Source organism: Streptomyces sp. NPDC025651, from assembly GCF_055558735.1.
This window is the reverse complement of the sequence record NZ_JBVHLZ010000005.1, coordinates 454,587-568,686: the sequence shown is the minus strand read 5'-3', so window position 1 is coordinate 568,686 and position 114,100 is coordinate 454,587. Positions and strand designations below refer to the sequence as shown.

General features: G+C 72.0%; 96 protein-coding genes, 2 pseudogenes and 2 riboswitches (2 of these 100 only partly in view). Of the genes and pseudogenes, 34 read left to right on the top strand and 64 right to left on the bottom strand.

The genetic code is table 11. The annotated features are described in order from the left end of the window. The 6 genes from ACZ4D5_RS21880 to ACZ4D5_RS21855 all read right to left on the bottom strand — a co-directional run. A protein-coding gene (locus ACZ4D5_RS21880) for a helix-turn-helix transcriptional regulator (protein WP_467774053.1) crosses the window boundary here: on the bottom strand, positions 1-276 show its 5' end (the start). It extends 2,856 nt beyond the left edge of the window; the window shows 276 of its 3,132 coding nt (coding positions 1-276); it begins with the start codon at positions 274-276; the stop codon falls past the left edge of the window. A 67-nt stretch (positions 277-343) separates the two neighbouring features. After that, the gene (locus ACZ4D5_RS21875; RefSeq protein ID WP_467774026.1) at positions 344-559 is read right to left on the bottom strand and encodes a hypothetical protein; all 216 of its coding nucleotides are present in this window, start codon (positions 557-559) and stop codon (positions 344-346) included. A 199-nt stretch (positions 560-758) separates the two neighbouring features. Next, positions 759-1,430: a hypothetical protein gene (locus ACZ4D5_RS21870; RefSeq protein WP_467774025.1), complete on the bottom strand. Its 672-nt coding sequence runs from the start codon at positions 1,428-1,430 to the stop codon at positions 759-761. Positions 1,431-1,465: 35 nt separating this feature from the next. Next, complete coding sequence (locus ACZ4D5_RS21865) at positions 1,466-2,032, bottom strand: GNAT family N-acetyltransferase (protein ID WP_467774024.1); 567 nt, start codon at positions 2,030-2,032, stop codon at positions 1,466-1,468. Next, the gene (locus tag ACZ4D5_RS21860) at positions 2,001-4,265 is read right to left on the bottom strand and encodes an MMPL family transporter (protein WP_467774023.1); all 2,265 of its coding nucleotides are present in this window, start codon (positions 4,263-4,265) and stop codon (positions 2,001-2,003) included. Before ACZ4D5_RS21860 ends, ACZ4D5_RS21865 begins: the two co-directional genes overlap by 32 nt. Positions 4,266-4,500: 235 nt before the next feature. Further along, positions 4,501-6,627, bottom strand: a complete 2,127-nt coding sequence (locus ACZ4D5_RS21855; protein ID WP_467774022.1) for a phosphocholine-specific phospholipase C — start codon at positions 6,625-6,627, stop codon at positions 4,501-4,503. Positions 6,628-6,822: 195 nt separating this feature from the next. Here ACZ4D5_RS21855 and ACZ4D5_RS21850 point away from each other — a divergent pair, with 195 nt between their 5' ends. Beyond that, entirely contained in the window at positions 6,823-8,049 is a 1,227-nt protein-coding gene (locus ACZ4D5_RS21850; protein WP_467774021.1) for an SMI1/KNR4 family protein, read from the top strand. A gap of 113 nt (positions 8,050-8,162) precedes the next feature. Here ACZ4D5_RS21850 and gatB read toward each other — a convergent pair whose 3' ends face one another. The 10 genes and pseudogenes from gatB to ACZ4D5_RS21800 all read right to left on the bottom strand — a co-directional run bounded on the left by gatB (position 8,163) and on the right by ACZ4D5_RS21800 (position 19,398). Then, on the bottom strand, positions 8,163-9,677 hold the full coding sequence (gatB, locus tag ACZ4D5_RS21845) for an Asp-tRNA(Asn)/Glu-tRNA(Gln) amidotransferase subunit GatB (RefSeq protein ID WP_362329102.1): 1,515 nt from the start codon (positions 9,675-9,677) through the stop codon (positions 8,163-8,165). 16 nt (positions 9,678-9,693) lie between these two features. Then, positions 9,694-9,933, bottom strand: a complete 240-nt coding sequence (locus tag ACZ4D5_RS21840) for a hypothetical protein (protein ID WP_467774020.1) — start codon at positions 9,931-9,933, stop codon at positions 9,694-9,696. Next, complete coding sequence (gene gatA / locus ACZ4D5_RS21835; protein WP_467774019.1) at positions 9,930-11,423, bottom strand: Asp-tRNA(Asn)/Glu-tRNA(Gln) amidotransferase subunit GatA; 1,494 nt, start codon at positions 11,421-11,423, stop codon at positions 9,930-9,932. The genes ACZ4D5_RS21840 and gatA overlap by 4 nt, the downstream gene beginning before the upstream one ends. A 5-nt stretch (positions 11,424-11,428) precedes the next feature. Next, positions 11,429-11,725, bottom strand: coding sequence for an Asp-tRNA(Asn)/Glu-tRNA(Gln) amidotransferase subunit GatC (gene gatC / locus ACZ4D5_RS21830; protein ID WP_010984178.1), 297 nt, complete (start codon positions 11,723-11,725; stop codon positions 11,429-11,431). A 142-nt stretch (positions 11,726-11,867) separates the two neighbouring features. After that, a complete protein-coding gene (locus ACZ4D5_RS21825) occupies positions 11,868-14,204 on the bottom strand; it encodes a putative bifunctional diguanylate cyclase/phosphodiesterase (protein WP_467774018.1) in 2,337 nt (778 codons plus the stop codon). A 315-nt stretch (positions 14,205-14,519) separates the two neighbouring features. Further along, the gene (gene ligA, locus ACZ4D5_RS21820; protein ID WP_467774017.1) at positions 14,520-16,703 is read right to left on the bottom strand and encodes an NAD-dependent DNA ligase LigA; all 2,184 of its coding nucleotides are present in this window, start codon (positions 16,701-16,703) and stop codon (positions 14,520-14,522) included. A gap of 30 nt (positions 16,704-16,733) precedes the next feature. Continuing rightward, complete coding sequence (locus tag ACZ4D5_RS21815; RefSeq protein WP_467774016.1) at positions 16,734-17,741, bottom strand: methionine synthase; 1,008 nt, start codon at positions 17,739-17,741, stop codon at positions 16,734-16,736. Continuing rightward, positions 17,738-18,427 carry an SDR family oxidoreductase gene (locus ACZ4D5_RS21810; RefSeq protein WP_467774015.1) on the bottom strand — a complete coding sequence of 230 codons (690 nt, stop codon included), beginning with the start codon at positions 18,425-18,427 and terminating at the stop codon, positions 17,738-17,740. The genes ACZ4D5_RS21815 and ACZ4D5_RS21810 overlap by 4 nt, the downstream gene beginning before the upstream one ends. A gap of 16 nt (positions 18,428-18,443) precedes the next feature. Further along, on the bottom strand, positions 18,444-18,989 hold the full coding sequence (locus ACZ4D5_RS21805; protein ID WP_467774014.1) for an LOG family protein: 546 nt from the start codon (positions 18,987-18,989) through the stop codon (positions 18,444-18,446). Further along, positions 18,986-19,398, bottom strand: a pseudogene (locus ACZ4D5_RS21800) (hypothetical protein). The gene ACZ4D5_RS21805 and the pseudogene ACZ4D5_RS21800 overlap by 4 nt, the downstream one beginning before the upstream one ends. A 96-nt stretch (positions 19,399-19,494) precedes the next feature. Between ACZ4D5_RS21800 and ACZ4D5_RS21795 the strand changes: the two are divergent. Continuing rightward, entirely contained in the window at positions 19,495-19,839 is a 345-nt protein-coding gene (locus ACZ4D5_RS21795) for a DUF427 domain-containing protein (RefSeq protein ID WP_467774013.1), read from the top strand. On the opposite strand, the gene ACZ4D5_RS21790 is transcribed toward ACZ4D5_RS21795, so the two are convergent. Beyond that, positions 19,823-20,815 carry a GlxA family transcriptional regulator gene (locus ACZ4D5_RS21790; RefSeq protein ID WP_467774012.1) on the bottom strand — a complete coding sequence of 331 codons (993 nt, stop codon included), beginning with the start codon at positions 20,813-20,815 and terminating at the stop codon, positions 19,823-19,825. The genes ACZ4D5_RS21795 and ACZ4D5_RS21790 overlap by 17 nt on opposite strands. A 96-nt stretch (positions 20,816-20,911) precedes the next feature. On the opposite strand from ACZ4D5_RS21790, the gene ACZ4D5_RS21785 reads away from it, so the two are divergent. Continuing rightward, positions 20,912-21,859, top strand: a complete 948-nt coding sequence (locus ACZ4D5_RS21785) for an NADP-dependent oxidoreductase (RefSeq protein ID WP_467774011.1) — start codon at positions 20,912-20,914, stop codon at positions 21,857-21,859. A gap of 32 nt (positions 21,860-21,891) precedes the next feature. Here the strand turns inward: ACZ4D5_RS21785 and mnmA are convergent, their stop codons facing one another. Continuing rightward, a complete protein-coding gene (gene mnmA, locus ACZ4D5_RS21780) occupies positions 21,892-23,022 on the bottom strand; it encodes a tRNA 2-thiouridine(34) synthase MnmA (RefSeq protein ID WP_467774052.1) in 1,131 nt (376 codons plus the stop codon). A gap of 67 nt (positions 23,023-23,089) precedes the next feature. Here mnmA and ACZ4D5_RS21775 point away from each other — a divergent pair, with 67 nt between their 5' ends. Next, a complete protein-coding gene (locus ACZ4D5_RS21775; RefSeq protein ID WP_467774010.1) occupies positions 23,090-23,809 on the top strand; it encodes an N-acetylmuramoyl-L-alanine amidase in 720 nt (239 codons plus the stop codon). Here ACZ4D5_RS21775 and ACZ4D5_RS21770 read toward each other — a convergent pair. From ACZ4D5_RS21770 to ACZ4D5_RS21760, 3 genes are read right to left on the bottom strand one after another with little or no spacing between them, the layout of a single operon-like run. Next, entirely contained in the window at positions 23,806-24,984 is a 1,179-nt protein-coding gene (locus ACZ4D5_RS21770; RefSeq protein ID WP_467774009.1) for a cysteine desulfurase family protein, read from the bottom strand. The genes ACZ4D5_RS21775 and ACZ4D5_RS21770 overlap by 4 nt on opposite strands. A gap of 48 nt (positions 24,985-25,032) precedes the next feature. Continuing rightward, positions 25,033-25,299 (bottom strand): DUF4190 domain-containing protein, encoded by a 267-nt coding sequence (locus tag ACZ4D5_RS21765; protein ID WP_467774008.1) that lies wholly within the window; start codon positions 25,297-25,299, stop codon positions 25,033-25,035. Positions 25,300-25,351: 52 nt separating this feature from the next. After that, the gene (locus ACZ4D5_RS21760; RefSeq protein WP_467774007.1) at positions 25,352-25,504 is read right to left on the bottom strand and encodes a hypothetical protein; all 153 of its coding nucleotides are present in this window, start codon (positions 25,502-25,504) and stop codon (positions 25,352-25,354) included. Positions 25,505-25,648: 144 nt separating this feature from the next. Between ACZ4D5_RS21760 and ACZ4D5_RS21755 the strand changes: the two genes are divergently transcribed. Both ACZ4D5_RS21755 and ACZ4D5_RS21750 read left to right on the top strand, forming a co-directional pair. Then, positions 25,649-26,272: a TetR family transcriptional regulator gene (locus ACZ4D5_RS21755; protein WP_467774006.1), complete on the top strand. Its 624-nt coding sequence runs from the start codon at positions 25,649-25,651 to the stop codon at positions 26,270-26,272. A 64-nt stretch (positions 26,273-26,336) separates the two neighbouring features. Then, positions 26,337-27,197, top strand: coding sequence for an alpha/beta fold hydrolase (locus ACZ4D5_RS21750; RefSeq protein ID WP_467774005.1), 861 nt, complete (start codon positions 26,337-26,339; stop codon positions 27,195-27,197). On the opposite strand, the gene ACZ4D5_RS21745 is transcribed toward ACZ4D5_RS21750, so the two are convergent. From ACZ4D5_RS21745 to ACZ4D5_RS21735, 3 genes are all read right to left on the bottom strand, one after another. Then, a complete protein-coding gene (locus ACZ4D5_RS21745) occupies positions 27,154-28,146 on the bottom strand; it encodes a helix-turn-helix transcriptional regulator (protein WP_467774004.1) in 993 nt (330 codons plus the stop codon). The two genes, ACZ4D5_RS21750 and ACZ4D5_RS21745, sit on opposite strands and share 44 nt — an antisense overlap. 100 nt (positions 28,147-28,246) lie before the next feature. Next, positions 28,247-29,125 carry a thioesterase family protein gene (locus tag ACZ4D5_RS21740; protein WP_467774003.1) on the bottom strand — a complete coding sequence of 293 codons (879 nt, stop codon included), beginning with the start codon at positions 29,123-29,125 and terminating at the stop codon, positions 28,247-28,249. 77 nt (positions 29,126-29,202) lie between these two features. Next, positions 29,203-29,877, bottom strand: a complete 675-nt coding sequence (locus ACZ4D5_RS21735; RefSeq protein ID WP_467774002.1) for a trimeric intracellular cation channel family protein — start codon at positions 29,875-29,877, stop codon at positions 29,203-29,205. Between the two features lie 174 nt (positions 29,878-30,051). Between ACZ4D5_RS21735 and ACZ4D5_RS21730 the strand changes: the two genes are divergently transcribed. Further along, positions 30,052-30,261 (top strand): hypothetical protein, encoded by a 210-nt coding sequence (locus ACZ4D5_RS21730; protein ID WP_467774001.1) that lies wholly within the window; start codon positions 30,052-30,054, stop codon positions 30,259-30,261. Positions 30,262-30,320: 59 nt separating this feature from the next. Here the strand turns inward: ACZ4D5_RS21730 and ACZ4D5_RS21725 are convergent, their stop codons facing one another. From ACZ4D5_RS21725 to ACZ4D5_RS21695, 7 genes are all read right to left on the bottom strand, one after another. Beyond that, positions 30,321-31,538 carry an ABC transporter ATP-binding protein gene (locus ACZ4D5_RS21725; RefSeq protein ID WP_467774051.1) on the bottom strand — a complete coding sequence of 406 codons (1,218 nt, stop codon included), beginning with the start codon at positions 31,536-31,538 and terminating at the stop codon, positions 30,321-30,323. Between the two features lie 23 nt (positions 31,539-31,561). Continuing rightward, positions 31,562-32,659 (bottom strand): ABC transporter ATP-binding protein, encoded by a 1,098-nt coding sequence (locus ACZ4D5_RS21720; RefSeq protein WP_467774000.1) that lies wholly within the window; start codon positions 32,657-32,659, stop codon positions 31,562-31,564. Continuing rightward, complete coding sequence (locus tag ACZ4D5_RS21715) at positions 32,656-33,657, bottom strand: ABC transporter permease (RefSeq protein ID WP_467773999.1); 1,002 nt, start codon at positions 33,655-33,657, stop codon at positions 32,656-32,658. The genes ACZ4D5_RS21720 and ACZ4D5_RS21715 overlap by 4 nt, the downstream gene beginning before the upstream one ends. Positions 33,658-33,789: 132 nt before the next feature. Beyond that, complete coding sequence (locus ACZ4D5_RS21710; RefSeq protein ID WP_467773998.1) at positions 33,790-35,544, bottom strand: ABC transporter substrate-binding protein; 1,755 nt, start codon at positions 35,542-35,544, stop codon at positions 33,790-33,792. Positions 35,545-35,645: 101 nt separating this feature from the next. Next, entirely contained in the window at positions 35,646-36,650 is a 1,005-nt protein-coding gene (locus tag ACZ4D5_RS21705; RefSeq protein ID WP_467773997.1) for an ABC transporter permease, read from the bottom strand. A 326-nt stretch (positions 36,651-36,976) separates the two neighbouring features. Continuing rightward, a complete protein-coding gene (locus ACZ4D5_RS21700; protein ID WP_467773996.1) occupies positions 36,977-37,789 on the bottom strand; it encodes an enhanced serine sensitivity protein SseB C-terminal domain-containing protein in 813 nt (270 codons plus the stop codon). Positions 37,790-37,879: 90 nt separating this feature from the next. Continuing rightward, positions 37,880-38,665 carry an enhanced serine sensitivity protein SseB gene (locus ACZ4D5_RS21695; RefSeq protein WP_467773995.1) on the bottom strand — a complete coding sequence of 262 codons (786 nt, stop codon included), beginning with the start codon at positions 38,663-38,665 and terminating at the stop codon, positions 37,880-37,882. Between the two features lie 194 nt (positions 38,666-38,859). On the opposite strand from ACZ4D5_RS21695, the gene ACZ4D5_RS21690 reads away from it, so the two are divergent. Further along, positions 38,860-39,348, top strand: coding sequence for a hypothetical protein (locus ACZ4D5_RS21690; protein WP_467773994.1), 489 nt, complete (start codon positions 38,860-38,862; stop codon positions 39,346-39,348). Positions 39,349-39,375: 27 nt separating this feature from the next. Further along, positions 39,376-39,975, top strand: a complete 600-nt coding sequence (locus ACZ4D5_RS21685; RefSeq protein WP_467773993.1) for a hypothetical protein — start codon at positions 39,376-39,378, stop codon at positions 39,973-39,975. A gap of 137 nt (positions 39,976-40,112) precedes the next feature. Here the strand turns inward: ACZ4D5_RS21685 and ACZ4D5_RS21680 are convergent, their stop codons facing one another. Continuing rightward, the gene (locus ACZ4D5_RS21680) at positions 40,113-40,808 is read right to left on the bottom strand and encodes an AAA family ATPase (RefSeq protein WP_467774050.1); all 696 of its coding nucleotides are present in this window, start codon (positions 40,806-40,808) and stop codon (positions 40,113-40,115) included. Between the two features lie 149 nt (positions 40,809-40,957). After that, positions 40,958-41,065: riboswitch (glycine riboswitch) on the top strand. Next, positions 41,066-41,179: riboswitch (glycine riboswitch) on the top strand. It abuts the riboswitch before it with no gap. A gap of 35 nt (positions 41,180-41,214) precedes the next feature. On the opposite strand from ACZ4D5_RS21680, the gene gcvT reads away from it, so the two are divergent. The 4 genes from gcvT to ACZ4D5_RS21660 all read left to right on the top strand — a co-directional run bounded on the left by gcvT (position 41,215) and on the right by ACZ4D5_RS21660 (position 45,684). Beyond that, a complete protein-coding gene (gcvT, locus tag ACZ4D5_RS21675; RefSeq protein WP_467773992.1) occupies positions 41,215-42,357 on the top strand; it encodes a glycine cleavage system aminomethyltransferase GcvT in 1,143 nt (380 codons plus the stop codon). A gap of 102 nt (positions 42,358-42,459) precedes the next feature. Then, positions 42,460-42,837, top strand: coding sequence for a glycine cleavage system protein GcvH (gcvH, locus tag ACZ4D5_RS21670; RefSeq protein WP_467773991.1), 378 nt, complete (start codon positions 42,460-42,462; stop codon positions 42,835-42,837). 23 nt (positions 42,838-42,860) lie between these two features. Beyond that, complete coding sequence (gene glyA / locus ACZ4D5_RS21665) at positions 42,861-44,123, top strand: serine hydroxymethyltransferase (RefSeq protein ID WP_467773990.1); 1,263 nt, start codon at positions 42,861-42,863, stop codon at positions 44,121-44,123. 190 nt (positions 44,124-44,313) lie between these two features. Further along, on the top strand, positions 44,314-45,684 hold the full coding sequence (locus tag ACZ4D5_RS21660; protein ID WP_467773989.1) for an L-serine ammonia-lyase: 1,371 nt from the start codon (positions 44,314-44,316) through the stop codon (positions 45,682-45,684). 178 nt (positions 45,685-45,862) lie between these two features. Here the strand turns inward: ACZ4D5_RS21660 and ACZ4D5_RS21655 are convergent, their stop codons facing one another. Continuing rightward, positions 45,863-47,404 carry an alpha/beta hydrolase gene (locus tag ACZ4D5_RS21655; protein ID WP_467773988.1) on the bottom strand — a complete coding sequence of 514 codons (1,542 nt, stop codon included), beginning with the start codon at positions 47,402-47,404 and terminating at the stop codon, positions 45,863-45,865. Beyond that, complete coding sequence (locus ACZ4D5_RS21650) at positions 47,401-48,084, bottom strand: GNAT family N-acetyltransferase (protein ID WP_467773987.1); 684 nt, start codon at positions 48,082-48,084, stop codon at positions 47,401-47,403. Before ACZ4D5_RS21650 ends, ACZ4D5_RS21655 begins: the two co-directional genes overlap by 4 nt. 81 nt (positions 48,085-48,165) lie before the next feature. Between ACZ4D5_RS21650 and ACZ4D5_RS21645 the strand changes: the two genes are divergently transcribed. Then, the gene (locus ACZ4D5_RS21645) at positions 48,166-48,378 is read left to right on the top strand and encodes an EF-hand domain-containing protein (protein ID WP_467773986.1); all 213 of its coding nucleotides are present in this window, start codon (positions 48,166-48,168) and stop codon (positions 48,376-48,378) included. A gap of 72 nt (positions 48,379-48,450) precedes the next feature. Here ACZ4D5_RS21645 and ACZ4D5_RS21640 read toward each other — a convergent pair whose 3' ends face one another. Together ACZ4D5_RS21640 and leuA are read right to left on the bottom strand one after the other, a co-directional pair. Then, positions 48,451-49,245 (bottom strand): ABC transporter ATP-binding protein, encoded by a 795-nt coding sequence (locus ACZ4D5_RS21640; RefSeq protein ID WP_467773985.1) that lies wholly within the window; start codon positions 49,243-49,245, stop codon positions 48,451-48,453. Then, entirely contained in the window at positions 49,242-50,951 is a 1,710-nt protein-coding gene (leuA, locus tag ACZ4D5_RS21635; protein WP_467774049.1) for a 2-isopropylmalate synthase, read from the bottom strand. Before leuA ends, ACZ4D5_RS21640 begins: the two co-directional genes overlap by 4 nt. Positions 50,952-51,327: 376 nt before the next feature. Between leuA and ACZ4D5_RS21630 the strand changes: the two genes are divergently transcribed. Next, the gene (locus ACZ4D5_RS21630; protein ID WP_467773984.1) at positions 51,328-52,020 is read left to right on the top strand and encodes a FadR/GntR family transcriptional regulator; all 693 of its coding nucleotides are present in this window, start codon (positions 51,328-51,330) and stop codon (positions 52,018-52,020) included. A 98-nt stretch (positions 52,021-52,118) separates the two neighbouring features. Here the strand turns inward: ACZ4D5_RS21630 and bla are convergent, their stop codons facing one another. Both bla and ACZ4D5_RS21620 read right to left on the bottom strand, forming a co-directional pair. After that, a complete protein-coding gene (gene bla / locus ACZ4D5_RS21625; protein WP_467773983.1) occupies positions 52,119-53,081 on the bottom strand; it encodes a class A beta-lactamase in 963 nt (320 codons plus the stop codon). Between the two features lie 131 nt (positions 53,082-53,212). After that, the gene (locus ACZ4D5_RS21620) at positions 53,213-53,851 is read right to left on the bottom strand and encodes a MerR family transcriptional regulator (protein ID WP_467773982.1); all 639 of its coding nucleotides are present in this window, start codon (positions 53,849-53,851) and stop codon (positions 53,213-53,215) included. A 129-nt stretch (positions 53,852-53,980) separates the two neighbouring features. On the opposite strand from ACZ4D5_RS21620, the gene ACZ4D5_RS21615 reads away from it, so the two are divergent. Then, complete coding sequence (locus ACZ4D5_RS21615) at positions 53,981-54,946, top strand: hypothetical protein (protein ID WP_467773981.1); 966 nt, start codon at positions 53,981-53,983, stop codon at positions 54,944-54,946. After that, complete coding sequence (locus ACZ4D5_RS21610; RefSeq protein WP_467773980.1) at positions 54,943-55,407, top strand: ABA4-like family protein; 465 nt, start codon at positions 54,943-54,945, stop codon at positions 55,405-55,407. Before ACZ4D5_RS21615 ends, ACZ4D5_RS21610 begins: the two co-directional genes overlap by 4 nt. Here the strand turns inward: ACZ4D5_RS21610 and ACZ4D5_RS21605 are convergent. The 8 genes and pseudogenes from ACZ4D5_RS21605 to ACZ4D5_RS21570 form a co-directional block, all read right to left on the bottom strand. After that, positions 55,349-55,605, bottom strand: a pseudogene (locus tag ACZ4D5_RS21605) (AraC family transcriptional regulator); the annotation flags it as partial. The gene ACZ4D5_RS21610 and the pseudogene ACZ4D5_RS21605 sit on opposite strands and share 59 nt — an antisense overlap. A 54-nt stretch (positions 55,606-55,659) precedes the next feature. After that, positions 55,660-56,226: a glycoside hydrolase family 25 protein gene (locus tag ACZ4D5_RS21600; protein ID WP_467773979.1), complete on the bottom strand. Its 567-nt coding sequence runs from the start codon at positions 56,224-56,226 to the stop codon at positions 55,660-55,662. 96 nt (positions 56,227-56,322) lie between these two features. Further along, complete coding sequence (locus tag ACZ4D5_RS21595) at positions 56,323-57,519, bottom strand: YVTN family beta-propeller repeat protein (RefSeq protein WP_467773978.1); 1,197 nt, start codon at positions 57,517-57,519, stop codon at positions 56,323-56,325. Further along, complete coding sequence (locus ACZ4D5_RS21590; protein ID WP_467774048.1) at positions 57,519-58,292, bottom strand: polysaccharide deacetylase family protein; 774 nt, start codon at positions 58,290-58,292, stop codon at positions 57,519-57,521. Before ACZ4D5_RS21590 ends, ACZ4D5_RS21595 begins: the two co-directional genes overlap by 1 nt. A 1,180-nt stretch (positions 58,293-59,472) precedes the next feature. Next, entirely contained in the window at positions 59,473-59,976 is a 504-nt protein-coding gene (locus tag ACZ4D5_RS21585; protein WP_467773977.1) for an ATP-binding protein, read from the bottom strand. A 274-nt stretch (positions 59,977-60,250) separates the two neighbouring features. Beyond that, positions 60,251-61,018, bottom strand: coding sequence for an enoyl-CoA hydratase/isomerase family protein (locus tag ACZ4D5_RS21580; RefSeq protein WP_467773976.1), 768 nt, complete (start codon positions 61,016-61,018; stop codon positions 60,251-60,253). Between the two features lie 86 nt (positions 61,019-61,104). Continuing rightward, entirely contained in the window at positions 61,105-62,343 is a 1,239-nt protein-coding gene (locus ACZ4D5_RS21575; protein WP_467773975.1) for a L,D-transpeptidase, read from the bottom strand. 240 nt (positions 62,344-62,583) lie between these two features. Then, positions 62,584-63,723, bottom strand: a complete 1,140-nt coding sequence (locus tag ACZ4D5_RS21570) for a L,D-transpeptidase (protein WP_467774047.1) — start codon at positions 63,721-63,723, stop codon at positions 62,584-62,586. A 226-nt stretch (positions 63,724-63,949) separates the two neighbouring features. On the opposite strand from ACZ4D5_RS21570, the gene glgX reads away from it, so the two are divergent. From glgX to ACZ4D5_RS21555, 3 genes are all read left to right on the top strand, one after another. Beyond that, positions 63,950-66,241, top strand: coding sequence for a glycogen debranching protein GlgX (gene glgX / locus ACZ4D5_RS21565; RefSeq protein ID WP_467773974.1), 2,292 nt, complete (start codon positions 63,950-63,952; stop codon positions 66,239-66,241). A gap of 102 nt (positions 66,242-66,343) precedes the next feature. After that, complete coding sequence (locus ACZ4D5_RS21560) at positions 66,344-67,297, top strand: LysR family transcriptional regulator (protein WP_467773973.1); 954 nt, start codon at positions 66,344-66,346, stop codon at positions 67,295-67,297. 297 nt (positions 67,298-67,594) lie between these two features. Continuing rightward, positions 67,595-68,968: a carbohydrate-binding protein gene (locus ACZ4D5_RS21555; protein WP_467773972.1), complete on the top strand. Its 1,374-nt coding sequence runs from the start codon at positions 67,595-67,597 to the stop codon at positions 68,966-68,968. 78 nt (positions 68,969-69,046) lie between these two features. On the opposite strand, the gene ACZ4D5_RS21550 is transcribed toward ACZ4D5_RS21555, so the two are convergent. Genes ACZ4D5_RS21550 through ACZ4D5_RS21535 form a run of 4 tightly spaced genes read right to left on the bottom strand, consistent with a single transcriptional unit; the run spans position 69,047 to position 72,653 of the window. Continuing rightward, the gene (locus ACZ4D5_RS21550; protein WP_467773971.1) at positions 69,047-69,679 is read right to left on the bottom strand and encodes a response regulator; all 633 of its coding nucleotides are present in this window, start codon (positions 69,677-69,679) and stop codon (positions 69,047-69,049) included. After that, positions 69,669-70,955 (bottom strand): ATP-binding protein, encoded by a 1,287-nt coding sequence (locus ACZ4D5_RS21545; RefSeq protein ID WP_467773970.1) that lies wholly within the window; start codon positions 70,953-70,955, stop codon positions 69,669-69,671. The genes ACZ4D5_RS21550 and ACZ4D5_RS21545 overlap by 11 nt, the downstream gene beginning before the upstream one ends. Before the next feature lie 19 nt (positions 70,956-70,974). Next, positions 70,975-71,754: an ABC transporter permease gene (locus ACZ4D5_RS21540; protein WP_467773969.1), complete on the bottom strand. Its 780-nt coding sequence runs from the start codon at positions 71,752-71,754 to the stop codon at positions 70,975-70,977. Next, a complete protein-coding gene (locus ACZ4D5_RS21535; RefSeq protein WP_467773968.1) occupies positions 71,751-72,653 on the bottom strand; it encodes an ABC transporter ATP-binding protein in 903 nt (300 codons plus the stop codon). The genes ACZ4D5_RS21540 and ACZ4D5_RS21535 overlap by 4 nt, the downstream gene beginning before the upstream one ends. 176 nt (positions 72,654-72,829) lie before the next feature. Between ACZ4D5_RS21535 and ACZ4D5_RS21530 the strand changes: the two genes are divergently transcribed. From ACZ4D5_RS21530 to ACZ4D5_RS21510, 5 genes are all read left to right on the top strand, one after another. Then, positions 72,830-74,653 (top strand): ABC transporter ATP-binding protein, encoded by a 1,824-nt coding sequence (locus ACZ4D5_RS21530; RefSeq protein ID WP_467773967.1) that lies wholly within the window; start codon positions 72,830-72,832, stop codon positions 74,651-74,653. After that, a complete protein-coding gene (locus ACZ4D5_RS21525) occupies positions 74,650-76,554 on the top strand; it encodes an ABC transporter ATP-binding protein (protein WP_467773966.1) in 1,905 nt (634 codons plus the stop codon). The genes ACZ4D5_RS21530 and ACZ4D5_RS21525 overlap by 4 nt, the downstream gene beginning before the upstream one ends. A gap of 4 nt (positions 76,555-76,558) precedes the next feature. Next, complete coding sequence (locus tag ACZ4D5_RS21520; RefSeq protein ID WP_467773965.1) at positions 76,559-77,293, top strand: PaaI family thioesterase; 735 nt, start codon at positions 76,559-76,561, stop codon at positions 77,291-77,293. A 360-nt stretch (positions 77,294-77,653) separates the two neighbouring features. Continuing rightward, positions 77,654-79,699 (top strand): M4 family metallopeptidase, encoded by a 2,046-nt coding sequence (locus ACZ4D5_RS21515; RefSeq protein ID WP_467773964.1) that lies wholly within the window; start codon positions 77,654-77,656, stop codon positions 79,697-79,699. A 302-nt stretch (positions 79,700-80,001) separates the two neighbouring features. After that, on the top strand, positions 80,002-81,630 hold the full coding sequence (locus tag ACZ4D5_RS21510; protein ID WP_467773963.1) for a M4 family metallopeptidase: 1,629 nt from the start codon (positions 80,002-80,004) through the stop codon (positions 81,628-81,630). A gap of 77 nt (positions 81,631-81,707) precedes the next feature. Here the strand turns inward: ACZ4D5_RS21510 and glgP are convergent, their stop codons facing one another. The 3 genes from glgP to ACZ4D5_RS21495 form a co-directional block, all read right to left on the bottom strand. Further along, complete coding sequence (gene glgP / locus ACZ4D5_RS21505) at positions 81,708-84,335, bottom strand: alpha-glucan family phosphorylase (RefSeq protein WP_467773962.1); 2,628 nt, start codon at positions 84,333-84,335, stop codon at positions 81,708-81,710. Positions 84,336-84,470: 135 nt separating this feature from the next. Beyond that, the gene (locus ACZ4D5_RS21500) at positions 84,471-84,743 is read right to left on the bottom strand and encodes an IPT/TIG domain-containing protein (protein WP_467773961.1); all 273 of its coding nucleotides are present in this window, start codon (positions 84,741-84,743) and stop codon (positions 84,471-84,473) included. A gap of 417 nt (positions 84,744-85,160) precedes the next feature. Beyond that, complete coding sequence (locus ACZ4D5_RS21495) at positions 85,161-85,514, bottom strand: hypothetical protein (protein ID WP_467773960.1); 354 nt, start codon at positions 85,512-85,514, stop codon at positions 85,161-85,163. 443 nt (positions 85,515-85,957) lie between these two features. Here ACZ4D5_RS21495 and ACZ4D5_RS21490 point away from each other — a divergent pair, with 443 nt between their 5' ends. The 3 genes from ACZ4D5_RS21490 (at position 85,958) to ACZ4D5_RS21480 (ending at position 93,102) form a co-directional block, all read left to right on the top strand. After that, complete coding sequence (locus ACZ4D5_RS21490; protein WP_467773959.1) at positions 85,958-87,889, top strand: NHL domain-containing protein; 1,932 nt, start codon at positions 85,958-85,960, stop codon at positions 87,887-87,889. Positions 87,890-87,992: 103 nt separating this feature from the next. After that, positions 87,993-90,692: a protein kinase domain-containing protein gene (locus tag ACZ4D5_RS21485; protein ID WP_467773958.1), complete on the top strand. Its 2,700-nt coding sequence runs from the start codon at positions 87,993-87,995 to the stop codon at positions 90,690-90,692. A 55-nt stretch (positions 90,693-90,747) separates the two neighbouring features. Further along, on the top strand, positions 90,748-93,102 hold the full coding sequence (locus ACZ4D5_RS21480; RefSeq protein ID WP_467773957.1) for a protein kinase domain-containing protein: 2,355 nt from the start codon (positions 90,748-90,750) through the stop codon (positions 93,100-93,102). 27 nt (positions 93,103-93,129) lie between these two features. On the opposite strand, the gene ACZ4D5_RS21475 is transcribed toward ACZ4D5_RS21480, so the two are convergent. Continuing rightward, positions 93,130-93,894, bottom strand: a complete 765-nt coding sequence (locus tag ACZ4D5_RS21475; RefSeq protein WP_467773956.1) for a hypothetical protein — start codon at positions 93,892-93,894, stop codon at positions 93,130-93,132. Positions 93,895-94,019: 125 nt separating this feature from the next. Between ACZ4D5_RS21475 and ACZ4D5_RS21470 the strand changes: the two genes are divergently transcribed. The 5 genes from ACZ4D5_RS21470 (at position 94,020) to glgB (ending at position 102,828) form a co-directional block, all read left to right on the top strand. Further along, positions 94,020-94,577, top strand: a complete 558-nt coding sequence (locus ACZ4D5_RS21470) for a protease inhibitor I9 family protein (protein ID WP_467773955.1) — start codon at positions 94,020-94,022, stop codon at positions 94,575-94,577. 339 nt (positions 94,578-94,916) lie between these two features. Beyond that, positions 94,917-96,938, top strand: a complete 2,022-nt coding sequence (locus tag ACZ4D5_RS21465) for an alpha-1,4-glucan--maltose-1-phosphate maltosyltransferase (protein WP_467773954.1) — start codon at positions 94,917-94,919, stop codon at positions 96,936-96,938. Then, positions 96,935-98,653: a maltose alpha-D-glucosyltransferase gene (gene treS / locus ACZ4D5_RS21460; protein WP_467773953.1), complete on the top strand. Its 1,719-nt coding sequence runs from the start codon at positions 96,935-96,937 to the stop codon at positions 98,651-98,653. The genes ACZ4D5_RS21465 and treS overlap by 4 nt, the downstream gene beginning before the upstream one ends. Positions 98,654-98,785: 132 nt before the next feature. Beyond that, a complete protein-coding gene (locus tag ACZ4D5_RS21455; RefSeq protein ID WP_467773952.1) occupies positions 98,786-100,240 on the top strand; it encodes a maltokinase N-terminal cap-like domain-containing protein in 1,455 nt (484 codons plus the stop codon). Between the two features lie 26 nt (positions 100,241-100,266). Continuing rightward, on the top strand, positions 100,267-102,828 hold the full coding sequence (gene glgB / locus ACZ4D5_RS21450) for a 1,4-alpha-glucan branching enzyme (protein ID WP_467773951.1): 2,562 nt from the start codon (positions 100,267-100,269) through the stop codon (positions 102,826-102,828). Here glgB and ACZ4D5_RS21445 read toward each other — a convergent pair. The 10 genes from ACZ4D5_RS21445 to ACZ4D5_RS21400 form a co-directional block, all read right to left on the bottom strand. Beyond that, positions 102,803-105,052, bottom strand: coding sequence for a HelD family protein (locus ACZ4D5_RS21445; protein WP_467773950.1), 2,250 nt, complete (start codon positions 105,050-105,052; stop codon positions 102,803-102,805). The genes glgB and ACZ4D5_RS21445 overlap by 26 nt on opposite strands. Before the next feature lie 171 nt (positions 105,053-105,223). Further along, on the bottom strand, positions 105,224-105,556 hold the full coding sequence (locus tag ACZ4D5_RS21440; protein ID WP_467773949.1) for a thioredoxin family protein: 333 nt from the start codon (positions 105,554-105,556) through the stop codon (positions 105,224-105,226). 5 nt (positions 105,557-105,561) lie between these two features. Beyond that, the gene (locus ACZ4D5_RS21435) at positions 105,562-105,963 is read right to left on the bottom strand and encodes a MerR family transcriptional regulator (RefSeq protein WP_467773948.1); all 402 of its coding nucleotides are present in this window, start codon (positions 105,961-105,963) and stop codon (positions 105,562-105,564) included. Between the two features lie 69 nt (positions 105,964-106,032). Beyond that, positions 106,033-106,944, bottom strand: a complete 912-nt coding sequence (locus ACZ4D5_RS21430) for an imine reductase family protein (protein ID WP_467773947.1) — start codon at positions 106,942-106,944, stop codon at positions 106,033-106,035. Positions 106,945-107,070: 126 nt separating this feature from the next. Continuing rightward, positions 107,071-107,697, bottom strand: coding sequence for a mycothiol-dependent nitroreductase Rv2466c family protein (locus ACZ4D5_RS21425; RefSeq protein ID WP_467773946.1), 627 nt, complete (start codon positions 107,695-107,697; stop codon positions 107,071-107,073). A 35-nt stretch (positions 107,698-107,732) separates the two neighbouring features. After that, positions 107,733-108,341: a dihydrofolate reductase family protein gene (locus ACZ4D5_RS21420; protein ID WP_467773945.1), complete on the bottom strand. Its 609-nt coding sequence runs from the start codon at positions 108,339-108,341 to the stop codon at positions 107,733-107,735. Between the two features lie 309 nt (positions 108,342-108,650). Beyond that, complete coding sequence (locus tag ACZ4D5_RS21415) at positions 108,651-109,103, bottom strand: HIT family protein (RefSeq protein WP_467773944.1); 453 nt, start codon at positions 109,101-109,103, stop codon at positions 108,651-108,653. A gap of 8 nt (positions 109,104-109,111) precedes the next feature. Next, positions 109,112-109,339 carry a hypothetical protein gene (locus ACZ4D5_RS21410; RefSeq protein WP_467773943.1) on the bottom strand — a complete coding sequence of 76 codons (228 nt, stop codon included), beginning with the start codon at positions 109,337-109,339 and terminating at the stop codon, positions 109,112-109,114. A gap of 55 nt (positions 109,340-109,394) precedes the next feature. Beyond that, a complete protein-coding gene (locus tag ACZ4D5_RS21405) occupies positions 109,395-111,824 on the bottom strand; it encodes an NACHT domain-containing protein (protein WP_467773942.1) in 2,430 nt (809 codons plus the stop codon). Positions 111,825-111,971: 147 nt separating this feature from the next. Beyond that, positions 111,972-113,666: an MFS transporter gene (locus ACZ4D5_RS21400; protein WP_467773941.1), complete on the bottom strand. Its 1,695-nt coding sequence runs from the start codon at positions 113,664-113,666 to the stop codon at positions 111,972-111,974. A gap of 154 nt (positions 113,667-113,820) precedes the next feature. Between ACZ4D5_RS21400 and ACZ4D5_RS21395 the strand changes: the two genes are divergently transcribed. Next, on the top strand, positions 113,821-114,100 hold the start of the coding sequence (locus tag ACZ4D5_RS21395; protein ID WP_467773940.1) for a TetR/AcrR family transcriptional regulator. 359 nt of this gene lie beyond the right edge of the window; the window shows 280 of its 639 coding nt (coding positions 1-280); its start codon is at positions 113,821-113,823; its stop codon lies beyond the right edge, outside the window.

Sequence of the window (114,100 nt, the reverse complement as noted above, 5' to 3'; positions counted from 1 at the left end):
GCCGTCGGCGCCGATCTCGACGCAGCCGCCGACCGCGACGACGGCGCCCTGCCGCCGTGCGGCCTCGGTGAACTCCTCGACGAGGCGCGTCTTGCCGACGCCCGCCTCGCCGCCGAGCAGCAACGCCTGCGGCTCGCCCGGGCCGGGTCCCCCTGCCTCCGCGAGGCCGAGAGGGGTTCCCGTGGCACGGGCGAGCGCTTCGTTCAGTACGCCCAGTTCGTCGGCGCGGCCGACGAACACCGGGCTGACGGACCTGGTCTCCACAGCCGCGAGCATCGCACAGTGCGCGGCCCGCGCGGCACCCGATATCCGCGGAGCGGTCACCGGCACAGGCCCTTCCATCTCAGGCGGCCCGCGTGCAGCGGGTCCTTCCGAGAGTCCTGCCGAGCGTCTTGCCGATGGCCCTCCCGAGGGGCGCCCTCACCTGCCCCTCGGCTTCGTGGCGGGCCGAGCGGCGGGCGGCGGCGCGGACCGTGCGGGCCTCGCGGAGCAGTCGGCCCTCGGCGGCCTCCCGGCGCAGGTCGGCGGCGCGGAGCTGGTGCATCTCGTACTCGAACATCTCGTACCCCTTGGGTTGTTGTGGTTCTCGGTGGTTCCCATCGCTCTGTGCGATGTCTCCACTCTCGTCTCCCAGGGGGGTCGGCCACATCGGGCGAGTGCCGCATCTCAAGGGGGTGGGGGGGCCTTAGGCACGAAGAAGGGCGGGGCAGGGGCCTTAGCCCCTGCCCCGCCCTTGCCTTAGGCCTGTGCGGAACGGCTCAGGACGGTGCCGAGGGCAGTCCGAGCAGCAGGTCCGAGTACTTGGCGACGGCGAGGACCAGCCCGATCACGCCGAGGGCGACACCCGCCCAGGCCACGGACTTGATCCACGGGGCCTGTTCCTGGCCCGGGGCGCCGAACAGGGGCTTGACCAGCACCAGGAAACCGCTGACCAGGGCCGCGAGCGCGAAGATGCCCGCGATGAGCGCGGTGATCTTCCAGGAGTCGCCGTACAGGGCCTGGATCTGCGCGGCGACGTCCGCGGACTGCCGGGTCTCCAGCTGCCCGATGATGTTCGAGCGCGCCGAGGCGACGGTGCCGAGCCAGCCACCCGAGAGACCGATCACGCCGAGCGCGGCGGAGACCACGGCCACGGCGCCCTGGCCGACGCCGGCGGACTTGGCGGGGGCGGCGGGCCCGGCATCGAGCTCCGCGGCGCCCTCGCCCTCGTCCTCCACGTCAGCTTCGACGTCGGCTTCGCTCGAAGCCTCGGATCCGGCCTTCGCGTCGGCCTCCGCGTCCGCCTCCACACCGGACTTGGTGTCCTTGGTGAGGTCGGCGGCCTTGTCCGTCCTGGTACCGACGGCGTCCTCGGGGCCGCCCTCCTCGGTCGCTTCCTCGGTCCCGGCCGCGCCCTTGGCCCCGGCCGCGTCATCTGTCTTAGTACCCATGCTCCGCACCGTACGGACGGAGTCTGAGAGCTCTCTTAACGCGCGTCCCGTGCGTCCCGCGCCGCCCGCCACTCCGGGGCGAGGACCGCCCAGACCTCCATGTCGTGCCGCGTCCCCTGCCAGGGGAAACTCTCCCGCAGCACGGCGTCCCTGGTGAATCCGAGCCGCGCGGCCGCCGCTTTGCTGCGCTCGTTGAGGGAGGAGACCAGCCACTCCACGCGGTGCATGCCGCGCTGGTCCACGGCCCAGTCGACGAGGATCCGCGAGGCCTTGTTCACCAGGCCGCGCCCGGCGGCCGACGGCTCCAGCCAGACGCCGAGCTCGCAGCAGTCGGTGCTGGTGTCGAAGATCCGGAAGAGGACGCCGCCGACGAGCTTGTCGTCCAGCCAGATGCCGTAGAAGCGGCCGGTGTCGGACGCCTGCTTGTCGGCGTACCTCTGGAGGTGCGCCCGCGCGGAGTCCAGGTCCGTGACGGTCACGGTGAAGGGCACCCACGGCCCCGCGTACTCACGCGCCCGATCGACGTGTTCGAGAAACTCCTGTGCCTGCCACGGCTCCAGCGGCCGCAGCTCAGCGCCCTCGCCCAGCGATATCGCGAACATCCTGCTCCTTCAGCCCACCGGGGTCGTCTTCGTGTACGTCCCGCTGTCCCGGGATCCTCGCACGGTCGCCGCGCACGTTCGAACGACATTCGGGCGGCTCGATGCTGATGCGCGGCAGGAGGCGGTCCAGGCGGCGCGGCAGCCACCAGTTGGCGCCGCCGAGCATGTGCATGAGCGCCGGTACGAGCAGGGTGCGCAGGACGAACGCGTCGAGCGCGACGGCCGCGGCGAGCGCGATGCCGAACATCGCGATGACCCGGTCGCCGCTGAGGACGAAGGCGAGGAAGACCGAAATCATGATCACGGCCGCGGAGTTGATCACGCGGCTCGTCTCGGCGAGGCCGACGCGGACGGCCCGCCGGTTGTCGCCGGTCTCCAGCCACTCCTCGTACATCCGGCTGACCAGAAAGACCTGGTAGTCCATGGAGAGCCCGAAGAGGACCGAGACCATGATCACCGGCAGGAAGGGCTCGATCGGCCCCGCCCTGCCGAGCCCGAGCAGCTCGCTCCCCCAGCCCCACTGGAAGATCGCGACGACGATCCCGAAGGCGGAGGCGACGGCGGCGACGTTCATCGCGGCGGCCTTCAGCGGTATGCCGATCGAGCGGAAGGCCAGGAGCAGCAGGACGCAGCCGAGCCCGATGACCACGCCCACGAAGAGCGGCAGCTTGCCGACGATGATCTCCGCGAAGTCGTCGTAACTCGCGGTGACGCCGCCGACCTGCACGTCCAGGGAGCTGTCCGCCTCGGCCTTCGGCAGGACGTCGTCGCGCAGCCGGTCGACGAGTTCGCTGGTCGCCTCGGACTGCGGGGCGGAGTCGGGGACGACGGTGAGGAAGGCGGTGCGGCCGCTCTCGTCGTACGTCACCGGGCTCACGGAGGCGACGCCCTCGGTCGACTTCAGTGTGCCGGCCAGGTCGTCGAGGGCGGTGTGGTCACCCGCGCCGTAGACCTCGCTGACGAGTGTGAGGGGGCCGTTGACGCCGGGCCCGAAGCCCCCTCCGAGCAGGTCGTACGCCTGCCGCGTCGTGCTGGACGCCGGGTTGTTGCCCTGGTCGGACGTGCCCAGGTGCAGGGCGAAGGTGGGCAGCGCGAGCACGGCCATGACGAGGACCGCGACGGTGCCGAGCAGCTTGGGGTGGCGCTCCACGAAGGCGGCCCAGCGGGCGGCGAGCCCGGTCGGCACCTCCGGTTCGGGCCCGTTCTCGGCGAGCCTGCGGCGCTCGCGGCGGCCGAGGGCGCGCGGCCCGATCCAGGACAGCAGCGCGGGCAGCAGGGTCACGGACGCGGCGACGGTGAGGACGACGGTCAGCGAGGCGGCGATGGCCACGCCGTTGAGGAAGCCGAGCCGCAGGATGAGCATGCCGAGCAGGGCGATGCAGACGGTGGCGCCCGCGAAGACGACGGCGCGCCCGGTGGTGGCGACGGCGCGCTCGGCCGCGACGGCCACGGGCAGGCCGCGTTTGAGGCCCTTCCTGTGCCGGGTCACGATGAACAGGGCGTAATCGATGCCGACGCCGAGGCCGATCAGGGTGCCGAGCATGGGTGCGAAGTCGGCGACCGTCATCACATGGCCGAGCAGCACGATGCCCGCGTACGCGGTGCCGACCGACACCAGCGCGGTGGCGATGGGCAGGGCCGAGGCGGCGAGCGAACCGAAGGCGAGGAAGAGCACGACGGCCGCGACGGCGACCCCGACGATCTCGGCGACCTTGGCGCTCTTGGACTCGGTGAGGCCGATGGCGGTGCCGCCGAGCTCGACCTGGAGGTGGCTCGACCCGGCGGCCTTGGCGGTGTCGACGACGGCCTGCGCGTCCGCCTTGGAGATGTCGTCGGCCTGCTCGTGGAAGGTGACGGTGGCGTACGCCGTGCGGCCGTCCTCGCTGATCCGGCCCGCGCCCTTGGCGTCGTACGGGCCGGCCACGGAGGCCACGGCGGGCATCTTCGCGATCGTGTCGAGGGCGTCGGACATCGTCTGTTCGACGTCGGCGGCGTGGACCGTGGTGCCGGTTTTCGTGTGCCAGACGACGGTGTCGCTGTCGCCGCCGAGGCCGTGGAAGCCCTCGTTCAGGAGCTGGGTCGCGCGACCGGACTCGGTGCCGGGGACCTCGTAGTCGTTCGAGTACGCGGATCCCGCGACGGCGGCGGCGGTCGTGGTGCCGCCGAGCGCGACGAGCCAGAGCAGGACGGCGAGGAGGCGGTGCCTGACGCACCACCGTGCGAGTGCTGCCACGGACTGGCTCCCTGGATGGTTCGTGGATCTTTACCGGGAACAGCCGTGATGCGACGAACAGCCCGCAAAGAACGCATGAGCGGCGACTTGAGTGCCGCAGACACCTTGACAGCCCTTGGAGATCCTTAGTCCCTTTCGTGGCCTTACTCACAAGGGCACGAGGAGTGTGCGGGGGCCGCACGCGTGGTGCGCGGAGGGCCCTCGGGAACCTCCGCGCACCCGCGCACGCCGGGCGTCAGCCCGAGACGCTCGCGCGCCCGTTCTCGATGTGCCCCATGAGCCGGCGGCGGAAGGCGGCGTCCCGGTCGGTGGTGACCTCGACGTCGTACCAGCCGTGCTCGTCTGCGGTGTGCCAGGCGACGGTGCGGCTGCTGCCGGCCTTGACGCGGACGGTCCGCGTCCGCCACCTGATGTCCGCTTCATCCACGTATCCGAGCGGCTTGACCGTGAAGACGAGCTCGCCGCGGCCGCGGTTGGCCAGGGTGAGGTGGATCTCACGACGGGTGATCGCGGAGGAGAGCCGCGCGCCGCCGCCCTGTCCGCCCTTGCCCTCCGCGCCTTCCTTGGCGCCCGCGAACTCGCGCCGGAAGCCGTTCGGCCCGGTGACCGTGAAGGCGTACGTGTCCCCCGGCACCGGCACGGTCCAGGAGCCCTTGCGCGCGACGTCCTGGTGCTGCGGGACCTTGAACTCACCCGCGTACGGATAGAGCGCGAAGTGCGCGCTGGAGCTGCCGCCGTTGCGCAGCCGCACCGTGAGCGCGCCGTCGTCGCCGGGCCGCACGTCCGCGTCGGGCTGGTACGGCAGCGGACGGGCGCGGCGGGTGCCGGGCTCCTGGACCGGCATGGACTGCTTCAGGGGCGGCTGCGGGGCCCAGCGGCCGCTGAACTCCGGGATGGCGCCCGGCCGTTCCACGTCGGGCTGCCGGTGGCCGCGCCGGAAGTCGAAGGCGCCGGTGAGGTCGCCGGTGACCTTGCGGCGCCAGGCGCTGATGTTGGGCTCCCGCACGCCCGTCCACTTCTCCAGGAAGCGCACCACGGAGGTGTGGTCGAAGACTTCGGAGCAGACGTAGCCGCCGACGGTCCACGGCGAGACGACGAGCATCGGCACGCGCGCGCCGAGCCCGGTCGGCCGCCCCTCCCAGCGCTCCGCCTTCTCCTCGTCGGAGTCCCCGCCGGGCACGGGCGGCGGCACATGGTCGAAGAAGCCGTCGTTCTCGTCGTAGTTGATGAAGACGGCGGTGCGCCGCCACACCTCGGGGTGCGAGGCGAGCGCGTCGAGGACCTTGTAGACGATGGTCGCGCTGTGGATGGGCGAGGAGACGCTGGGGTGCTCGGAGTCCAGCGCGGAGGGGACCAGGTAGGACACCTTGGAGAGCTTGCCCGCGGCGACGTCCGCGGCGAACGTCTCGGCGAGCTTCCCGGTCGGCACGCGCCGCAGACCGCGCTCGAAGAGGGAGCGCTCGCGCCGGGTCAGCGTGGCGACGCCCTCGTCCAGAGTGGCGAGCAGCTTCGTGCGCTCGGCCTCGTCCCTGGCGTCGCGCACCTTGGCGTAGAAGGCCTCCATGAAGGTGAGGCCGGTCTTGGCGAGGACCTTGCGGGCGATCGCCTTGAAGGTCGTGAAGAACTCGATCTGGTTGTCGGTGAAGTTCTCCCACTCCGTGTACGTCTGCCAGCTCACGCCCGCCTTCTCCAGGCGCTCGGCGTACGTGCCCCAGTCGTAGCCCGGGTGCGTGCCCTCGTCGTAGGCGTCGTTGCCGACGGCCCGCTTGCCGTTCGCCTCGTAGCCGGTCCTGCCGCTCCACAGGTGGTTGCGGTTGGGGCTGGTGGAGGTGTGGATGGAGGAGTGGTAGGCGTCGCAGACGGTGAACGTGTCGGCGAGTTCGTAGTGCAGCGGGATGTCCTCGCGCGTGTAGTACGCCATGGTGGCCGCCGTCTTGGCGGTGACCCAGCCGTCCATCCAGCCGTCGTGCCAGGCCTTGGCGCCGCCGCTCCAGGAGTGGTCGAGCGCGCCGATGTACTGGAGGTCCTTCTTCTGCGTCTCGGCGGCCTGCCGGACCGGGAAGGGAAGGACGGTGCGCAGGAGCGCGGGCTGCTCGAACACCGACTTCCCGCCGGGCAGTTGGATGGCGTTGCGGTCGCCGAAGCCGCGCACGCCCCGCAGGGAACCGAAGTAGTGGTCGAAGGAACGGTTCTCCTGCATCAGGATCACGACGTGCTCGATCGAGTCGAGACCGCCGCCCTTCGGCTGCCCCTTCGCCAGCGCCTCCTGCAGCGAGGGCGGCAGGAAGGAACCGACGGCGGCGGCGCCGATCGCGCCGCCGCCGATCGCCATCAGGCGTCTGCGCGAAATCTCCGACGTCACGTACGTCCTCCCCATCTGTGGCCCAATGGTTGCCTGTTGACCCATTGGCTTGTTCTGCCGGGACGCTAGTGACGTCCGGTTTCCTTGTGAAGGCCGGGGACCGAAGTCGGGGTGAACGTCCAAATGGTCTTGGACGCAAGGCGTAGGGCGGGCGCGCCGACGGCGCTGTCAGTGGCGGGTGCCATCCTCGGAACCATGGAACTCACCGCACGTGTCGCCGCCTTCACGGACCTGGTCGGACCACCGCCCGCCGCCGCGCCCGACGTCGACTGGGCGGCGGTCGAGACCTGGCTGGAAGTCCCCCTCCCCGAGGACTACAAGACGCTCGTGTCGGCGTACGGCCCGGTCGAGATAGGCCTCCCCGCCTCCGGTTCCCTCCGCCTGCACACACCGTGCACGAGCACCGACGGGCGGTACGAGTACGCGGCCTGGATCCTGGAGACCCACCGCCACTCCGCCATCCGTCCCCGGATGTTCATGCGGCACGACCGCGAGGAGCGCCGCTTCCTGCCCGACGAGGGCGGCCTGCTCGCCTTCGCCACGACCTCGGGGGGCGACCACCTGTTCTGGGACACGTCCGCCTCGAAGGACCCGGACGAGTGGCCGGTGGTGCTGATGACCACCTCCGTGGCGGTAGGCGCGGCGGAGCCCTGGGTCTCGTACGAAGTCCCGTTCCTGGAATGGCTGTCGGCGGCCGTGCTCAGCGGCGTGCCGAACCCGGGCGAGCCCAGCGGCCGGCTGGGGCCGCTGCACCCCGCCGTGCGCACCTGGCCCCCGCTGGCGGACGCCACACCCTGGACCCCACCGCCCCGCGGGACGTACGTGGACGCGGCACAGCACGCCGCGCTCACCCGGGGCGAGGGCCTGGAGGCGATCACCGCGCTGATACCCCCGCCGCTCACCCCCCGGCTGGGCGAGGCCAGTTGGGCAGAGCTCTTCGAGCGGCTCGGCACGCGGCTGCCCACGGACTTCGTGGCGCTCTCGCGGACGTACGGCGCGGGGAACTGGGGCTGGTGGCTCGACATGCCCGCCCCGCTCGACCTGGACCACCGGCTCGGGCTCGCGGCGGGCGTCGAGGAGATGCTCGACGGATACCGCAGCCTGCGGGAGTCGCACCCCGAGTACTACCCGCTGCCCGCCTGGCCCGAGCCGGGCGGCTTCCTGCCCGTCGCCTCCAGCATCGACGGCGACCAGATCGGCTGGTGCGCCGACGGGGACGACCCCGACCAGTGGCGCGTCGCCGTCAACCCCCGGCACGACGACCAGGGCCCGCCCCTGGAGACGAACTTCACCGAGACGCTGCTGCACTGGCTGCGCGGCGGCCGCCCCGCCGTCTCCGGCATCCCCTGGCTGCGGCGCGACCAGGACCCCCTGGAGCTGATGTTCTTCGAACCGTTCGGCGCGCCGCGGGAGGAGGACTAGCCCCGGACCGGCGCGGAGTGCTCGCGTACGGCGAGGGGGCGGCGCCCCTTTCGGATGCGCCGCCCCCCGCTCGTAGACGAAGAGAACCTCAGTTCACATGGGCGAGGAGAACCTCAGCCCTCGCTGACGCCCAGCTTCTGAAGGATCAGCTCCTTGACGCGGGCCGCGTCCGCCTGGCCGCGCGTGGCCTTCATGACCGCGCCGACCAGCGCGCCCGCCGCCGCGACCTTGCCGCCGCGGATCTTGTCCGCGACGCCGGGGTTGCCGGCGATGGCCTCGTCGACGGCGGCCGTCAGCGCGCCCTCGTCCGAGACGACCTTCAGGCCGCGCTTCTCGACGACCTCGTCCGGCGTGCCCTCGCCCTTCAGGACGCCCTCGATGACCTGGCGGGCCAGCTTGTCGTTGAGGTCGCCCGCGGACACGAGCGCGGTCACCCGGGCGACGTGCTCCGGGGTGATCGGGAGCGAACCGAGCTCCACGCCCTGCTCGTTGGCGTTCCTCGCCAGCTCGCCCATCCACCACTTGCGGGCCGACGCGGCGTCCGCGCCCGCGTTGATGGTGGCGACGATCGGGCCGATGGCGTCGGCGTTGAGGATCGACTGCATGTCGTGCTCGGAGATGCCCCACTCCTCGCGGAGGCGGTTGCGGCGCACCCGCGGCAGCTCCGGGAGTCCGGCGCGCAGCTCCTCGACCCACTCGCGGGACGGGGCGACCGGCACCAGGTCCGGCTCGGGGAAGTAGCGGTAATCCTCCGCCTCTTCCTTCACGCGGCCCGAGGTGGTGGAGCCGTCGTCCTCGTGGAAGTGACGGGTCTCCTGGATGATCGTGCCGCCCGAGGACAGCACGGCCGCGTGGCGCTGGATCTCGAAGCGCGCCGCGCGCTCCACGGAGCGCAGGGAGTTGACGTTCTTCGTCTCGCTGCGCGTGCCGAACTTCTCCTGGCCCTTGGGGCGCAGCGAGAGGTTCACGTCGCAGCGCATCTGGCCCTGCTCCATGCGGGCCTCGGAGACGCCGAGCGCCTTGATGAGCTCGCGCAGTTCGGCGACGTACGCCTTGGCGACCTCGGGGGCCCGCTCGCCCGCGCCCTCGATCGGCTTGGTGACGATCTCGATGAGCGGGATGCCCGCGCGGTTGTAGTCGAGCAGGGAGTGGGACGCGCCGTGGATACGGCCCGTGGCACCGCCGACGTGCGTCGACTTGCCGGTGTCCTCCTCCATGTGGGCGCGCTCGATCTCCACGCGGAAGACCTCGCCGTCCTCCAGCTGGACGTCCAGATAGCCGTTGAAGGCGATCGGCTCGTCGTACTGGGAGGTCTGGAAGTTCTTCGGCATGTCCGGATAGAAGTAGTTCTTCCGGGCGAAGCGGCACCACTCGGCGATCTCGCAGTTGAGCGCGAGGCCGATCTTGATGGCGGACTCGACGCCGATCTCGTTCACGACCGGCAGCGCGCCGGGCAGGCCGAGGCAGGTCGGGCAGGTCTGGCTGTTCGCGTCCTGCTTCAGCGCGGTCGAGCAGCCGCAGAACATCTTGGTCTTGGTGCCGAGCTCGACATGGACCTCGAGGCCCATGACGGGGTCGTACGTCGCGAGGGCTTCCTCGTACGACACCAGGTCAGTAGTGGCAGTCACGGTGAAACTTTCCCTCTCAGCCCAGCAGGACGTCGTCGTCGCCGAGGCGCTTGAGCTCGCGCAGGAGCAGCGCGACGCCGGTGGCGATGGCGGCAGCGGAGACGACGGCGTCCACGAGGCGGAGCGTGTCGTGCTCGTGGCGGGCCTTCTTGGCCTGCTTGAGCACGGAGACCGCGCCGAACGCGGTGGTGCCGATCGACAGATACGTACCGGTCTTGGACTTCTTGAAGCCCTTGGCCTTGTTCAGTGCGCTCACAGCGACGGTGCCTCCTCCAGCAGCGGGTGCCCCCACTTTTCCACGAAGGCGGCCTCGACCGCGGCGCCCACCTTGTAGAGGCGCTCGTCCTTCATGGCGGGGGCGATGATCTGCAGTCCGACGGGCAGGCCGTCCTCCGGCGCGAGGCCGCAGGGCAGCGACATGGCGGCGTTGCCCGCCAGGTTGGTCGGGATGGTGCACAGGTCGGCCAGGTACATGGCCATGGGGTCGTCGGCGCGCTCGCCGATCGGGAAGGCGGTGGTCGGCGTCGTCGGCGAGACGATGACGTCGACCTGCTCGAAGGCCTTCTCGAAGTCCTGCGTGATGAGCGTGCGGACCTTCTGGGCCGAGCCGTAGTACGCGTCGTAGTAGCCGGAGCTGAGCGCGTACGTGCCGAGCATGATGCGGCGCTTGACCTCGTCGCCGAAGCCGGCCTCGCGGGTGAGCGCGGTGACGTCCTCCGCGGACTTCGTGCCGTCGTCGCCGACGCGCAGGCCGTAGCGCATGGCGTCGAAGCGGGCGAGGTTCGAGGAGCACTCGGACGGCGCGATCAGGTAGTACGCCGACAGGCCCAGGTCGAAGGACGGGCAGTCCAGCTCGACGATCGTGGCGCCGAGCGACTTGAGCAGCTCGACGGACTCGTTGAAGCGCTGGACGACACCGGCCTGGTAGCCCTCGCCGGCGAACTGCTTCACGACGCCGACGCGCATGCCCTCGACGCTGCCGTTGCGGGCGGCCTCGACGACCGGCGGGACCGGGGCGTCGATGGACGTCGAGTCGAGCTCGTCGTGGCCCGCGATGGCCTCGTGCAGCAGGGCCGCGTCGAGGACGGTGCGGGCGCAGGGGCCGCCCTGGTCCAGGGAGGAGGAGAAGGCGACCATGCCGTAGCGGGAGACGCCGCCGTAGGTCGGCTTGACGCCGACCGTGCCGGTGACGGCCGCGGGCTGGCGGATGGAGCCGCCGGTGTCGGTGCCGAGGGTGAGGGGGGCCTCGTACGCGGCGAGGGCCGCGGCGGAGCCGCCGCCGGAGCCGCCGGGGATGCGGGTGAGGTCCCAGGGGTTGCCCGTCGGGCCGAAGGCGCTGTTCTCGGTGGAGGACCCCATGGCGAACTCGTCCATGTTGGTCTTGCCGAGGATGACGACGTCGGCGGCCTTCAGGCGCTTGGTGACGGTCGCGTCGTACGGCGGGATCCAGCCCTCGAGGATCTTGGAGCCGACCGTGGTCGGGATGCCCTCGGTGGTGAAGATGTCCTTGAGCGCGACGGGGACGCCGGCCAGCGGGCCGAGCTTCTCGCCCTTGGCGCGCTTCTCGTCGACGGCGCGGGCCTGCGCGAGGGCGCCCTCGCGGTCGACGTACAGGAAGGCGTGGACCTTCTCGTCGACGGCCTCGATGCGGGCCAGGTGGGCCTCGGTGACCTCGACGGCGGTGAGCTCGCCGGAGGCGATCCTCGACGCGATCTCGGCGGCGGTGAGCTTGGTGATGTCCGTCATGTTCTTTAGTCCTCCCCCAGGATCTGCGGCACCTTGAAACGCTGCTGCTCCTGGGCCGGGGCGCCCGAGAGCGCCTGCTCGGGGGTGAGCGACGGACGGACCTCGTCCGCGCGCATGACGTTCGTCAGCGGCAGCGGGTGCGAGGTCGGCGGTACGTCTTGGTCGGCGACCTCCGAGACGCGGGCGACCGCGCCGATGATGTCGTCGAGCTGTCCGGCGAAGTGGTCGAGCTCCTCGGCCTTCAGCTCCAGACGTGCAAGGCGGGCGAGGTGGGCGACCTCCTCGCGCGTGATGCCAGGCATGCGGCGATCCTCAGGGGTGAGTGTGTGGGTTGTGACCCCAATCCTATGGGGCGGTGCGGTGTGCCCGTTAAACGGTTTGCTCGTCACCGCTCCCCGGGGGTCTCTCCGCCCCTGCCCCAGGGGCCTCGCCGCCGCGTGACGCCTACTGCACCACGTGCCCCGGAGAGCGCCCCACGTCGGAACCGTCGGCGGCGGATTCCGCCTCCGCCGCGAGGTCCACCGGGCGGCGCCAGCCGCGGGAGCCGCGCGCCCGCAGCCACGCGGTCGTCTCTTCGGCGGGCATCGCCGCGGCGACCAGCCAGCCCTGCACCGCGTCACAGCCGAGGTCGCGCAGCCGCTCCCACGTCTCGTCGTCCTCGACGCCCTCGGCGACGACGAGCAGCCCGAGCGAGTGCGCGAGGTCGACGGTGCAGCGGACGATCTCCGCGTCCTCGTTGTCGACGGCGAGGCGGGCCACGAAGGAGCGGTCGATCTTCAGCTCGCTGACCGGGAGGCGGCGCAGGTGGACCAGCGAGGAGTAGCCGGTACCGAAGTCGTCGAGCGACATCTTGACGCCGTGGCCGGTGAGCCCGGCCAGGGTGTCCGCGGCACGCTGCGGGTCCTCCAGGAGGACGTGCTCGGTTATCTCCAGCTGGAGTGCGCCCGCGGGGACCCCGTGCCGGGCGAGGCGCGCCGCGACCGCGCCGGCGAAGCCGGGCGTGTGGACGTCACGCGGTGAGACGTTGACGGCGACGGGGACCTTCAGTCCCTGCGCCTGCCACTTGGCGACCTGGCCGAGGGCCGTCTCCAGGACGTACTCCGTCAGGTGCGGCATGAGGCCGGAGGACTCGGCGATGGCGATGAACTCGTCGGGCGGCACCTTCCCGCGCTCGGGGTGCACCCACCGCACCAGCGCCTCCAGGCCCGCGACCTTGCCGTCGAAGCGGACCTTGGGCTGGTAGTGGAGCTCGACGTCCCCCGCGTCGAGCGCCCGCCGCAGGTCCCCCAACAGGCCCAGGCGGTCAGGGGTGTTGGAGTCACGCTTGGACTCGTACACCTCGACGCCCGTGCGGTCCCGCTTGGCCTGGTACATCGCGACGTCCGCCCGCCGCAGCAGGCCCTCCGCGTCGAGCGCGTGGTCGGGGAAGACGGCGAGGCCCGCGCTGGCCTCCAGGACGAGGGTCAGGCCGTCGAGGTCGAGCGGGGAGCCGAGCGCGGCGACCAGCTGGCGCGCCACGCGCGTGGCCGACGTGGTGGAGTCGGCGACGGGGAGGAGTACGGCGAACTCGTCGCCGCCCAGGCGCGCGGCCTCCGCGCCGCGCGGCAGCGCGATCCGCAGCCGGTCCGCTATCTGGAGCAGCAGCCGGTCACCCGCGAGGTGGCCGAGGGTGTCGTTGACCGACCGGAAGCGGTCCATGTCGATCAGCATCAGGGCGGACCGCGCCCCGATGCGCTCGGCGTCGTCGAGGGCCGTCCAGGTCCGCTCCAGGAGCCACTGCCGGTTGGGCAGGCCGGTGAGCGGGTCCCGCAGCTGCTCCTCCGCCCTGGCGCGGGCGATCCACAGGGTGGAGTCGAGGGCGACCAGCGGGATCGCGAAGAGCGGCAGCAGGATCGGCAGGGAGATCGCGACCACGCAGATCAGCGGGGCGATGCCGAGCAGCGCGATGCCGAGGAGGCCCTGTCGGACCAGGGCGGTGCGGGTGACCGTCGGCAGGGCTCCGGTGCGGGGCGCGTGGACGTACCAGAGCAGGATGCGGGTGACGGCGAGGTAGGCGACGGCGACCAGGGCCACTTCGGGCGCGGTGTACAGATCCCAGGTCTCGGGCAGCCAGGGCGACTCGGCGCTCGGCGCGGTGCCGAAGGCGGCCAGGGTGAGCGCGCCCGCGCCGATGCCGAGGATGTCGACCGCGCCGTGCAGCACGCCCTGGCGCCAGCGGTGCCTGCGGGCTGCGCCGACCAGGACGACGGTGGTGAGGCTGACCATGCCGGCGGGCACCCAGCCGTAGAGCAGCAGGACGGCGACGGTGAGCGCGCCGCCGGAGCCCGTGCCGCCCCACCAGCGGTCGCGGCCGAGGGCGACCAGATGGCCGACGATGAGGCCGGTGAGGACCGCGAGGGACCAGCCGGCCGTACTGGCGGGGAACAGGGCGTGTCTGCCCGTGAAGGCCTGGAAGAAGCCCGTGCCGAGCAGGACCGCGGCCGCCACGACGACCGTGAAGGGCAGCAGCGGCCAGGGGGCGCGGTTGTCGTGCGGGGCGGTTCCGCCCGCGCCCGCCAGGGCGGCGGTGTCGGAGCCGTGTCCCGCGGGGGCGCTCCAGGCGCGCTCGCGGGGTTCGATGGCGGTGCTCAGCGCGGCGGATCCGGAGGCCGGTGCGGGTCCGCCCGCCGGGCCCGGGTCGGTCGCCGTCGCTGCCCGGCGGCCGCGCAGCCAGACGCTCGGCGCACGCCACAGGCGCGCGCGCAGCCGTGAGTCCGGGGCGGCGCTCTCGGTCGGTTCCATTCCCGTCCCTCTCACAGCCGGCGGTGCCCACGCCACACGGACTCGGCCCGGAGTCGGCCGTGTCCGAACAACCGTCCCCGGCCTCTTCACGAGCAAGGGGACGCCGTACTCCCGAACTCGTGCCGAGTAGGGGATGCCCCCTTTCCAAGCTCTTGATGAGCAGGAGATACCCCGTTCGCAGCGGGGCACGGCAGGCGCACACCTCAACAGTAGGCCGCAGAAGGCTTCCACGGGCAGCGGTCGACTACGGTTGCCCGAATGCGACCCGGCCACCCGTATGCATCTGGTATGCGCTGAACGGGTGGCCTTCAACCGCTACTCCTCGGTCGGAAGCGCGACTTCCTTCGCCGCGTCCGGTCCTTGTTCGAGCAGGACAGCGAACCCTTCCTCGTTGAGAACCGGAACCTTCAGCTGCATGGCCTTGTCGTACTTCGATCCGGGGTTCTCCCCCACGACCACGAATGCCGTCTTCTTGGAAACGGAACCGGTCACTTTGGCTCCCCGGCTCTGCAGCGCCTCTTTCGCGCCATCCCGGGTGTGGTGCTCAAGGGTTCCGGTGACGACGACCGTGAGGCCTTCGAGCGGACGCGGGCCCTCGTCCTCGCCGCTCGCCTCCTCCTCCATGCGCACCCCGGCGGCCCGCCACTTGCGCAGGATCTCCCGGTGCCACTCCTCGGCGAACCACTGTTTGAGGGAGGCCGCGATGGTGGGGCCGACGCCCTCCACGACGGCCAGCTCCTCTTCGGTGGCCTGTTCGATGCGGTCGATGGAGCGGAACTCGCGGGCCAGCGCCTCGGCCGCCACCGGGCCGACGTGCCGGATCGAGAGGCCCGTGAGGACGCGGGCGAGCGGGCGCTCCTTGGCGGCGGCGATGTTCTCCAGCATGGCGAGGGAGTTCTTCTTCGCCTCGCCCTTCTGGTTGGCGAAGAAGGTGACGACCTTCTCCTCGCCGGTCTTGGGGTCGCGCTTGGGCAGGCCGGAGTCCTGGTCCAGGACGTACGACTTGATGGGGAGCAGTTCCTCGATCTTCAGGTCGAAGATGTCGCCCTCGTCGAGGATCGGCGGCTGTGCGGGCTCCAGGGGCTTGGTCAGCGCGGCCGCGGCGACGTACCCGAAGTTCTCGATGTCCAGGCTCTTGCGGCCCGCGAGGTAGAAGAGACGTTCACGCAACTGGGCGGGGCAGGACTGGGCGTTGGGGCAGCGGAGGTCGATGTCGCCCTCCTTCATCGGCCGCAGCGCCGTCCCGCACTCGGGGCACTCGGCGGGCATCACGAACTCCCGCTCGGAGCCGTCCCGCAGGTCCACGACGGGGCCGAGGATCTCCGGGATGACGTCGCCCGCCTTGCGGATCACGACCGTGTCGCCGATGAAGACGCCTTTCTTCTTCACCACGTCCTGGTTGTGCAGGGTCGCGAACTCGACCTCGGAGCCGGCGACGGTGACGGGCTCCACCTGGGCGTACGGAGTGACGCGGCCCGTGCGGCCCACGCCCACGCGGATGTTGATCAGCTTGGTGTTGACCTCTTCGGGCGGGTACTTCCACGCGATCGCCCAGCGCGGGGCGCGCGAGGTGGAGCCGAGGCGGCCCTGCAGCGGGATCTCGTCGAGCTTGACGACGACGCCGTCGATCTCGTGCTCCACGGAGTGGCGGTTCTCTCCGAAGTACGCGATGAAGTCCCGCACGCCCTGGAGGTCGTCGACCACCTTGTTGTGCTGGGCGGTGGGCAGGCCCCACTCGCGCAGCAGCTCATAGGCGTGGCTGAGGCAGTCGATGTCGAAGCCCTCACGGGCGCCGATGCCGTGCACGACCATGTGGAGCGGGCGGGTCGCGGTGATGCGCGGGTCCTTCTGGCGCAGCGAACCCGCCGCGGCGTTGCGGGGGTTGGCGAAGGGCTTGTCGCCCGCCTCCACCAGGCGGGCGTTCAGCTCCTCGAACTTCTCCATCGGGAAGAAGACCTCGCCGCGGATCTCGACGAGGGCGGGGACGCGGTCGCCCTTGAGGCGGTCGGGGATGTCCGTGATCGTGCGGACGTTCGGCGTGATGTCCTCGCCGGTGCGGCCGTCGCCTCGGGTGGCGGCGCGGGTCAGCTTCCCGTCCTCGTACGTGAGGTTGACCGCGAGGCCGTCCACCTTCAGCTCGCACAGGAAGTGGTAGCCCGGGGAGCCGACGTCCTTGGCGACGCGGTCGGCCCAGGCGGCCAGCTCCTCGTCGTCGAAGGCGTTGTCGAGGGAGAGCATGCGCTCGCGGTGTTCGACCGACGTGAACTCGGTCTCGTACGAACCGGAGACCTTCTGGGTGGGCGAATCCGGCGTACGCAGCTCCGGATACTCCTCCTCCAGGGCTTCGAGGGAACGCAGGAGCTTGTCGAACTCGGCGTCGCTGACGACCGGTTGGTCCTTCACGTAGTACCGGAAGCGGTGCTCCTCGATCTGTTCGGCCAGCTGGGCATGGTGATCCCGTGCCTCGGTGGGCACATTGCCTTGCTGTTCGACAGCCACCGTTACGTCCTCCCGTTACGTCATACCCAATTACTCAGGGTTGTCCGCGAGCGATCTCGCCGCCCGGACGCAGTGGGCGAGCACCTCGCGCGCATACGCGGGAGAGGCTCCCGCGAGTCCGCACGACGGAGTGAGAACGACCGACTCCGCGAGTGATCCCGGATTCAGTCCCAGCCTGCGCCACAGCGACCTGACACCCATGACGCTACCGGCAGGGTCTGACAATCGGCCGTCCACGCCGGGCGCGACACCGGCGAAGAGCTTCGTGCCCCCCTCGACCGCTTCGCCGATCGCCTCGTCGTCACGCTCGGTGAGGAGCGAGAAGTCGAACGAGATCGCGTCGGCACCGGCGCGGCGCAGCAGCGCGAACGGCACGTCGGGCGCGCAGGAGTGCATGGCCGTGGGTCCGTCGTGGACGCCGAGGACGTCCCGCAGCGTGCTCTCCACGAGCTGGCGGTCCACGGCGCGGTGCGTGCGGTACTCGCTCGCGGTCTTGATCTGCCCGCGCAGCACGGCGATGAGCGAGGGCTCGTCGAGCTGCAGGACCACCTGGGCGCCCGGCACCCTGCGGCGTACGTCCGCGAGATGGGCGCTCAACCCTTCGGCGAGCGATCCCGCGAGGTCGCGGCAGGCGCCGGGGTCGGAGAGCGCGGCCTCGCCGTTCCTGAGCTCCAGGGCGGCGGCGAGCGTCCAGGGGCCGACGGCCTGGACCTTGAGCGGGCCCTCGTACCCCTGGGTGAACTCCTCCAGGGCGTCGAGGTCTTCGCCGAGCCAGGCCTTCGCGCGCCGGGTGTCGCGGCCCGGCCGGTCGCCGATGCGCCAGCCGCTGGGCTCCACGCGCGCGTAGAGGTCGACGAGCAGCCCCGCGGTGCGGCCGATCATGTCGGCGCCGGGTCCGCGCGCGGGGAGTTCGGCGAGGTGAGGGATGCCCTGCTCGGGCCCCTCGAAGCTGCCGGTGACGGTCTTGGCGGCCTCGCGGGCGTCGCCGCCCGGCATGGACCCGACGCCGCTCGCCGGGCCCCAACGGAAGTCGTTCATCGTCCGGGCCGCACCGTCAGGTCGTTGACCTCCGCGTCGCGCGGCAGGTCCAGGGCCATGACGATCGTCGTGGCGACGGACTCGGGGTCGATCCAGCGGGCGGCGTCGTACTCCTTGCCCTCCTGCTGGTGGACCTTGACCTGCATGGCGCTCGCCGTGCGGCCGGGGTAGACCGAGGTGACCCGGACGCCGTTGGCGTGCTCCTCGTGGCGCAGCGAGTCGGCGAGGGCCTTCAGGCCGTGCTTGGAGGCGGCGTACGCGGACCAGTCGGCGTGGGCGTTGAGGCCCGCGCCCGAGTTGACGAAGAGCACGTGCCCCTGGGAGACGCGGAGTTGGGGCAGGAAGTGGCGGGTCAGCTCGGCGGGGGCGATGAGGTTGACGTTGAGCTGGTGGCGCCAGGACTTGGGGGTGAGCTCGCCGACCGGGCCGAGGTCGACGACGCCCGCGATGTGGAGGAGGGAGTCCACGCGCGGGGGCAGCGACTGGTGGCCGAAGGCCCAGGAGAGCTTGTCGGGGTCGGAGAGGTCGCCGACGAGCGTGCTCGCGCCGGGGAACTGGGCGGCGAGCTCCTTGGCGCGGCCCGCGTCGCGCGCGTGCAGGACGAGGTCGTCGCCGCGTGCGTGGAGGCGGCGGGCGACGGCCGCGCCGATGCCGGAGCCCGCCCCGGTGATCACATGTGTTGCCATACCCGCCATGCTCGCATCACTGGGTGCCCTGCGATTCCTCCAGGTACGCCAGCGCGCCCACCGGCTCCTCCGCGAAGAAGACGAGGTCGGTCAGCGGGACGGGCAGGAAGCCCTCGTCCTCCATGCGGCGGAACTGCTCCTTGAGGCCGTCGTAGAACCCCTCGGAGTTCAGCAGGACGACCGGCTTGGTGTGCTTGCCGTGCTTCTTCAGCTCCAGGATCTCGGTGGCCTCGTCGAGCGTGCCGGTGCCGCCGACCATGATCACGACGGCGTCGGCCTTCTCCAGGAGCAGTGCCTTGCGCTCGGCGAGGTCGCGGGCGATCACCATCTCGTCGGGCGCGGTGACGGCCCTCGCCTTGGCCGCGAGGAAGTCGACGGAGACGCCGACGAGCCGGCCGCCCGCCTCCGCGACGCCGTCCGCCACGACCTTCATCAGGCCGCTCTCGGAGCCGCCCCACACCAGGGTGTGGCCGCCCTTGCCGAGCAGTTCGGCGAATTCGCGGGCGGGGCGGGTGTAGCGGTCGTCGAGGTCGGCGGCGGAGAGGAAGACGCAGATGTTCATGCGCCCACGGTACGTTCCGCCTCCGACACCGGCGCCCGCCGCCTCACGCGGATCTTGGACTGGCCGTGCGGCCTGTCCTCCCAGTCGGCCATGAGGACCGCCGACAGGCCGTGCTTCTCCGCGAGTTGGAGGAGGGTCTCGGTGCGGCAGGAGAAGTCCTCGCGCAGGACGTGGCGTACGAGGGTGCGCTGGGCGGCGATGAGGATGTCGGGCGAGATGTCGATGCCGTAGTAGTGCCCGGTGTCGAGGTGGTCGATGAACAGACGCCCCGCGCGCAGGTTCCCGGCGGTCCACGCAGGGCCCGCCGCCGACCGCGGCCTCGGCGCTGCGGGCCGCGTCGGACGCCATCACGGCCCGGCAGTACGGCGACGTGGTCGCGGTGCCTGACGCGCAGCACGGCGTCGCGCAGGGCACGGCGGGCGTACGCGGGGACGCGGCCGGGGAAGAAGACGGCCTTTCGAGGCGCTGTAGGGACCAGTTGTCACCGATCCAGAAGGGCACGGCCATGGCCGAAGGACACCGGATCACTGTCGAGCAGGGCACGGACCACGTGCGCGTGGAGCGCGACGGGCAGGTCGTTGCGGACAGCCGCCGTCCCCTGGTGCTGCGCGAGACGGGATACCCCCCGCGCTATTACCTCCCTCCGGAGGACGTGCGCACCGATCTGCTGACGCCGTCGCGGACCCGCACGTACTGCCCGTTCAAGGGAACCGCCTCCTACTGGTCGCTGCCGGACGCCGCCGACCTGGTGTGGGCGTACCCGGAACCGAAGCCGGACGTGGCGGCGATCAAGGACCACTTCTGCTTCTACGACGCGGACATCACCGCGACTTCTACGACGCGGCCGTGAACGTCCTGCGGTAGGCGACCGGCGAGACGCCGAGGACGGAACGCATGTGCTGGCGCAGGGAGTTGCCGGTGCCGAACCCCGCGCGGTGGGCGACCACGTCCACCGGCAGGTCGCTGGATTCCAGGAGCTGCCGGGCCAGTTCGATGCGCTGAGCCGTCAGCCAGCGCCCGGGAGGCATGCCCACCTCCTCCTGGAAGCGCCGCGTGAAGGTGCGCAGGCTCATGCGCGCGTGGGCGGCGAGATCGCCCAGGGACAGCGGCTCCTGGAGCCGCTCCAGGGCCCACGCGCGCGTGGCGGCGGTCGTGGCGAGCGTGGGCTCGGGGACGGGCCGTTCGATGAACTGCGCCTGTCCGCCGTCGCGCCAGGGCGGGACCACGCAGAAGCGGGCGACGCGGTGGGCGACGGCGGTGCCGTGGTCGCGGCGCAGCAGATGCAGGCAGAGGTCGATGCCGGCGCCGACGCCGGCCGCCGTCAGGATGTCGCCGTCGTCCACGAACAGGACGCCTTCGTCGAGGGCGACCCGGGGGAAGGTCCGCCGGAAGTGGTCGGCCTCCTTCCAGTGCGTGGTCGCGGGGCGCCCGTCGAGCAGCCCGGCGGCGGCCAGGATGTACGAGGCGGTGCAGAACGAGACCCAGCGCGTGCCGGGGCGTACGCGGCCGAGGGCGGCGGCGAGGCCGTCGGGCAGGACGCCGTCCAGCGTGCCGCCGCAGAGGCGGTTCGTCGGCGGTATCACCACCGTGTCCGCCTCCGCGAGCGCCTCGGGGCCGTGCTCCACCGCCACCTCGAACCCGGCGTCCGTCCGCACCGGAGCCCCGTCCACCGTGCAGACGACGACGTCGTACAGCGGGCGCCCCTCGGCGTCCTCCGCGGCCCCGAAGATCCGCGGCGGGATGCCCATCTCGAAGGCGTACGCGCCGTCCAGCGCGAGGACCGCCACGCGGTGCCGCCTGTCTCCGGAAGCCATGTCCGCGTCCATGGCCGAATCCTGTCACATCATGGCCAAACTGCCAGCACTGTGATCGTCCCCGCCGACGCACCCTGGATCCTCGAACCGTTCCGAAAGAGGAAGACCATGAAGATGCGCGCCGTCACCCCCCGCACCTGGGGCGCCCCCGAAGTCCTCGTCCCCGTGGAGGTGGACCGCCCCGAGCCCGGCCTCACCGAGATCCTGGTCCGGGTGCACGCGGCGGGCGTCAACCCCGTCGACTGGAAGACCCGCGCGGAGGGCGCCTTCGGCACCTGGGGGGACACCCCGATCCTCGGCTACGACGTGTCGGGCGTCGTCGAGGAGGTGGGCCCCGGAGTGACCCTGTACCGGCCCGGCGACGAGGTGTTCGGCATGCCCCGCTTCCCCGAGCAGGCGGGCGGCTACGCCGAGTACGTCGCGGCGCCCGCCCGGCGCTTCGCGCCCAAGCCGGCCGGCATCGACCACGTCCGGGCGGCCGCTCTGCCGCTGGCGGCGCTCACCGCCTGGCAGGGCCTGATCGAGACGGCGGGGCTGCGCGCCGGGCAGCGGGTGCTGATCCACGCGGCGGCCGGCGGCGTGGGGCACCTCGCCGTGCAGATCGCCAAGGCGCACGGGGCGTACGTCATCGGAACCGCCCGCGAGGAGAAGCACGACTTCCTGCGCGGCTTGGGCGCGGACGAAGTCGTCGACTACGCGCGCGTGGACTTCACCGAGGCGGTGCGCGACGTGGACGTCGTCCTGGACGGCGTGGGCGGCGCCTACGGCAACCGGTCCCTGGAGGTCCTGCGCCGCGGCGGCCACCTGGTCACGCTGCCCGACCCGGGCGGCCTGCCGGACCCCGCGCGCGCCGCCGAGCTGGGCGTGCACGCCGGGTGGACGGTCGTCGAGCCTGACCGCCTCGGCCTGCTGGAGATCGCGCGTCTGGTCGACGAGGGGAAGCTCCGCGTCGAGGTCGACACGGTGCTGCCTCTGGAGGACGCCGCACAGGCCCACGCGTACGGCGAACAGGGCCGCACGCAGGGCAAGATCGTCCTCCAGGTCGCGAAGGCCTGAGCGACGGCTTGAGCGAAGGCCTGAGCGACGGCCTAGGCCACGGCCGTGGCCCGCTGTGTCGTCGCGATCGTCGCCGAGCCGACCACGCGCGTGCCGTCGTAGAGCACGATGGCCTGGCCGGGGGCGACGCCGCGCACGGGCTCGGTGAACGAGACGTTCAGGGTGCCGTCGACGAGCTCGGCGGTCACCTCCGTCTCGCCGCCGTGGGCCCGCAGCTGCGCGGTGTACGTGCCGGGCCCGGTGGGGGCCGCTCCGCACCAGCGGGGCTTGATGGCCGTCAGCCCTGTCACGTCCAGGGCGGCGGCCGGGCCGACCGTCACGGTGTTGTTCACCGGGGAGATGTCCAGGACGTACCGCGGCTTGCCGTCGGGGGCCGGGGTGCCGATCCGCAGGCCCTTGCGCTGGCCGATGGTGTAGCCGTACGCCCCCTCGTGGGTGCCGAGGACCGCACCGGACTCGTCCACGATGTCGCCCTCCGCCTTGCCGAGGCGGGAGGCGAGGAAGCCCTGGGTGTCGCCGTCGGCGATGAAGCAGATGTCGTGGCTGTCGGGCTTCTTGGCGACGGCGAGCCCGCGGCGCTCGGCCTCGGCGCGGATCTCCTCCTTGGTGGTGACCGTGTCACCCAGGGGGAACATCGCGTGGGCGAGCTGCTTCTCGTCCAGGACCCCGAGGACGTAGCTCTGGTCCTTGGCCATGTCGGAGGCGCGGTGCAGCTCGCGGGAGCCGTCCTCGTGGAGGATCACCTGGGCGTAGTGCCCCGTGACCACCGCGTCGAAGCCGAGGGCGAGGGCCTTGTCGAGGAGCGCGGCGAACTTGATCTTCTCGTTGCAGCGCAGGCAGGGGTTGGGGGTGCGCCCCGCCTCGTACTCGGCGACGAAGTCCTCGACCACGTCCTCGCGGAACCGCTCGGCGAGGTCCCACACGTAGAACGGGATGCCGATGACGTCCGCGGCGCGGCGGGCGTCGCGCGAGTCCTCGATGGTGCAACAGCCCCGGGCGCCCGTGCGGAAGGACTGCGGGTTCGCCGAGAGCGCGAGATGCACTCCCGTCACGTCGTGCCCGGCCTCGGCGGCTCGGGCGGCTGCGACGGCGGAGTCCACGCCGCCGGACATGGCGGCGAGGACGCGGAGGGGGCGCTGGGCACGCTGCGGGGTCTCGGTCAAAGTCATAGCCCTAACAGGGTACGGGGCCGCGGGAACCGGACGCCCGTGAGTAAGCGTTGACGATCGCATGGGGGAAACCACCGAACCCGAGGGCACGGCCGGCGAGGCCGCCGAGCCGAGGCGCCGGCGCGGCATCGACCGGCGGACGCTGCTGATCGGCGGCGCCGCGGCGGCCGTCGGCAGCGCCGTGCTCGCCAGGGACGAGCTCGGGCGGCTGTGGTGGCGGCTGCCCGGTGTGGTGAAGAAGCGCAAGGAGGGCGAGGTCGACACCCCGGGCGCCCAGTGGATCGCCGCGTCCGACTACAACTGGCGGCGCGCGGACCGCCCCGACGACTACGCGATCGACCGCGTCGTCGTCCACGTCGTCCAGGGCGGCTATCAGACCGCGCTGCGCGTCTTCAAGGACCCCGGCCACGGCGCCGCCGCGCACTACGTGGTCCGCAAGGACGGCCACATCGCCCAGATGATCCGCGAACTGGACGTGGCGTTCCACGCGGGCAACAGGAGCTACAACGAACGCAGCATCGGCATCGAGCACGAGGGCTTCGTCGACGAGAAGTCGTCGTTCACCGACGCGATGTACGCGGCGTCGGCGCGGCTCACCGCCGGCATCTGCGGGCGGTACGACATCCCCGTGGACCGCGAGCACATCGTCGGCCACGTGGAGGTGCCGGGCACGGACCACACGGACCCGGGGCCGCACTGGGACTGGGACCGGTACCTGCGCCTGGTGCGGGCGGCACGGGACCGTCCCGAGCCGACCGCGAAGCCCCGGCGGACGAGCTAGCTCAGCCCCGCCGTCCGGGCCCGCTCCACCGCGGGGCCGATCGCCGCGGCCACCGCGTCGACGTCCGCCTTCGTCGACGTGTGGCCGAGCGAGAAGCGCAGCGTGCCGCGGGCCAGGTCGGGGTCGGTGCCGGTGGCGAGCAGGACGTGGCTGGGCTGGGCGATGCCCGCGGTGCAGGCCGACCCCGTGGAGCACTCGATGCCCTGGGCGTCGAGCAGCAGCAGGAGGGAGTCGCCCTCGCAGCCGGGGAAGGTGAAGTGCGCGTTGGCGGGCAGCCGGCCCTCCGGGGACGGGTCGCCGCCGAGGACCGCATCGGGGACGGCCGCTCGCACGGCGGTCACCAGGTCGTCGCGGAGCGCGCCGACCTCGGCGGCGAACTGCTCGCGGTGCGCGGCGGCGTGCTCCCCCGCGACGGCGAAGGCCGCGATGGCCGGCACGTCCAGGGTCCCGGAGCGCACGTGCCGCTCCTGGCCGCCGCCGTGCAGCACGGGCACGGGACTGTACTCGCGGCCGAGCAGCAGCGCGCCGATGCCGTAGGGGCCGCCGATCTTGTGGCCGGAGACGGTCATCGCGGCGAGGCCCGAGGCGCCGAAGTCGACGGGGATCTGGCCGTAGGCCTGCACGGCGTCGGCGTGCAGCGGGACGCCGAACTCCTGGGCGACGTCGGCCAGTTCACGGACCGGCATGATCGTGCCGATCTCGTTGTTGGCCCACATGACGGTGGCCAGGGCGACGTCGTCGGGGTTGCGCTCGATCGCCTCGCGCAGCGCGTCGGGGTGCACGCGGCCGTGGGTGTCGACCGGCAGGTACTCGACGGTGGCGCCCTCGTGTTCACCGAGCCAGTGCACGGCGTCGAGGACGGCGTGGTGCTCGACGGGGCTGGCGAGGACACGGGTGCGGGCCGGCGCCCCCTCTCCGGCGTACCGCCGGGACCAGTACAGGCCCTTCACGGCGAGGTTGTCGGCCTCGGTGCCGCCGGAGGTGAAGACCACCTCGCTGGGGCGCGCGCCGAGCGACTCGGCGAGCGTCTCGCGGGCCTCCTCGACGGTGCGTCGCGCTCGGCGCCCCGCCGCGTGCAGCGAGGAGGCGTTGCCGGTGACGGCGATCTTGGCGGTCATCGCCGCAATCGCCTCCGGGAGCATCGGAGTGGTCGCTGCGTGGTCGAGGTAGGCCATGGTGCGCACGATTCTACGAGCCGCGCGGCGGCCCACGCCCCGGTGGTATCAGCCTGCGAGACCCCAGGACACGGTGCCGTCCATCGAGACGAGGGCGGCGAGCACGACGAGGTCGGCCACGCCGAGCCCGAGCCCGAGGAGCGCACGGCCCTTTCGGCCGGTGCCGCGCCACAGGGCGAGACCCGCGAGGACGATCGCGACGGGCCCGAGGAAGACATTGAGGACGAGCAGCCCGAGCAGTCCGAGGACGAAGGAGGCGACGGCCATGCCGTCGGCGTCCCGCCGGACCTCGGGCGTGGTGGCGGTGAGTTCCATGGTGCGACTCCTGGCAGGTGGAGGTGTCGTACGGAGTGGGGGCGAGGGCGGGTCAGCGGTGGTGGGCGCGGCGCTCGCGGACGGCGAAGACGACCAGCCAGGTGCCGATCACGGCGGCGGCGACCAGGGTGACGGGCAGCGGGGCGTGGGCCACGGAGCCCATGACGACGCCGAGCAGCAGGAGAGCGGCGACGAGGAAAAGCATGAGATCCCTCTCGGTTGCGGTGACCTCTTGGTTGCGGTGGCCTCTCGGTTCAGTGAACGACTGTGGTAACAACTGTTCACTGACTGGAGAGTCTACTCCCCTTCCGGCTTCCCAATCCCGGAGAACAGTTGTTAACTGCATGGCATGAGTCACACCCTCGGCGTCCGGCAGGCCCAGAAGCAGAAGACCCGGCAGGCCCTCCTCGACGCGGCGCTCCAGCTGCTGGAGGAGCAGAGCCTCAGCAGCCTGGGCCTGCGCGAGGTCACCCGCGCCGTGGGTGTCGCCCCCACCGCCTTCTACCGGCACTTTCGCTGCACGTCCGACCTGGGCGTCGCCCTGGTCGAGGAGGCGCTCGGCAGCCTGCACACCACACTCGCCGCGCTCCTCTCGACGGTCGGCGACGGCGAGGAGCGCATCGCGGCGGCCGTCGGCCTGATCGCCGCGTACGTGCGCGAGCACCCCGCACACGTCCGCTTCATCGCCCGCGAGCAGCACGGCGGCGTCAAGGCGGTGCGCGCCGCGATCGGCGGCCAACTCGCCCTGTTCGCGCACGAGGTGAAGGAACAGTTCGCCCGCGAGCCGGAGGCGGCGGGCTGGGCCGAGGACGATCTGCTGATGCTGGCGCGGATGTACGTCGACCACATGGTGATGACCGCCTCGGCACTCCTGGCGGCCGGGCCCGAGGAGGCCGAGCGGGTGGCGGACACCGCGCGCAGGCAGCTGCGCCTGATCAGCGTCGGCCGCCACCACTGGCTGGACGGGCGCTGAACCCCCACGAGCCCGGCCGCGTGGCCCTCGACTCCGCCGTAAGGGGCAACTAACCTCTACGGTCATGACCGATGCCCGTGACGCCTGGACCCTCGACCGCACCTTCCCCAGCTCGTCGGGGACCATCCGCTGGGCCGCCCTCGGCCCCGCCGACGCCCCGCCCGTCGTCCTGGTCCACGGCACGCCCTTCTCGTCGTACGTCTGGCGCGGCGCCGCCCGCGCCCTGTCCCGCGAACACCGCGTGTACGTATGGGACTTGGCCGGATACGGCGCCTCTCAGATGCGGCAGGGGCAGGACGTCTCGCTCGCCGCGCAGGGCCGTGTGCTCACCGAACTGCTCGACCACTGGGGCCTGGTGGACCCCGCCGTCGTCGCCCATGACTTCGGCGGCTGCGTCGCCCTGCGCGCGCACCTGCTGCACGGCGCCCGCTACGGCCGCCTCGCCCTCGTCGACCCGGTGGCCCTCGCCCCCTGGGGCTCCCCCGCCTACCGGCTGCTCGGCGCGCACGCCGAGGTCTTCGGGCAGCTGCCGCCCGCCCTGCACGAGGCGCTGGTGCGCGAGTACGTGGGCTCCGCGAGCCACCGCGGACTGCACCCCGCGGTGCTCGACCGGCTCGTGGCGCCCTGGTGCACCGAGGAGGGCAGGCCCGCCTTCTACCGGCAGATCGAGCAGAACGACCAGCGGTACACCGACGAGATCCAGGGCAGGTACGGCGAGTTGGAGCTGCCCGTGCTGATCTGCTGGGGCACCGACGACACCTGGATCCCGGTGGAGCGCGGCCACGAACTGCACAAGGCGATCCCCGGCTCGCGGCTGCGCCTGATCGAGGGCGCGGGACACCTCGTCCAGGAGGACGCGCCCGCCGAACTCACCGGCGAGCTCAGCCGTTTCCTGCGCCGGGATCCGCTCCGTACAGCTCCGTGACGCCTGCGGCGGCCTTCGCCAGCTCCGCGCGCACCTCGGGCGGCGAGAGCACCTCGACGTCGGCGCCGAACGGCAGCAGCGTGCGGGTCTCGCCGACGACGCCGAACCCGAGGCGGACGGTGATCCGCTCGCTCTCGCCGTCGTCCTCGAAGGGCCCGACGAGGCGCTGCCCCTGGAGCCTCAGGAACAGCTGGAAGCGGCGGCGCGCCACGCGTGCCGTCACCTCGATGCCGACCGGACGGTCCTCGACCTGTCGCTTCAACACGCCCCACACGTCGGCCAGTTCGACCCCGGCACGGCGCCTGACGGGGGCGTCCGTGACGGTCGCGGAGCGCACCCGGTCGGCGCGGAAGAGCTGCGGGGCGCCGCGCCGGTCCGCGACCAGGTACCAGACGCCCGCCTTCGAGACGAGCCCGTAGGGGTCCACGGTGTAGGTGCTCGGCGCCGTGTCGCCGCCGTGCCGGTAGCGCAGGCGCAGCCGCCGGTCGGAGAAGACGGCGTCCTGCAGGGCGTCGAGGTCGACGGCGGCCGGCGCCGCATCGGGGGTCCCCGGCATCCAGCGCGCCGAGTCGACGAGCACACGGCGGCTCATCAACTCGGCCGCGGGGCGGTGCGGTTCGGGCAGCGCGGCCATGACCTTGCGCAGGGCGGAGCCGAGCGCGTCGTCCAGGCCGAGGGCGGCGTGCGCGCCCTGCGCGGCGAGGATGAAAAGGGCCCGCGACTCGTCCGCGGTCAGCCCCGTCACGTCGGTGCGGAACCCGGCGAGCAGCTCGATGCCGCCGTGCCTGCCGCGCTCGGCGTAGACCGGGACACCGGAGGCGGACAGGGCCTCGATGTCCCGGTAGATCGTGCGGACGGACACTTCGAGCCGCTCGGCCAGCTCGTGCGCGGGGACGCGGCCGCGGGTCTGGAGCAGCAGCAGGATCGAGAGCAGCCGGTCGGATTTCACCCGCCCAGGATCCCCCATGACGGCACGCGACCAACGGGGACGTCACCGCAGCACGCGACCCGCGAGGAACGGCACCGCAGCACGCACCCCGCGAAAAGCGTCAGGTCAGCCGTGCCCGTGCCAGCTGACGGGACTGCGCCACCAGGCGGTCCTCGCTGTCCCAGACCTCGGCGTCCTCCTCCAGGAAGCCGCCCGCCAGGTTCCGTGTGGTGATCGCGACGCGCAGCGGGCCCGGCGCCGGGCGACGGCGCACGTGGACCGTCAGCTCCACGGTCGGCACCCAGCCGGTGAGGCCCATCTCGAAGGCGGTCGGCGGCAGCGCGTCGACGGCGAGCAGCAGCGACAGCGGGTCCGCGTCGCGGCCGTCGGCCAGGCCGAACCAGGCCCGCATCTCCCCCTTGCCGGACGGCTGCCCGAGCGCCCAGCCGAGCGTCGCGGGGTCGAGCTTGAGGAAGAGGCGGTCGGCGATGGCCGAACTGCCGGGCACGGGGCGGTGGTCGGGGGCGTCCTGCGCGCCGAAGCACTGGTCGAGCGGCGGGATCGCGGGCGGCACGGCCGTGGTGCGGACGTCGTCGGGGAGCCCGTCGAGATCTCCGTACGAGGCGAGGACGCGGATCCGCTCGACCTCGCGGCCCTCCTCGTCGTACTGGAAGAGCGAGGCCTGCCCGGTGGACAGGGAGCGGCCGCCGCGCACCACGTCGGTGCGGATCACGGCGGGCCCGGGGCTCGACGCGGTGAGGTAGTGCGCGGAGATCGTGAACGGGTCGCTGTGCGGCAGGGCGTCGGCCAGCGCGCGGCCGATGACGGCGAGGAGATAGCCGCCGTTGACGGCGCTGATGATCGTCCACCCCGCGGAGAGCTCGGTGTCGTAGACGCCGGGCTCGCGCCGGATGACCGCGGTGTCGCGGTCGAACTCGCTGTCGCCGATGCGGGCGGGTATCGATGCGGGTATCGATGCTTGCGATGCTGCCGTTGCCATGCCAGCAACGTACAACAGGAAACTACTGAGCGGTAGCTTTTCCTGTCGCCCCGATCTCTCCGCGGCGCCCCCTCGCCCTACGGCGTCTCCTCGGCCTCCGCCTCCACCGCGGTGGAGCGCCGGTTCCAGGCGCGCGGCGCCCGCCAGTGGTAGCGCATCGCGAGCAGGCGCAGCGCGAACGCCGTCACGATCGCGAGGCCGGTGGTGAACGCCGTCAGCTGCTCGTAGCGGATGCACAGGGCGACCATCGTGGCGCCCACGATGGCGGGCACCGCGTACAGGTCGCGGTCCCAGCGCACCAGCGAGGGCACTTCGTTGGCGACGATGTCGCGGAGCACGCCGCCGCCCACCGCGGTGGCGAGGCCGAGGGCCACCGACTGCGTGAGGCCGAGGCCGTAGTCGTACGCCTTGGTCGTGCCCGTGACGCAGAAGAGGCCGAGGCCCGCCGCGTCGAAGACGTTCACCGCGAGCTGGGTGCGCTCCACCTCCGGGTGCAGGAAGAAGACCAGCGCGGCCGCGAACAGGGGGGTGATGAAGTAGCCGAGGTCGGTGAAGGCGGCCGGCGGGACCGCCCCGATGACCAGGTCGCGGAAGAGTCCGCCGCCCAGCGCGGTGACCTCGGCGAGGACGGCGATGCCGAAGACGTCGAAGTTCTTGCGCACGGCGAGCAGCGCGCCGGAGATCGCGAAGACGAAGATCCCCACGATGTCGAGCGCGTGCTGGACGGAGGGCGTGAACAGATCCTGAAGCACGCGCCATTCTTACCCGCGCACGGCACGGGCCCCGCGCTGCCGTCATCCGGAGTTGAGACTTTCCCGGCCAGAGGGGCGACAGGACAGGCACCACAGCGGGGAAAGTCCCAAGAAGCACTTCAATGAGAAAGTCGAAGGAAGGGAATTTCCGCGGGCACCGGAGGAGTGCGGGACATGAAGTTCGTGCTGGAGGTCGACATGGGTGAGGCGGCCTTCGAGGGGAAGGCCGCCGAGGAACTGGGACGGATCCTGCGGTACTGGGGCGGGAACCTGGGGCACTACGCCCTGGAGCCCGGCGCCGGCGAGGCGGTGTACGACTCCGGGTACCGCGAGGTCGGCGCCTGGCGGATCGCCGCGCGGGAAGCGCCGTCCTCCGCTTCGTGAGAGCCGCCGGACGGGCACGCGCATGACCCGGGCGCGCACCGCGCCCGGGTCAACCCGCCCTAGGAGTCGGCCGACTTCGGCCCCTCGTCCTTCGTGACCTCGGGCTCCGTGGCCTTCGAGGACTCCGAGGCCTTCGCAGGCTTCGAGGACTCCGCCTCGGCCGCCCCCTCGGCCGCCGCCGTCTCGTCCGCCTTGGTCGCCACCGACACCACCTCGATCGCCTCCTTGGCCACCGAGAGCAGCTGGGTGTCCTGCGGCGCCTGGTCCTCGGCGTTCTCCGGGTGGTGGCACGCCACCTGGTGCCCCGTGGCGAGCGCGACGAGCGGCGGCTCCTTCGTCCTGCAGATCTCCGTCGCCTTCCAGCACCGCGTGTGGAAGCGGCAGCCGGTGGGCGGGTCGATCGGCGAGGGGACGTCACCGCGGAGCAGGATGCGCTCGCTCTTGGCGCCGCGCCGCTTGGGGTCCGGCACCGGCACGGCGGAGAGCAGCGCCTTGGTGTACGGGTGCATCGGCGTGGAGTAGAGGTCCTTGCGGTCCGCCAGCTCCACGATCTTGCCGAGGTACATCACCGCGATGCGGTCCGAGACGTGCCGGATGACCGACAGGTCGTGCGCGATGATCACGTACGTGAGGCCGAGCTCGTCCTGCAGGTCGTCCAGGAGGTTGACCACCTGGGCCTGGATGGACACGTCGAGCGCGGAGACCGGCTCGTCCGCCACCACCAGCTTCGGCCGCAGGGCCAACGCCCTCGCGATGCCGATGCGTTGGCGCTGGCCGCCGGAGAACTCGTGCGGATAGCGGTTGTAGTGCTCGGGGTTGAGCCCGACGCGCTCCAGCATCTCCTGCACGGTCTTCTTCACGCCGCCCTCGGGCTTGACGCCCTGGAGCTTGAAGGGCGCGCCGACGATCGTGCCGATGGTGTGCCGCGGGTTCAGCGACGAGTACGGATCCTGGAAGATCATCTGCACGTCGCGGCGGAGCGGACGCATCCCGCCGGTGTTCAGGTGCGTGATGTCCGTGCCCTCGAACTCCACGCGGCCGCCGGTCGGTTCGAGCAGCCGCGTGATGAGCCGGCCCATCGTCGACTTGCCGCAGCCGGACTCGCCGACCACGCCGAGCGTTTCGCCGGGGCGCACGTCGAAGGTCAGTCCGTCGACCGCCTGGACCGCGGCGACCTGGCGCTGGAGCAGCCCCTTCTTGATGGGGAAGTGCTTCACCAGGCCGTCGACCTTGAGCAGCGGCTCGGGTGAGTCCTTCGCCTGCGCCGGGATCGTCATCTCACGGCCCTTCACGTCATCGTTCACAGCTTCGGCGCAATCTCTTCGGTCCAGATCCGGGTGCGCTCCTCCTGCGACATGTGGCAGGCGGAGAAGTGGCCGGAGGCCACCTCGCGCAGTTCGGGGCGCTCGCGACGGGTGATCTGATCCTTGGGGACGTCCGCGTAGGGGCAGCGCGGGTTGAAGGCGCAGCCGCTCGGCAGGTTGATCAGGCTGGGCGGGGAGCCCTTGACCGGGATGAGCCGGTCGGTCTCCTCGCGGTCGATGCGCGGCATCGATCCCAACAGGCCCCAGGTGTAGGGGTGCTGGGGTTCGTAGAAGACCTTCTCGGCGGTGCCGCGCTCGACGCACCGGCCGCCGTACATGACCAGGAGCTCGTCCGCCATCTCGGCGACCACGCCCAGGTCGTGCGTGATCATGATGACGGCGGAGCCGAACTCCTTCTGCAGGTCCCGGATCAGGTCGAGGATCTGCGCCTGGACGGTGACGTCCAGGGCGGTGGTCGGCTCGTCGGCGATGAGCAGTTCGGGGTTGTTCACAAGGGCCATCGCGATCATCGCGCGCTGGCGCATGCCGCCGGAGAACTCGTGCGGGTAGGAGTCCACCCGCTTGTCCGGCTGCGGGATCCCGACGCGGTCGAGCATCTCGATCGCGCGCTTGCGCGCGGCCTTCTTGTCGACGTCGTTGTGGACCCGGTACGCCTCGACGATCTGCTTGCCGATGGAGTAGTACGGGTGCAGCGCGGAGAGCGGATCCTGGAAGATCATCGCCATCTCGCGGCCGCGCAGCTTGCGGACCTCGTCGGGGTCGGCGCTCAGCAACTCCTTGCCGTCCAGCCAGATCTCGCCGGAGATCTGCGCGCGCCGGGCGCCGTACTGCCCCGCGGTGTGCAGGCCGAGGATGCCCAGCGAGGTCACCGACTTGCCGGAGCCGGACTCGCCGACGATGCCGAGGGTCTTGCCCTTCTCCAGCGTGAAGTTGAGCCCGTCGACGGACTTCACCAGGCCGTCGTCGGTCGGGAAGTGCACCTTGAGGTCGCGCACCTCGAGGAAGGCGGAGGGAGCGGGAGAGGCGGCGACGGGCTCGCCCACCGCGGCCCCGCTCTTGGACAGTTCGGTCATCCCAGCCTCACTCGCGGGTCGATGACGGCGTACAGAAGGTCGACGACGAGGTTGGCGATGGCGATCGCGAGCGCCGCGCACAGGGTCACGCCGAGAATGACGGGCAGGTCCTTGCTGCTGATGGCCCTGACCGCCTCGAGGCCGAGCCCCGGCAGGTTGAACGTGGACTCGGTGAGCACGGCGCCGCCCATCAGGACACCGAGGTCGAGGCCGAAGACGGTGAGGATCGGCGTCATCGCGGAGCGCAGCGCGTGCTTGCGGATGACGACGGACTCGCCGAGGCCCTTGGCGCGCGCGGTGCGGATGTAGTCCTCGCCGAGGACCTCCAGCATCGTGGCGCGGGTCAGCCGGGCGTACATGGCGGCGTTGAGGAACGCCAGGACGATCCACGGCAGGATCAGCGTCTCGAACCAGACGTTGACGGGGTCGTCCGTACTGAGACTGTCGGCGATCTTCACCCAGCCGAGCTGGTGGACGAAGATGCCCATCGCGATCATGCCGGTGAAGAAGACGGGCAGCGAGACACCGGCGAGCGCGGTGGTCATGGCGGCGCGGTCCCAGATGGTGCCCCGGCGCAGGGCGGAGATCACGCCGGTGATGACACCGCCGGCGAGCCACAGCACACAGGCACCCGCGGCGAGCGCGGCGGTGACGGGCAGGGCGTCCTTGAGGGTCTCCCAGACCGGCGCCTCGGTACGGAACGAGTAGCCGAAGCAGGGGGCCGGGCAGTGGGTGACGTCGGAGCCGTTGACGTAGTCACGGCCCATCGGGATGCCCTTGATGAAGTCCCAGAACTGGACGAGCAGCGGGTCGTTCAGTCCCAGCTTGACGCGGATGCCCTCGAGCTGCTCGGCACCCGATGCCTTGCCGGCGAAGAGGACGGCGATGTCCTGTCCCGCCCACTTGGGCAGCATGAAGAAGATGGTGAAGGTCGCGAGCAGTACGACCAGCACCATGATGATGACGGCGATCAGGCGCCGGATGAGATAAGCAAGCACTGTGCGCGGCCCGGCGGTGGCCGGCACCCCCTTGTGAGGGGTCCCGGCCACCGCCCGGGGCCATCACCTGCCCTTCGGACTGGCGGGATTCGGCGGCGGTAGGTCGGTCAACTACGGTTCAGGCGCTGCCGGTTACTTGACGACACCGAGCGAGACGTAGTCGTACCGGCCGTTGTAGGCGTCGGACATGTAGGCGTTGGTCAGCCGCGATCCGCGCCAGGTGATGTTCTTCTCGTACAGGAAGGGCATCCAGTCGGCCTGGTCGAGGATCCGCTTGTCGAGCTCCTTGTAGATCTCGCCGGCCTTCGCCGGGTCGGTCTCGGCGATCGCCTTGTCGAAGAGCGCGTCGATCTTCTTGTCCTTGATCTGCGACTCGTTGTAGTTGCCGTTGTCGATCAGGAAACGGCTGTCGAAGAGCGGCTGGGCGTAGCCCTGGCCGGACGGGAAGTCCGGGCCCCAGCCGCTCATCTGCATGCTGTAGCCGCGCTTCTTCACGACGGAGGGCGAACCGGTGATGCTGGCGGAGTCGGCGCCGTCGAGGGACTCGACGCTGACGTCGATGCCGACCTTGCCCAGCTGGGCCTGGAGCGCCTCGGCGGCGTCGACCTCACCCGGGTTGTTGTTGCGGGCGGTCAGCTTGGCCTTGAAGCCGTTCGGCTTGCCGCACTGCTTGAGCTCGTCCTTGGCCTTGGCGACGTCCGGCTTGCCCTTGCGCTTCAGCACGCCGTACGGGTCGTAGTCGCTGTGACCCGGGATCGCCTCCGGGAAGGTGGAGTTGGCGATGTCGCCGGCCGCGACCTTGCCGCCGCGCGTCTGCTGGAGGCTCGCGAAGTCCGTGCCGTAGAAGACGGCCTTGCGGCAGTGGACGTTGTCGAAGGGCTTGGCCGTGTGGATCAGGGCGACGTAGCGCACGAAGGACGTGTGCATGTTGTCGACGTTGCCCTTGTGGTCCTGGATGGCGGTGACGCGACCGGACTGGGTCATGCCCGTGCCGTTGAGGTCGACGTCGTAGTCGCCCTCCATCAGCTTCTTGTCGTTCTCCTCCAGGTTGGCGGAGATCGTCACGTCGATCTTGTCGGGCAGCGCCGCGCGGATCGGGTCCGAGTCCTTCTTCCAGGCGGTGTTGCGGACCAGCACGATCTTCTTGCCGGACTTGTACGTCTCGAACTTGTACGGGCCCGCGGAGAACGGCCGCGCGGTGTACTTCGCCTTGGTGTCCTTGGACTCCTTCACCGGCGAACCGGACGGCATCGCGAGGAACTGCTCGAAGTCACCGTTGCGCTTGGGCAGTTTGAAGACGATGGTCTGGTCGTCGGGCGTCTCGATGGCGTCCAGGCCGCCCTTGTCCTTGTACGGGCCCTTGTACTTCTTGTCGGGGTCCAGCGCCTGGCGGATGTAGCCAGGACCACCGGTGATGGTGTCCGTCGCCCAGGAGCGCTCGATGCCGTACTTGACGTCCTTGGAGGTCAGCTTGGAGCCGTCCTCCCAGGTCAGGCCGTCACGCAGCTTGTACGTGTAGGTCTTGCCGTCGTCCGAGATCTTGGCCGTGGAGGTGGCGAGGTCGGGGACCAGCTTGGTGCCGTCCTTGCCAGGGGCGGGGTTGTAGGAGACCAGCTGGCGCGTGTAGAAGCGCATGAAGTCCCAGGACATGCCGTAGTAGGCGCGCTGGGGGTCGGCCGAGTCGAGGTCCTGCTTGCCGACCATCTTCAGCGTTCCCCCCTTCTTCTTGGACGGGTTCGCGATCTTGTTGAGCGCCGCGTTGTAGCCGGCACCCTTCGAGTCGCCGCCATCACCGTCACCGCCGCCGCACGCCGTGGTGGTCACCAGCGCCGCGACGACGAGGGCCGCACCAGCGGTGAGCCGACGTTTCGAGGAAACTGTGGGCATTTTCTCGTAACCTCCGAGTTTCGCGGTCCCTGGCCATGAGCTGCCGGAGAACCATCGGTAAAGCCACCTGACATGCGGCAGGGGCAAGCCAGTTGGGCCTTCTAGCGCGTCCCCTTCGGGTCGAGCGCGTCACGCAACCCGTCGCCGAAGAGGTTGAAGGCCAGGACGGTGATGAAGATCGTCACGCCCGGGAAGACCATGAACATCGGGTCGTGCTCGTACGTCTTGAGCGCGTCGCGCAGCATGCCGCCCCACGAGGCGGTCGGCGGCTTCACACCGGCGCCGAGGAAGCTCAGGGCCGCCTCCGTGAGGATGTTGGTCGGGATCATCAGCGTCGCGTAGACGGTGATCGGGGCGACCAGGTTGGGCAGCAGTTCACGGAACAGGATGTGGCGCTTGCCGCCGCCGAGGCTGCGGGCCGCTTCCACGTACTCGCGCTCACGGAGCGAAAGGGTCTGGCCTCTGACGATCCGTCCGACGTACGGCCATCCGAAGAACCCGATGACCATGACGAGGATCGCGACGCGCACGCTGGTGCCGGTGAGGCCCAGCAGGTCGTCGGGGAGCACGGAGACCAGGGAGATGATGAAGAGCAGCTGCGGGAAGGAGAGCAGCACGTCCATCACACGGCTGATGACCGCGTCGACCCAGCCGCCGAAGTAGCCGGCGATGATCCCGAAGAGGGTGCCGAGCGCGACGGCGACCAGGGCCGCGAGGAACGCCACGAGGAGCGAGATCCGCGCGCCGTAGACGATGCGGCTGAAGACGTCGCGTCCCTTGTTGGGCTCGACCCCGAAGAGATAGTCGCCGCTCACACCGCCGAATGCGCCCTTGGGCAGACCCGTCAGGTCGTCGAGCTCGTCCAGGTGGAATTCGTTGGGCGGGTGACCCAGCAGACTCACGACCAAGGGCGCGAAGAGCGCGATCACCACCAGGACCAGCACCGTGATGCCGCCCGCGAGGGCGACCTTGTCCCGCTTCAGGCGGTTCCAGGCGATCTGCTTGAGGGACCGACCCTCGACCTTCTTCACCCCTGCATCAACTGCGGGGGCGACGTCCTGGGTCGGGTCCGCGTCCGCAGGTGTGTCATGCAATGGTGCCGTCATCGTGGCAGGGACCCCTCTCAACCGGTGGTGACCGGCCCGCACTTGCCGCTGTAGCGACGTGATCAGTCCGTCGTACACAGGGGCGAAGGCCCCTGGAGCGGGAGTCTTCATCCACGTCGCGATCTGTTACCAGGCTTGAGGGGGAAAGGATGCGCAACCGTGATGCTGATCGGGGTGTTCCGTTATCCGGACGCGGGTGAACGAGGGGCGAACACGGGGCAGTTGGGGCGCAAGGAGTCACGGAAGCCCATAGGGCCCCACCCGCACCACAACGGACATCACGTCCGTCGACGCTGCTCAGTGCCGCATCGAGCGGCGATTTCCGGTCAGTACTGCGCGGGGTAGCCGTACCCGCCGGCGGGTGCCGGGGCCGCCTGGGCCTCGCGGTCGTAGAACGGGCGGGCGTTGGCGCGCAGCCACATCGCGACCGGGTCGTAGTCGTCGGCCATCGCGACGGTGGAGACGGGCAGGCCGTCCGGGACGGCGGCGATGGACTGCTGCATCATCGTGCGCACCGCGTCGACCGAGGGCGGCGACGTGTCGTACACATCGAGACCGATGGCCAGGTACGGCGCTCCGAGCGCGGGCTGCACCCAGGCCCTGCGCAGCGAGCGCACCGCGGGGGTGCGGTGCGCGTTCTGCGTCAACAGGGCGTAGAACTGGGGGATTTCGATGATCGGGTCGGAGAGCCTGAGCGGCCCCGCGGGCAGCAGGTCCAGACCCATGGCGATACGGCGCAGGTCGAGCCAGGGGATGCCGACGCCGCCGCCCGGCGCGTGCGGGTTGAGCCAGAGGCCGTAGTGGTCGGGGTAGAGGGTGCGGGCGACGTCGACGCCGCGCACCACTTCGTAGCTGCGGTTCCAGCCGCTGGCGGAGAGCTCCTGGGCGGAGGTCACACACGGGGCGTAGCCGAGGCCCTCGACCTCCATGTTCCCGTACTGGGCGTCGGGGGATCCGGACTGGCCGTGCCAGAGCAGCATCCACACCTGGTCGGCGGCGAGCGCGCGCAGCAGTGCCTCGTACGCGTCGTAACGCCCCGGCGTCACCTGGCGCAGCATCTGCTCGACCTTTCCCCAAGGTCTCGAATCTGCTCGACCAGGGGAGCCCCCATCGCCCGCGGCCGTGCCCGACGCACTCACCCGTAACCGCCCCTTCACGACGACTCGATGGACCCTAGGAATGCAACCAGCTTAAGCGGCGATCCTGGCACGGACTTGACGTACGGCGCCTCAGGCCCCGCGGACGTAGAACGGCCGGACCCGCGCGCGCAGCCAGTCGCCCACCGGATCCTGCGCCACGTCGAGCAGGACGAGGTTCACCGGCCACGGGGCGGGGGCCTGGCCGAGCGCGCGGCCGAGGGCCTCCATGGGGAGGTCGCGGGCGCCTCCCTCCCAGGTGGACAGCTCGACGCCGACGAACAGGGTCGGGTCGTCCGTCTCGACGGTGGCCAGGCAGCGGCGCGCGGCGAGCACGACGCCCGTGGCCTCGAACTCCCGCCCGGCGGCGGCCAGGAAGTCCACCGGGTCCTCCTGCCAGTCCGGCTCGTAGAGGCGCACGCGGCCACCGGTGGCGGGCCCGTCCAGCTCCGTGCGCCCGGCACGGGCGAGCTCGGCGACGGCGGGCGGCGGCAGCGGGACGCCGACGGTGCCGTCCGGGTTCAGGGCGATGCCCAGCTGCGGCGGCAGCCCGCGGGCGAACTCCACGGCGGGCGCCACGGTGTGCCCCATGCGGTCCGCGGCCTCGCCGAGGGCCTGGCGGAACTGCTGCTCGGAGCTGAAGACGGGGACGTAGGCCTGGCCCTCGATCTCCAGGGTCGGCAGGTCCAGGGTGCCGCTGTCGGGGCCGCCGCCGTTCGGCAGCGGGACCCAGATCCGGCTGCGGCCGAGGACCTCCACGATCCGGGCACCCGCCGACGGCGCCGCGGGGCCGCCGAGGGAGGCCGCGAGGACCTCCTCGAGTTCGTTGCCCGGCCATCCGCCATACGGATGGGCGTGTGCCTGCCCCGGAAAGTCCATCTGTCCAACCCCTGCTCGCGACCGCTCTGCCTGCGGCTCGAACCCTAACGCCGGGCGGCCGGGGGCCGGACGCGTGCACCCAAATGGACACGCTCCGCTTCCGTCTGGTTGCGAGCCGTAGTCGCCGCTTCGAGGGTGGCCCTAGTGCCGCTCCCCTTCCGGCACCCGTGCCTCCCGCCGAAAGGACCCTGCTCATGAGATCGCGCAGGACCGCCTCGCTCGCCGTCAGCGCGTCCCTCTGCGGGGCCCTGCTGCTCGGTGCGGCAGGCCCGGCCGCCGCGCGTCCCGCCGAACCGGCCGTGCCCCGCACGGTGCAGGACCTGGAGTCGCTCCTGGAGGCGTGCCAGTACCTCCTCGACACCTCCTTCGGCGGCTGGATCAACCCCGACGGTCTGGCGAAGGTCAGCGCCGAGCTCGACACCCTGCTCGGCGCTCCCACGCCGGACACCGCGCAGCCGGGCACCTGGCCCGGCGCCGCGCGGACCGCCCTGAAGAAGGAGGTCGAAGGCCTGGTCGCGGCCGCCTCTGAGGGCGACTGGATCAAGGTCATCGGCTCCCTGCAGACCGTACCGAAGGCCGCGAACGACCTGCTGTTCGCCGTCGGCCTGACCCAGTGGATCGACTCGCTGCCGCCGGCCCCCGAGGTCCCGGCAGCCCCCCAACTCCCGCCATCCCCCCAGTAGTGGACACACCAGAGAAAAGGACCTCCCATGCGACTCAGCAGGACCGTCACCGCCCTCGCCGTCTCCGTCTCCCTGACCGCCGGCGCCGTCGCCATGACCGCGGCCCCCGCCTTCGCCGCGGCGTCCGTCTCGAGCAGCGCCGAGGACCGCGCGCTCATGGTCGAGCAGGGCTTCGACGCCCTGTACGCGGCCATCGACGAGCTCGCCACGCGCACCGCCGACGGCACGGCCGACCAGACCCACAGCGCCGCCGTGGACGCCGCCATGGACCGGGTGCTCTCGGCGGTCGGCGCCGTGCGCGCGGCCGACCCGGAGCCGAAGCCCAAGGGCGACGACCCGGTCGTCGAGGCCGAGGCCAAGCTGAAGGCCGAGGTCGACGGGCTCCTGAAGGCGGCGGCGTCGGCCGACCTCGGCAAGGTCGTGCTCGCCCTGAGCGCCGTGCCGAACCTCGCCATCGACCTGCTCGTCAAGGTCGGCCTCGGCAAGCTGACCGAGGGCCTGCCGAAGCTGCCGGAGGCGCCGAAGGTCCCGGGCCTGCCGGAGGTGCCGAAGGTCCCGGGCCTGCCCCAGGCCCCGGCCGCCCCGTCGATCCCCGGCCTGCCGAAGATCCCGGGGCTGCCGTTCTGACGTAGCCGTACGGAGAAGACGTACGGAGACGACGTACGCGTACGCACAGACGTGCTCGTACCTGTACTCGTACGCGACAGGGGCCCGCGCCGGCGGATGGCGCGGGCCCCTTCGCGCCATCCGGCCCCTCCCCCGCGCTACCGGTCCCCGTCGAAGGCGATCCCCCGCAGCACCCGCGCCGCCGCGCGGTCGAGCAGCACCGCCGAGCCGCAGCCGCGCGGCAGGTCGCCCCGCTCGGCGGCGTCGACCAGGCGGCCGATCGTCCTGCGGTGCCGCGCGAAGGCGTACCGGGACACGCCGCGGCCGCGCTCTCGCTGGCCCTGCAGCGCGGTGTCCGCGGGGACGTCGAGCAGGAGCAGGTGCAGGGCCCTGCCGCGCCGGGCGGCCTCGCGGGCGAGCCAGCGGCGCACCCAGGCCTGGGTGCCGCAGTCGTGCACGACGACGCTCGCCCCGGAGCGCAGGGTGCGGCGCAGTCCGGCGTAGTGCGCGAGGCGGACCAGGGGTCTGTAGACCGCGTACGGCACGAGGCGGGGCATGCGGGCGGACCAGCGGTCGCGGGTGTCCTGGGAGTCGATGCGCGGGCCCGTGACGGCCTGCCGCATCAGCGTGGACTTGCCCCCGCCGGGCAGCCCGGAGACGACGACCAGGTCGCCCTCGCCGAAGGTGAGGCGGTGCGGGCTGTGGCCCGCCCGCCGCCGCAGATCGCGGACGACGGCCAGGGGAAGCGGGCCGCAGCTCTCCCGGGCCGGGGCGGCGGCCTGCCCGGGCAGCGCCACCCCCGTGGTAGTGGCATAGACACTGGTCCTGCTGTGCACCGTGATCGGCCTCCCCATAGCGGTCACGTACTGCCTCCCCAGCAAGTGTAAAGAGAAGGTAATGCGGCACAAGAGCGTTCCGGGGCCGTCCGAACCGTGACCGGGCACGGGTCCCCCTGGACAGAGTCGCGTGCAATGATGTGCGCGCCAACTCCATACCGGCCGTTTGAATCCGCGCGGGAGAGTCCCCGGAGCCAGCACGCAGCGCGTGCCCGGGGCGCCGAAGGAGCAAGTTCCTCCCTTGAATCTCTCAGGCCCCGTACCGCGCGGGCGAGGCACATCTGAAAAGCGGGCCGCCCCGGTGGCCCCACCCAAGGTGCAAGCCGTGCGTCCCGCGTTCCGGGACGCTCGCGGCGAACCTCTCAGGTTCCGATGACAGATGGGGAGGATCGTCCTCGCCCGTCATGCCCTGGGAGTTCCCTTCATGAGCACTGCCCCCCGTCTGACCTCCCTCGATGCCGTGCATCGAGCGCTCGGCGCGACCATGACCGACTTCGCGGGCTGGGACATGCCGCTGCGGTACGCCAGCGAGCGCGACGAGCACAACGCCGTGCGCACCAAGGCCGGTCTCTTCGACCTGTCGCACATGGGCGAGATCACCGTCACCGGCCCCGAGGCGGCGGACTTCCTGAACTTCGCGCTGGTCGGCAACATCGGCTCCATCGGCGTCGGCCGTGCCCGCTACACCATGATCGTCGCCGAGGACGGCGGGATCCTGGACGACCTGATCGTCTACCGCCTCGGCGAGACCGAGGCCCCCGAGTACATGGTCGTCGCCAACGCCTCGAACGCGCAGGTCGTCCTGGACGCGCTGAGCAACCGCGTCGAGAAGTTCGACGCCGAGGTCCGCGACGACCGCGACGCGTACGCACTGCTCGCCGTCCAGGGCCCCGAGTCCCCCGGCATCCTGAAGTCACTCACGGACGCCGACCTGGACGGCCTGAAGTACTACGCGGGCCTGCCCGGCACCGTCGCGGGCGTGCCCGCGCTGATCGCCCGCACCGGCTACACCGGCGAGGACGGCTTCGAGCTCTTCGTCTCCCCCGGTGACGCGGAGAAGCTGTGGAACGCGCTGATGGAGGCGGGCACCCCCGTCGGCATGGTGCCCGCCGGGCTCTCCTGCCGCGACACGCTGCGCCTGGAGGCGGGCATGCCGCTGTACGGGCACGAGCTGACCGCGGGGCTGACCCCGTTCGACGCGGGCCTCGGCCGGGTCGTGAAGTTCGAGAAGACCTCGCAGTCGGAGACGTTCGTGGGGCGCGCGGCGCTCGCGGCCGCCGCCGAGCGCGCCGAGACCGCTCCCCCGCGCAAGCTGGTCGGCCTGATCGCCGAGGGCCGTCGCGTCCCTCGCGCGGGCTTCTCGGTGGTCGCGGACGGCAAGGTGATCGGCGAGGTCACCTCCGGCGCCCCGTCGCCGACGCTCGGCAAGCCGATCGCGATGGCGTACGTCGACGCCGAGCACGCGGCCCCCGGCGCTGCGTCTTCATCGGGTGTCTGCGTCGACATCCGCGGCGCCCACGAGCCCTACGAGGTCGTGGCGCTGCCGTTCTACAAGCGCCAGAAGTGACGGCGTCGCTTCCGGACCGTCCGTCCCAGGCATCCCGGAAGTGACCCCCCGCACATCTTTCTCGTTCCGCAGCACCCACCCGCGTACAGGAGAATTCACGTCATGAGCAACCCCCAGCAGCTGCGTTACAGCAAGGAGCACGAGTGGCTCTCGGCCACCGAGGACGGCGTGGCGACGGTCGGCATCACGGAGCACGCGGCCAACGCGCTCGGTGACGTCGTCTTCGCCCAGCTCCCCGAGGTCGGTGACACGGTGACCGCGGGCGAGTCCTGCGGCGAGCTGGAGTCGACCAAGTCGGTCAGCGACCTCTACGCCCCGGTGACCGGCGAGGTCGTCGCCGCCAACCAGGACGTCGTGGACGACCCGTCGCTGGTCAACTCCGCCCCGTTCGAGGGCGGTTGGCTGTTCAAGGTGCGCATCACGGACGAGCCGGACGAGCTGATGTCCGCCGATGAGTACACCGCCTTCACCGCCGGCTGACCCATACCGATAGGGATCGTGTGATGTCGCTTCTGAACACCCCTCTCCACGAACTGGACCCGGACGTCGCCGCCGCCGTCGACGCCGAGCTCCACCGCCAGCAGTCCACCCTGGAAATGATCGCCTCGGAGAACTTCGCTCCGGTCGCCGTCATGGAGGCCCAGGGCACCGTCCTCACCAACAAGTACGCCGAGGGCTACCCCGGCCGCCGCTACTACGGCGGCTGTGAGCACGTGGACGTGACCGAGCAGATCGCGATCGACCGGGTCAAGGACCTGTTCGGCGCCGAGTACGCCAACGTCCAGCCGCACTCCGGCGCCTCCGCCAACCAGGCCGCCCTCTTCGCGATCGCCCAGCCCGGCGACACGATCCTCGGCCTGGACCTGGCGCACGGCGGCCACCTCACCCACGGCATGCGCCTGAACTTCTCCGGCAAGCAGTTCAACGTGGTCGCCTACCACGTGGACGAGGCCGGTCTGGTCGACATGGCCGAGGTCGAGCGCCTGGCCAAGGAGAACAGCCCCAAGGTCATCATCGCGGGCTGGTCCGCCTACCCGCGCCAGCTGGACTTCGCCGAGTTCCGCCGGATCGCCGACGAGGTCGGCGCGTACCTGTGGGTCGACATGGCGCACTTCGCCGGTCTGGTCGCCGCAGGTCTGCACCCCAACCCGGTGCCGTACGCGGACGTGGTCACCTCCACCACGCACAAGACGCTCGGCGGCCCGCGCGGCGGCATCATCCTGGCCCGCAACAAGGACTTCGCGAAGAAGCTGAACTCCGCTGTCTTCCCCGGCTTCCAGGGCGGCCCGCTGGAGCACGTGATCGCCGCGAAGGCCGTCTCCTTCAAGGTCGCGGCCTCCGACGACTTCAAGGAGCGCCAGCAGCGCACCCTGGACGGCGCCCGCATCCTGGCCGAGCGTCTGGTCCAGGACGACGCCAAGGCCGTCGGCGTGGACGTCCTGTCGGGCGGCACGGACGTGCACCTGGTCCTCGTCGACCTGCGGAACAGCGAGCTCGACGGCCAGCAGGCCGAGGACCGCCTCCACGAGGTCGGCATCACGGTCAACCGCAACGCGGTCCCGAACGACCCGCGCCCCCCGATGGTCACCTCGGGCCTGCGGATCGGCACCCCGGCGCTCGCCACGCGCGGCTTCGACGCCGACGACTTCCGCGAGGTCGCCGACATCATCGCCGAGACCCTCAAGCCGGGCTTCGACGCCCAGGCCCTGAAGGCCCGCGTGACCGCTCTGGCCGACAAGCACCCGCTGTACCCCGGCCTGAAGTAGTTTCGTACGCTTTTGTTCGTACGTACGAAACGTCGGGGCACCCCGCACACTGGACAGTGAGCACAGTGAGCGGGGTGCCCCGCACCACGTCCCGCGCTCTTTCAGTCCCGCCTGTAGTTCCTGCACCGCCTTGTTCTTCTGCACCACCCCGGCAGACAACGGCGTCTACCAACCACCATTGGAGTTTTCCGTGGCCATCTCGGTCTTCGACCTGTTCTCGATCGGCATCGGCCCGTCCAGCTCCCACACGGTCGGTCCGATGCGCGCCGCCCGCATGTTCGCGAGCCGCCTCAAGAACGAGGGCCTGATGGCCCACACCACGGCGATACGGGCCGAGCTGTACGGCTCGCTCGGCGCCACCGGCCACGGGCACGGCACCCCCAAGGCCGTCCTGCTGGGCCTTGAGGGCGAGTCGCCGCGCACGGTGAACGTCGAATCCGCCGACGACCGCGTCGAGGAGATCAAGGACAGCGGCCGCATCAACCTGCTGGGCATGCACGAGATCGACTTCGACTTCGACGAAGACCTGATCCTGCACCGCCGCAAGGCCCTGCCCTACCACGCCAACGGCATGACGATCTTCGCGTACGACCGTGAGGGCTCCCTCGTCCTGGAGAAGACGTACTACTCGGTGGGCGGCGGCTTCGTGGTCGACGAGGACGCGGTGGACGGCCAGAACCCGATCGTGCCGGACGACACCGTCCTCAAGCACCCCTTCCGCACGGGTGACGAGCTGCTTCGCCTGGCCTCCGAGACCGGCCTGTCCATCTCCGCGCTGATGCTGGAGAACGAGAAGGCCTGGCGCACCGAGGAGGAGATCCGCGCGGGCCTCCTCGACATCTGGGGCGTCATGCAGTCCTGCGTCTCGCGCGGCATGTCCCGCGAGGGCATCCTGCCCGGCGGCCTCAAGGTCCGCCGCCGCGCGGCCAACTCGGCGCGGCAGCTGCGCGCCGAGGGCGACCCGCAGGCCCGCGCCATGGAGTGGATCACGCTCTACGCCATGGCCGTGAACGAGGAGAACGCCGCGGGCGGCCGCGTCGTGACGGCCCCCACCAACGGCGCCGCGGGCATCATCCCCGCGGTCCTGCACTACTACATGAACTTTGTGCCCGGCGCCGACGAGGAGGACGTGGTCCGCTTCCTGCTCGCGGCCGGCGCGATCGGCATGCTCTTCAAGGAGAACGCCTCGATCTCCGGCGCCGAGGTCGGCTGCCAGGGCGAGGTCGGCTCCGCCTGCTCGATGGCCGCGGGCGCGCTGGCCGAGGTCATGGGCGGCTCCCCCTCCCAGGTCGAGAACGCCGCGGAGATCGGCATGGAGCACAACCTCGGCCTGACCTGCGACCCGGTCGGCGGCCTCGTCCAGATCCCGTGCATCGAGCGCAACGGCATGGCGGCGGTCAAGGCCGTCACCGCCGCGAAGATGGCGATGCGCGGCGACGGCTCCCACAAGGTGTCCCTGGACAAGGTCATCAAGACCATGAAGGACACGGGCGCCGACATGAGCGTCAAGTACAAGGAGACGGCGCGGGGCGGGCTCGCGGTCAACATCATCGAGTGCTGAGACCGCCCCGCGGCGCGGACGGGCCGATCGAACAGTACGGCTCCGCCGCGGTTGCCGACCCGCCGTCCTTCCGACGGTCTGCGACGGAGACGGCGTGGTCGGTCCTCCGCACGCCCGCGGCACTGCAGTCCGGCATGGACCTTCCGTGCGTCGATGGGGAAGAAGCGGCAGGGCCCCGCTAGCACTCCGTGCCGGGGCGGATCTCCTCCAGGTCGATCAGGTAGGCGTCGACGGCGTTCGTGACGCAGGCGTCGCCGCGCCCGTACGCGGTGTGGCCCACGCCCTCGTACGTCAGGAGCATGCCGCCGGGGAACTGGTCCGCGAGGCTCTCCGCCTCCTCGTACGGGGTGGCGGGGTCGCCCGTGGTGCCCACCACCAGGACCGGCGGGACGCCCTCGGCGGTGACGCGGTGCGGGCGCCCGGTGCCCGCGGGCCAGCCCGCGCAGGTCAGTTCGTCGACGACGCTCGACGTGCCGTACACGCCCGCGGCCTTCTCCGCGGGTCCGAGCGCGCTCCAGTAGGGGCCGGGTTCGCGCGGGTGCGGGGTGTCCAGGCAGCTGACGGCCACGAGGGCCTCGGCGTCGTTCTCGGGTCCGCGGGGCCTCCTGTGGGAGCCGGTGTCCCGCTCCTCGCCCTCGGCCAGCTCGGCGAGCCTCGTGGCGTCGCCGTCGGCCGCCGCGGCCAGCGCGTCGGAGAGGTCCTCCCACTGGTCCTCCGGGGTGTACATCGCCTCCGTGACGACGTCGAGCAGCGTCCTGGCGTCGACGTCGTACGCGTCCTCGTCGGCGGCCGGCAGCGGCTCGCGCGCCGCCCGCTCGTACAACCCCTCGATCAGCTCCGATATCTCGTCCGGGGTCGCGCCCGGGCAGCTGTCGCCCGCGATGTCGGCGCACTGCTCGGCGTAGTCCTCCACGGCCCTGCGGAAGCCGATGCCCTGACTCATCGCGCGCTGGCGCCAGTTCAGGGCCGGGTCGACCGCGCCGTCCAGGGCCAGCGCGCGCACGCGGTGCGGGAACTGCTCGGCGTACGAGGTGCCGAGGCTCGTCCCGTACGACCAGCCGAGGTAGGTCAGCTTCCGCTCGCCGAGGGCGGCGCGCAGGACGTCCAGGTCACGGGCCGCGTCCGCCGTGCCGACGTGGGGCAGGATGCCGCGGCTGCCCTTCACACACGCGGCGGCCTCCGCCCGGGCCGCGGCGAAGGCGCGGGAGCGGTCGTCGGCGGTGCGGGGCGTGAGGGGGTGCGGGGCGTCGTCCGCCCCTGCCTCGTCGTCGGTCTCCGCGCACGTCACCGCGGGGACGCTGCCGCCCACGCCGCGCGGGTCGAAGGAGACGATGTCGAAGCGGGCGCGCAGCGCGGCGCTGAACACCTCGCCGCCGTCCGACTCCAGGTCGCTCACGCCGGACGCGCCGGGCCCGCCCGGGTTGTAGACGAGCGAGCCGACGCGCTCGGCCGGGTCGGCGGTCGCCGCCTTCGCCACCGGCAGGACGAAGGTCTTGCCGTTGTCCGGGTGCGCGTAGTCGCGGGGAACCGTCAGGCGTGCGCAGCGCAGGTCGCCGCAGGGCTTCCACCGAAGCTTCTGGGCGTAGAAGCGCCTGAGTTCCGCCCGGGTGCCGTCCGTCGGGGACCCGGGGGACGCGGGAGCCCCGGCCGTGCAGCCCGCGGTGAGGGCGGTGAGAGCGGTCAGGGCGAGCGCGGCGGCGACGCGGGCCGCGCGGCTCAACGCGGGGCCCCGAGGACCGGCCGAGGCGCGAGGAACAGCGCCTCCGACCCCACCGGGCGGAACCCCGCCGCCTGGAAGACCCGCACGCTGCGCGCGTTGCCCGGCGACTGCTGCGCCCACACGAAGCCGCCGTCCGGCACGAGGTGCCGGGCCGCGCCCGCCAGCGCGCGGCCGAGCCCCCGGTGGCGTACGCCCTCCTCGACCTCGATCGCCGCCTCCCAGCGGCCCGCGACGCCCCGTCCCATGATCAGCACGCCGCCGCCCTCGGACGCCCACACGCGCACGTCGTCCCTGTGCACGCGGGCCCGGGAGACGCGCGGGTGCTCCGGGTCGTCGAGCTCGCGCAGGGCGAGGGCCGGGTCGGGGGCGCCGGGCAGGGCGGTGGCGACGGCCAGCAGGTCGATGGTGTCGGTCGTGCGGCCCGTACGGTCCAGGAAGGCGCTGTGGAAGCGCGGGTTCATGGTGGCCGAGAGGGCGTCGCAGTCCAGCGAGGCGAGCGTGGCGCGCACCCACTCGGGGTCCTCGTCGGTGAAGACGACGGAGTGCCCCGTGAAGGCGATCACGCCCGCGTCGCGGTGGGTCGGCTGCGGCAGGACGGTCGTGCTGCCGTCCGGTGGAGGGAAGTCGCCGCGGGCCGCCGCCTCCAGGAGGTCGCCGAGCGCGTCGGAGGTGCTGGCCATGGGCGTACTCCTTGTGATCCGGTCGTCGAACGGCCGTTACCCTAACCCCCGTCAGTAGTGCACCAAGAAGGGGTGGATCCGGTGGCGGACATCGAGGAAGCGCGCAAGACGTTCGAGCAGTTCGACGCGGACGGCGACGGCTTCATCACGGCGGCGGAGTGGAAGAGCGCCATGGCCAGGATGGGCGACTTCTACCAGACCGAGGCGGTGGCCGAGGCCGTGATCAAGGCGAAGGACATCGACGCCGACAAGCGTCTCTCCTTCGACGAGTTCTGGGCGAGCCTGAACAAGTAGCCGCCCGTACCAGTGGGCGGAGAGGGAAGGGGCCCGGCGCGCGGGGACGCGCGCCGGGCCCCTTCCCCGTACTCAGCACCGCGCGGCCCGCACGCTCCACCGCCCCTCCGTGCGCTCGAGCCGCACGGGATGGTCGAAGCACTTGCTGACCTGGTCGCTCGTCAGCACGTCGGCGACGGCGCCGGAGGCGAGCACACGTCCCTCGCGCAGGAGCAGCGCGTGCGTCGTGCCGGCGGGCAGCTCCTCCAGGTGGTGCGTGACCAGGACGGTGGCGAGCTCCGGGTGGGCCTCGCGCAGGGTGTCCAGGCTGCCGAGGAGGCGTTCGCGCCCGGCGAGGTCGAGGCCCGTGGCCGGCTCGTCGAGCAACACGAGACGCGGGCTCGGCATCAGGGAACGCGCGATCAGGGTGCGGCCGCGCTCGCCCTGGGACAGCGTGGGCCAGCGCGCGTCCGCGCGGTGCGCGAGGCCGAGCAGCGCGATCAGCCGGTCGGCCTGTTCCTCCTGCTCGGCGGTCGGACGCCACCGCGGCACCGGCTCGGTGCTGTTGGTGAGCCCGGTCAGGACGACGGCGCGGACCGTCAGCGGCGAACGCAGGGGGTGGCGCGGGTTCACATGGCCGACGTACGCGCGCAGTTCGCGCAGGTCGACGCTGCCCAGGCGGCGGCCGAGCACCTCGACCACGCCGTGCGTGGGGTGGGTGACGGCGCCGCAGAGGCCGAGCAGGGTCGACTTGCCCGCGCCGTTCGCGCCGAGCAGCGCCCAGTGCTCGCCGGGGCGGACGGTGAGGCTCACCTCGTCGAGGATGGGGCGCCCTTCGCGGACGACGGTGACGTCGTCGGCGTGCAGGACGGGGGGCGGCGCGGTCACCGGGTGGCCCCCGCCCTGTTCACGGCCGCGAGCACGGCCTGCAGGGAGGCGGTCAGGACCGAGGTGTCCAGGCCCGCGCCCCAGCGGTCGACGCCGCCGACGCGGCACCGCGCATAGGCCACGGCCTCGCTGGCGCCGCCCTCGCCGACCGCGTGCTCGGCGTAGTCGAGGATGTCGACGGCGATCCCGGCCGCGGCCAGCGCGTCGGCGAAGGCGGACAGCGGGCCGTTGCCCACGCCCTCGAAGTCCCCTGCCCTGTCCCCCACTTGGAGGGTGCAGACGAAACGGTGCGCGCCGTCGGGCGTCCGGTCGGTGGTCCAGGAACCCAGGCCCACGTCGCCGTCCCGCCCCGGCTCGACGTAGGTCGCGCGGAACAGCTCGTACAGCTCCTTCGCGCTCGCCTCCCGACCGCTGTCGTCGGTGGCCTCCTGCACCACGCGCGAGAAGTCGGGGCGCATGTCCTGGGGCAGGTCGATGCCGTGCCGCTCCCGCAGCAGGTACGCCATTCCGCCCTTGCCCGACTGGGAGTTGACGCGGATGACGGCCTCGTAGGTGCGGCCGATGTCGGCGGGGTCGACGGGCAGGTACGGGACGTCCCACGGCGCCTCGCTCTCCGGCACCCCCAACTCGGCTGCCCTGCGGGCGTGATGGGCGAAGCCCTTGCTGATGGCGTCCTGGTGGGTGCCGGAGAACGCGGTGTGGACGAGGTCGCCCGCGTAGGGGTGGCGGGGGTGCACGGGCAGCCGGTTGCAGTGCTCGACCACCGCGCGCACGGCGTCGATGTCGGAGAAGTCGACCATGGGGTCGACGCCTTGGGCGTAGAGGTTCAGGGCGAGCGTCACCAGGTCCACGTTGCCGGTCCGCTCGCCGTTGCCGAACAGACAGCCCTCGACGCGCTGGGCGCCCGCGAGGACGGCGAGTTCGGCGCAGGCCACGCCGGTGCCGCGGTCGTTGTGGGGGTGGACGGAGAGGATGACGGAGTCGCGCCGGGCGAGGTGCTTGTGCATGTACTCGATCTGGTCGGCGTACACGTTCGGGGTCGCGATCTCGACGGTCGCCGGCAGGTTGTGCGTGACGGGCCGGTCGGGGCACGCGTCCCACAGCTCGGTCAGGCCGTCGCAGACCTCCAGGACGTAGTCGGGCTCGGTCAGGTTGAACGTCTCGGGCGCGAACTGGAAGCGGATGTCGGCGCCGGGCCGCGCGTCGGCGAGCCGTGCCATGTGCGCCGCGGCCTCCTTGACGACGCCGTACGCCTCGTCGCGCGACCGCCCGAGGACGACGTCGCGCCAGACGGGCGAGGTGGGGATGTACAGGTGCACGACGGCGCGCGGCAGCCCTTCGATCGACGCGAAGGTGCGGTCGATCAGCTCGGGCCTGGCGGGCGTGAACACGACGACGGTCACATCGTCCGGCAACGCCCCGCCACCGCTCGCGCTCCGCTCGGCCAGGTGCCGGACGAACTCGAAGTCGGTCCTGCTGGCCGACGGATAGCCGACCTCGATCTCCTTGAACCCCATCGAGACCAGCAGGTCGAAGAAGCGCCTCTTGCGGCCGGTGTCCATGGGCTCGGCGAGCGCCTGGTTGCCGTCCCGCAGGTCGACGGGCACCCACAGCGGCGCCCGCCCGATCCGGGCACCGGGCCAACTCCGCTCCTGGACGGGGACGTTCACCCGCTCCTGGTAGGGCCGGTAGCGGTGGTGGGGCATGGGGCCGGGGCGCTGGGGGTTCCAGTTGTACGCGTTGTCGTACGCGGGGGACGTCGCGGTGGTCACGCGGTTCTGCTCCTGGGCTCGGTCGGGAGACCGGCAGCACGGCATCCCGCGGCGGGGTGCCGGTCGCTTCAGGCCCCGCCGCGGCAGCCGAGGAGAAGGGGACCGCGGAAGATCATGGCGGTACAGTAGCCACACCTCAGCTCCTCAGACAAGTACTCCTCTGAGGAGCTGAGGAGTTACCTGTCTGAGGAGTACTCCTCAGACAGGTAACTCTGAGACACTGCGGCCCGTTGTCAGACGAGCGCCGCTCAGACAAGCAACCCGTCCGACAAGCGCCCCTCAGACAAGCAGCCCTCCCGAAAGGCCCCCGATGCCGCTCGGCTCCGTACACCCCAGCCCTCTCGTCGAACAGGCCACCGCCCGCCTGCGCGAGCAGATCACCGGCGGCCACTGGCCCGTCGGCACGAAGCTGCCCGGTGAGACGACGCTCGCCAAGGAGCTCGGCGTGGGGCGTTCCACGCTGCGTGAGGCCCTGCGCGCGCTGGCCGGGGCCGGGCTCGTGCGGCCCCGGCAGGGCGCCGGCGTCTTCGTCGTCGCCACGGAGCCCGTCGCGGACTGGCCGACCCGGCTGCGGCGGGCGGCGGTCACCGACGTGTACGAGGTGCGGATGCTCCTGGAGGTGCAGGCGGCCAGGCTCGCCGCCCTGCGCCGCACCGACGAGGACGTCGCGGCGATGCGGGCCGCGCTCGACGGCCGCAAGGCGGCGGCCGCCGGGGCCGACGCGGAGTTCGTGGACGCCGACATCGCGCTGCACGCGGCGGTCGTGGCGGCGGCCCGCAACCCCGTGCTGACGGATCTGTTCGCGGAGTTCATGCCCGCGCTGCGCCAGGGCCTGATCGACCTGCTCGAACTGACCGACGTACGCGCCGAGGAGGAGAATCACGGCGACGTCGCGCACACCGCGCTGGTGCGTGCCGTCGCGGCGATGGACGCGGAGGAGGCAGCGCGGGTGGCGCAGGCCGAACTCCAGGAGACGCTGCGGTTGTTGCTCACCCAGGACTGATCCGCCACCTCGCGCCCGCCCCTCGCGAGCCCTCCCCCGGCCCCCGGCACGGCACGAGCCCCGGTACGACACGGCCCCAGGGCGCGGCACGGGCCCCGCTACGCCAGCTCACCCGCCACCGCCTTCGCCGCCGCCGCGATCAGGGCGTCCTTCGGCGGGTCGTCGCGCCCGGGGCGGTCGGTCATGACGGCCAGGACGAGCGGGTCGGCGCCGGGCGGCCAGATCAGGGCGATGTCGTTGGCCCGGCCCCAGTTGCCGGTGCCCGTCTTGTCCGCCACCGTCCAGCCCTTGGGGAGACCGGCCCGGATGCGGGTCGCGCCGACGGGCGCGGCGTTGCGCAGCAGCCAGTCCTTGAGCAGTTCCCGCTTGACCGCGGGCAGCGCGTCGCCGAGGACGAGCTCGCGGTAGTCGGCGGCGATCGCCCGCGGCGTGGTGGTGTCCCGCGGGTCCTCGGGGCGTACGTCGTTCAGCTCGGGCTCGTAGTCGTCCATGCGGCTGACGGTGTCGCCGAGCCCGCGCAGATAGGCGGTCAGCCGCGCGGGGCCGCCGATGTCGCGCATCAGCAGGTTGCCCGCGGTGCCGTCGCTGTGGCGGACGGCGGCGTCGCACAGCTGCCTGATCGTCATGCCGGTCGCGATGTGCTTCTCGGTGACCGGCGAGACGGAGTCGACGTCGGCCGCGGTGTACGTGACGCGCTTGTCCAGATGTCCGAGCGGTTTGTGGTGCAGGACGGCCGCCGCGGCGAGCGCCTTGAAGGTGGAGCAGAAGGCGAAGCGTTCGTCCGCGCGGTGGGTGAGCGTGGCACCTGTTCCGGTCGCGAGGGCGAACACGCCCAGGCGGGCGCCGTGTTCACGCTCCAGGGCGGCGAACCGCTTCCTGAGGCGCGCGCCGTCCGCGGACGGCGCGGGGCGGACGGAGTCGCGATCGCCCGCCGAGGACGGGTCGGCGTCCGGACGGTCGGGGCGGTCCGGGCCGCCGCCGGCACCGCACCCGGCCAGCGGCAGGAGCGCGGCCGCCGTCAGCAGGGCACGGCGGGAGAGGTCACGGGCATGGGCGGTCAACGGCAGCCTCCGGCCGGTGGACGTACGGAGCGGACGTACGGAGTGGGCGTACGGACAAACTGCATGCAACCCACCGAGAACGCGCCGCGTCAAGATCCTCCACGCCGGATCAGGCCACTCACCCGCGCCCCTCACCCCCCTCCCTCTCCCCCATAGAGCCGCGCCGAGGCGTCCACGTGCGCGAGCCTGCGCATCGCGTTGAACACCGCCTCGCCGAGCACCGTGCCGACCACCACGCTCTCCACGAGGTCCTCGACGGCGACGCGCCGGTCCACGTACCCGAGGTCGGCGCGGGCGACGAGTTCGGCGGCCTCGGCGTACTCGTCGAGGAGCTCCGTGAACGCCCCGTGCCCGAGCCGGGCCATGGCGGCAAGCGCCCGCGCCAGCTCGTCGGCGGCCGCGTTCGTGTCATGGGTGCGCCAGCCGCGCCGCGCGATGAGCTCTTCGACGGCGGCGTGCGCGGCGGCCGCCTCGGCGTCGTCCTCGGCCTCGCCCTGCGTGCCGAGCCGGCTCGCGGTGGCGCCGAGCACCTTGTGCAGCGGGCGGCCCGGGTCGTCGACGGCGCCGAGCACCTCGGCGATCGCGGCCACCTTCAGACCGCCGACTTCCAGGAGTGCGCGGATCAGGCGCAGCCTGCGCTCGTGCTCCTCGCCGTAGTGCGCCTGGTTGGGGCTGGTCAACTCGCCCTGCGACAGCAGCCCTTCGCGTACGTAGTACTTGATCGTCGGCACCGGCACACCGGTCCTGCGGCTCAACTCACCTATGCGCACGGCCTGTCCACGCTCCCGTTCTCCCCATGACCACTTGCCAACCCCTCACTCCATCATAGATAGTCCCGCTATCGGATAGCAGACAGCGCCACTATCCATTTCGGCAAGGGCAACTCAAGGGGGAGACGCATGTCCTTATGGCGTTCATGGCACCGCCCACTGGTGCTGTTCTCCGCGTCGATGGCCGTCCTGGCCGTCGTCTCCGCGGTCGGACTCGTGGTCGACGACCGGGTCCTCGTGGGCGCGCGGATCTGGTTCAAGCCGTTCAAGTTCGCGGTCTCGTTCGTCGCGTACGGGCTCTCGCTGGCCTGGATGCTGTCGCTGCTCGACCGCGGGCGGCGCACCGGGTGGTGGGCGGGCACGGTGGTGGCGGCGACGAGCGCGCTCGAGATGGTGATCATCACAGGGCAGGTGGTGCGCGGCAGGCGCAGCCACTTCAACCACGAAACCCCGCTCGACGAGGCGCTGTTCAACGCGATGGCCGTCACCGTGGTCGTCCTGTGGCTCGCCACGCTCACCATCGCCGTCCTGCTGCTGCGCGCCCGGACCGCCGACCGCGCGTCCGCGTGGACGATGCGCTGCGGCATCGCCCTCGCACTCGCCGGGGCGGCCGTCGGATTCCTGATGACCCAGCCGGCGCCGGGCCAGGTGCGCGGCACGTCCCCCGTGGTCGGCGCGCACAGCGTGGGCGTGCCGGACGGCGGGCCCTCGATGCCACTGACCGGCTGGTCCACCACCGGCGGCGACCTGCGGATCCCGCACTTCTTCGGCATGCACGCGCTGCAGCTGCTCCCGCTGCTGCTCATGACCCTGATGGCGCTCGCGCCGCGCCACACCCGTCTCGCCGACGACCGGGTGCGGGCGCGGCTCGTCCTGGTCGCGTCGGGAGCGTACGCGGCGGTCTTCGCCCTGGTCCTCTGGCAGGCCCTGCGCGGCCAGCCCTTGATCCACCCGGACGCCGTGACGCTCACGACCGCGTGGCTCATCGCCGCGGCCGCGGCGGCGGGAGCATACGGCGCACTGCGACGCCCCACGCCAACTCGCGCACAGGGCAAGGACCTTGAGCACTCCCGACAGAAGGAGCTCGCGCCGTGACCGGATTCCTCTTCGAGCTCTCCTTCTGGCTGGCGGCGCCGGTCTGGCTCCTCATGATCTTCGCGCCGGGCCAAAGGCTCACGGCCCGGATCGCGGCCTCACCCCTGACCGTCGTCCCGGTTCTCGCCGTCTACGTCACGATGGCGCTGCCCGTCCTCCCCGACCTCTGGGCGGCGGTCAGCAGCCCCGACATCGACGGCTTCCGCGACCTGCTGGCGCAGGCCAACGGCGCGGGAGCGATCTGGGCGCAGGTCATCGCCTGGGACCTGCTGCTGGGTCAGTGGATGTACCGCGAGGGGCGGCGCCTGGGCGCGCACCCGCTGGTGACGGGTCCCCTGCTGGTCCTCACCATCCTGCTCTCGCCGTTCGGGCTCCTCCTCTTCCTGCCGCTGAGGGCGGCTCTCATCCGGCGGCGCGCAGCTTCCGGTACCACCCCGGAGCCATCCCGAACTCCCGCTTGAACGCCTTGGCGAAGGCGAACTCCGAGGAGTACCCGGCCCGTTCGGCCACCGACCGCAGCGGGACGTCGTCCCCGTCTCCACCGACGCCGTGAACCGGCGCGCGAAGGGCGCCCCCGACAGGCTCGTGAGCGCGCCGAGTTCACCCACCGTCCAGGGGTGCCCGGGGTCGCCGTGGATGGCGAGCGGCGCGGCCGGGACGCCCGTCGCCTCGCCCGCCGTCTCACGGCCCTCGGGCGTGGCTTAGTACGTGACCTAGGGCGTGACCTGGGGCGTGGCCCACTCCCGCAGAGCGTCCTCGTTCTCGAAGTCGGCCACGTTCTTGTCCAGCGGCGTCGACGTGTACTGGTGGATCGTCCACTTCGCCCTGATGCGCGGCTTGCCCGCCGTCACGTAGTCGGCGATCCACAGGCCGTCGCCCGCGTAGGACGTGGTGTCCCGGTTCAGCCAGAAATCCCTGTTCGCGTACAAGAGGACCCTGTGCGAAGGCCGCAGCCGCTTCACCTCACGGATGAAGCGGTCCTTCTCCGCGTTCGACGCGGCCGTGTGGTCCCCCGTCCACTCCCAGTCCACCGCCAGCAAGTCCCCCGCCTTCTCGGGGGCCTTGCTCACGAAGTACTCCGCCTGGGCCGTGATGTTGCCCGGCCACAGGAAGTGGTAGAAGCCGACCACGCAGCCGCCGTCGCGCGCCCGTTTCGTCTGTGCGGTCAGCTTCGGATTGACGTACGAACGGCCCTCCGTCGCCTTGATGATGACGAAGGAGAGGCCGTCCGTGCTGAACGTCGTCGACTGGTGTGAGCTGACATCGATGCCACGGATCATGGGCGACCTCCGGGCGGCGTGGGGGGCAGCACGTTCCTGAGCTGTCCTCTTTTCGTGCCCGGTGCCGAGCTCGGCCAACCGTCAACCATCAACCGTTCAACGGAAGATCCCCGTGTGCCCGAGGGAGTAGCGGCCCGGCTGCGGATAGACCGCGAGGCCGTGCGGGCCGTCGCCGACCGGGATGCGGGCCAGCTGCACACCGGTGCGGGTGTCGATGGCGTACACCTCGGAGTCGTAACGCCCGGACAGCCAGAGGGTGTTGCCGTCCGCCGAGACGCCGCCCATGTCGGGGCTGCCGCCCTGGGGCAGCTTCCACTTCTTGGTGAGCCTGTTCTTCGGGAAGTCGAAGACGGAGACGGTACCCTCGCCGCGGTTGGAGACGTACATCTCCTTGGAGTCGCGGCTGACGTACAGGCCGTGGCAGCCCTTGCCCGTGGGCAGCAGCTTGGGCGTCGTGAACTTCTCCCCGTCCAGGACCCACATGCCGTGGGCCATCATGTCGGCGATGTAGAAGGTCTTGCCGTCCGGGGACATCTTCACGTCCTGCGGCATGGCGCCCTCGAAGGGGATCTTCTGCTGGCCGACGATCTTCATCTTCTCGGTGTCGACCTTGAGGAGTTCGCCGGAGAACTCGCAGGACACGATGAAGTAGCGGCCGTCCATGGAGAAGTCGGCGTGGTTGACGCCCGCGCAGGTGACGGGGACGGTCTTGACGCGGTTCATGGTCTTGGGGTCGCGGAAGACGAGTTCGCGGTCCATGGAGGCCATGACGACGGCGTACTTGCCGTTCGGCGTGAAGTAGAGGTTGTAGGGGTCGGAGACCTCGACGGTGCGGCCGGTCTTGCCGGTGACGGGGTCGAGGGCGGTGAGGCTGTCGCCGAGGTCGTTGTTGATCCAGAGCGTCTTCATGTCCCAGGAGGGGACGACGTGCTGGGGCTGGTCGCCGACGGGGATGGTCTCGATGACCTTGAACGTCTTGGGGTCGATGACGGAGACCGTGTCGGACTCGGTGTTGGGGACGTAGACGCGCGGCAGGAACTTCTTCGCCACGGGTGCCAGGGCGTTGGGGCGGTCGGCGGCGTAGGCGTCCTTGGGGTCGAGGACGGGTGGCATGCCGGGCAGGCCGGGGGCGGCCTTGGGTCTGGCGGGTTTGCGGATGCCTTCGTTGCCGAGGGCCTCGTTGGCGCGCTGGTCGCTGCCGCAGCCGGCGAGGGCGGCGAGGACGGCACCGGCGGCGAGCAGGGTCGCGGTGCGCTTGGTGAGGTTGAGGGCGGGGGTCGAGGTGAGGGACATCAGGTCAGCAGCTCCGTGGTCGTGACGGCGCGCAGGCCGCGGCGTTCCAGTTCTTGCAGGACGGCGGGGAGCGCGGCGACCGTGTCCGCGTACCCGAAGTGCAGGCTCACCACGGATCCTTCGCGGATCTCGGCGGCGAGCTTGCGGGTGACGGCGGGGGCGCCGGGCGAGGTGAAGTCGAGGGAGTCGACGTCGTACGAAAGGACGTGGGGGTAGCCCGCGCGGCGGGCGAGGCGTTCGACGAGGGGGGTCGCCGTCCGGGTGCGCGAGGGGCGGAACCAGGTGCCGATGGAGCCGGTGAGGCGGCGCAGGCGGTCGGCGCAGCCGGTGATCTCGGCGTAGGCGTCGGCCTCGGACATGGCGTTGATGTCGAGGTGGTGGTGGGTGTGGTTGCCGAGGTCGTGGCCGCCGTCGAGGATGCGGCGGGCCATGCCGGGGTGCTCGTCGAGCCAGCCTCCGACGGCGAGCACGGTGACCTTGGCCCCGGCCTTCTCCGCCTCGGCGAGCAGCGCCTTCGCGGTGGCGGGGTCGCCCTGCCCGTGGAAGGTGAGGGCGACCTGGGGGCGGGTGCGGGGCCCGTGGACGATCTGCACGGGCAGCCCGGGGAAGCGGCGGGGCGCGGGGGCGGCGGCCGGGGCGGGGCGGGCGGGCCGGGCGGGGCGCGGAGTGACGACCGCGGCCGTCCGCTCGCTCGGCGCACCACACCCGGCGGCAAGCCCCCCGAGAAGCGCGGCCCCCACACCGACGGCCCCCGCTCCCACCCCGGCACGCAGCGCTTCGCGCCGCCGGAGCGGACGGGCTGCCGCCGGGGCGGCGCCGCGGCCCGAGGGGCCGCTGGGGAGTGGCGGGTTGCTGGGGACTGGCGGACCACCGTGAACTGGCAGGCTGCTGGGGACTGGCGGACCACCGTGGACCTGCGGGCTACCAAGGACCGGCGAGCGGCCATGGGGCGGCGGGCCACCGTGGACTGCCGAGCCGCCATGAACCGCCGAACTACCAAGGACCGGCAAGCCACCATGGACCGGCGGACCGCCACGGGCCGCCGAGCCGTCATGAGGCAGAGGGCCGTCGTCTTCGAGTGAACCGTCGTCCTCGCCCGGGCGGGCGGCGTCACGGTCGGGTTTTCCGCCGCCTTCAGGGAACCGACCGCCACCCTGGACCCGTCTGCCGACGCCGTGGCCAGGCGCCCCTTCGCCTGCGGCCGGGCGGCGGCCGTCGGCCCGGCCCACTCGGCCATCCGCCCGACCCGCTCGGCCATCGGCCCGACCCGCTCGGCCGTCAGCCCGGCCCAGGCCGCCGTCAGCCCGGCCCAAGCCACCATCGGCCCGACCCAGGCCGCCATCGGCCCAGCCCGCTCGGCCATCCGCCCGACCCGCTCGGCCATCCGCCCGGCCCGAGCCGCCGTCGCCCGGGCCCGGGCGCCCTGTGGAACGAACCGGTCGGAGGGCGGCTTGCGGCGAGCGGGACGCGCTCGGGCGGTCGGCGTGCTCGTTCGGGCTGCCGTCGGTTCGGCGGGCGGGCTTCCTCTCGCGGCGAGTCACGCGACCATTTAATGCTTGAATCGTCTAATTCACGTTGATTGACCCGCTTTGTCATGGTTCAGGACCCCTGAAGGCGAAGGCGACCACCTCTCCCCCTCGCCGCCCAAGCCTTGCCAATCGCCTGCCACAGGCTCCGCTTAACCAGCGTTTACCAGGCAGGTGTCCCATCTCACCAAGGATTCACCTCTAAAGTGAGATGGTTTGCACCATATGTCCCGATAGGGACTTTTGGATCGGTGGCCCCCGTCTGCCATAGTCGGGGACACGACCCCCATTGACCCGGGCTCAGGTCGTCTTCGGCGTCCGTGGATCACACCCCAGACTTCCACGGCGCTTCACGAAAGCCCCCTCGTGCCGAACATCGGCCACCGGGGGCTTTCGCGTACCGGGACACGCTCGCGCGGAGCCGCTCTCAGCGGTCCGCGACCCGCATCTCGAACCACGTCGTCTTGCCGCGCGGCAGCAGGTCCACGCCCCAGCGGTCGGAGAGCTTGTCGACGAGGAAGAGACCACGGCCGCTCAGGTCCATCTCCTGGACCGGCATCAGACACGGCAGCCCCCGCGAGGGATCGCGCACCTCGACGCGGATCCAGCCGCGCCGCCGCTGCATGCGCAGTCCGAAGACGCGGGCGCCGGTGTGCCGCACGGCGTTGCCGACGAGCTCGGAGACGAGGAGGACGACGTCCTCGGTGAGCTTCGGCGACAGGCCCCAGTGGCGGAGGATCACGACCTGGGCGAGGCGGCGCGCGATGGCTGCGGACTCCGGGCGCGACGGCAGCGGGACCTCCGCGTCCGTCGGATTCCCGAACAACTCGAGCGCCTTGAGCGCGTGTTCGTCCTCTACCGCCGGCGACCAGCGCGCCGCGGTCGCACTTCCGTGCCTCCGCGGCCGTTCGTCGCCCTCCAGCCCCGCCATGCCCTCCATCATGGCCGCCCAGAGCGCTCTCCGGGGCCGTTCCGGCGGAATGAGCCCCCCGGAACCAACCATTCCGGGGGGCCGGTTTGTCATATGCCACTGGCAGATAAGACCTCAAGAAGCTGCTCTGACCTGCGGTAACCACCCGCACACAGGTGATCGCCTACCGCCTCCGACCCGGCAGAGTCAAGGCTCTCTCAAGTCGGCCATAATCCGCTCCTTCGAGGGACCTCCATGCTGACGCTCGTTCAACTGAACGCCCAGGGAAGGCAGTTCAGAGGAACTTCGCCTTGCCCGGACCCTCCTCGACGAAGCTCCGCATGCCCCGCTCACGGTCCTCCGTCGCGAACAGGCCCGCGAACCACGCGCGTTCGATGGCGAGGCCGGTGTCGAGGTCCGTCTCCAGACCCGCGTCGACGGACTCCTTGGCCGCGCGCAGCGCGATGGCCGGACCCTGCGCGAGGCGCGCGGCCCACGCGTGCGCCTGCTCGTACACCTCGGCGGCCGGCACGACGCGGTCCACCAGGCCGATGGCGAGCGCCTCGTCGGCCTTCACCTGGCGCCCGGTGAAGATGAGGTCCTTGGCCTTGGACGGGCCGATCAGGCGGGCCAGGCGCTGGGTGCCGCCCGCACCGGGGATCACACCGAGCAGGATCTCCGGCTGGCCGAGCTTGGCGTTGTCCGCGGCGATACGGAAGTCCGCGCAGAGCGCCAGTTCGCAACCGCCGCCCAGGGCATAGCCGTTCACGGCGGCGACGACGGGCTTGGGGATGCGGGCCACCGCGGTGAAGGAGTCCTGCAGGGCGCCGGCCCGCGCGATCATGCCCGCGTGGTCCATCACCTGCATCTCCTTGATGTCCGCGCCCGCCGCGAACACCTTCTCGCCGCCGTGGATCACCACGGCGCGCACGTCGTCGCGGCGCGTGGCCTCCTCCGCGAGCTCCTTGATGCGGTCCTGGGTGGCGATGTCCAGGGCGTTCATCGGGGGACGGTCGAGCCGGATCGTGCCGACGCCTTCGGCTACTTCGAGGTGTGCAGTCATGACAGGCACGTTAGCGGGGGTTAACCACCAAGGGCCCGGTGCACTTGGTCACAGTGCGCCGGGCCCCTCGTATCAGCAGAGCGGTATTACGCCTTCCACTTCTCCCACGACATGTTCCAGCCGTTGTAGCCGTTCTCCGGCTGGATCTTCTTGTCGGCGGAGTTCTTCACGACGACCACGTCGCCGATCATCGAGTTCTCGAAGAACCAGCCGCCGGGCGTCTTCTTGCTGTAGCCGCCGCGCACGTCGCTCAGGCCGATGCAGCCGTGGCTGGCGTTGGTGTTGCCGAAGGCGCCGCCCGACCAGTAGTTGCCGTGGATGAACGTGCCGGAGGTGGACAGGCGCATCGCGTGCGGGACGTCCTTGATGTCGTACTCGCCGCCGAAGCCGACCGTCTCGCCGTTCATCCGGGTCACCTGGAGCTTCTCGCTGATGACCATCTCGCCGTTGTACGTGGTCGTGCCCGGGGCGCCCGCGGTGATCGGGATCTTCTTGATCTGCTTGCCGTCGCGGACGACCTTCATCTGGTGCGTCTTGGCGTCGACGGTGGAGACCTGGCTGCGGCCGATGGTGAAGTTCAGGGTCTTGGACTGCTTGCCGTAGACACCCGGGCGGCCCTCGACGCCGTCGAGGTTGAGCTTGACGGTGACCTTCGTGCCGGCCTTCCAGTACTTCTCGGGGCGGAAGTCCAGGCGGTCGTTGCCGAACCAGTGGCCCTCGACCGGCACGGACGGCTCGGTCTTGATGTCGATGGCCTTCTCCACGGCCTCCGGGTCGGTGATGCCGCGGGTGAACTTCACCGAGAACGGCATTCCGACGCCGACCTTGGAGCCGTCCTCCGGCGTGAACTGACCTATGAAGGTGTTCTTCGGGGTCAGCGTCGTGAAGGCGATGTCCTTGGCGGACGCGCGGCCCTCGGAGTCCTTCGCCACCGCGTGGACCTTGTACTTCGTGGCCGCCGCGAGGTGGTGCGCGGGCGTCCAACTAGCGCCGCCCGAGGTGATCTTGCCGGGGACCGGGTTGCCCTTGCTGTCCTCGACCTTCACCTCCGAGAGCTTGCCCTTGTCGGCGGATATCTTCAGGGCGCCGCTGGTAGCCACGGCGTCCGCGCCGTCCTTGGGGGCGATCGTCACGACGGCCGCCGAGGGGGCGTTCTTGTCGGCCTTGCCGTCCTTGCCGTCACCGCCCGAGTCCGAGCCGCCTCCCCCGCACGCCGCGACGAAGAGCAGTGCCGCCCCCGACACCACCGCCGCCAGATTCCTGGTACCACGCCCCGCGCGCCGACGCGCGCCAACCGACGTCCCCGATATCGGTCGCCCGTTCAAGATGTGTCTCCCCTCGCACGGCCTGGTCCAGGCCCGCACCCCAGTGCACCCGCGCGTTTCGGACACGCGCAAGCGATAGATAACCACACGGTCCCTGGCGATGACTCCCCGCCAATGTCACCGTTCAGTCCCAACTGCCCCGGGGGTGCGGGCAGACCATGATCACCTGGTGGTCGCCGGCCGATCACCCGGGGATCATCCGCCGATCACCTGGCGATCTCCTGGTGATCTTCCGGGGGATCAGCCGTTCTCGACCCAGTCCTTCCATTCCATGTTCCAGCCGCCGAGGCCGTTGTCAGGAGCGACTTTCTTGTCATCGCTGTTGACCACCTCGACGACGTCCCCGATCAGGCTCCGGTCGAAGAACCAGCCCGCGGGCGTCCGTGAGCTGCCGCCCTTCACGTCGCGCAGGCCCACGCATCCGTGGCTGACATTCGTATTGCCAGGGGCGTTCGGCGACCAGTAGTTGCCGTGCAGGAAGGTGCCGGAGGTCGTCAGGCGCATCGCGTGCGGCACGTCGGGGATGTCGTACTCGCCGCCGAAGCCGACGGTGCGGCTGTTCATGCGGGTCACCTCCAGCATCTCCGTGACCACCATCTTTCCGTTGTACGTGGTGGTCTTGGGGGCGCCCGCGGTGATCGGCACGGTGGAGAGGAGCTCGCCGTCGCGGCGTACTTCCATGGTGTGCTCGGCGGCGTCCACCAGGGAGTGCTGGTGGCGGCCGACGGTGAACGTGAAGCTCTTGTCCTGCAGGCCGTAGACCCCGGGGGCGGCCTGGACGTCGCGCAGGCGCAGGCCGACGGTGACCTTGGTGCCGGGCTTCCAGTACTCCTCGGGGCGGAAGTCCACGCGGGTCTTGCCGAACCAGTGCGGGCGGATGTCGACGGCAGGCCGCGCGGTGACGTGGATGGCGCGCTGGACGGCGGCGCGGTTCTCGATCTCCCGGTTGAACTCCAGGGAGACGATCATGCCGGTGCCGACGGTGGCGCGGTTCTCCGGAGTCACGTATCCGATGAAGCGCTCGTCGGGGACGTAGGTGCGGAAGGTGGTGTGGCGGGCCGAGCGGCGGCCGTGGCCGTCCAGGGCGACGGCGTCGACCTCGTACGTGGCGGCGAGCGCGAGGGGGCCCTCGTCCAACGGCCGCCAGGACATGCCGTCCTCGTCGATGCGGCCCGGCACGTCGAACTCCTGCGCGTCCTGCGTCCGGACGACCTTCACGGACTCCAGGCGGCCGTCGGGGACCTTCACCTCGATGCGTTCGTCGGCCCTGACTCCCTTGCTGTCGTCGCCGGGCGTCACCCGGATCGCGTCCGCGGGCGAGCGCGGCTTGCCGAAGAGTCCGTCGAGTCCGCCGGCGGAGCAGCCCGCCGCCCCGGCCATGAGGCCTGCCCATGTCAGTACGGCGGCCAGCGCGGCCCCTGCGCGCCGTGCGCGCCTCGCAACCTGTCTCACGTGGGTCCCAACGACCGTCCCCCGCTTGGGGAAACGTGAGTGCGACGCACCCGGTGGGCAGAACAGTGGGGAGGACGACGTCAGGGGAGCCGCGGCCGGGACGCCGCACGCCCTTCTTCGCGCGTCGACCGACGGAGCCGCGGGAGGCTGACAGGTGTCGAGCGCACCCGAGCAAGGGGCAGTGCAGGAAGCGCGGGCCACGGCGGGCATCGTGCCCGGAAGGACCGCCCCCACGGTGAACGGCCGTGCGCGTCCGGCGGCGCGCGCGGCGCCCGCGCGGCCCGTGTGGCCAGGGACGCCGACGCCGCTCGGGGCCCGCTTCCGGGTCGGTCCCGACGGGGTGGCGGGCACCAACTTCGCGCTGTGGGCGGGCGGCGCGCAGGCGGTGGAGCTGTGCCTGTTCGACACGGACGGGACCTCGGTGGTCGAGACGCGGTGCCCGCTGACGGAGCTGACGCACGAGATCTGGCACGGCTTCGTGCCGGGCGTGCGCCCCGGCCAGCGGTACGGGTACCGGGTGCACGGCCGCTGGGACCCCTGGACGGGTGCCCGCTGGAACCCGGCGAAGCTGCTCCTCGATCCGTACGCGCGCGCGGTGGACGGCGACTTCGCGCTGCCCGCCGAGGTGTACGGGCATGTGCGCGACTGGCCCCAGCAGCACGTGGCGGACACGGTGCGCGACGACAGGGACTCGGCGCCGTGCGTCCCCAAGGGCGTGGTCGTGCACGACGACGCGCCGGACGACGAGTGGGCGGACGACCGGCGGCCCAAGACACCGTGGGCGGACTCGGTCATCTACGAGCTGCACGTGCGCGGCTTCACCAAGCTGCACCCGGGGATTCCCGAGCAACTGCGCGGTACGTACGCGGGGTTGGCGCACCCCGCGGCGCTCGACCATCTCGTACGCCTGGGGGTCACCGCGGTCGAGCTGCTTCCGGTGCACCAGTTCGCGCACGAGGACCATCTGCTGCGCCGCGGCCTGAGGAACTACTGGGGCTACAACTCGATCGGCTACTTCGCCCCGCACGCGGCGTACGCGGCGTCGGGGACCAGGGGGCAGCAGGTCGGCGAGTTCAAGCGGATGGTGCGGGCGCTGCACGAGGCCGGGATCGAGGTGATCCTGGACGTGGTCTACAACCACACGGCCGAGGCCGGGGAGCTCGGTCCGATGCTGTCCCTGAAGGGCATCGACAACCGCGGCTACTACCGGCTGCAGCCGAACGACGCGCGGCGGTACGCCGATTACACGGGCTGCGGGAACACGCTGCAGGTCGTCCAGCCGCATGTGCTGCGCCTGATCACGGACTCGCTGCGGTACTGGGTCACGGAGATGGGCGTGGACGGCTTCCGCTTCGATCTGGCGGCGGCGCTCGCGCGCTCGTTCCACGACGTCGACATGCTCTCGCCGTTCCTCGCGGTGATCGCGCAGGATCCGGTGCTGCGGCGCGTGAAGCTGATCGCCGAGCCGTGGGACGTGGGGTCCGGCGGCTATCAGGTGGGGGCCTTCCCGCCGCTGTGGACGGAGTGGAACGACCGCTACCGGGGTGCGGTGCGGGACTTCTGGCGGGGCGCGCTGCCGGACGTGCGGGATCTGGGGTACCGGCTCTCGGGGTCGAGCGATCTGTACGCGTGGGGCGGGCGCAGGCCGTACGCGTCGGTGAACTTCGTGACGGCGCACGACGGCTTCACGCTGCGGGACCTCGTGAGTTACGAACGCAAGCACAACGAGGCCAACGGCGAGGGCAACCGGGACGGCTCCGACGACAACCGCTCGTGGAACTGCGGCGCGGAGGGCGAGAGCGACGACGAGCGGATCACCGCGCTGCGGCGGCGCCAGCTGCGCAACCTGATGACGACGCTGCTGCTGTCCACGGGTGTGCCGATGCTGGTGGCGGGCGACGAGATGGGGCGCACGCAGGGCGGCTCCAACAACGCGTACTGCCAGGACAACGAGATCAGTTGGGTCGACTGGGGGCTCAGGGAGGAGCCGGGGTGGCGCGAGCTGTTCGCGCTGACGGCGCGGCTGATCGAGCTGAGACACCGTCACCCGGTGCTGCGGCGGCGGGCGTTCTTCTCGGGGCGGGCGCACTCGGCGGACGGGCTGCGGGACCTGGCGTGGTTCACGCCGGGCGGCGCGGAGATGACGGAGGCCGACTGGTACGCGCCCGCCGCGACCCTCGGCATGTATCTGTCGGGGCGCGACATACCGGGCCGTGACGCGCGGGGCGCGCAGGTCGTGGACGACAGCTTCCTCGCGGTCCTGCACGCGGCGGAGCATCCGTCGAGCTTCGTGCTTCCTGGGCCGCCGTGGGCCGATTCCTACGAGGTCGTGGTGGACACGTCCCTGGAGGACCAGGCGGCGGCGCCGGCCGCCGTGCACCGGGCCGGGGACGCGGTGACGGTGGCGGGGCGTTCGGTGGTGCTGCTGCGGGTGGTCAGCGGCTGACGGGGCCCGGGGAGGGGCGGTGTTTCCGCCGAAGGCCAAATGGTCACTCCTGGTCCGGACCTGAGTCTTGCCCCCGACCTGAGGGGACCCCAAGCTCACCTTATGGACCTGGAGTTGCGGCACCTGAGGACGATCCGGGCGATCGCCGACGCGGGCAGCCTGACCAAGGCCGCCACCGCGCTCGGGCTCGCTCAGCCCGCTCTGAGCGCGCAGTTGAAGCGGATCGAGCGCGCCCTGGGCGGCGAGCTCTTCGAGCGGGGGCGGCACGGTGTGCGGGCCACCGCGCTCGGGGAGTTCGTGCTCGCGCGGGCCCGGGTCGTGCTGCCCGCGGTCAGCGGCCTGCGGGAGGAGGCGCAGCGGTTCGCGCAGGCCTGGGAGGGCGGGGCGGGGTTCCGGCTCGGCGGCATCCACGGGCCGCTGCTCGGCGCCCTGGTGGACCGGCTCGCCGCCGCGCACCCGGGGGTGCCGGTGACCACGCACACCTCCTGGTCGGAGCGGGAGATCGCGTCCCGCACGGCGGACGGGCGCCTCGACTTCGCGCTGGTCGGCACGTGCGGGGCGAGCGCGCCGCCGCAGAGCGACCTCCTGGTGTGGCGCGAGGTGGCCCGTGACCCCGTCTTCGTGATGCTGCCGCTGGGGCATCCGCTGGCGGGCAGCCAGGAGATCGGTCTGGCCGAGCTCGCCGACGAGGCGTGGACGGACGTGCCGGGCGACGGCTGTTTCGGGGACTGCTTCACCGCGGCGTGCGCCCGCGCGGGGTTCACGCCGACGCGCGTGTACGAGACGGACGTCGCGTCCTGCGTCCATCTCGTGCAGGTCGGGCGGGCGGTGGGGCTGTGCAGGGCGACCTTCCCGCCGACCCCGGGCCTGGTGACCAGGCCGCTCACGGGCTCGCCGCTGTACTGGCGGCATCTGCTGGGGTGGCATCCGGCGGCCCCGGCCCACGACACCGCGGCGGCGGTGTTCGCGCAGGCCCGCGCCGCCCACGCCGAGGCCGCGGCGCGCAGCGAGAGCTACACGGCGTGGCTGGCCGCGCCCTCGCCGCGGCAGCCGTGACCCACGCGGGTCCCTCCCCCGGCACGGCGGTGCGCGTGCGGAACGGGTCGGGCCCCGGCGGGCCCGGACGTGGCCGGCCGTGTCGCGTACTCGGGGTGCCGCCGGGCGACCGGGGCGCGCGGCCGGGCCGCCCGGCCCTCGTGTCTTCTCCGGCGCGTCGGCTCGCCTTCTCCGGCGGTTCGTCCCTGCTTCCATAACGCCGGGGACGGGGGTCGACTGACAGCTTCTGAGGGGCAGTTGAGGCTTCTACGGTGTGGGCGATCCCCGCTCGTCCCCGGTACACCGAGGAGACCTCGCATGCTCCCCACCCACCACAGACGCGTCGCCGCGGCGTGTGCCGCGGTCGCCGCGGCCGGTGCGCTGGTCCTCGCCGGGCTGCCCGGCAGCGCGTCCGCCCAGACCGACCCCTCCTCTTCCCCGTCCCTCTCCCCCGCCGAGAGCGCCGCCGTCGACAAGACCTCTCCCGGAGTCTTGCAGGCCATGCAGCGCGACCTCGGCCTCACGTCGGCGCAGGCCGAGGCCCGTCTGGTCAACGAGGCCGAGGCCGGCGCCGTCGCGGGAGCCCTGCGGAACGCGCTCGGCACCACCTTCGCGGGCGCCTGGGTGCACGGCGCCACCTCCGACAAGCTGACCGTGGCCACCACCGACGCCGCCGAGGTCGACACGATCGAGGCCAAGGGGGCACGGGCCGAGGTCGTGCGGCACTCGACCGCCCGACTGGACGCGGCGAAGGCCGAGTTGGACCGTGCCGCGAAGAAGACGGCGACGCGTGACGCGCCCGTCTGGTACGTCGACGTGCGCTCCAACGCGGTCGTGCTGCGGGCCGTGAAGGCCTCCGCCGCCGACCGCCTCGTCTCCGCGGCGGGCGTGGACTCCTCGCTCGTACGCGTCGAGAGGACCAGGGAACGGCCGCGCCCGCTGTACGACATCGTGGGCGGGGACGCGTACTACATGGGAGGCGGCCGCTGCTCGGTCGGCTTCTCGATCACCAAGGGGACCCAGCAGGGCTTCGCGACGGCGGGGCACTGCGGGCGCGCGGGCACGGCGACCACCGGCTACAACCGGGTGGCCCAGGGCACGTTCCAGGCATCCATCTTCCCTGGCAGGGACATGGCCTGGGTCGCCACCAACTCCCAGTGGACCGCCACCCCGTACGTGAAGGGCCAGGGTGGCCAGAAGGTCGGCGTCGGGGGCTCCACGCAGTCCCCGGTGGGTGCGTCGATCTGCCGGTCCGGCTCCACTACGGGGTGGCACTGCGGCACCATCTCGCAGCACAACACCAGTGTCACCTACCCCGAGGGCACCATCAACGGCGTGACCAGGACGACGGTCTGCGCCGAGCCGGGCGACTCGGGCGGCTCCTACATCTCCGGGAGCCAGGCACAGGGCGTCACCTCGGGCGGCTCGGGCAACTGCCGCAGCGGCGGCACCACGTTCCACCAGCCGATCAATCCGCTGCTCCAGCAGTTCGGCCTGACGCTGAAGACCACGGGCGGCGGCGACCCCGACCCCGGCGAGCCCGAGCCCGGCGGCACGTGGGCTGCGGGCAAGGTGTACGCCGCCGGTGACTCCGTCACGTACGGCGGGTCCACGTATCGCTGCCTGCAGCCGCACCAGGCTCAGCCCGGGTGGGAGCCGCCGAACACTCCCGCTCTGTGGGAAGCCGTGTAGCGGTGATCTGTCGGCCGCGGGATTCTCGGCTGGGTGCGCAGTTCCCCGCGCCCCTTCGGGGCACAGACGCCCCGACGCTCAGCCGAGAATCCCGCGGCCGAAGGCCGTCGCCACCGCCGCCGCCCGGTCCTTGACGCCCAGCTTGCCGTAGATGTGGGTGAGATGCGTCTTGACCGTGGCCTCGCTGATGAAGAGTTCGGCGGCGATCGCGCGGTTCGACGTGCCCTTGGCGACGAGCGCGAGCACCTCCCGCTCACGGGTGCTCAGCGGCTCGTTGCCGGGGGCGCGCACGCGTGAGACGAGGCGGGAGGCGACGGCGGGCGACAGGACGGTGCGGCCCTCGGCGGCGGCGCGCACCGCGGTGAACAGCTCGTCGCGCGGGGCGTCTTTGAGCAGATAGCCCGTCGCGCCCGCCTCGATCGCGGGGAGCGTGTCGGAGTCCGTGTCGTACGTGGTGAGGACCAGGACGCGGGCGCGGGCGCCGCGCCGGGTGAGCTCGGCGATCGCGTCGACGCCGCCTCCGCCCGGCATGCGCAGGTCCATCAGGACGACGTCCGGATCGAGTTCGGCGGCCAGGGCCACCGCCTCGACGCCGTTCGAGGCCTCGCCGAGCACCTCGAAGCCGGAGGCCGACTGGAACATTCCGCGCAGGCCGTCGCGGACGACGGGGTGGTCGTCCACGACGATGAGAGTGATCACTTCAGTGCTCATGGCGCACCAACGGTACGCGAGCGGACACCGCGGTCCCACCGCCCGGTTCGGACTCCACGGTGAGGGAGCCCGCGATGCGTTCGGCGCGGGCCCGCATGCCGTCGAGGCCGAAGCCGCCGGCGCCGGAGCGGGCCGGCAGGGCGAGCGGGTCGAAGCCCCGGCCGTCGTCGCGGACGTCCAGGATGACCTCGTCGCCCATGAAGGAGAGGGTGACGCCGAGGCGGGCGGCACCGGCGTGCCGGGCGGCGTTGGACAGCGCCTCCTGGACGATGCGCAGGAGGGTCGCCTCGATCTCGTCGTGCAGGTGCTCGGCGGTGCCGGTGAGGGTGAAGTCGGCGCGCGCCCCGGTGCGTTCGGCCCACTCGGCGACCGTCTTCTTCAGCGCCTCGGGGAGCGTGTCGTGCTCCAGGGCCGTCGGGGAGAGGTTGTGCACGGAGCGCCGGGCCTCGCCCAGGCTGTGCCGGGCGAGGGCGGCCGCGCGGTCCAGGTGCTCTCTGGACAGCTTCGCGTCCTCGGCGTTCGCGACGACCTGGAGCTGGGCGATGATGCCGGTCAGGCCCTGCGCGATGGTGTCGTGGATCTCGGCGGCGAGCCTGCGCCGCTCGTCGGCGACGCCCGCCTCGCGGGCCTGGAGGAGGAGTTGGGCATGCAGGGCCGCGTTCTCGTCCATGGCCTGCTGGAGCGCGGTGTTGGTGCGTTCCAGCTCGATGATGGTGGCGGCCTGGACGCGGGCGCGCTCGTCCTCCTGGGCGGCGAGGTGCGCGAAGACGGTGAGCAGCGCGACGTTCACCGCGATAAGGCCGCCGAAGACGATCCAGCCGAGTTCGTCGTCGGGCGGCAGGCCGCCCGACTGTGAGCCCGACATGGTGACGGCGGTGGCGAAGAGACCCGGCTTGACCAGGCGTGGGGGCAGCAGCCGTTCGGCGCCGAAGTAGCCGAGTACGGCGTAGAACGCGAAGAACGGGTTGATCCAGGCGAGGACGAACGCGATGGCCCAGCGCAGGGCGTAGTAGGCGATGCCCGCGGGTGAGGGCTCCGGGCGGGTCGGCGCGAGCCTGCCCCACCACAGCTGGAGCGCGCATCCCGCCCCGACCAGGCCCCAGGCCAGGTGCCAGTCGCCGCGGCCCATCCCGACGACGTCGCCCGTGGCGAGCCCCATGACGAGGCTGAACCCGAGGAGGACGTAGGGACCCCAGCGGTGGAACTGGGCCCACCGCTGCTCGATCGTCTTCACGGCCTCCGCCGAACTGGTGCTCACCGCACCAGTGTCCGCCATGGACCAGGCCACCCCCGGGTCACTCCCACCGGAACCAGCGCGCGGCCGCCGTGGCGAGGACCACGGTCCACAGGGCGAGGACGCCCAGGTGGGACCAGGCGGGCCAGTCGCCGGCCGCCGCGTCGCCCAGGGCCTGCGCGGCGGCGCCGAGCGGGGTGAGCTCCACGACGCGGGCGAGCGCGTCGGGCATCGCCTGCACGGGCAGCCAGACGCCCGCGCTGAACATCATCGGGAAGAAGACGGCGGAGCCGATCGCGCTCGCGGCCTTCGTGGTGCGGGCGAGCGCCGAGACCAGGGCGCCCAGCGCGAGGCCGCTCAGCACGGCGAGGGCCAGCGCGAGGGCGTACCCGAAGGGCTGGCTCGGCAGCTCCACGTCGAAGACGAGGCGGCCCACGGCCAGCGAGAGCAGGGCCGAGACGAGGGCGGCCGCGCCGTGGATGCCCATCTGCGCGCCGAGCACGGCGGAGGGCCTGACCGGCGTGGCGGACATGCGGCGCAGGATCCCGCGTTCGCGGTAGCCGGTGACGAGCGGCGGCATCGCCTGCAGGCCCGCCATGATCAGCGAGAGGAGCACCGAGACGGGGACGTAGGTGTCGACCAGGCGCAGGCCGCCGAGCGAGGCGTCGGTCTCGCGGAAGGAGGGGATGGAGCCGAGGATCACCAGGAGCAGGGTGGGGAACGCCATGATCCAGAAGAGGGCTCCCGGCTCGCGGCGGAAGAGGCGGAGCTCGGCCTTGAGGACGGCGGCCGAGGGGGTGGTCTTCGTGGCGGCATGGGGTGCGGCGACGGCGGTGGTCATGCCTTGGCTCCCGTCAGGTCGAGGAACGCGTCGTCCAACGTGGCGTCGGCGACCCGGAGTTGGTGGGCGGTGATGTGGTGCCTGGCGAGCAAGGTGATCGCGGCGTCCACGGTCGCGTCGGTGCCGCCCAGGGTGTAGCGGCCGGCGCGGTACTCGACGGAGGTGACGGCGGGCAGCGCCGCGAGCAGGCGCTCGTCCAGCGGCGCGGACGGCGTGAAGGACATGACGGTGGAGTTCGCGGCCCGGCTGATCAGTCCCGCCGGGGTGTCGAGGGCGGCGACCCCGCCCCGGTCGATGACCGCGATGCGGTCGCACAGGCGCTGGGCCTCCTCCATGAAGTGGGTGACGAGGAGGACGGTGACGCCGCTGTCGCGTACGTCCTCGATGAGCGCCCAGGTGTCGCGGCGGGCGCGCGGGTCGAGGCCGGTGGTCAGCTCGTCCAGGACGACGACCCGCGGGCTGCCGATCAGGGAGAGCGCGATGAACAGGCGCTGCTTCTGGCCGCCGGAGAGCTTCGCGAAGCGGGTGTCGAGCTTGTCGGTCAGGCGCAGGCGTTCGGCGAGCGGCCGCCAGTCCGCGGGGTTCGGGTAGAACGCGGCGTACAGCTCCAGGGCCTCGCGGACGGTGAGCTTGGGCTGCAGCTCGCTCTGCTGGAGCTGCGCGCCGAGGATGCGGGTGAGCTGTCCGTGGTCGGTGACGGGGTCGAGGCCCGCGACGCGGACGCGGCCGGAGTCGGGGACGCGCAGGCCCTCGACGCACTCGACGGTGGTGGTCTTGCCCGCGCCGTTCGGGCCGAGGATGCCGAAGATCTCGCCTTCCTCGACGGCGAAGGAGACGCCGTCGACGACGGTGCGTCCGGCGTAGGCCTTCTTGAGTTCGTGCACTTCGATGAGGGGCATGCGTCGAGAATCACCGGTGGGCGGGGGTGCGGACATCGTCCGTCGCGCTCGAGGACGCATCAGCCGATCGGTTGATGGAGGGGTACGACCACACCGGGTGCCCTGTCCGAAACGTCGCTGTGCGCAGAGCAAAACTCGGTGGGCTCTGTCAGTGGCGATCCGTAGGCTCGCCCCTGATGCCGAAATCAGATGCACCTGCCAAGGATCGGTCCACCGTCCGGACTCTGCTGCGGCTGTGGCCCTATGTGCGTCCGGTCCGAACCCGCCTGTTCACCGCGGCGTTCGTCGCGATCATCGCCTCCTGTACGGGGCTCGTCTTCCCCCTCGTACTGAAGTGGATGGTGGACGGCCCGGTGGCCGACCGGGATCCGCAGGGGGTGTGGCTGGGGGCGCTCCTGCTGCTTCTGCTCGGCCTCGCGGAGGCGCTGCTCTTCGGGCTGCGGCGGTGGCTGGTGGCGCGGCCGCTCGCGGGCGTGGAGGCGTCGATGCGGGCGGATCTCTACCGCCATCTGCAGCGGCTGCCCGTGGCCTTCCACGACCGGTGGGCGTCGGGGCAGTTGCTCTCGCGCGGCACCACCGACCTGATGCTGCTGCGGATGTTCCTCGCCTTCCCGCTGACGTTCCTCCTCGTCAACGGCGCGACCATCGTGGTCGGCGTGATCATCCTGCTCGGCCAGGACTTCACGCTCGGCCTGGTGCTCCTCGCGCCCGTGGCGCCGATGGTGATCGTCCTCGCGTACTACGAGGGGCGGTTCACCGCCGTGGCCCGGCGCGCGCAGGACCAGGTCGGCGACCTGACGACGGTGGTCGAGGAGAGCGTGCTCGGCATCCGCATCATCAAGGGCTTCGGACGCCACCGCAGCCAGGCGCGGGCCTTTCGCGAGCTGTCGCACACGCTGCGCGGCACCGAGCTGGCCAAGGCGCGGATCCTCGCCGCGATCAACGCCGTGATCATGGCGCTGCCGGAGGCCGCGATCGGGGCGGCGCTCGTGCTCGGCACGGTGCGGGTCGCGGACGGCGACCTGTCCGCGGGCACCCTGGTCGCCTTCCTGTCCACGGCGCTCGCGCTGCGCTGGCCGGTGGAGTCGATCGGCTTCCTGATCGCGATGTGCCAGGAGTCGGCGACGGCCACGGAGCGGTACTTCGAGGTGATGGACGCCGAGCCGGAGGACCCCGCGGCCGCCCCCACCCCCGCGGTCGCCGCCGAGAAGGCGTCCGCCGCCCGGGCCGCCGAGGACGGCGGACTGCGGTTCCACGCCGTGGAGTTCCGCTACCCCGACGCCCCGCCGGACGCACCTCCCGTCCTGGACCGCGTCGACCTGCACATACGCCCCGGCGAGACCATGGCCCTCGTCGGCGCGACCGGCAGCGGCAAGACGACGCTGACCGCGCTGGTGCCGCGGCTGCACGAGATCACCGGCGGCCGCATCACGCTGGACGGCGAGGACATCACGGCGATGGACCGCGAGCGGCTGCGCACGCTGGTGTCCGTGGCCTTCGAGGAGCCCACGCTCTTCTCCGCGACGGTCGGCGAGAACGTCCTGATGGGAGCCGGAAAGGGCGCGGGCGAGGCCGAGTTGGGCCGCGCCCTGGACGTGGCGCAGGCCGACTTCGTCCGTGCGCTGCCCCAGGGCAGCGGCACCCAGGTCGGCGAGCAGGGCCTGAGCCTGTCCGGCGGCCAGCGACAGCGCCTCGCGCTGGCCCGCGCCGTGGTGGGCCGCCCCCGCTTCCTGGTCCTGGACGACCCGCTCTCCGCGCTCGACGTGCACACGGAGGCGCTGGTGGAGGCGGCGCTGCGGCGGGTCCTCGCGGACACGACGGCGCTGATCGTGGCGCACCGGCCCTCCACCGTCCAGCTCGCGGACCGCGTCGCCCTGCTCTCCGGCGGCCGCGTCGCCGCCGTCGGCACCCACCAGGAACTCCTGCGGGAGAACGCGGAGTACGCCTGGCTGATGTCGGGAGCCGAAGCCGACCACACCGCCGAGGAGGCTGCCCGATGACCACCTCGTCGACGTCCACGCCGTGGACCACGGAGCCGGGGCGCGAGGAGGGGGCGGACGGCGACGGCCCCGTCGGGACGCCGGGCGGCCCCGCCGGCGCCGAAGACCCCTTCGACAAGGACGAGTTGCCCGCGGCAACGGGCGCCACCCTCGGGCTGCTGCGCTCGCTGCTCTCGCCGCTGCGCGGCCGCGTCGTCCTGGCGACCGTGCTGCTCCTCGTGCAGCAGGCCGTCGTGCAGGCGGGGCCGCTGCTCGTCGCGTACGCCATCGACCGCGGGGTGCCCGCCGTGCGCGCCGACGACTACGGCCCGCTGATCGCCGTCGCCGTCGGCTATCTGCTCTGCGCGGGCGCGTCGGGCGCCCTGCAGTACGCGTTCGTCGTCGCCTCCGCGCGCGTCAACCAGGACGTACTGCTCGACCTGCGCGGCCGCATCTTCCGGCACGCGCAGGCGCTGAGCGTCGACTTCCACGAGCGGTACACCTCGGGAAGGCTCATCTCCCGCTCGACCACGGACGTCGAGTCGCTGCGGGAGCTGCTCGGCGAGGGGCTGCAGGAGCTCGTCACGGTCCTGCTGTCCTTCGTCTACATCTCGGCGATGCTGCTCTGGCTCGACCTCGGTCTCGGCGCGGTGGCCGTGGCGTCGTTCGTGCCGCTCTGCCTCCTCATCCGTCGCTACCAGCGGCGCGCGGGGGCGATGTACCGCGAGCGCTCGACCGCCATCGCCGCCGTCATCGTGAAGTTCGCGGAGACGATGAACGGCATCCGCCCGGTGCGGGCGTTCCGCAGGGAGCGGGCCAACGACGCGGAGTTCGCCGCGCTCAACGACCGGCACGAGCGGACCAACGGCGACGCGATCCTGGAGATGGCCCGCTATGTGGTCGGCTCGCGGCTCGTCGCCAACACCGCCGTGGCCGGCATCGTGCTGTGGGGCGCCCACCGCGTCGCGGACGGCGGGCTCGCGCTCGGTGTGCTCGCCGCCGCCGTGCTGTACCTGCGGCGCCTGTACGACCCGATCGACCGGCTCGGCATGTTCCTCAACTCCTACCAGTCGGCGGCCGCTTCCCTGGAGAAGATCGCGGGCCTGCTCGCCCAGACCCCGACGGTGCCCGAACCGGAGGCCTGCGCCGCGCACGCCCTGCCCGCCCTGGAGTCCGCGCACCCGGGCCGCGAGGTCCGCTTCGACGGGGTGCGGTTCGCCTACCGCACCGGTGGCGAGGTGCTGCCGCGCTTCGACCTGACGCTGCCCGCCGGGCAGACCGTGGCCGTGGTCGGCTCCACCGGAGCGGGCAAGTCCACGCTGGCGAAGCTGCTCGCCCGCTTCTACGACCCGACGGAAGGCAGCGTGCTGCTCGACGGCGTCGACCTGCGGGACCTCACGGGCGCCGAGCTGCGGCGCGGCGTGGTCATGGTGACGCAGGAGGCGTTCCTGTTCTCCGGGACCGTCGCGGAGAACATCGCGATCGGCAGGCCCGACGCCACGCGCGAGGAGATCGAGCGCGCCGCGAAGGCCATCGGCGCCCATGACTTCATCGCCTCGCTCCCCGACGGGTACGACACCGACGTACGCAAGCGCGGCGGCCGGATCTCCGCGGGCCAGCGGCAGTTGGTGGCCTTCGCGCGCGCCCTGCTCGCCGACCCCGCGGTGCTGATCCTCGACGAGGCGACCAGCTCGCTGGACATCCCGGGTGAGCGGGCCGTGCAGCGCGCCATGCACACGGTGCTGCGCGGCCGCACCGCCGTGGTGATCGCCCACCGGCTCTCCACCGTGGAGATCGCCGACCGGGTGCTCGTCATGGAGGGCGGCCGGATCGTGGAGGACGGCAGTCCGGCCGAACTGATCGCGGGCACCGGATCGTTCGCGGATCTTCATCGCGCCTGGCGGAACAGTGTGGTGAGCTGATCCCATGACGGATCTTGTTGTTGCGCCGCTGTACCAGGGCTATCCGGGGGTCGCCTTCGGCGGGTACGTCGCCGGGCTGCTCGCCGAGCGTGCGAGCGCGCAGACGGTGCGCGTGGACTTCCGCGCCAAGACGCCGGTGGGCGAGCCGGTGCTCCTGGCCGGTGACCCGGACGGCGGCGCGCGGCTCACCGACCGCGCGGGCACCGCCCTGGCCGTGGCGACGCCCGCGCCCGAAGCGGCCCTCACCGCGCCGCCCGCCCCTTCCTGGGACGAGGCCGCGGCCGCCACCGAGGCCTACCTCGCGGCGCCGCCCCTGCTCGCCGAGGAGGACGTCGACTGCTTCGGCTGCGGCAAGCGGGCGCCGGGCAGCGGTCTGCTGCAGCACTGCATGCCGGTGCCGGGGCGGGACATGGTCGCCACGGCCTGGGTCCCGCACGCCTCCTTCGCCGACGCCGACGGCCTGTTCAGGCCCGACCTGGTCTGGGCCGCCCTGGACTGCCCGAGCGCGGCGGCCGGGATCCTGCTGGGCGGCCTGCGCATGGGCGCGGTGACGGCGGCCCTGACGGGGCGGGTGCTGCGCCCGGTGACGGCGGGCGAGCGCCACATCACGTACGCCTGGCTGCTGCACGAGTCGGGCCGCAAGCACACGATGGGCGTCGCGGTGGCCACGGCCAAGGGCGAACTGTGCGCGCTGGGCGAGGCGTTGTGGATCGACCCCCGCACCTCCTCGGCCGCCTGAGGCCGAAATCAGCCTCTCCGGCGCTTGAGGAGCGGGATCCGGGGCGGAGCCACGAGTCGGCCACCACGGCTGTCCCAGGCCGAGCCCCCGTACCGCCGAGGACCTCCGCATAACGAACGCCCTCCACCGGCCAACGGACCATTTCCGGCCAACTGTTGACGCGCCCCTGACAGCAACACCGCTCTGGTGTCACTCTTCCCCTCGACCGTCGCACAGTCTTCAACAACGTGACGGTTTCTCAGCGCAATGCCCTGTGTGCACCGCCCAGTTCTGCGTTCCGCCTTGCTCTGCCCGGACGGCGACCCAGCCGCCCGGTAGTTCTGGCCGCGCACCCCCGCGGCCGCGCAGAAGGAGTCCGTGTTGAGAAACACCTCCCACAGACGCACCGCCGCCGTCGGCGCTCTCTCCGCCGTCGCCGCTCTCCTCGCCGTGGCCGTCCAGGCCGGACCCGCGACCGCCGACAACCCCGGTTCCGCGAACGCGCCGAAGGCCGCCACGGCCCAGAAGCTCGGGAAGGTCGACCCCGGCGCCCTCGCCGCCAGGCTCACCCCCGCCCAGCGCGCGGAGCTGATCCGCGACGCCAACGCCACCAAGGCGGACACCGCCAAGGACCTGGGCCTGGGCGCCAAGGAGAAGCTCGTCGTCCGCGACGTCACCAAGGACCGCGACGGCACGGTCCACACCCGCTACGAGCGCACCTACGACGGCCTGCCCGTCCTCGGCGGCGACCTGGTGGTCGACACCGCGAAGTCCGGCAGGACCGAGGGCGTCACCAAGGCCGCCAAGGCGCAGCTCAAGGGCATCGACCTGAGCGCCGACATCAAGGCGTCGGCCGCCGAGAAGCAGGCGCTGGCCGCCGCGAAGAGCGAGGGCTCGAAGAAGACCGAGGCGGACCGGGCACCGCGCAAGGTCGTGTGGATGGCCAAGGGCGAGCCGACTCTCGCGTACGAGACCGTGGTCGGCGGCCTGCAGCACGACGGGACGCCGAACGAGCTGCACGTCGTCACGGACGCCGCGACCGGCAAGAAGCTCTTCCAGTGGCAGGGCATCGAGAACGGCACGGGCAACACGCAGTACAGCGGCCAGGTCACCCTGGGCACCGCGCAGTCGGGGTCGAACTACACGCTCACCGACACCGGCCGCGGCAACCACAAGACGTACAACCTGAACCGCGGCACCTCGGGCACCGGCACGCTCTTCTCCGGCCCCGACGACATCTGGGGCAACGGCCAGGCCTCCAACGCGGAGACCGCGGGCGCCGACGCCCACTACGGCGCCGCGCTCACCTGGGACTACTACAAGAACGTGCACGGCCGCAGCGGCATCCGCGGCGACGGGGTCGGCGCGTACTCGCGGGTCCACTACGGCAACAACTACGTCAACGCCTTCTGGTCGGACTCCTGCTTCTGCATGACGTACGGCGACGGCGCGAACAACGCCAAGCCGCTGACCTCCATCGACGTGGCGGCCCACGAGATGACGCACGGCGTCACCTCCGCGACCGGCAACATGACCTACAGCGGTGAGTCCGGCGGCCTGAACGAGGCCACCTCGGACATCTTCGCGGCGGCCGTCGAGTTCGGCGCCAACAACCCGCAGGACGTGGGCGACTACCTCGTCGGCGAGAAGATCGACATCCGCGGCAACGGCACCCCGCTGCGCTACATGGACAAGCCCTCCAAGGACGGCTCGTCCAAGGACTCGTGGTACTCCGGCATCGGCAACATCGACGTGCACTACTCGTCCGGTGTCGCCAACCACTTCTACTACCTGCTGAGCGAGGGCAGCGGCAAGAAGGAGATCAACGGCGTCCAGTACGACTCGCCGACCTCCGACGGCCTGCCGGTGACCGGCATCGGCCGCGACAAGGCGTCGCTGATCTGGTTCAAGGCGCTCACCACGAAGTTCACGACGACCACCAACTACGCGAACGCGCGCAGGGACACCCTCCTGGTCGCCGGTGAGCTGTACGGCACCTCCAGCGCCGAGTACGCGGCCGTGGCGCACGCCTGGGCGGCCGTGAACGTCGGCAGCCGTCCCGGCGGCGAGGTGCCCGGCACCGACTTCGAGAACACCACTGACGTCAACATCCCGGACAACGGCGCCGCGGTCACCTCCTCGGTCAACGTCACCGGCCGCACCGGCAACGCGCCGAGCGCCCTGAAGGTCGCCGTGGACATCGTGCACACCTGGCGCGGTGACCTGAAGGTCGACCTGATCGCCCCCGACGGGACGGCCTACGTCCTGAAGGCGGCCAGCGGTTCGGACTCCGCGGACAACGTCAAGGAGACGTACACGGTCAACGCCTCGTCCGAGGTGGCCAACGGCACGTGGAAGCTGCGGGTCCAGGACGTGGCCGCGCAGGACACCGGCTACATCAACAGCTGGAAGCTCACTTTCCCGTAAACGACCGCATCCTGAGAACCGCTGCGCGAGCAACCGCGCACCGTGACGGCGCCGCCCCGGGTGAATCAACTCCCCGGGGCGGCGCGCTCGTTCCGGATGAATGCCGTTAACAGCTTGTTCGCATTCCGTAAGTTGACCATCGCTCAACGGACGATTTCCGGCCAACATCCATTCAAGGGCTGACATGTACCTGGCTCGAATGACACTCTTCCCTCGCACCACACAGGAATCACACCCGCACCGCGTCTTCCATGCCCGGGTAGTCCCCCATGCCACCTGGGCCCCCCACAGAAGGAGCCTGCGTGACCCCCCACATATCCCGTAAGCGTTCAACTCTGGCCATCGCCACCGCCGTTGCCGCCGGAGCGCTGCTCACCGCCGGGCTGACCACCGGCGCCTCCGCCCAGCCGGACAAGGACGCCACCCTGGCCGGCGCGCCCGTCAGCCTCTCGGCGTCGGCCCGCGCGGACCTGCTGCAGGACGCGAGCGCGGACAAGGCCGCCACCGCCGACAGGATCGGCCTGGGCGCCAAGGAGAAGCTCGTCGTCCGCGACGTCGTCAAGGACGCCGACGGCACCACCCACACCCGTTACGAGCGCACCTACGAAGGACTGCCCGTCCTCGGCGGCGACCTCGTCGTGCACACCGCGAAGAGCGGCAAGCTCAAGGGCGTCACCAAGGCCACGAAGGCCACCGTGAAGGTCGCCACGACCGACGCGAAGCTCGCCAGGTCCTCGGTCGCCGAGGCCGCCGAGACCACGGCCGCCAAGGCGAAGACCGCCAAGGCCGACGCGCAGGCTCCGCGCAAGGTGATCTGGGCCGCCACCGGCAAGCCCGTCCTCGCGTACGAGACCGTCGTCACCGGCATGCAGAAGGACGGCACGCCGAGCAGGCTGCGCGTCGTCACGGACGCCGCGACCGGCAAGAAGCTCTTCCAGCAGCAGGAGATCGAGAACGCCACCGGCAACAGCCAGTACAGCGGCAAGGTCGAGATCGGCTCCAAGAAGGGCACGAGCGGCTTCGAGCTGACCGACGACTCGCGCGGCGGCCACTCCACGTACAACCTGGCCAACGGCCAGGGCGAGGGCAAGATCTTCACGGACGACGACGACACGTGGGGCAACGGCAAGCCGGACGACGTCCAGACCGCCGGTGTCGACGCCGCCTACGGCGCCCAGCTCACCTGGGACTACTACAAGAGCGTCCACGGCCGTGAGGGCATCAAGGGCGACGGCAAGGGCGCGACGTCGCGCGTCCACTACGGCGACAGCTACGTCAACGCCTTCTGGGACGACAGCTGCTTCTGCATGACGTACGGCGACGGCGAGGGCAACAAGAAGCCCCTCACCGAGATCGACGTCGCGGCCCACGAGATGACGCACGGCGTCACCTCGGCCACCGGCAACATGGAGTACAGCGGCGAGTCCGGCGGCCTGAACGAGGCCACCTCCGACATCTTCGCGGCGGGCGTCGAGTTCAACGCCAAGAACGCCGAGGACGTCGGCGACTACCTCGTCGGCGAGAAGATCGACATCAACGGCGACGGCACCCCGCTGCGCTACATGGACAAGCCCTCCAAGGACGGCTCGTCCCTGGACAGCTGGAGCGAGGACGCGGGCAACGTCGACGTCCACTACTCCTCGGGCATCGCCAACCACTTCTTCTACCTGCTGTCCGAGGGCAGCGGCGCGAAGGAGATCAACGGCGTCAAGTACGACTCCCCGACCGCCGACGGCTCCAAGGTCGAGGGCATCGGGCGCGACAAGGCCGAGAAGATCTGGTTCAAGGCCCTGACGACGTACTTCACGTCGACCACCGACTACAAGGCGGCCCGTGAGGGCACGCTGAAGGCGGCGTCCGACCTGTACGGTGCGGACTCCGCGGAGTACAAGGGCGTTGAGGCGGCCTGGACCGGTGTCAACGTGAAGTAGAAGACTGCGCAGTTCCCCGCGCCCCTCATAGGGGCGCGGGGAACTGCGCGATCAGCCACGACGAGCCCGCAGCCGACTCACCGCATCAACACCCCCGCCTCCTCCCCCGTGGCCTCGGACGGCACCGCCACGAGCCCCAACTCGGCCCCGTTGGACAGCAGTCGGTGGGACGGCAGGATCCGCACGGTGTACCCGAAGGGCCCGGTCCTGTCCAGCGCGAGCGGCCCTTCGTACACGCGCCGCCCCTCCCCGTCGGGACCACTGGTCGGCTTCAGCGGAACCGGAGAGGCGTCCGCGATGTGGTCCTCGGGATCCACCCGCCCCGCGATGGCCTGCACCTCGACGTCGTCCGGCGTCAGCTCCCCCAGGACCACCCGCACCCGCAGGGACAGCGTGGCGCCCAGCTCCGCGGTGGCTCCGGTCGCCGAGGCCTCCACGTGGTCGACGGCGACGCGCGGCCAGGCGGCGCGGACGCGGGCCTTCCAGGCGGCGAGCTCCCCGGCGGCCGTCACGTCCAGGGCCCGGTGGGCGCGCGCGGCCGGGACGTACAACTCCTCGACGTACTCGCGCACCATGCGCCCCGCGAGGACCTTCGGGCCGAGGCGGGTCAGCGTCCTCCTGACCATCTCGATCCAGCGGTCGGGCAGGCCGCCGGGGCCCTGTTCGTAGAAGCGGGGGGCGACGCGGCGCTCCAGGAGGTCGTAGAGCGCGGCGGCCTCCAGGTCGTCGCGGCGGTCGTCGTCGGTGGCGGCGCCGTCCGCGGTCGGGATGGCCCAGCCGAAGTCCGGCTCGAACCATTCGTCCCACCAGCCGTCCAGGACCGAGAGGTTGAGCGCGCCGTTCAGGGCCGCCTTCATGCCGCTCGTGCCGCACGCCTCCAGGGGCCGCAGCGGATTGTTCAGCCACACGTCGCAGCCGGGGTAGAGCTTCTGCGCCATCGCCATGCCGTAGTCCGGCAGGAACACGATGTGCCGGCGCACCCGCGGGTCGTCGGTGAACCTGACCAGGTCCTGGATGAGCCGCTTGCCGCCGTCGTCCGCCGGGTGCGCCTTGCCCGCGACGACGATCTGGACGGGCCGCTCGGGGTGGCGGAGCAGCTCCATCAGCCGGTCGCGGTCGCGGAGCATCAGCGTGAGGCGTTTGTACGAGGGGACGCGGCGGGCGAAGCCGATCGTGAGGACGTCCGGGTCGAGGACCTCGTCGATCCACCCCAACTCGGCGGAGGCGGCGCCGCGCCCGCGCCACGCGTCGTACAGTCGCCGCCTGACCTCGTCGACGAGCTGCCCGCGCAGACAGCGGCGCAGCTCCCAGATGTCGGCGTCCTGGATGTCGGCCACGGCGTCCCAGCGGTCGGAGCCGCCGACGGAGAGGGCGTCCTCGGTGCGCCGCTCGCCGATCTGGCGCGCGCCGAGCCGGAAGACCTCGGGGGCCACCCAGGTCGGGGCGTGCACGCCGTTGGTGACGGAGGCGATCGGGACCTCGTCGGCATCGAAGCCGGGCCACAGGCCCGCGAACATCTCCCTGCTGACCGCGCCGTGCAGGGTGGAGACGCCGTTGGCGCGGCTGCCCAGGCGCAGGCCCATCACGGCCATGTTGAAGAGGTTGGGTTCGCCGCCGGGGTAGGTCTCCATGCCGAGCCGCAGGACGTCGCCGACGTCGATGCGGGGCAGTTCGGCGTCGGGGCCGAAGTGGTGGGCGACCAGTTCGCGGTCGAAGCGGTCGATGCCCGCGGGCACCGGCGTGTGGGTGGTGAAGACGGTGCCGGCCCTGACCGCTTCGAGCGCGGTGGCGAAGTCGACCTGGTCCAGGGCCAGTTCGTGGATGCGCTCCAGGCCGAGGAAGCCCGCGTGGCCCTCGTTGGTGTGGAAGACCTCGGGCTCGGGGTGGCCGGTCAGGCGGCAGTACGCCCGTATGGCGCGCACCCCGCCGATGCCGAGGAGCATCTCCTGGAGCAGGCGGTGCTCGCTGCCGCCGCCGTAGAGCCGGTCGGTGACGTCGCGCTCGCCCGGGTCGTTCTCCTCGACGTCGGAGTCGAGCATGAGCAGCGGCACGCGCCCCACCTGGGCCTGCCAGACATGCGCGAGCAGGGAGCGCCGGCCGGGCAGGGTGAGGGCGATCCTCGCCGGGGCGCCGTCCGCCTCGCGCAGCAGGGACAGGGGCAGCTCGTTCGGGTCGAGGACGGGGTAGTGCTCCTGCTGCCAGGCGTCGCGTGACAGCGACTGCCGGAAGTAGCCGTGGCGGTAGAGCAGTCCGACGCCGATGAGCGGGACGCCGAGGTCGCTGGCCGCCTTGAGGTGGTCGCCCGCGAGGATGCCGAGGCCGCCCGAGTACTGCGGCAGGGCGGCGGTGATGCCGAACTCGGGCGAGAAGTAGGCGACGGCCCGCGGCAGTTGGCCGTCGCCGCGGGCACGCTCCTGGTACCAGCGGTCGCCGGTGACGTACTCCCGCAGCTCGTCCGCGACTTCGTCGAGGCGGCGCAGGAAGTCTTCGTCCTCGGCCAGTTCGGCGAGGCGGACGGGCGGCACCCCGCCGAGGAGCCGCACGGGGTCGCACCCGCAGGCCGCCCACAGCCGGGGGTCGACGGCCTCGAACAGGTCACGGGTGCGCGGATGCCAGGACCAGCGCAGGTTGCGGGCCAACTCGGCGAGACGGCCGAGCGGTTCGGGGAGGACGGGACGTACGGTGAATCGACGGATGGCCTTCACAGCGACTCCACCTGTAGGGGAATGCGTCACGAATCGACCTACGCGTCGACGGTAGCGGTGACCGGTCCCCGGCAACCACGGCGCACGGCGACAGGAAAGAGGGGCCCGGCGTGAACCGAGCCCCTCTCGCTCGCGTCAGCCGCTGGTGTAGCGGTAGCGCAGACCGTTGCTGTAGCCGCCGCTGCTCTCGGCGACGACCCAGACCGGGCCCTCGGAGTGGGACGGAGTGATGGCGACCAGCTTGGTCGGCGTCTGCTCCTTGATGATGGCCGCGTCGTGGTCGAAGTAGATGTCGATCACGTACTGCAGGTGGTTGCCGTGCACGGTCACCTGCTGACCGCCGTCCACGGGGCCCGAGGGCGGCTCGAAGCGGACGAGCTCGGGCCTCGGGTCGCTTTCGATTGCCATGTTCTGCTCCCTTGATCGGGGAAGAGGACGATGAGCATGCATGCGGGCCTTCGAATTCTTCCGTGTGCAAAGAGGCACGTCGGCCACGCGAGACCGAAGGTAGCGAGCGGGCGACACGGCCACAATCGCAGTCATCCTCGACTGGCAAGGTTTTCGGGCAGGTTGACGGCGTGTCTCGAATTGCCGGGTTGACGACTTCGGCCACCCCTCCCCCGCTGGGAATGTTCCGGAACGACGGCTCGGAACCCCGGACGAGTTGGCGCGGAATACCCCGGAGGGGGCTCTTCAATTCAACGGCGAGTGCCGGACAAAGTCCGGAAGAGTTTCCGGGCGATGATTTCCTTGATTTCGGGGTCGGGCAGCACGGAAGGGCCCGTACCCATAAAGGTACGGACCCTTCCGGGGCGCGGCCGGCGGCTACACCAGGTCGGCTATGACCAAGGCCTTGACCGTCCCCCTGAACTGGTAGGCGGGGTTCGGCACTTCACTGAGCCTGGGGCGCAGCTTGATCCGCAGGGAGATCTGCCCCGACTCGTGGCCCGAGCGCGACACCTCCAGTTGCAGCTGCTGGCCGCCGATCTCCCAGTCCTCGGGCTGGCCGTTGATGTAGGCGTCGAACGTGTACGACTTGACCGCCACGTCGATGACGCGGTTGCCGTCGTCGTCCTCGCGGATCTTCCCGGGAAACCTGACGTCGTGCGTCAGCGTCACGTCCTGCGAGGTCGAGATGACCCCCGTGTCGAAGTCGACGTACTCGAAGGCAAGTGCCATGTCCTGCACCTCCAGAGAGAGAGTTCCTTTGGTAGCACGCCGCCCGGAGGTCGTGACACAGGCCGACAGGGCGCGGAGTGCAATTCAGGACCGGTCTCGCCCGGCTCAAAGCGAATGCTTCGGCGTACGCCACTCATGGACCGCGCAACTATAGAACTGTCAACCGCGGAACTCGGGTTCCCTGCTGGGGATCGGGAGGCGGATGAATCGAATGTCCTGGCTATTTGAGGAACACTCGCACCACCTTCACCGGAAGGCGACATCGGAAATTCAGCAATCCACCGAGAGCATTTCCACCCGGAAAGTGTGACCTGTTTGCCGCGTCGCTCCGCATTCCCGGCGGGGGTGCCATTGCCCGTCGAACTCCGTGCGGTCTACCTTCGGCGGCGGACTTCACCGGCGCCGCGTGCGCACGCCGGAAGCCGGACCTCCGGAGGGGACCGATGACGAGCAGGGCACCCGCACAGCAGGGCACGATCCGCACGCTCGCGGGCACGGGCGTGCAGACCTTCGGCGGGGACGGCGGCCCCGCCGACCGGGCCGCGCTGTACGAGCCGCACGGCGTGGCGCTCGATGACGGCAGGAGCGGCGCGGGCCGCGTCCTGTACATCGCCGACAGCGTCAACCGCCGGGTGCGGAAGGTGACTCCGGACGGCATCATCACCACCGTCGCCGGCACGGGGCAGTCCGGGTACTCCGGCGACGGCGGGCCCGCCACCTCGGCGCGGCTGACGAAGCCGTCCGCGCTGGCCCTGGACGGCGAGGGCAACCTCTACATCGCCGACCACGACGACCACCGGGTGCGCAGGGTGTCGCCCGACGGCATCATCACCACCGTCGCGGGCAACGGGCAGCCCGGGGCCGAGGGGGACGGGAAGAACCCCACGGAGGCGCGGATCGGCTACCCCTCGGGCCTGGTGGTGGACGGCGCGGGCGCCCTCTGCGTCGCGCACAGGGACGGCTCCGCCAACTCCCGCGTACGCAGGGTGAGTCTGTCCGGCGGCACCATCGAGACCGTGGCGGGCGGCGGCACCGAGACCGGTGACGACGTGCTCGCGACGCGGGCGGCGCTCGGCTTCGCCGAAGGCCTGGCCGTGGACGGCGACGGCAACCTCTACGTCGCCCAGCGCGACAGCTGCGCCGGGCGTATCCGCAGGGTCTCCGCGGCGGACGGCAGGATCACCACGGTGGCCGGGCAGCGCGACGGCGGCGCCGACTTCCACGAGGGCGCTCCCGCGGTCGGGACGCGGCTCAACTCCCCGTACGCGGTGGCCGTGGACAGCGCGGGCGACCTGCTGATCGCGGACGCCGGGTACGACCGCGTGTACCGCGTCACGCCCGACGGCCTCGTCCACGCCCTGGCGGGCAACGGCCACCGCGGCTACGACGGGGAGAACGTCGTGGCGGTCACCGCCAAGATCTCCATGCCGTTCGGCCTCGCGGTGGACGGCGACGGCACCGTGTACCTCGGCGAGCGCGGCAACAACCGCGTACGCGAGGTGTGGGGCGCCGTGCCTCCGACGCCGGTACCGGTGGACCTGTACGGGGAGATCGTGGACCCCTACTTCGTGCAGACGGGCCAGGAGTTCGACCTCGGGGTGCGGGTGAGGAACCGCGGCGCCGCGCCGGTCGACGGCGGGGAGGTCACCGTGACCCTGACGCTCGCCGAGGGTCTGGTGCCGGTGGAGGGCGGTGCGAGCCCCGTCGTACGCCGGTTCCCGCACCAGCTGCTCGAACCCCGCGTGGGCGCGCTGGACGGCACGTTCAAGGTCGTGGCCCCGCCGTGGACGGAACCGGGCAACTACTTCTGCACGGTGCGGATCCACTACGGCGGCGTGCCCGGCTTCCAGGACATCGAGTACCCGCTGCCGGTCAAGGTGAGCGAGCCGTACGACCCGAGCGACGAGACCGGCCTCGACATCCGGCAGGAGGGCAGGACCCTGGTGGCCCCCGGCCACCTGACCACGATCGACGTCGTCTGCGGGGCGCACCACGCGCAGCCCATCCGCCCGGGCGTGATCACCCTGACCTTCGACGCGCCCACCGGCTTCGAGTTCCTGGACGTGCCCGTCGGCCCCTCACGCCGCTACCTCGACACCGGCGCGGCCGCCGAGCCCCTGACGGTGTACGCCGTCGAGGGCGAGGGCCGACGGCTCGTCGTCCACGACGAGCCCCATGTCAACAACGTCCCCACGGACCGGGGACGACTCCTCTACTCCCTCCCCGTCATCGCCCGCCAGGACGCCGAACCGGGTCCGCACCCGGACGGCTCGGCCACGTTCGGCCGTCACCCGGCGATCTCGCTGGAGGGGACGGTCACCGCCGGGCTCGACTCGAAGTCCCGGAGCGGGCGCGGGCGGCGGGCGAGGGAGTAGCAGGAGCGGAAGAAGCAGTTCGGGCCGTTGCGCAACCGTCACGACCCGCCCACCGGGCCCCCGTAACCGCTGTAATCTGCCACCTGCCGCGGCGTCACAGGAGATGGCGGCCGGCGACAGCGGCAGCGACAACAGAAGCGTCCGGGGGCGGCTGATGATCGGGCAGTTGCGGGAGTCCTCTCCGGCGCGCGTGGGTCCGTACGAGACGTTGGCCCGGCTCGGCGCGGGCGGCATGGGCGAGGTGTTCCTGGCCACGCCCGGACCCCACGAGCCCGGCCGCCCCTACGACCCCGACGCGCTCGTCGCCGTGAAGGCGATCCGCGGGGACATGGCGGGCGACGCCGCCTTCCGCGCCCGGTTCCGGCGGGAGATCTCCGTCGCGACGTCCGTCGACAGCCCCTTCGTGGCACGCCTCGTCGCGGGCGATGCGGAGGCCGAACAGCCGTGGCTCGCCACGGAGTACGTCGCCGGGCCGACCCTCGCCGCCGCGGTCCGGCGGCACGGCCCGCTGCCCGCCGCGTCCGTCGCCGCGCTCGGCGCCAAAGTGGCCCGCGCGCTGGCCACCGTGCACGCGGCGGGCGCCCTGCACCGCGACCTGAAGCCCGCGAACGTCCTGCTCGGCGCGGGTGGGCCCAAGCTCATCGACTTCGGTGTGGCGCGGGCGCTCGGCGCGACCACGATGACCTCGACGGGCCTGCTCGTGGGCACGCCCGGCTTCATGTCCCCCGAGCACGTGGCGGGCGGGCGCCATGTGGTGCCCGCGTCCGACGTGTTCTGCCTGGCCTCCGTCCTCGCCTACGCGGCGTCCGGCGAGGACCCGTTCGGCGACGGCCCGATGGCTGCGGTCCTGTACCGGGTGTCCCGCGCCGAGGCCCGACTGGACGGTGTGCCCGAGGAGTTGCGGGAGGTGCTCGCCGCCTGCCTGTCCCGGGAGCCGGACGAGCGGCCGGGCCCGGAGGAGGTGGCGTCCCGCCTCGCGGAGCCGGCGGGGGACACCACCTCCGCCCCTGCGCCCCGCTGGCCGGAGGCCCTCCTCGGCGACATCGCCGAAGTCCGCCGCGACGCCGAGCAGTTGTGTGCCTCGGGGCGGCCCCTGCTGCCCCTTCCCTCGCGGCCCGGTGACTCCCCGCACCCCGCGACGCGGACGCCCACCTGGGCCCCGGCACCGGTCGGACCGCACGGCCTGCCCACCATGAGCTCCGCCCCGCCCGTTCCCGCCCCGCCCGCTCCCGCGCCGCCGCGCCGCGGACCGAGCCGACGCGGCGCCGTCCTCACGGTCGTCGCCGTGGCCGTGGCGGGCGCCGTCGTCGGCGGGCTGCTCGCCCTGCGCGGGCCCGACTCCGGCCCGGGTTCCGGCTCGGGTTCCCACTCGGGTTCCGGCTCGGCGGGCGGCGACGCCAGGACGCCCGCCGCCGAAAACCCCGGCGCCGCCGAGCCCGCCCTCTCCCCCGCCCGGCTCGTCGCCACCGCCGGCGTCGACGCGTCCGGCACCGCCGACCGCAGCGGCCAGGTCCCGCAGTACGCGGCGCAGCGCCCCAAGGGCTGGAAGCCGTGGCGCGCCACGTTCGGCCATGCGCCGATGAGTTGCGCGGCCGACACCGAGGCCGTGGTGTGCCTGCTGACCAACGGTACGTACGAGGCGCGCAGTGCCGTCGACGGGCACCGCCTGTGGACGTCGGACGGCCGCTCGGCGCGGGACGGCGGCACGGGCGGCGAGGCGTACATCGGTCCGACCGGCGCGTTCTTCATGCCGGGGGACTCACTGGACCCCGTGGTGCGCGGCGGGACGACCGTCATCGCGTACAAGGGCCGTGTGCAGGTCCGCGACTCGGGGAGCGGCGACGTGCGGTGGACGGCCGGCGCCCCGGCCGGCCGGCAGGTCACCTCCGCGCTGCTCACCGACGACCATCTCGTCGTGTCCTCGGAAGGCGCGCTGGAGGGCACGGCGGACGTCACGCAGGCGCCGAAGGGCGCCACGGTCCAGGCGTTCCCCGTCGAGCGCGGCGGTGACCCCGTGTGGACGTACGCCCTGAGCACCGAGATCCTGGCCAAGGCCGAGCAGGGCAACTACACGGCCGTCCTCGCGCACGACGGTCTGGTCTACGCCCACTCCAGGGACGGCGTCATCGCGCTCGACGAGAAGAAGGGCGACCGTGTCGGCGGCGCCTACGACGACGGCCAGTGCCGCGCCCTCATGGCGGACGGCCGTGGCTCCGCCGGCACCTCCGACGACCAGATCCTCTGCACCCAGGTCATCGGCGACAGCGGGAGCCTCGACGACCCGACCGCCGATCCGCAGACCCGCGTGACCCGTCTGGACGCCCGTACACTCGCGGTCCGGGGAAAGTTCGGGTTCAAGGCGCCGCCGGTCGGCTCCGACGGGCACCCCGGCCTGGACGTCGTGGTGAGCGCGGTCTCTCCCGGTGCCGCGCTCGCGTACGACACGACGGGCGCGAAGCTGCTCGTGGCCGACCCGGAGAACGGCAGGCTCGCGCGCCAGGAGCCGCTGTCCGTGGTCGACTACGTCATCAAGCGTCCCGTCTCCTCCGGCGCCCTGGTCATCGGCGACCGCGCCCTGACCGCCGACAACTCCACGCTGCGCACGGTGCCGTTGACCGCTTCGGGCAGGGTCCGCACGGTCAGGGTCCCCGGCGCCCCCGGCAACCGCGACGCGAAGCCCCCGCAGGACACGGGCACGGTGGTCGCCGACCAGCCGAAGCCGCCGACGGTCCTGCCGCTGGGCGGGGTCGCGACGATCGTGTACGACCAGGGGACGGTCGTGTCGGTGGAGCTGCCCTCCTGAGCGAGCCGCCCGGACCGCGCCAACACCCTCTCGTACAGCGCCTTTTGGAGGATCCGTGCTCGACCCCCTGTCCGGGCCGCCGCGCCACGTCGGCCCGTACCGGCTGCTCGCCCTCATCGGGGCGGGCGGCATGGGCGAGGTCTATCTGGCCCGCGAGCCGCGGCCCGGCGCGCCGCTCGTCGCGGTCAAGACCGTGCGGCCCGACCTGGACGTCGACCGGGAGTTCCGGATCCGCTTCCGCCGGGAGATCGCGGCGGCGCGCGCGGTGGCGGGGGCGGGCACGGCGGCCCTGCTCGACGGGGACGCGGACGCCCAAGTGCCGTGGCTGGCAACGGAGTACGTCGCGGGGCCCTCCCTCGCCGACGCGGTGGGCCGGTGCGGGCCGTTGCCCGCGGACGCGGTGCGCGCGATCGGCGCGGGGCTCGCCCGCGCGCTCGCGGCGGTGCACGCCGCGCAGGTCCTGCACCGCGACCTCAAGCCCGGCAACGTACTCCTCACCCCCGACGGCCCCACGCTCATCGACTTCGGCATCGCGCAGGCCTTCGACGCGACGGCGCTGACGACGGCCGGGATGGTCGTGGGCACGCCCGGCTTCATGGCGCCCGAGCAGATCGAGGGCAGCCACGCGGTGGTGCCCGCGTCGGACGTCTTCACGCTGGGCGCGGTGCTGTGCTTCGCGGCGACGGGGCGCGGCCCGTTCGACGACCAGGAGCTCGCCTCGGTGATCTTCCGCATCACGCGGGGCGACGCGGATCTGTCCGCCGTGCCCGACGGGCTGCGCGAGGTGGTCGCCGGCTGTCTGCGCCCGGAGCCCGGCGACCGGCCCACGGCGGCGGGGCTCGCCGAGCGCCTGGCGAGCGGCGCCGGGACCTTCGTGCCGTGGCCCGCGCCCGTCCTCTCGCTCTTCGCGGAGCACAGGGAGGCGGTGGCGCGGTGCGAACGGGCCGTGGAGCAGGGCTCGTTCGCGGAGGCACGGACCGCGACGGGCACGGGCGGCCGCGCCCCGCGCCTGCCGGCGCCGCCGCCTCCCGCGCCGCCCCTGCCCGCCCCGCCCGGCGCCGCCGGGTCCACCGCGCCCCGCCGCCTGAGGTGGATCGCCGCCGCGGCGGTGGCGGCGGCCGCGGTGACCGCGGTGACCGCGGCGGCCTTCCTGATACCGGGCGACGGCCGGGGCGGCGACGGCTCGGGCTCCGGCGGAACCGAGGCGGGCGGGCCCCCGCCCGCCTCCTCCCCCTCCCAAAGGAGCTCCCCCCGCATCGTCACCGAGTACGGAAACCCGGACCGCAGCGGCGACTTCGGCGCCGCGACGACCCGCGCCTCCGCCCGCCCCAAGGGCTGGAAGCCCTGGTCGGTACGGCGCCCCGAGAGCCTGGACGAGCAGGGCAACGGCTGTGTCCTGGTCGCGGCGACGCTGGTGTGCCGGGACGGCAAGGGCGCGGCGACGGCCCTGGACGCGGCGACCGGCGGCCACCGCTGGACCTCCCGCGGCTTCGACGCCGGACCCGGCGGCCTGCAGGGCGTCCAGGAGCTGCCGCCCGAGAGCGACGGCGAGCACGTCTACGTCCCCAGCGAGCGCGGCGTGATCGCGGTGGACCTCTCCTCCGGCGGCGAGCGCTGGCGCGAGTCGGCGGCGTCCGACACGGCGGTGACGGCGCTGACGTACGCGAACGGAGTCGTCTACACCGCCGAGTTCGCCTTCGCGGACGAGGCGAGCGGCCCGAGCCGCGCCCACGTCAGGGCCCGCCGCGCGAAGGACGGCCACGAGCTGTGGAAGTCGCCGCCGCTGCCCGCCAAGGTCCAGCACACGCTCCTCGTCAAGGGCGGCCGGGTGTACGCGGCGGTCGAGGGCAAGGGCGTCCTGACCCTCTCCGCGGGGACCGGCAGGGTCACCCGCCGCACGCCCGGCCAGTCCTGCCACGGGCTCCTCGCGCACCGTTCGTCGATCCTGTGCTGGGACCACGGCGTCGCGGGCGTCCGCGAGCTCGACCCCGCCACGCTCGGCACGCGCCGCACCCTCGCCCCCGGCCTCGAACCCGCCTTGGCGCCGGTCGTGGGCGAGGCGGACGTCCTCGTGGTGGCCACCCGCAACCCGGACGCCGACGACCCGGTCACGCACCGCATGACGGCCTTCGACTGGCGTACCGGCGGGCGTCTGTGGCGCTACGGCGGCCCGCAGGACACGGTGGCCCTCGCGCTCACGGGCAGACGGGTCCTCGCCGTGGGGCTGTACGAGATGTGGGGCAGGTCGACGGAGGACGACCTGAACTCCTACCGCAGGAAGGACATCCCGCTCCCGGACGGGGGAACGGAGTTCGACGACCGCGGTGCGCTCGGCCACCCGCTGTACGCGGGCGGCGCCCTGTTCACCGCCACGCACGACGGCAGGATCATGTCGGGGTACGCTCCCTGACCCCCGCGGCACGGTTCGTACGTGGCGTCAGTACCGGTGGCCCGGCCAGTGCGGGTCCGCCCAGCGGGCGTCCGCGTCGAGGCCGAGCAGCCGTACGCGCTGCAGCAGGTCGTCGGGGGCGCCGTGCGCGCGGAGCCGGTCGGGGGCGAGGCGGACGAGCCAGGCCGTGAGTTCGCGGCGCTTCTCCTCCTCCTTGTCCCACGCGTCCCAGGGCAGGGCGTACCCGAGCAGGTCGTACTCCCACTCCGCCACGGCCAGGGCCAGGTGGCGGTCGGCCACGGGCCCCGCGAGCTGCTGCCACATGCCGAGCCACGGCGCCGGTGTGCCGGACGCCTCGGCGCACAGGGCGAGGAGTTCGTGCGCGGGCACGGGCGGCTCCGGCTCCACGAGCGTCCACGCCCACCAGGCGCGCAGGAACTCCTGGACCGCCGCGGCCTGTTCGCCGGGCCACTCCTGCCAGCGGCCCCGCAGCAGGCAGTGTCCGACCTCCGCCATGCCGAACATCGGCTCTGCCAGGCCGTGGACGAGGTGCACGGCGAACTGGGGCAGGATGCGGCGCACCATCGCCGGCTGGTCGAGCCAGTCGGTCGCCCTCCAGGTGCGCCCCAGGAGGTCGGGGTCGAGTTCCACGCCCGCCGCCTTCAACAGCGCGACTTCCTCCTCGGTGCCCCAGTGGCAGGCGCACTGGACCTCGTCGGGGTGGGCGGTCATGCCGCGCAGGGTGACGGCGAGGCCGTCGAGAGCGGCGTCGAGTCGCGTGCGCGCCGTCGCGGCCGGGTCGGCGTTCGTCATGACGTCTGCTTCCGAGTACTCCGGGGGCTGCCGCCGGCCGAAGATCCCGACTCTACCCACCGCCCCTCGCACCTGCCGTTCCACTCGGAAACCGCCGCTGCCCTCGCCTGTCCGTCACGGGCGATATGGCGGGTTCTGCCCCCGCATGCGGTCTTGTAGCACTTCACATCGCACGAGAGGCTGCCCCATGGCGGCTGCGGCGAGCTCCCAACTCCGCGGCCCGCCCGTCCAGTCGGGGAGGGAAACCAGCGCATGACTCTGTCGCGAACCAGGCGCCGTCCGACGCGGGCAGGGACGTCGCCGAGCAGTACGGGGCGAAAATACGCCACACTCACGGCAAGGCGCTCAACGGCTGTTCCGTGAGGGCCGGTTCGGCGAAGGCGAAGCGGCTCGCCGCCGATCCGCGGGTCGCCTCGGTCGTACAGGACGGCGCGGTGTCCCTGCGGCACACCCGGAAGAACCCGCCGTCCTGGGGCCTCGACCGCATCGACCAGAACGACCTGCCGCTCGACACGTCCTACACCTGGCCGCAGTCCGCGGGCCCAGGAGCGACCGCGTACGCCATCGAAACCGGCGTGCGCACCACGCACGGTCATCGCGGGCATCGACTGGTGACGAAGAACGCCCGCGAGCCTGTACTCGCCCGCCCGGGTCCGCGAGGCGGTCACGGTCGGCGCGAGTGACGGGAAGGACGCGCGCGGGCGACTCCGCCACGGACGCCTTCTCCGGCACGTCGGCGGCCTCGGCTCCCCGGACAGGATCCTCCAGGTGAACACCCCCCGGACATATGCGCACCGCTCGACCGCCCGCAGGGCATATGCGAATTCGGACCGGTCTCGCCATTCTTGGCGGGACCGGTCTTGCATGCGCCCTTACGCACTAGTAGTTAACAAAGCGCCGGATTGCCCACCCGAACGGAGTGGGAAGGCTCCCCCGGTACGCACTCCGGCTCACCGCCGGCACGCACCGCAGAACCTCTCCACACCCCCGTATCCGTGCACGCGGACAGGAGCGGTCAGACCATGCCCCTTGGCACACCCCAGCAGCCCACCATTCCTGTACTGGACGTCCAACCTGCCGTCCACGGCGGTCGAAAACCGGCGAAGGCCGTACCCGGGGAGACCTTCCAGGTCACCGCCACCGTCTTTCGCGAAGGCCATGAAGCGGTCGCCGCCAACGTCGTCCTGCGCGATCCCGCGGGCCGCGCGGGCCCCTGGACCCCGATGCGGGAGCTCGCGCCCGGCACCGACCGGTGGGGCGCGGACGTCACGCCGGACGCCGAGGGCCGCTGGACGTTCACCGTGGAGGCGTGGGGCGACCCCGTCACGACCTGGCGGCACCACGCGCGGATCAAGATACCCGCGGGCATCGACACCGAGCTGGTCCTCGAGGAGGGGGCCCGGCTCCACGAGCGCGCCGCCACCGGCGTGCCCCGCCCCGAGCGGGCCACCGTCCTCGCCGCGGCGCACGCACTGCGCGACACGGGCCGCCCACCGGCGGCCCGTCTCTCTGCCGCCCTCACCCCGGAGGTGGAGGCGGCGCTCGCCCGGCATCCGCTGCGTGAACTCGTCACGTTCTCCGAGGAGTTGCCGCTCGTCGTGGAGCGACGCAGGGCCCTGTTCGGCTCCTGGTACGAGTTCTTCCCGCGCTCGGAGGGCGCCCGGGTCAGGGAGGGCGCCCCGCCCGTCTCCGGCACCTTCCGCACCGCCGCGGGGCGGCTTCCCGCCATCGCCGAGATGGGCTTCGACGTCGTCTATCTCCCGCCGATCCACCCCATCGGCACCACCTACCGCAAGGGCCCCAACAACTCGCTCTCGCCCGGCCCGCACGACGTGGGCGTGCCCTGGGCGATCGGCTCCCCCGAGGGCGGCCACGACGCCGTCCACCCCGACCTCGGGACGCTCGACGACTTCGACGCGTTCGTCGCGCGGGCCGCCGAGCTCGGCCTCGAAGTCGCCCTGGACTTCGCGCTGCAGTGCTCCCCCGACCACCCGTGGGTGGAGAAGCACCCCGACTGGTTCCACCGCCGGGCGGACGGTTCCATCGCGTACGCCGAGAACCCGCCGAAGAAGTACCAGGACATCTATCCGCTCGCCTTCGACAAGGACATGCCGGGGCTGATCGCGGAGACCGTGCGGCTGCTGCGCTTCTGGATGGGCCACGGCGTGCGCGTCTTCCGGGTCGACAACCCGCACACCAAGCCCGTGGTGTTCTGGGAGCGGGTGATCGCGGACATCAACGGCAGCGACCCGGACGTCATCTTCCTCGCCGAGGCGTTCACCCGCCCCGCGATGCTGCGCACGCTGGCCGCCATCGGCTTCCAGCAGTCGTACACGTACTTCACGTGGCGCAACGGCAAGGAGGAACTCGCCGACTACCTCACCGAGTTGTCCCAGGAGACCGGGCACTTCCTGCGCCCCAACTTCTTCGTGAACACCCCCGACATCCTGCACGCCTACCTCCAGGACGGCGGCCGCCCCGCCTTCGAGGTGCGGGCCGTGCTCGCCGCCACGCTGTCGCCGACCTGGGGCGTGTACAGCGGTTTCGAGCTGTGCGAGAACGCGCCCGTGCGGCGCGGCAGCGAGGAGTACCTGAACTCGGAGAAGTACCAACTGCGGCCAAGGGACTGGGAGTCGGCGGCACGCAGGGGCGAGACGATCGCCCCGCTGATCACCGCGCTCAACCGGATCCGGCGCGCCAACCCCGCGCTCCAGCAACTGCGCGACCTGCACTTCCACACCACGGACAAGGAATCGGTGATCGCCTACTCGAAGTCCGCCGCCGACGCGCACGGCTCGAACACGGTTCTGGTCGTCGTCAACCTCGACCCTCACCACACCCAGGAGGCCACGGTCTCGTTGAACATGCCGCAACTCGGCCTCGACTGGCACGAGACCGTGCCGGTGCGCGACGAGCTCACCGGCGAGACCTACCACTGGGGCAGGGCCAACTATGTGCGCCTCACACCGGGCCGAGCGCCCGCGCACGTCTTCCGCGTCCTGCGACCGTCCTCACCGTTGATCGGAGGGTCACCCACACCATGATCGTCAATGAGCCCGTCCAGGACACCTTCGAGGACACACCCACCAAGGACCGTGACCCCGACTGGTTCAAGCGCGCCGTCTTCTACGAGGTGCTCGTCCGCTCCTTCCAGGACAGCAACGGCGACGGCATCGGCGACCTCAAGGGCCTGACCGCCAAGCTGGACTATCTGCAGTGGCTCGGCGTGGACTGCCTGTGGCTGCCGCCGTTCTTCAAGTCGCCGCTGCGCGACGGGGGGTACGACGTCTCGGACTACACGGCCGTGCTCCCCGAGTTCGGGGACCTCGCCGACTTCGTGGAGTTCGTCGACTGCGCGCACCAGCGCGGCATGCGCGTGATCATCGACTTCGTGATGAACCACACCAGCGACCAGCACCCGTGGTTCCAGCAGTCCCGCAGCGACCCCGAGGGACCTTACGGCGACTACTACGTCTGGGCGGACGACGACAAGCAGTACCAGGACGCCCGGATCATCTTCGTCGACACCGAGGCCTCGAACTGGACCTTCGACCCGGTCCGCAAGCAGTACTACTGGCACCGCTTCTTCTCCCACCAGCCGGACCTCAACTTCGAGAACCCGGCCGTCCAGGAGGAGATCATCTCGGCGCTGCGGTTCTGGCTCGACCTCGGCATCGACGGGTTCCGGCTCGACGCGGTCCCCTATCTGTACGCGGAGGAGGGCACCAACTGCGAGAACCTCCCCCGCACCCACGAGCTGCTCAAACGCGTCCGCGCCGAGATCGACGCCCACTACCCGGACACGGTCCTGCTCGCCGAGGCCAACCAGTGGCCCGAGGACGTCGTCGACTACTTCGGCGACTTCGAGGGCGGCGGCGACGAGTGCCACATGGCGTTCCACTTCCCCGTCATGCCGCGCATCTTCATGGCGGTGCGCCGCGAGTCGCGCTACCCGGTCTCGGAGATCCTCGCCAAGACCCCGGCCATCCCGTCCGGCTGCCAGTGGGGCATCTTCCTGCGCAACCACGACGAGTTGACGCTGGAGATGGTCACGGACGAAGAGCGCGACTACATGTACGCGGAGTACGCCAAGGACCCGCGGATGCGCGCCAACATCGGCATCCGGCGCCGCCTCGCCCCGCTCCTGGACAACGACCGCAACCAGATCGAGCTGTTCACCGCGCTGCTGCTCTCCCTGCCCGGTTCGCCGATCCTCTACTACGGCGACGAGATCGGGATGGGCGACAACATCTGGCTCGGCGACCGCGACGCGGTGCGCACCCCGATGCAGTGGACGCCCGACCGCAACGCGGGCTTCTCGTCCTGCGACCCCGGCCGCCTCTACCTCCCGACGATCATGGATCCGGTCTACGGCTACCAGGTCACGAACGTCGAGGCGTCCATGTCGTCGCCGTCCTCGCTGCTCCACTGGACGCGCCGGATGATCGAGATCCGCAAGCAGAACCCGGCGTTCGGGCTCGGCTCGTACACCGAACTGCCCTCGTCCAACCCGGCGGTGATCGCGTTCCTGCGCGAGGCGCCGTCGACCGAGGAGGAAGGGGACGACCTGGTGCTGTGCGTGCACAACTTCTCGCGCTTCGCGCAGCCCACCGAACTCGATCTCCAGGCGTTCAACGGCCGCCACCCCGTGGAGCTCATCGGCGGGGTGCGCTTTCCGGCCATCGGCGAGCTGCCCTACCTCCTCACCCTGGCAGGGCACGGGTTCTACTGGTTCCGGCTGCGCAAGGAACCGGCGTAGGCTCCGGCAGCACGAGCCCCCCTGCGGGGCGCCTTCGCGGGGCGGTTTCCACCGCCCCGCCCTGGGCACTCCTACGCACAACCGGCACTCCCGCACTCTGCCTTGTCCGCGACGCGGAAAGGACGCGACGCCATGTCGGAAGCCGCCACTCGTCCCGGTGCGCACGCCACCGCGCTGCTCGCCTCGCTCGATCCCCTGCTGCGCGAGTGGCTGCCCCGGCAGCGGTGGTTCGCCGGGAAGGGGCGTCCGATCGGCGCCCTCGACGCGGTGGCGGCGACCGAACTCCTGCCGCGCAGCTCGCCGTCGGGCCTGCTGCACCTCCTGCTGCGGGTCCGGCACACGCTCGTTCCCGCGCAGAGCACGGCACTTGAGGGCGGCGCGGCCGAACGGAGCGGGGACTGCTACCAGGTGCTCATCGGCATACGCCGCACCCTGCCCCCGCACCTGGCGCCCGCCCTGATCGGCCACGTCACCGAGGGCCCGCTCGCCGGCTTCACCGCGTACGAGGCACTGCACGACCCGCGGCTCGCCGCGCTGCTCCTGGAGCGGCTGCGGATGCCGGGGCGGCACGGAGTGCTGCGCTTCGAGCGCGACCCGGCCGCCGAGATACCCTCCGGGCTCGCGCCGCGCCTGCTCGCCGCCGAGCAGTCCAACTCCTCGGTCGTCTACGGCGATACGTTCATCCTGAAGCTGTTCCGCCGCGTCGTGCCCGGCGTCAACCCCGACCTGGAGCTCCCGCTGCACCTGGCCCGGCAGGGCTGCGCACGGGTGCCCGCGCCCGCCGCGTGGTTCCTCGCGGACCTGGCGACGAGCGCGGCGTCGGCGGACGAGGCGTGCGGGCTCGGGGTGCTCCAGCCGTATCTGGCCGGTGCGGAGGACGGCTGGGAGCTCGCCCTGCGGATGCTCGGCAAGGGCGAGTCCTTCACCGACGAGGCGCGGGCGCTCGGCCGCGCCACGGCCGAGGTGCACGCGGCGCTCGCGGCGGCGCTGCCGACCGTCTCGCTGGGCCGGGCCCAGGTGGAGCTCATCGCCGACGGCATGGCGGAGCGCCTGGCCGCGGCGGCGCAGGCGGTGCCCGCGCTGCGGCCGTTCGCCCCCGGCCTCCTCACGGCCTTCGAGGCGCTGGCCGACCTGGGTGCTGGGGGCGGATCGTCGTGGACGCCGACGGCCCAACGCGTCCACGGCGACCTGCACCTGGGGCAGTGCCTGCGCGCTCCCGACGGCACCTGGTCGCTGATCGACTTCGAGGGCGAGCCCGCGCGCCCGCTCGCCGAGCGCCGGCTGCCGCAGCCGCCGGCCCGCGACGTCGCGGGCATGCTGCGCTCCTTCGACTACGCGGCGCACTCGATCACCCCCTCGCCCCCGGAATGGGCCGCCGACTGCCGGGCCGCGTACTGCGTGGGGTACGCGGACGTCTCGGGCCGCGACCCGCGCATGGATCCGGTGCTGCTGCGCGCGCACGAGACGGACAAGGCGGTCTACGAGGTCCTCTACGAGGCCCGCCACCGCCCCGACTGGCTGCCGGTCCCCCTGGCCGCGGTCCGCCGCCTCGCCGGGAACGGCTCCGCGGCCGACGACGCCCTCTGACCACTCCTCGCAAGGAGGCCTCCCCCGTGACCCCCCGCCCCCGCAAACCGTCCGACGAACCCACCGCCCCGGCCACCCCGCCCGCCCCCCGACCGCCGGAGCCGGACCCCGCCCCGCCCGCCCCGGCCGAGCAGGCGACCGGCCCGAAGGGCACGGGGAAGAAGGCGGCACGGAAGACCACGGCGGGCGGGAAGAGCACGAAGACGCCGAGGACGCCGAAGACGCCGAAGACGCCGAACGCCGCGGCGAGTACGAAGAAGGCGGCGCCCACGTCACCGGCGAAGCCCGGAGCACCGGTGACGCCCGGAGCACCGGCGAAGCCCGGCCCGACCTCCGGGCCGAAGGCCGGGCCGGTCACCAGGACCGAGGCCGAGCCCGCCGCCGTGCCCGGCCCCGTCACCGAGTCCCCCGTCCCCGAGGACGACCGCGCACGCCTGCTGAGCGGCACCCACCACAACCCCCACGGCGTGCTCGGCGCCCACCCCGTGCCCGGGGGCATGGCCTTCCGCGCGCTGCGGCCCTACGCGCGCGGCGTCGCCGTGGTCGCCGACGAGCTGCGGGCCGAGCTGCGCGACGACGGGGACGGCTTCTTCTCCGCGGTCCTGCCGCTGCGGTCCGCGCCCGACGGCTATCGGCTCCATGTCACGTACGAGGAAACGGAGTTGGAGATCCAGGACGCCTACTCCTTCCTCCCCTCGCTCGGCGACTTCGACCTGCATCTGATCGGCGAGGGGCGGCACGAGCGGCTGTGGGAGGCGCTCGGGGCGCGGCCCATGACGCACCAGGGCGCGACCGGCACCCGCTTCACCGTGTGGGCGCCCAACGCCCGCGGCGTGCGGGTCGTCGGCAACTTCAACTACTGGGACGGCACGGGGTTCCCGATGCGCTCCCTCGGCTCCACCGGCGTCTGGGAGCTGTTCGTGCCCTCCGTCGGCGAGGGCGAGCTGTACAAGTTCGAGATCACCCGGCCGGACGGCTCCACGACGATGCGCGCCGACCCGCTCGCCCGCCGCACCGAGGAACCGCCCGCCAACTCCTCGGTCGTGCACGAGTCGCACCACGAGTGGCACGACCAGGAGTGGCTCGCGCGCCGCGCGGACGTGCCGGTCCACCGCGCGCCGTTCTCCGTGTACGAGGTGCATCTTCCCTCGTGGCGCCCGGGCCTGACGTACCGCCAGCTCGCCGACCAGCTCCCTCCGTACGTCGCCGACCTGGGCTTCACGCACGTCGAGCTGATGCCCGTCGCCGAGCACCCCTTCGGCGGCTCCTGGGGCTACCAGGTCACCGGCTTCTACGCGCCGACCGCCCGCCTCGGCACCCCCGACGACTTCAAGTACCTGGTCGACGCCCTGCACCGCGCCGGCATCGGCGTCCTGATGGACTGGGTGCCCGCGCACTTCCCGCGCGACGACTGGGCGCTCGCCGAGTTCGACGGCAGGCCCCTGTACGAGCACGAGGACCCGGGCCGCGCCGCGCACCCCGACTGGGGGACCCTGGAGTTCGACTACGGCCGCAAGGAGGTGCGCAACTTCCTGGTCGCCAACGCCAGTTACTGGTGCGAGGAGTTCCACATAGACGGCCTGCGCGTGGATGCCGTCGCCTCCATGCTCTACCTCGACTACTCCCGCGAGCACGGCGAGTGGACCCCGAACGCGCACGGCGGCCGCGAGAACCTCGACGCCGTCTCCTTCCTCCAGGAGATGAACGCCACCGTCTACCGCCGCAACCCCGGGGTCGTCACCATCGCCGAGGAGTCCACGGCCTGGGACGGCGTGACCCGCGCCACCCACCACACGGGCCCCGGCGGCTTCGGCGGCCTGGGCTTCGGCCTGAAGTGGAACATGGGCTGGATGCACGACTCCCTCGGCTACGTCTCCAAGGAGCCGGTGCACCGCAAGTACCACCACAACGACATGACGTTCTCGATGGTGTACGCCTACAGCGAGAACTACGTCCTGCCCATCTCGCACGACGAAGTCGTCCACGGCAAGCGGTCGTTGGTGTCCAAGATGCCCGGCGACTGGTGGCAGCGGCGCGCCAACCACCGGGCGTACCTGGGCTTCATGTGGGCCCACCCCGGCAAGCAGCTCCTCTTCATGGGCCAGGAGTTCGCCCAGGGAGCGGAGTGGGCGGAGGGCCACGGCCCCGACTGGTGGCTGCTCGACCCCGCGTACGGCGCCGAGCCCGACCACCGCGGCGTACGCGACCTCGTACGCGACCTGAACACGCTCTACCGCGGCGAGCCCGCCCTGTGGCAGCGCGACACCGACCCCGGCGGCTTCGCCTGGGTGGAGGGCGACGCGGCCGAGGACAACGTGTTCGCCTTCCTGCGCCACGACGAGCAGGGCGTGCCGCTGCTGGCCGTCTCACACTTCTCACCGGTCGTGCGGCACGGCTACCGGCTTGGCGTGCCGGACGAGTTCGCCGCCTGGCAGGAGGTCCTCAACACCGACGAGGCCCGCTACGGCGGCAGCGACGTCACCAACCCCGACCCGCTCAAGCCGGAGCCGGTGCCGTCGCACGGCCGTCCCGCGTCGCTGCGCCTGACCCTGCCACCGCTGGCTACGGTGTGGCTTCGACCTGCTTGAGCGCCACCGGCAGCTCCTCGGCGTGCAGGATGCCGAGGCGCTTTGTGGCCCGGGTCAGCGCCACGTACAGGTCGCTCGCGCCGTACCGCGCGGGCTCGACGACCAGGACCGTGTCGAACTCCAGGCCCTTCGCCTGACGCGGGTCGATCAGGACGACCGGCCGCGTCAGGTCCGGGGCCTGACCGGCCGTCACCCCGGGCAGCCGCACGGCGAGTTCCGCGTGGAGCTCGCGCGGGGCGATCACCGCGAGGCGGCCCTCGTCCCGCTTCCGCGCCGCGACCGCGTCGGCGACGGCCGCGCCGAGGTCGTCGGCACGGCGCGCCCAGGGCCGCACGCCCGTGGACCGCACCGAGCTCGGCGGCCGGAAGTCCGGGTCGCCCGCGGCGCGCGGCACCTCCGCCGCCACGTCCATGATCTCCACGGGCGTGCGGTAGTTGACGCCGAGCCGGGTGTACTCCCAGCGGTCCTCGACGTACGGCGCGAGGATGCTCTCCCACGAGCCGCAGCCGCCCGCCTCCGCGGTCTGCGCGGGGTCGCCGACGAGCGTCATGGAGCGGGTCGGGCAGCGCCGCATGAGCAGCCGCCAGGCCATCGCCGAGAGCTCCTGCGCCTCGTCGACGATGATGTGCCCGAACGCCCAGGTGCGGTCGGCCGCCGCCCGCTCGGCGGCGCTGCGGTGGTCGGCCTCCTCGTGCCGCTCGGCCATCCGCTCGGCGTCGATGATGTTGTGCGCGAGCAGGACCTCGGCGTCCTCCTCGTCCTTGTCCTCGAACTCGTACGTCCGCGAGGCGCGCGAGACGTCGAGGACGCCCTGCGCGTACGCGATCTGCCGGGCCCGCTCGGCCTCGGCGGCCGCGCGCTCGGCGCTGTCGTCGTGGCCGAGCAGCTCGGCGGCCTCGTCGAGCAGCGGGATGTCGCCGGGCGTCCACGCGGAGCCGCGCGGGCGGCGGATCGCCGCGGCGTCCTCGTCGGCCAGGCCCGTGGGCTCCTCCAGGTAGGAGGTGACGAAGCCCTGCGGGGTGAGGGTGGGCCACAACTCCTCGATGGCCGCGTGCACTTCGGGGCTGGCCGCGATGGCCTTGCCGAGCTGCGCGATGTCGTCGGGGCCGAGGAAGTTGGGCCCGCCGTACGGGTCGGCGCCGATGCGGTCGGCGAGCTGCCGGGTCAGCGCGTCGATGATCCGGAAGGCGAAGTGCGGGCGGCCGAGGTTGTGCGGCACGTCCATGGCGCGGGCCGCCTCGCGCGCCTGGTCGGCGATCGTCCAGTCGAGGACCAGGTCGCCGTCGTCGTGCTCGATGACGACGGGGTCGCCGGGCTCGGGGGTCCGCTGCCGGTCGCGGACGGCCGCGGCGAGCACGTCCGCCATCTCCGCGCGGCCCTTCACCTCGGCCGCGGCGGGGCTGTCGGTGCCGGTCGCACTCACGCCGGGGAACAGCTCGCCGACCGTGGAGAGCAGCACGCCCGTCTCGCCGAGCGCCGGCAGGACCTCGCTGATGTAGCCGAGGAAGGCCGGGTTGGGCCCGACGATCAGCACGGCACGCTTGGCGAGCAGCTCGCGGTGCGCGTAGAGCAGGAACGCGGCGCGGTGCAGCGCCACGACGGTCTTGCCGGTGCCCGGCCCGCCCTCGACCACCAGGACACCGCGGTGCGGGGCACGGATGATGCGGTCCTGCTCGGCCTGGATGGTCTGCACGATGTCGTGCATGCGGCCGGTGCGCGCCGAGTCGAGCGCGGCGAGCAGCACCTCGTCGGCGTCGGCGCCCTCGTGACCGGTGCGCGTGGTGTCGCCGAGGTCGAGGATCTCGTCGTGCAGGTGGGTGACCTCGCGGCCCTCGGTGGTGATGTGCCGACGGCGCCGCAGGCCCATCGGCGTATGCCCCGTCGCGAGATAGAAGGGGCGCGCGACGTCGGCGCGCCAATCGATCACGAGCGGGGTGCGTTCGGTGTCGGAGGCGCGGATTCCGATGCGCCCGATGTGGTGGTCGCGACCGTCGCGGAATTCGAGTCTCCCGAAGCAGAGACCGTTCTCACCCGCGTCGAAGGCGGCGAGCAGCCCGGACCGCTCCGCCACCAGCACATCTCGCTCCAGGCGCGCCTGGAGACCGTTGCCGACCTGCGACAACGACGCCTGCACGGCGGCCTCGGCCTCCTCGCGCAGCGCGTCGAGGCGCGCGTACAGCCCGGAGACGAATTGCTGCTCTTCCCGCAATTCCTCGGTTGACAATTCAGCCCCTCGCCAGTTACAGTGCTCTTATTGAACTTCTCGTGAAGCCGCCCTGCTCAAATGTGACGGCAAATGGGCAGGGCTTCGCGAAAGAATCCAATATACGCAGAGAAATACCCCGGACGTCAATTCGTCCGGGGTATTTTTCTTGATTCCCTCAGAGCGATTCCCTCAGAGCACGTCGGCCAGGTCCGCGAGGAGCCTGCGCTTGGCCCGCGCGCCCACCATCTGCTTCACGGGCTCACCGCCCCGGAACACGATCATGGTCGGCGCCGAGAGCACCTTGTACGTGATCGCGGTCTGCGGGCTGCGGTCCACGTCCAACTGCACGATCTTGAGGCGGTCCGCCTCGTCGCGCGCCAGCTCGCTGAGCACCGGCGCCAGCTGCCGGCACGGTCCGCACCAGTCCGCCGTGAACTCCACGAGCACCGGACGGTCGGCCTCGCGCAGCACCTCCCCCTCGAAATCGGCGTCCGTCACCTCGGCCACGCCTGCTGCCTTCACTGCCGTCACACTCCTCGTCCCGTCAGTTCGCACCGCGGCTCGGGGCCGCCTTCCAGTGCCGCCTCGGCGCGCACGAGCTGCGCCCCGACCTGTGCGCGCACCGCGTTCAACTCGCCTATCAGCGCGTCGAGTTCGGTGAGCTTGCGGCGGTACACGGCGAGCGAGGCCGGGCAGGAGTCGCCCTCCGGATGGCCGGAGCGCAGACACTCCACGAAGGGCCTGGTCTCCTCCAGGTCGAATCCGAAGTCCTGCAGGGTCCTGATCTGCTCCAGGAGCCGGACGTCGTCCTCGTCGTACGTGCGGTAGCCGTTGCCGGTGCGCCGCGCGGGGAGCAGCCCGCGGGACTCGTAGTAGCGCAGCGTCCGCGTGGTCGTCCCCGCGCGCGCCGCGAGCTCGCCGATTCGCATGCCCCGAAGGTAGTCCTTGACGTGGGCGTCAAGGCCAGCGGTTTCCCCGGGCGCGCTGCTGCGTGCGGGTCAGGCGGGGTTGCGGATGCCCTCGACGAGCGAGGACCAGTTGTCGGCGCCGTGCCCGAGGGCGATCGACCTGTCGGCCGCCGCGAGGACGCCGCGCAGGGCCGCCGCGTCCAGGCCGCGGTGCTCGGCGGCGCGCACGATGTGCCGCACGTTCGCCGCCTCCACGGTGAGGTTGTCCAGGTCGCCGGGGTACGCCCCCGAGTCCAGGTCCTCGGCCGTGCCGTCGACGACGCTCGCCAGCAGGGCGGCGAGGGCCTTCATGTAGGGGGCGACGGCCGCCGCCCTCACGCCCTCCGCGGCCGCGAGGGCGTAGCCGTGCACCAGGCCGTGCATCGCCGTCCAGAAGAAGTCCAGGACGGACAGGTCGTGGACCGCGGCGAGCCCGTGGTCCTCGCCGACGTAGGCGGTCCGCCCGCCCAGGGCCCCGAGCGTCGCCTCGTACTTCTCGTACGCGGATCGCGTGCCGCTGTGGAAGATCAGCGCGTCCGGTGTGCCGATCATCGGGACGGGCACCATGACCGCGCCGTCGAGGTAGTCGACGCCGAGTTCCTCGGCCCAGGCGGCGGCCTCGCGGGCGCGCTCGGGGGTGTCGGAGGTGAGGTTCACCAGGAGGCGGCCCGGCAGCTCTCCCGCGGCCCGGTCGAGGACGGCCCGCGCGGCGGCGTAGTCGACGACGCACACGACGACGACCTCGGCGGCACGGACCGCGTCGGCGGGCGTGGCGGCGCGGGTGGCGCCCCGGGCGACGAGGTCCTCGCCCCTGCCCGGCGAACGGTTCCAGACGGTGGTGGGGTGACCGGCCGCGAGGAAGGCGCCGGCGAGGGCCCGGCCCATGGCGCCGAGACCGAGGACGGTGACGGCGGGCCGGGGGTGGGTGCGGGAGTCGGGGTGGACGGGGGTGTGGTTCGACATGGCCACCATGCTTGGCGCACCCTCAACTCGGCACAAGTACCGACTTTTTGCTCAGCTACGCACCACAACGTAAGCATCCAGGTGAGGGCGGTGCGCGGCGGCGGCCCGCGGCGGCGCTTCGCGCCGTCAGCCGAAGTCCGTCTCCCCGTACGGGCGCCTGAACTCGCAGAAGCCCTCCACCCCGGCCATCAGCACCACGCCGTCCCACAGCCGCCCCGCCGCCTCGCCCCTGGGGGCGGGCGACACGACAGGACCGAACACCGCTCCGACCCCCTCGACGGAGAGCACCGGCGTGCCGACGCCGGTGCCGACCAGGGCGATGCCCGCCTGGTGCGAGGCCCGCACCACGGCGTCGTACTCCCCGGTCATCGCCACGGACGCGAGGTCCGCGGGGAGTCCCGCGGCGGCGAGCGCGGGCGCCATGCCGGACCAGTCCTGCTGCTCGTGAAGCCGCTGCCCGAGGGCGTCGAAGTAGCGGCCGAGCGCGTCGTTGCCGTGGCGTTCGCGGACCGCCGCGCACACCCGGCCGTGCGCCTTCATGTACTCGCCGTACAGCCCCTCGGGGTCCTCCGGGTCGACGGCGAGGCCTTCGTTGAGCACGGCCAGGCTCATCACCCGCCACCGCACGGCGATGTCGCGCACCCGCTCCACCTCGCGCAGCCAGCGCGAGGTGATCCAGGTGTACGGGCACACGGGGTCGAACCAGAAGTCGACCCCCGGGCCGCGCCGGCCGGGTGGGGTGGTGGCGGTCACTCAACCACGGTACGCCTTCGGGGACTTGCGGTTCCTCACCGGCCCGCCTCGCCCTCGCGCCTGTCGTAGGTGAGGAAGACCGTGCCGCTGTCGAGGAGGGTGACGTCCGTCCGGTCGTACAGGACCGGGTCGAAGGCGGTCTTCGACGCGAACAGCGGGGTGCCCGAACCCAGCGTCAGCGGACCGAGCTTGACGATCAGCCGGTCGATCTCGCCGCGCAGCGCCCCGGCGAGCTCACCGCCGCCGCACAGCCAGATGTCCTTGCCGTCCTCCCGCTTGAGCTCCCGCACCTTCTCGACCGGGTCGGTGGCGACCAGTTCGACGGAGGGGGCGGGGCTCTCGGTGAGGGTGCGGGAGAACACGATGTGCCTCAAGTGCGGGTAGCAGTCCGGGATTCCGGCGTCCACGCCGATCATGTACGTCCTGCGGCCCTCCAGGATCGTGTCGAAGTGGGTCCCCTCGGCGGTGATGCCGAGGGCCTCCCTGGCCGGGCCCGGCAGCGTCTCGGGGTACTCCCCCGCGAGCCGCTCCACGTAGTCCTGGCCGACCGGCCAGAAGCCGTCGGGGCCCGTGGGGTCGGCACCGTCGGGCCCGGCGATGAACCCGTCGAGGCTGACGGCGATGAAGTAGACGAGCTTTCGCATGGGGACTCCTTGGTGACGGCGGGCGTGGTCGGTCGGGTGGGCGGTGCGGCCGGTCAGCTGCGGCTCCCCGGCTTGGGCAGCGGCCGGGGCCGCGGCACCGAGCGCGGCTTGGCCGGCTGCGGGAGGGGAGGGTGGGGCCGGGCGTTCCGGTTCTGGGACGCGGATCGGGCCCGGTACTGCCGCGGGTTTCTCAACTGGCTCCTCGGGATCACGTTGATCGTTGTACTCTACTTGGAGTGGTTAGAACGTAGTACTTCACCTGGAGTGGTGTCAACGGTTCAGTCGGAGAACTCTTCTCCGGCGGCCCGGCTACCCGCCGAGCAGCGCCCGCGCACGGCGGCAGAACGCCTCCACCGCGACGGGGTCGGGCTGCTCGCCGGCCCGGAACATCTCCGTCTGAAGAGCGGGCCCGTACGCGCCGCCGTGCCGGTCGATGTCGGACGTACGGGCGGGCTGCACGACGAAGTGGAGATGCCCCGGCACGCGCCCCGCGTGGGACCAGAGGCAGACGTACACCTGCTCGCAGTCCTCGGCACAGGCGCGGACCGCGGCCGAGACGCGGGTCAGCAACGGCCCCATCCCGGCCGCTTCGTCCGGACTCAGCTCGGCCACGCCCGTGACGTGCCGCAACGGCTTGACCAGCAGCGTGCCGACGCCGAGCGGCCCGACACAGTGCTCGACGGTCCAGTGGGCGGTACGCAGCACGGTGCCGCCCGGCAGCGGCACCGTTCCGTCGGCGAGGCCGCAGGCCGTACAGGTCACCTGCCGGCTCACTTGTCGGCCCGGTACAGGTTGACCTCCCGGTTCACGAAGAGGTGCACGTACCCGCACCGCCAGCAGATCAGGCCCGTCGCCGACTCGTCGGCCCAGGCCAGTTTCATGAACTCCATGCCGAAGCTGTTCAGCTTCACGTCCCGCTCGCGGAACGTGTCCCCCTTGCAGACCATGCAGTTGATCCACATCTGCCCGATGGCAGCACGCACCGGCTTGGGCGCCATGGCCCCTCCCCTTCCCCCGCGTCCCACGGCGCCGGTCAGACGCCTGCGAAGGAGACTAATCGACCCGTGGCCGGGGGTTCCTCGCGAGCCATTCCTGGAGCTCGCTGTGCCGGAACTGGTAGGAGCCGGCGACGATGCGGAGCAGTCCCGCGTGGTAGGCCCAGGCCAGGAAGGCGCCGGGGGCCAGGGGCATACGGCCGAGGAGACGAGCGGTCAGGAGCAGGACTCCGTAGGCCAGTTGGCCCACGAAGCTCATCGCCGCCCAGGTGAGGGCCAGGAAGACGACCCCGGCGAACCCCAACGACGACGTCATCCCCATGCCCATGACGAACGGGATGAGCACCCAGGCGAACGGCGCCAGCCACCCGACGCTCCGCCGCAGGCGCCGCATCAGGTGCCGTGTCCGTTCCGCCCGGCGGGCCCCGAGCAGTCCGCACCCCAGGGCGTAGCAGCCGAGGGCGGCGGCCGCGGCCCCCGAGGGCATGCCGCCGTGCGGTCCGACCGGCGCGGGATCCCAGGCGAAGGCGCCCACCAGGCATCCCCCCAGGATCGAGAAGGGCCGCGCGATGCCGAGGACGTACAGCAGGGCGACGACGGCGGCCGACACGGCCGCCCAGGCGACGAACTCCGTCACCGAGAGGATCCCGCGGCCCGCCCACGCCATGCCCCAGCCGAACACCGGCAGCACCGCACAGCCGATCAGCTGCCGCCTGCCGGTGTGGGCGGTGAACGGTTCGTCGATCACGTAGGCGACGAAGCCGAAGCCGACGAACCCATACCCCATCGCGTACCACCCCCAGTCCGGGACGTCCCCGTACCAGCCGCTGAACGGGGCCGCCCCGCCCAGGACCGCCGCGCACGCGGGGACCACGACCCACAGGACCGTCACGCGAACCCGACGGGCGGCCCTGCGCAGCCTGTCGCCCGCCGACGCACGCCGCGCGGTCACCCGTTCCGGCGGCCACCACGGCACCCTCTCGAACAGCGGGAGCGCCCCGACCGCCCCGAGCATCAGCGCCACGGTCCCCGACAGCGCCCAGGACAACGCGGGCCCCTCCCGGTGGACCCACCACTCCTCGGGGCACAGACGCGCCACCGCGTCCGGGACCACGAGGAGGACCGCCGCGGCCAAGGCCACGGCAGTCGCCATGGACAGGACCAGAGTGACCCCCCGCCCGACGACCCGCCCCACCGGCGTGATCCGCCCCTCGGCCCCCGCCATGCTCCGCAGCCACCGATGCACCGACGCCGACTCGTACTCCGCCTGCCTCCCCCACACCGAACGCGCCCCCGTGAGGCTCTGCCTCGCCTGCCGCGCGGCGGCGTTCGCCGCGGCCGTGGCGGCGGTGACGCAGTGCGCGAGGAGGTGTTCGCGCAGTTCGTCAGGCGTACGGAAATCCGTCGGAAGGCGGTGCGGCCTCGCCGGTCCGCCGTACACGGTCAGCGCGAGGCTCAGATAGAACGGCGAGCTCAGCACCTCGGCCACCGGACCGCCCTGCGCCGCGTCGCGCATCGCGTCGGCCACGGCGTCCATCGGGGAGCTCCGCCCGTCGGACCGCAGTTCCACGTACGAACGGGCCTGGTCAGCGTCGACGCCGCCGATGCGCAGGAGGGTTGCCTCCCGCAACCAGGCCTGGTGCTCGGCCAGTTCGGTGTAGCGGCGCTCGCGGCAGGTCAGTACGAGCGGGGCGCTGCCGTCGAGGGACTGGTGGGCGTTGAGCTGCTCCAGGGCCTGGCGCGCCCGGTCGGGCCCGTCCTCCTCGCTGTCCGTGTCCATCTCGTCCAAGCCGTCGAGCACCGGAATCACCAGGCGCCGCGCGACCAGTTCCGCCGCCGCCGCGCCCGGCACCTCGTACGACGTGACGAGATCGGCCGTGAGCCAGCGCTCCAGGCCGCCCTCGGTCCTTTGGCGGCCCCACCAGCGGCGGGCGCGCGGCGGCGGCAGGTCGCGGATCGAGAGACGGACCGGCACGGGGGCACCGGGGGCGCGCACCGCGAGGAGGCGCACCACGAGGTGCACCGCGAGGACCGTCTTGCCCGCGCCCGGCGCCCCGGTGACGATCAGGCGTCCGGGCGCCGCGCAGTACCACCGCGCGACGTCGGACAGGCGCTGTCGGCCCGGCGGCTCCGCGCCGCCGGGGCGGGGCACCACGTCGACCGGCAGATCCATGAGGTGCGCGCCGGTGCCCAGCATGTGGGTGCGCTCGGCGACCTCCACGTCCTCGACGGACCGTGCCAGCCGGTCGAGTTCGGCCGCGAGCCCCTCGCCCGCCCGCTGCAGCCGCAGGGCGCTCAGGCTGAGGGCCGAGCCGACGAGGAGGCCGAGGATGCCGAGCGGGAGCCCCAACACCCCTGCCACGTCCTGGGGTTCGAGCCCGCCCCGCAGCACCGACCAGGCCGCCCAGCCCCCGCTGACCAGCAGGGTCGCCGTCCCGCCCGCCACCAGCCATCGCACGCTCTGCGGGCCCTCCCGCGGCCACCCCATGGACGGAAGCATGCCCGACGGCCGACGGCCGGACCACCCCGTGTGCGGGTGGTCCGGCCGTCGGTTCCGTGCCTGATCAGCGGGCGTTCGGCGGCGGGTCGGCGCCGCCGGGCCGCACGCCGGCTTCGGCGTCGGGTCAGTGTCGGGTCAGTGCTGCGTCTGCGGCTCGCGCTCCTTCGCCGTCCGCGCGGTCCCGGCGGACACCGCGTCCGCGTCCCCGCCCTTGCGGCGCGGCAGCAGCACCGCCACGAGCACCGTGCCGACACCGAGGATGGCCGCGCCGACGAGGCTCGTGTGCGCCACCGCGTCCGAGAACGCGGAGCCGACCGCGTCGGCCATCTTGCCCGCGCCCTGGCCGAGCTGCTCGGCCTGCGCCTTCAGCTGGGCCGCCTGCTCGGGCGAGCCCGCCTTCGCGGCCTGTGCCGCGATCTCGTGCGCCTTGTCGCCGATGCCCTGCGCCACCGCGTAGCCGGCGCCGACCGAGTCCTGGGCCGTGTCCAGCGTGCCGTCCGGCAGCTTCGCGCCGGAGGCCGCCGCCGCGTCCGACAGCTTCGAGGAGTACGAACTGGCGAGCACCGAGCCGAGGATGGCGATGCCGAGCGAGCCGCCGAGTTCGAGGGACGTGTCGTTGACCGCGCCGCCGACGCCCAGTTCCGACTCGGGGAACGCGCCCATGATCGCGTCGGTGCAGGGCGACAGCGCGAGGCCGATGGCGAGGCCGAGCACGATCAGCGGGGCGAGGAAGTCCGTGTACGAGGAGGACGCGTCGACCTGCGTGAGCAGCGCGAGCGCCACCGTGCCCGCGACCATGCCCGCCGTCACCGTGATCTTCATGCCGATGCGCGGCGTCAGATAGCCGGTCAGGGCCGAGCCCACGAAGACCGCGCCCGCGAGCGGCAGCATGCGCACGCCCGTCTCCAGCGGGTTGTATCCGAGCACGAACTGCAGGTGCTGGGTGAGGTAGTAGAACGCGCCGAAGACCGCGAGGAAGAAGAGCGCGACCGCGAGGTTCGAGCCCGCGAAGCGGCGGTCGAGGAAGCGGCGGACGTCCAGGATCGGGTGCGGGTGGCGGAGCTCCCAGGCGACGAAGGCCAGCAGGCCCGCGCCCGCGACGACCGCCGCGGAGATCGCCTTGGCGTCCCAGCCGAAGTGCGGGCCCTGAATGATCATGTAGACGAGGGCGCCGGTCCAGACGACCGAGAGCGCGCCGCCGACGTAGTCGATCCGGTTGCCGTGCCCGGCCTTGGACGGCGGCACGAGAACGAGAGCGCCGACGACGGCGAGCGCGGCGATGGGCACGTTGATCAGGAAGGTCGACGCCCAGCCGTGGTTCTGCAGCAGCGCGCCCGCGACCAGCGGACCCGCGGCGATGGCGAGGCCCGCGGTGGCGGTCCACAGCACGATGGCCTTGGCCCGCTCCGCCTTCGGGAACGTCGAGGCGAGCAGGGACAGCGTGGCGGGCATGATCATCGCCGCGCCGAAGCCCATCACCGCGCGGGCCGCGATGACCCCGCCCGAGCTGTCGACGAGCGAGCCCGCGACGGATCCGGCGCCGAAGACGACGAGTCCGAGCACGAGCGCGCCGCGGCGGCTGTACTTGTCGCCGATGGCGCCGAGCAGCAGCATCAGCGCGGCGTACGGGACGGTGTAGCCGTCGATGACCCACTGCAGGTCGGAGCTGGAGAGGCCGAGGTCCTTGGTCATGTCGGGGGCGGCCACGGTCAGCGCCGTGTTCGCCATCACGATGATCAGCAGACTCAGGCAGAGCACCCCCAGTGCCCACCAGCGGCGCGCGTACGGCCGGTCCATCCGCTCGACCGGCTCCTTGATCACCACAGACATCGAGGCCCTCACTCCTCCGTACCGGGTCCGCCCCCCGGCGCACCCGGCTCACTCGGTCACTCACTTGCACAGTCATGTGCAACTACACACTGATGTGCAAATTACTGCCCTGCACAGCGTTGTGCAAATTGACGGGATCAGCAGAATGAGAGGCATGAGCACCCCGCGCCCCGCTGCCGCGAGCGTCAGAGCCGACGCCAATCGCCGCCGCATCCTCGACGTCGCCGTCACCGAGCTGCTGCGGGACCCCGACGCGTCCATGGACCAGATCGCGCGCGCCGCGGGGGTCGTGCGCAGGACGGTGTACGGCCACTTCCCGAGCCGGGACGCGCTGGTGGGCGCGATCGTGGACCGGGCGATCGAGGCCGTGGAGTCCGCGCACGCCGAGGGCCGCGCGGACGCGGCGAACCCGGCCGAGGCGGTCGCCGGTTCGC

Excerpts from the sequence above, each read along its gene's own strand:
- ACZ4D5_RS21875 (WP_467774026.1), bottom strand. The coding sequence starts at position 559 with ATGTTCGAGTACGAGATGCACCAGCTCCGCGCCGCCGACCTGCGCCGG.
- ACZ4D5_RS21870 (WP_467774025.1), bottom strand. The coding sequence starts at position 1,430 with ATGGGTACTAAGACAGATGACGCGGCCGGGGCCAAGGGCGCGGCCGGG.
- ACZ4D5_RS21865 (WP_467774024.1), bottom strand. The coding sequence starts at position 2,032 with ATGTTCGCGATATCGCTGGGCGAGGGCGCTGAGCTGCGGCCGCTGGAG.
- ACZ4D5_RS21850 (WP_467774021.1), top strand. The coding sequence starts at position 6,823 with ATGGAACTCACCGCACGTGTCGCCGCCTTCACGGACCTGGTCGGACCA.
- gatA (WP_467774019.1), bottom strand. The coding sequence starts at position 11,423 with ATGACGGACATCACCAAGCTCACCGCCGCCGAGATCGCGTCGAGGATC.
- gatC (WP_010984178.1), bottom strand. The coding sequence starts at position 11,725 with ATGCCTGGCATCACGCGCGAGGAGGTCGCCCACCTCGCCCGCCTTGCA.
- ACZ4D5_RS21825 (WP_467774018.1), bottom strand. The coding sequence starts at position 14,204 with ATGGAACCGACCGAGAGCGCCGCCCCGGACTCACGGCTGCGCGCGCGC.
- ACZ4D5_RS21815 (WP_467774016.1), bottom strand. The coding sequence starts at position 17,741 with ATGAACGACTTCCGTTGGGGCCCGGCGAGCGGCGTCGGGTCCATGCCG.
- ACZ4D5_RS21810 (WP_467774015.1), bottom strand. The coding sequence starts at position 18,427 with ATGGCAACACATGTGATCACCGGGGCGGGCTCCGGCATCGGCGCGGCC.
- ACZ4D5_RS21805 (WP_467774014.1), bottom strand. The coding sequence starts at position 18,989 with ATGAACATCTGCGTCTTCCTCTCCGCCGCCGACCTCGACGACCGCTAC.
- ACZ4D5_RS21795 (WP_467774013.1), top strand. The coding sequence starts at position 19,495 with ATGGCCGAAGGACACCGGATCACTGTCGAGCAGGGCACGGACCACGTG.
- ACZ4D5_RS21790 (WP_467774012.1), bottom strand. The coding sequence starts at position 20,815 with ATGGACGCGGACATGGCTTCCGGAGACAGGCGGCACCGCGTGGCGGTC.
- ACZ4D5_RS21785 (WP_467774011.1), top strand. The coding sequence starts at position 20,912 with ATGAAGATGCGCGCCGTCACCCCCCGCACCTGGGGCGCCCCCGAAGTC.
- ACZ4D5_RS21775 (WP_467774010.1), top strand. The coding sequence starts at position 23,090 with ATGGGGGAAACCACCGAACCCGAGGGCACGGCCGGCGAGGCCGCCGAG.
- ACZ4D5_RS21770 (WP_467774009.1), bottom strand. The coding sequence starts at position 24,984 with ATGGCCTACCTCGACCACGCAGCGACCACTCCGATGCTCCCGGAGGCG.
- ACZ4D5_RS21765 (WP_467774008.1), bottom strand. The coding sequence starts at position 25,299 with ATGGAACTCACCGCCACCACGCCCGAGGTCCGGCGGGACGCCGACGGC.
- ACZ4D5_RS21760 (WP_467774007.1), bottom strand. The coding sequence starts at position 25,504 with ATGCTTTTCCTCGTCGCCGCTCTCCTGCTGCTCGGCGTCGTCATGGGC.
- ACZ4D5_RS21755 (WP_467774006.1), top strand. The coding sequence starts at position 25,649 with ATGAGTCACACCCTCGGCGTCCGGCAGGCCCAGAAGCAGAAGACCCGG.
- ACZ4D5_RS21750 (WP_467774005.1), top strand. The coding sequence starts at position 26,337 with ATGACCGATGCCCGTGACGCCTGGACCCTCGACCGCACCTTCCCCAGC.
- ACZ4D5_RS21740 (WP_467774003.1), bottom strand. The coding sequence starts at position 29,125 with ATGGCAACGGCAGCATCGCAAGCATCGATACCCGCATCGATACCCGCC.
- ACZ4D5_RS21730 (WP_467774001.1), top strand. The coding sequence starts at position 30,052 with ATGAAGTTCGTGCTGGAGGTCGACATGGGTGAGGCGGCCTTCGAGGGG.
- ACZ4D5_RS21725 (WP_467774051.1), bottom strand. The coding sequence starts at position 31,538 with ATGACGATCCCGGCGCAGGCGAAGGACTCACCCGAGCCGCTGCTCAAG.
- ACZ4D5_RS21720 (WP_467774000.1), bottom strand. The coding sequence starts at position 32,659 with ATGACCGAACTGTCCAAGAGCGGGGCCGCGGTGGGCGAGCCCGTCGCC.
- ACZ4D5_RS21710 (WP_467773998.1), bottom strand. The coding sequence starts at position 35,544 with ATGCCCACAGTTTCCTCGAAACGTCGGCTCACCGCTGGTGCGGCCCTC.
- ACZ4D5_RS21705 (WP_467773997.1), bottom strand. The coding sequence starts at position 36,650 with ATGACGGCACCATTGCATGACACACCTGCGGACGCGGACCCGACCCAG.
- ACZ4D5_RS21695 (WP_467773995.1), bottom strand. The coding sequence starts at position 38,665 with ATGGACTTTCCGGGGCAGGCACACGCCCATCCGTATGGCGGATGGCCG.
- ACZ4D5_RS21690 (WP_467773994.1), top strand. The coding sequence starts at position 38,860 with ATGAGATCGCGCAGGACCGCCTCGCTCGCCGTCAGCGCGTCCCTCTGC.
- ACZ4D5_RS21685 (WP_467773993.1), top strand. The coding sequence starts at position 39,376 with ATGCGACTCAGCAGGACCGTCACCGCCCTCGCCGTCTCCGTCTCCCTG.
- ACZ4D5_RS21680 (WP_467774050.1), bottom strand. The coding sequence starts at position 40,808 with ATGGGGAGGCCGATCACGGTGCACAGCAGGACCAGTGTCTATGCCACT.
- gcvT (WP_467773992.1), top strand. The coding sequence starts at position 41,215 with ATGAGCACTGCCCCCCGTCTGACCTCCCTCGATGCCGTGCATCGAGCG.
- gcvH (WP_467773991.1), top strand. The coding sequence starts at position 42,460 with ATGAGCAACCCCCAGCAGCTGCGTTACAGCAAGGAGCACGAGTGGCTC.
- glyA (WP_467773990.1), top strand. The coding sequence starts at position 42,861 with ATGTCGCTTCTGAACACCCCTCTCCACGAACTGGACCCGGACGTCGCC.
- ACZ4D5_RS21650 (WP_467773987.1), bottom strand. The coding sequence starts at position 48,084 with ATGGCCAGCACCTCCGACGCGCTCGGCGACCTCCTGGAGGCGGCGGCC.
- leuA (WP_467774049.1), bottom strand. The coding sequence starts at position 50,951 with ATGCCCCACCACCGCTACCGGCCCTACCAGGAGCGGGTGAACGTCCCC.
- ACZ4D5_RS21630 (WP_467773984.1), top strand. The coding sequence starts at position 51,328 with ATGCCGCTCGGCTCCGTACACCCCAGCCCTCTCGTCGAACAGGCCACC.
- ACZ4D5_RS21615 (WP_467773981.1), top strand. The coding sequence starts at position 53,981 with ATGTCCTTATGGCGTTCATGGCACCGCCCACTGGTGCTGTTCTCCGCG.
- ACZ4D5_RS21600 (WP_467773979.1), bottom strand. The coding sequence starts at position 56,226 with ATGATCCGTGGCATCGATGTCAGCTCACACCAGTCGACGACGTTCAGC.
- ACZ4D5_RS21595 (WP_467773978.1), bottom strand. The coding sequence starts at position 57,519 with ATGTCCCTCACCTCGACCCCCGCCCTCAACCTCACCAAGCGCACCGCG.
- ACZ4D5_RS21585 (WP_467773977.1), bottom strand. The coding sequence starts at position 59,976 with ATGGCGGGGCTGGAGGGCGACGAACGGCCGCGGAGGCACGGAAGTGCG.
- ACZ4D5_RS21580 (WP_467773976.1), bottom strand. The coding sequence starts at position 61,018 with ATGACTGCACACCTCGAAGTAGCCGAAGGCGTCGGCACGATCCGGCTC.
- ACZ4D5_RS21570 (WP_467774047.1), bottom strand. The coding sequence starts at position 63,723 with ATGGCCGGGGCGGCGGGCTGCTCCGCCGGCGGACTCGACGGACTCTTC.
- ACZ4D5_RS21560 (WP_467773973.1), top strand. The coding sequence starts at position 66,344 with ATGGACCTGGAGTTGCGGCACCTGAGGACGATCCGGGCGATCGCCGAC.
- ACZ4D5_RS21555 (WP_467773972.1), top strand. The coding sequence starts at position 67,595 with ATGCTCCCCACCCACCACAGACGCGTCGCCGCGGCGTGTGCCGCGGTC.
- ACZ4D5_RS21550 (WP_467773971.1), bottom strand. The coding sequence starts at position 69,679 with ATGAGCACTGAAGTGATCACTCTCATCGTCGTGGACGACCACCCCGTC.
- ACZ4D5_RS21545 (WP_467773970.1), bottom strand. The coding sequence starts at position 70,955 with ATGGCGGACACTGGTGCGGTGAGCACCAGTTCGGCGGAGGCCGTGAAG.
- ACZ4D5_RS21540 (WP_467773969.1), bottom strand. The coding sequence starts at position 71,754 with ATGACCACCGCCGTCGCCGCACCCCATGCCGCCACGAAGACCACCCCC.
- ACZ4D5_RS21535 (WP_467773968.1), bottom strand. The coding sequence starts at position 72,653 with ATGCCCCTCATCGAAGTGCACGAACTCAAGAAGGCCTACGCCGGACGC.
- ACZ4D5_RS21530 (WP_467773967.1), top strand. The coding sequence starts at position 72,830 with ATGCCGAAATCAGATGCACCTGCCAAGGATCGGTCCACCGTCCGGACT.
- ACZ4D5_RS21525 (WP_467773966.1), top strand. The coding sequence starts at position 74,650 with ATGACCACCTCGTCGACGTCCACGCCGTGGACCACGGAGCCGGGGCGC.
- ACZ4D5_RS21520 (WP_467773965.1), top strand. The coding sequence starts at position 76,559 with ATGACGGATCTTGTTGTTGCGCCGCTGTACCAGGGCTATCCGGGGGTC.
- ACZ4D5_RS21500 (WP_467773961.1), bottom strand. The coding sequence starts at position 84,743 with ATGGCAATCGAAAGCGACCCGAGGCCCGAGCTCGTCCGCTTCGAGCCG.
- ACZ4D5_RS21495 (WP_467773960.1), bottom strand. The coding sequence starts at position 85,514 with ATGGCACTTGCCTTCGAGTACGTCGACTTCGACACGGGGGTCATCTCG.
- ACZ4D5_RS21490 (WP_467773959.1), top strand. The coding sequence starts at position 85,958 with ATGACGAGCAGGGCACCCGCACAGCAGGGCACGATCCGCACGCTCGCG.
- ACZ4D5_RS21485 (WP_467773958.1), top strand. The coding sequence starts at position 87,993 with ATGGCGGCCGGCGACAGCGGCAGCGACAACAGAAGCGTCCGGGGGCGG.
- ACZ4D5_RS21475 (WP_467773956.1), bottom strand. The coding sequence starts at position 93,894 with ATGACGAACGCCGACCCGGCCGCGACGGCGCGCACGCGACTCGACGCC.
- ACZ4D5_RS21470 (WP_467773955.1), top strand. The coding sequence starts at position 94,020 with ATGGCGGGTTCTGCCCCCGCATGCGGTCTTGTAGCACTTCACATCGCA.
- ACZ4D5_RS21465 (WP_467773954.1), top strand. The coding sequence starts at position 94,917 with ATGCCCCTTGGCACACCCCAGCAGCCCACCATTCCTGTACTGGACGTC.
- treS (WP_467773953.1), top strand. The coding sequence starts at position 96,935 with ATGATCGTCAATGAGCCCGTCCAGGACACCTTCGAGGACACACCCACC.
- ACZ4D5_RS21455 (WP_467773952.1), top strand. The coding sequence starts at position 98,786 with ATGTCGGAAGCCGCCACTCGTCCCGGTGCGCACGCCACCGCGCTGCTC.
- ACZ4D5_RS21435 (WP_467773948.1), bottom strand. The coding sequence starts at position 105,963 with ATGCGAATCGGCGAGCTCGCGGCGCGCGCGGGGACGACCACGCGGACG.
- ACZ4D5_RS21430 (WP_467773947.1), bottom strand. The coding sequence starts at position 106,944 with ATGTCGAACCACACCCCCGTCCACCCCGACTCCCGCACCCACCCCCGG.
- ACZ4D5_RS21420 (WP_467773945.1), bottom strand. The coding sequence starts at position 108,341 with ATGCGAAAGCTCGTCTACTTCATCGCCGTCAGCCTCGACGGGTTCATC.
- ACZ4D5_RS21410 (WP_467773943.1), bottom strand. The coding sequence starts at position 109,339 with ATGGCGCCCAAGCCGGTGCGTGCTGCCATCGGGCAGATGTGGATCAAC.
- ACZ4D5_RS21405 (WP_467773942.1), bottom strand. The coding sequence starts at position 111,824 with ATGGGGTGGCCGCGGGAGGGCCCGCAGAGCGTGCGATGGCTGGTGGCG.
- ACZ4D5_RS21400 (WP_467773941.1), bottom strand. The coding sequence starts at position 113,666 with ATGTCTGTGGTGATCAAGGAGCCGGTCGAGCGGATGGACCGGCCGTAC.